Genomic DNA, 109,244 nt, shown 5'->3' on the forward strand with positions numbered 1-109,244 from the left:
GCGCGCCATCCACGGGCGACCCGGCGAGCGCCTGCTGGAAATCGGTCCGGGCCAGGGCGCCCTGACCGAGGGCCTGCTCGGCAGCGGTGCCCGGCTCGACGTCATCGAGCTGGATCAGGACCTGATTCCCCTGCTCCGACTCAAGTTCGGCCTCAATCCGCTGTTCACCCTGCACCAGGGTGACGCCATGAAATACGACCTCTCCAGCATCGCCGCCGGCGATCGACTGCGGGTGGTGGGCAATCTGCCCTACAACATCTCCACGCCGCTGATCTTCCACCTGCTCAGCTTCGCCGACATCATCGCCGACATGCACTTCATGCTGCAGAAGGAAGTGGTGGAACGCCTGGCCGCGGTGCCGGGCAATGGCGACTGGGGTCGGTTGTCGATCATGGTGCAATACCACTGCCGCGTGGAGCACCTGTTCAATGTCGGCCCGGGCGCCTTCAATCCGCCGCCCAAGGTGGATTCGGCCATCGTGCGCCTGGTGCCCCATACCGAGCGGCCCCATGTGGCCCGCGATCCGGTCATGCTGGAGCGCGTCGTCCGCGAGGCCTTCGGCCAGCGCCGCAAGACCCTCAGGAACACCCTCAAGGGTACCCTGGACAGCGCCGCCATCGAGGCCGCCGACGTCGATCCGGGGCTGCGCCCCGAGCAGCTGGACCTGGCCGCCTATGTGCGCCTGGCCAACCAGCTGGCGTCCAGCTGAAGCCTTTCCACCCGCCTCCGCAGAGAATTCTCCCGTGACCGAGCCCGATCCGCGCTATCTCATCACCGTGCAGGTCACCACCCGCTACCTGCCCGAGCAATCCAGTGCCAGCCAGGAGCGCTACGCCTTCGCCTACGACGTGAGCATCCGCAACGACGGCCAGTTGCCGGCGCAGCTGCTCAGCCGTCATTGGATCATCACCGATGGCAACGGCGAGGCGCAGGAAGTGCGCGGGCCGGGCGTGGTGGGCGAGCAGCCGCTGATCGCCCCAGGCGCAACCCACAGCTACTCCAGCGGCACCCTGATGCCGACCCAGGTCGGCAGCATGAGGGGCAGCTACCAGATGGTCGCCAGCGATGGCCATCTCTTCGAAGCCGCCATCCCCACCTTCCGCCTGGCCGTACCCGGCTCGCTGCACTAGGAGTCCCGATGACGCTGTACGCCGTTGGCGATCTGCAAGGTTGCCTCGACCCGCTCAAATGCCTCCTCGACGAGGTCCGCTTCGATCCCGCGCAGGACCGCCTCTGGCTGGTAGGGGATCTGGTCAACCGCGGACCTCAGTCCCTGGAAACCCTGAGATACCTGTACGCGATGCGCGATTCGCTGGTCAGCGTCCTGGGCAACCACGACCTGCACCTGCTGGCGGTGGCCCTGGGCGGCGCCCGGCTGAAGAAACAGGACACCCTGAGCGACATCCTCGCCGCCCCCGATCGCGACGAATTGCTGCTTTGGCTGCGCCATCTGCCGCTGATCCAGCACGATGCGGAGCGCAATTATGTGCTGGTCCACGCTGGGCTGCCACCGCAGTGGACGCTGGGTCAGGCGCTGAGTCTGGCCGGCGAAGTCGAAGCCGTGCTGCGCGATGACCAGGCCCATGTGCCCTTTCTCGAGCAGATGTATGGCAACGAGCCGGCGCTCTGGCAAGATGATCTCCAAGGCCAGGAACGCCTGCGCCTGATCACCAACTACCTGACGCGCATGAGATTCTGCAGCGCCGAAGGTCGTCTGGAATTCAAGAGCAAGGAAGGCCTGGACAGCGCACCGGCCGGCTTCGCCCCCTGGTTCAGCCATGAGCACCGGCTGACCCGCAACGTGCGCATCCTGTTCGGCCACTGGGCCGCGCTCAAGGGTCGCTGCGCGGCGCCCAATGTCGAGGCCCTCGACAGCGGCTGCGTCTGGGGCGGCGACATGACCCTGCTCGACGTCGACGGCAACCGCCGTCATCTCTGTAGTTGCAAGGAGAAGAAATGAGCGAATTCACCTGTATCTCCCCCGAGCGGGCCCTGGAGCTGCGCAGCCAGGGCGCCCAGATCGTCGACATCCGCGATCCGCACAGCTACGCCTCCCTGCACGTCGCCGGGGCGCAGCGGCTCGACAACCAGAACATCCACGACTTCATCGCCGCCGCCGATCTGGACGCGCCGCTGCTGGTGTTCTGCTACCACGGTCACTCCAGCCAGAGTGCGGCCGCCTTCCTGGCCGGCCAGGGCTTCAGCCAGGTCTACAGCGTCGACGGCGGCTTCGAAAACTGGCGCACCCGCTATCCCGACGAGACCGCCAGCGGCCAGGCCTGAGCGGGCCTCTAGCACAGCCGATTGACGCTGTCGTTACAAGAATAAACCGAATTGGCTCTTCCACATCTCGCAGATAGGACTATTCTGGAATCAGGCCCTCCGGAAACGGCGGGCTCGATAACCGGCTTTGGACCATCGGTGTAACCACTGGAGATTCGGGGGAATTCCAGGGGGACCGTTTCCATCGGTCTCCTTCGTGCGTCTCTCGAAACCCAACCCTATTCTGCAGGCGTGTAAGGATCGATTAGGCAAGACGACCGCGAAGGTATTAGAGACGTTATCTTTCGTCGCCCGGCATGACCGCTCCCCACCGGCAGCAAGGCAAGGCTCCAGGCATCGATTCCAAGCTGGTCCAGGGTATCCAGCGAGGAGACGTCATGAGCATTTTCAGTCACTTCCAGGGGCGTTTTGAAGCGACTCGCCAGGAAGAGTATTCCCTTCAGGAATACCTTGAGATCTGCAAGAAGGATCGTACCGCCTTTGCCAGTGCCGCCGAGCGCATGCTCATGGCCATCGGCGAACCCGAACTGGTGGACACCACCAGTGATTCACGCCTGTCGCGCATCTTTTCCAACAAGGTCATCCGCCGCTATCCGGCCTTTGCCGACTTCCATGGCATGGAAGACTGCATCGAGCAGATCGTGTCCTACTTCCGCCATGCGGCGCAGGGATTGGAAGAGAAGAAGCAGATCCTCTATCTGCTCGGCCCGGTGGGCGGCGGCAAGTCGTCCCTCGCGGAGAAACTCAAGCACCTGATCGAGAAGATACCCTTCTACGCCATCAAGGGCTCGCCGGTATTCGAATCGCCCCTCGGGCTGTTCAATCCCGACGAAGACGGCCAGATCCTCGAAGAGGACTACGGCATCCCCCGTCATTACCTGCGCAGCATCATGTCGCCCTGGGCGGCCAAGCGCCTGCAGGAATTCGGCGGCGACATCAGCAAGTTCCGGGTGGTCAAGCTCTACCCCTCCATCCTCAACCAGATCGCCATCGCCAAGACCGAACCGGGCGACGAGAACAACCAGGACATCTCCGCGCTGGTAGGCAAGGTGGACATCCGCAAGCTGGAGGAATACCCGCAGAACGATGCGGACGCCTACAGCTATTCCGGCGCCCTGTGCCGGGCTAACCAGGGCCTGATGGAATTCGTGGAGATGTTCAAGGCCCCGATCAAGGTCCTGCACCCTTTGCTGACCGCGACCCAGGAAGGCAACTACAACAGCACCGAAGGCCTCGGCGCCCTGCCCTACAGCGGCATCATCCTGGCCCACTCCAACGAATCCGAGTGGCACACCTTCCGCAACAACAAGAACAACGAGGCCTTCATCGACCGGATCTACATCGTCAAGGTGCCCTACTGCCTGCGCGTCTCCGACGAGATCCACATCTACGACAAGCTCTTGGTCAACAGCTCCCTGGCCAGCGCCCATTGCGCGCCGGATACCCTGAAGATGCTGGCCCAGTTCTCGGTGCTCTCGCGCCTCAAGGAACCGGAAAACTCCAACATCTATTCGAAGATGCGCGTCTATGACGGCGAGAATCTCAAGGACACCGATCCCAAGGCCAAGTCGATCCAGGAATACCGCGACAGCGCCGGCGTCGACGAGGGCATGAACGGCCTCTCGACCCGCTTCGCCTTCAAGATCCTCTCGCGGGTGTTCAACTTCGACGCCAACGAGATCGCGGCCAACCCGGTGCACCTGCTCTATGTGCTGGAGCAGCAGATCGAAGCCGAGCAATTCCCGGCCGAGACCCGCGAGCGCTACATGAGATTCATCAAGGAATACCTGGCGCCGCGCTACGTGGAATTCATCGGCAAGGAGATCCAGACCGCCTACCTCGAGTCCTACAGCGAATACGGCCAGAACATCTTCGACCGCTATGTGCTCTATGCCGACTTCTGGATCCAGGACCAGGAATACCGCGATCCGGAAACCGGCGAGATCCTCAATCGCGCCTCCCTCAACGAGGAACTGGAAAAGATCGAGAAACCGGCCGGCATCAGCAATCCGAAGGATTTCCGCAACGAGATCGTCAACTTCGTGTTGCGCGCCCGTGCCAACAATAACGGCAAGAATCCGAGCTGGCTGTCCTACGAGAAGCTGCGTGCGGTGATCGAGAAGAAGATGTTCTCCAACACCGAGGAGTTGCTGCCGGTCATCAGCTTCAATGCCAAGGCCAGCAAGGAAGACCAGCAGAAGCACAGCGACTTCGTGACCCGCATGGTCCAGCGCGGGTACACCGAGAAGCAGGTGCGACTGCTGTCCGAGTGGTATTCACGGGTGCGCAAGTCGCAGTAAGGCAGCCTGAGGCTGAACCCGCGACGACGCGCCTGCCGCGTCGTCGTGGCGTCCTGCAATAGCCCGGAGGGCCTGTATGAGTTATGTCATCGACCGGCGTCTAAACGGCAAGAACAAGAGCACGGTGAACCGCACGCGTTTCCTGCGGCGTTATCGTGAGCACATCAAGAAGGCGGTCGAGGAAGCCGTGAGTCGGCGCTCCATCACCGACATGGAGCACGGCGAGCAGATCAGCATTCCTGCCCGCGACATCGACGAACCCGCGCTGTACCAGGGCAAGGGCGGACGCCAGACCATCGTCCACCCGGGCAACAAGGAATTCATCAGCGGCGAACGCATCCCGCGCCCCCAGGGCGGCGGCGGTGGTCAGGGCCAGGGCAAGGCCAGCAACAGCGGCGAAGGCATGGACGAATTCGCCTTCCAGATCACCCAGGACGAATTCCTCGACTTCATGTTCGAGGATCTGGAGCTGCCCAACCTGGTCAAGAAGCAGCTGACCGGCACCGACACCTTCAAGACGGTCCGCGCCGGCATCAGCAACGAGGGCAACCCCGCCCGCATCAACATCATCCGCACCCTGCGTGCCTCCCATGCCCGGCGCATCGCCCTCTCCGGCGGCAGCCGCAACAAGCTGCGCGAAGCCAAGGCCGAACTGGCGCGGCTGCGGGTGGAAGAGCCCGACAACCTCGGTGACATCCAGGCGCTGGAGGCCGAGATCGAGCGGTTGCGCGCACGTATCGACAAGGTGCCCTTCCTCGACACCTTCGACCTCAAGTACAACCTGCTCTCCAAGCAGCCCAGCCCCAGCTCCAAGGCGGTGATGTTCTGCCTGATGGACGTCTCCGGCTCCATGACCCAGGCGACCAAGGACATCGCCAAGCGCTTCTACATCCTGCTCTACCTCTTTCTCAAGAGAAACTACGAGCGCATCGAGGTGGTGTTCATCCGCCACCACACCAGCGCCAAGGAAGTGGACGAGGAAGAGTTCTTCTACTCCCGCGAAACCGGCGGCACCATCGTCTCCAGCGCCCTCAAGCTGATGCAGGAAGTCATGGCCGCGCGCTATCCGGTCAACGAATGGAATCTCTATGCCGCCCAGGCTTCCGACGGCGACAACTGGAACGACGACTCGCCCATCTGCCGGGAGATCCTGACCAAGCAGATCCTGCCGTTCATGCAGTACTACACCTATGTGGAAATCACCCCGCGCGAGCACCAGGCGCTGTGGTACGAATACGAGAACGTCCGGGGCAGCTTCCCGGATTCCTTCTCGCAGCAGCAGATCGTCTCGGCGGGGGATATCTATCCCGTGTTCCGCGAACTGTTCCAGCGGAGACTCGTGTCATGAAACGTGAGCCCATCTCCACCGGCTCGGAATGGACCTTCGAGCTGATCCAGACCTATGACCGGGAGATCGCCCGGATCGCCAAGCGCTATGCGCTGGACACCTATCCCAACCAGATCGAGGTGATCACCGCCGAGCAGATGATGGACGCCTACGCTTCCGTCGGCATGCCCATCGGCTACAACCACTGGTCCTATGGCAAGCACTTCCTCCATACCGAGAAGCACTACAGCCGCGGCCAGATGGGGCTGGCCTACGAGATCGTGATCAACTCCGATCCCTGCATCGCCTACCTCATGGAAGAGAACACCATGACCATGCAGGCGCTGGTGATCGCCCATGCATGCTATGGCCACAACAGTTTCTTCAAGGGCAACTACCTGTTCCGCACCTGGACCGATGCCAGCTCCATCATCGACTACCTGGTGTTCGCCAAGCAGTACATCACCCAGTGCGAGGAACGCCATGGCATCGATGCCGTGGAAGAACTGCTGGATTCCTGCCATGCGCTGATGAACTACGGGGTGGACCGCTACAAGCGGCCCTATCCCATTTCCGCCGCCGAGGAACGCCAGCGGCAGAAGGAGCGCGAAGAGCAGCTGCAGCGCCAGGTCAACGACCTCTGGCGGACCATTCCCAAGATGGCCGGCAAGGAAGCCCACGACGAAGGGGCGCGCTTCCCCAGTGAACCTCAGGAAAACATCCTCTATTTCGTGGAAAAGCACGCGCCGCTGCTGGAGCCCTGGCAGCGCGAAGTGATCCGCATCGTGCGCAAGATCGCCCAGTACTTCTATCCCCAGCGCCAGACCCAGGTGATGAACGAGGGCTGGGCCACCTTCTGGCACTACACCCTGCTCAACGATCTCTACGACGAGGGCCTGGTCACCGAAGGCTTCATGTTCGAATTCCTGCAATCCCACGCCGGGGTGATCTACCAGCCGGGCTTCGACAGCCCCTATTACAGCGGTATCAACCCCTACACCCTGGGCTTCGCCATGTTCCGCGACATCCGCCGCATCTGCGAGGACCCCACGGACGAAGACCGCCGCTGGTTCCCTGAGATCGCCGGCAGCGACTGGCTGGCCACCGTCACCTTCGCCATGAAGAGCTTCAAGGACGAGAGCTTCATCCTGCAGTATCTCTCGCCCAAGGTGATCCGCGACCTCAAGCTGTTCAGCATCCTCGATGACGACCAGCGCGACGAACTGGAGGTGGCGGCCATCCACGACGACGGCGGTTATCGGCTGATCCGCGAGCAACTCGCCGCTCAGTACAACCTGGGCAATCGCGAGCCCAATGTGCAGATCTGGAACGTGGACCGGCGTGGCGATCGTTCGCTCACCCTTCGCCACTTCCAGCATGACCGCAAGCCGCTGGGCAACTCCACCGACGAGGTGCTCAAGCACCTGCACCGACTCTGGGGTTTCGATATCCGCCTGGAAAGCATGAGGGGCGACGACGTGGCCCAGAGCTTCCAGGTTCCACCCCGCCACGAGAGCCGCGATCACGACCGGCGTCTGGATCTGGCTTCGCCGATCTGAGTCGAGCCGATCTTTCGGGCTATCCTAGACCTCCGCAAGGAGGTCTTTTTCTATGCAAATCTACAAGGTGGGCGGTGCCGTACGGGATCGCCTGCTCGGTCGCCCGGTAACGGAGGTCGACTGGGTCGTGGTGGGTGCCACCGCCGAAGCCCTCGCTGCCCAGGGCTATCGCCCGGTGGGCGCCGACTTCCCGGTGTTCCTGCATCCCCAGACCGGCGAGGAATACGCCCTGGCCCGCACCGAACGCAAGAGCGGGCGTGGCTACGGCGGCTTCACCTTTCACGCCGCGCCCGATGTCACCCTGGAGCAGGATCTGATCCGCCGCGATCTGACCGTTAACGCCATGGCCGAAGACGACCACGGCCAGGTCATAGATCCCTATGGCGGGCGCGCGGATCTCCAGGCGCGCCTGTTGCGCCACGTCTCTCCCGCCTTCGCCGAGGATCCGCTGCGCGTGCTACGGGTCGCCCGCTTCGCCGCCCGCTATTGCAGCCTGGGTTTTCAGGTGGCGCCCGAGACGCTGCTGCTGATGCAGGACATGGTCGCCAGTGGCGAGCTGGATGCCCTGACCGCCGAGCGACTGTGGAAGGAAATCTCCCGCGCCCTGCTCGAAGAGCGACCCGATGTCTTCATTCGGGTGCTGCACGACTGCGGCGCCCTGGCCGCGCTGCTGCCGGAGGTGGCTGCCGGCTTCGCCGGCGAGCAGCCCGAGCCGGGTGCCCGGATCTATGCCATCCTGCGCCAGAGCGCCGAGGTCCAGGCCTCGCTGAACGTGCGCTGGGCCTGCCTGCTGCTGGACGTACCGGCAGAGCAGCACGCCGCCCTCAACGCCCGCCTCAAGGTGCCACGTGATCCCGCCGAGCTGGCCTTGCTGCTGGCGCGCCACTGGCCCACGGCGCTGCAGGCCCGACAGCTGACCCCGGAGGCCTGGTTCGAGCTGCTGCAGGGCTTCGACGTGCTGCGCCGCCCGGCGCGCTTCGAGGAGTTCCTCCAGGCCTGCGCCTGTGCCGCAGCGGTCAGGCCCGCCGAGGGCGAGCCACCGCTGGCGCTGCTGCGTCAGGCGGCCGAGGTAGTGCGCGGGGTCGCGGTCCAGCCGCTGGTCGCCCAGGGCTTCAAGGGTGCCGCCCTGGGCGAGGCCCTCAAGCAAGCCCGCATCGAGGCCCTGGCGCAGCTTTCGTAGGTTGGCGCTGAGCACAGCGCAGCTCTTCCCCAGCGACCCTCACCCCAACCCTCTCCCTGAGGGAGAGGGGGTTGTCCGAGCGAAGCGAAGCCTGTGCTAGAGCCGTAGCGTGGAAAACGGCGCAGCCTTTTCCACTGGGGAGCCTTCGCGAGGCGTGCCCTCACCCCAGCCCTCTCCCAAAGGGAGAGGGGGAAGAGCTCCCGTAGGTTGGGTTGAGCACAGCGAAGCCCAACGACCGCCGCGTTACACCCGATCGGCGCCCAGCAACGCGTCTGGCGTCAGTTCCATACCCTTCCAGCTGAAAGCTACCGGTCGCAGCACCTGGGTGGTCTGGCCACGCATCTCCTGCCACAGCTCGTCAAAGCGCCGACCGTTGTCCGGATGCCGTCGTTCGCCGGCCAGCAGGGCCAGTGGCCAGAGCACGAAGGCGTTGCGCAGGATCTCGGCGCGCGGCAGGGTCAGGCCGGCGAACTCGCCGGTCAGGTCGCCGTGCAGCAGGATGTCGATGTCCAGTGGCAGACCCTGGCGATCCGGTGCATAGCGCCCGCTGCGGGTTTCGATGGCCTTGAGTCTCTGACTCAAGGTGGCGGGATCGAGGTCGGTGTCGCCGGCTACGACGAGATTGAAGAAGGGCGCACTGCGGATGCCTACTGCCTCGCTTTCGAACACTGGCGAGCAGTGCAGATCGGTCAGCAGCTCGGCGAGTTCGTCCAGGGCCATGCCCAGGTGCTGCTCGCGCTGGATGTTGCTGCCCAGCCCCAGATAGACCCGGGTCACGCCTGCCCCCGCTCGATCTCCACGCCCACGCCACGGGCGGTCGGTACCGCGCCAGGCTTGGTGATGCGCAGGCGCAGCCAGGGCAGCTTGAATTCCGCCTGCAGCAGGGCGGCCAGGCGCTCGGCGAAGGTCTCGACCAATTCGAAGGCGGTCTCGTGGGCAAAGGCGGTGATGCGCTCGGCCACTGCCGCGTAGTTCAGGGTATGTTCGAGTTCGTCGTTCGCCGCCGCCGCGCGGATGTCCCAGCCCATGGTGAGATCGATGCGCAGGCACTGGCGGATGTCACGCTCCCAGTCGTACACCCCTATCACGGTGTCGACCTCGAGTCCCTCGATGAAAACCTTGTCCACTGCCTTTGCCTCGCACCTTTGTCGTGCTCTGTGTGATCGTCACCGCCGGCCTATCGTCGGGCGGCGGGCTGTCGGTAGAATCGAGCCTTCTCCTGGCGCGGAACCCTACCATGTTCTGGCTGCTGCTCCTGCTGGCCTATCTGCTGGGCTCGCTGTCCTTCGCCGTGCTGCTCAGTCGCCTGTTCGGCACCCGCGACCCGCGTCACGACGGCTCCGGCAATCCCGGCGCCAGCAACATGCTGCGCCTGGCCGGACGCAAGCTGGCCCTGCTGACCCTCGCCGGCGACCTGAGCAAGAGCCTGATCCCCGTACTGATCGCCCAGCAACTGGGGCTCGCACCCCTGCAGCAGGCCTGGATCGGGCTGGCCGCCGTGGTCGGCCATCTCTATCCGCTGTACTTCCATTTCCGCGGTGGCAAGGGCGTCGCCACGGCGGCCGGGCTGCTGCTCGGCCTTTATCCGCCAGCGGCGCTGCTAGGGCTGGTGCTCTGGGCCGCGGTATTCGCCAGCCTGAGGATCGCTTCCCTGGCGTCCCTGGTCGCGGTGCTCGGCATCCTGCCGCTGTTCGCCTGGCAACGTCCGGACCTGCTGGCGCCGATGCTGCTGCTCGCCCTGCTCATCCTGATTCGCCACCGCCACAACCTGCGCGCCCTGCGCCAGGGGACCGAGCGTCATTTTTGACCCTGGCGCCGTCCGGGGATTGCCCGCTGGCGCCCTCCGCCCGTCTCAGAGCGCCGCCAGCTGCTCCATGGGCCAGCGCGCCTTGACGGCGATGGCCGGGCCTTCCTGCTGGCCGGCCAGCAGCCGCTGGCAACCGGCATAGGCGATCATGGCGCCGTTGTCGGTGCAGAAGCGCGGCCGCGCATAGAAGACGTGACCACCCAGTTCGCCGAGCATCTGCTCCAGGTTCTCGCGCAGCGCGCGGTTGGCGCTGACGCCACCGGCGATCACCAGCGACTTGAGCCCGGTCTGCTTCAGCGCGCGCTTGCACTTGATCGCCAGGGTCTCGACCACCGCCGTCTGGAAGGCCAGGGCGATGTCGCAGCGGGTCTGCTCGCTGTCGTCACCGGCCGCCCGGCAGCGCTGCCAGGTGGTGAGGGTAAAGGTCTTGAGGCCGCTGAAGCTGAATTCCAGGCCGGGCCGATCGGTCATGGGGCGCGGAAAGACGAAGCGCCCCGCCACGCCGCGCTCGGCCAGGCGGGCGATCTCCGGTCCACCGGGATAGCTCAGGCCTAGTAGCTTGGCGGTCTTGTCGAAGGCTTCGCCGGCGGCATCGTCCAGGGACTCGCCCAGCACGCTGTAGCGGCCGATGCCATCGACCTGCACCAGCTGGGTATGGCCACCGGAGACCAGCAGGGCGACGAAGGGAAATTGCGGCGGCTGCTCTTCGAGCATGGGCGCCAGCAGGTGACCTTCCATGTGGTGGACGCCCAGGGCGGGCACGCCCCAGGCCAGCGCCAGCGCCTGGGCACAGGCCGCGCCCACCAGCAGGGCGCCGACCAGGCCGGGGCCGGCGGTGTAGGCGATGGCGTCCACGTCCGCGGGACGGCTGCCCGCCGCGTCCAGCACTTCGCGGATCAGCGGCAGCATGCGCTTGACGTGATCGCGCGAGGCGAGCTCCGGTACCACGCCACCGTAGACGCGGTGCAGATCGATCTGGCTGAACAGCGCATCGGCCAGCAGGCCGCGCTCGCTGTCGTAGAGGGCGACGCCGGTTTCATCGCAGGACGTTTCCAGTCCCAGAACACGCATGGAGATAAGCCTTCGAGGGTATAGAATGTCAGGCTGCGCATGATAAGCGCCGCTTCCAGCACCGGCCAGCGCTTTTCGTCCGCCGGGGCTTGGCAGCGGGGCAGTTGAAGCGTTACTATCCGCAACCCTTAAAAACCGACGCTTCCCGTGCCCTTTTGCCGCTAGCGTTGGATTAAACCTCGGTAAATTTGAAGGTACGACCTGGATGCCCAACGTCAAAGTCAAAGAAAACGAACCCTTCGACGTAGCGCTGCGTCGTTTCAAGCGTTCCTGCGAGAAGGCCGGTGTACTGGCCGAAGTTCGTAGCCGCGAGTTCTACGAAAAGCCCACCGCCGAGCGCAAGCGTAAAGCTGCCGCCGCGGTCAAGCGCCACGCCAAGAAAGTACAGCGCGAGCAGCGCCGTCGCGAGCGTCTGTACTGAGTTACAGCGCTCCTCTGGCGTCATCAAACAACCCGACCTCTGGTCGGGTTGTCTGTTTCTGGCCTTCCCGCTTCGCCCTGGCGCACTCTGGCGCTAGACTGCCCTCCTCGCTCCATCCTCCGCTCCTCGCCTTTCTATCCAGACGCTGACCATGGCCGGACTTATCCCGCAAGGCTTCATCGACGACCTGCTCAATCGCACCGACATCGTCGAGGTGGTGGGCGCGCGGGTGAAGCTCAAGAAGGCCGGCAAGAACTGGATGGCCTGCTGCCCCTTCCATAACGAGAAGACGCCCTCCTTCAGCGTCAGCCCCGACAAGCAGTTCTACTACTGCTTCGGCTGCGGCGCCGGCGGCAACGCCCTGGGCTTCATCATGGACCACGACAACCTCGAATTCCCCGAGGCGGTCGAGGAGCTGGCCAAGAAGGCCGGCGTGGACGTGCCGCGCGAAGAGAGCGGTGGTCGACGCAAGCCGCGGCAACCCACGGATTCCCCGCTCTACCCGCTATTGGCCGCCGCCGCCGAATACTATCGCCTGGCGCTGCGCAACCACCCCAAGCGCCAGGCGGCGGTCGACTACCTGAAGAAGCGCGGCCTCACCGGCGAGATCGCCCGCGATTTCGGCCTGGGCTTCGCCCCGCCGGGCTGGGACAACCTGGGCAAGCACCTGGGCGGCGACGACCTGCAGCAGAAGGCCATGCTGGACGCCGGCCTGCTGGTGGAGAACGCCGAAAGCGGCAAGCGTTACGATCGTTTTCGCGACCGGGTGATCTTTCCGATCCGCGACAGCCGGGGCCGGGTCATCGCCTTTGGCGGCCGAGTGTTGGGCGACGACAAGCCCAAGTACCTCAACTCGCCGGAGACCCCGGTGTTCCACAAGGGCCAGGAACTCTACGGCCTGTTCGAGGCGCGCAAGCACAACCGCGACCTGGACGAGATCCTCGTCGTGGAAGGCTACATGGACGTCATCGCCCTGGCCCAGCAAGGCATCCGCAATGCCGTGGCCACCCTGGGCACCGCCACCAGCGAAGAGCACATCAAGCGGCTGTTCCGCATCGTGCCGAGCATCCTGTTCTGCTTCGACGGCGACCAGGCCGGTCGCAGCGCCGCCTGGCGCGCCCTGGAATCGGCCCTGCCGGTGCTAAAGGACGGCTTCCGGGTGCGCTTCCTGTTCCTGCCCGAGGGCGAGGATCCGGATACCCTGGTGCGCGCCGAGGGGGCGGACGCCTTCCAGGCGCGCTTCGTCCAGCAGGCCCAGCCGCTGGCCGAGTATTTCTTCCAGCAACTGATGATCGAAGCGGACCCGGCGACCCTGGAAGGCAAGGCGCACCTGGCCACCCTGGCGGCACCGCTGATCGAGAAGATCCCCGGCAACAACCTGCGCCTGCTGATGCGCCAGCGCCTGAGCGAACTCACCGGCCTCGGCAACGATGCCCTGAGCCAGCTGACGCCGTCCGCCCCGCCGCAGGACGCCCCGCCCCCGGACTATGGCGACTACGCCTATGCCCAGGCCGAGGAAGCCCCGGCGCAGCAGCAGTGGACGCCCCGCCGCGAAGGCAAGGGGGGGCGTGACGGCAAGGGCTGGAAAAAGGATTTCAACGGCAAGGGTGGCGGCGAGCGCCTTCCCCGTCAGCCACCGGTCAAGGTGGAGACCCCGGTGCTGGCCGCCCTGCGCAGCCTGCTGCACCACCCGACCCTGGCCCAGGCGGTGCAGGACGCCCGCAACCTGGCCGAGGAAAGCGATCAGTACGCCCAGTTGCTGGTTGCCCTGGTCGAGGCGCTGCAGAAGAAGCCCGGGCAGAGCACCCTGGCGCTCATCGCCCGCTGGCACGGCACCGAACAGGGTCGACTGCTGCGCGCTCTGGCGGAAAAAGAATGGCTGATTGCTGGGGACAACCTTGAACAACAGTTTTTCGACACCATAACGAGGTTAGCCGCCAGCCAGCGTGATCGCCTGCTGGAGCAACTCCTACGCAAGGCGCGACAGAGCGAACTGAGCTCCGAAGACAAGGACCGCCTACGCGAACTCCTCAGCCGTCCGGCGGGGTCCGTGACCTAACTGGCACGACAACCGTCTAACCGGCTATAATGTTCAGCTATTTTTGCCCGCCTAAGCCTTCAGTGGAAGGGTACCTATGTCCGGAAAAGCGCAACAGCAATCCCGTCTGAAAGAATTGATCGCCCGCGGTCGTGAGCAGGGTTACCTGACTTACGCGGAGGTCAATGACCACCTACCGGAGGATATTTCAGATCCGGAACAGGTGGAAGACATCATCCGCATGATCAATGACATGGGGATCAACGTATTCGAGACCGCGCCGGACGCCGATGCCCTGCTGCTGGCCGAGACGGATACCGACGAAGCCGCCGCCGAAGAAGCCGCTGCCGCCCTGGCCGCCGTGGAGAGCGATGTCGGCCGCACCACCGACCCGGTGCGCATGTACATGCGTGAAATGGGTACCGTGGAACTGCTGACCCGCGAAGGCGAGATCGAGATCGCCAAGCGCATCGAGGAAGGCATCCGCGAAGTCATGGGCGCCATCGCCCAGTTCCCGGGCACCGTCGACTACATCCTCAGCGAATACACCCGCGTCACCACCGAAGGCGGTCGCCTGTCCGACGTCCTCGCCGGCTACATCGATCCCGACGACGGCAGCCTGCCGAACGAGAGCGATGAGCTGCCCGTCCCGAACAAGGCCGCCGATGCCAAGGCCGTGGACGACGAGAAGGACGACGAAGAAGAGAGCGACGACGACGCCGAGGAAGAAGGCGACGGCGGTCCGGATCCGGAAGAGGCTCGCCTGCGTTTCGGCGCGGTCGCCGAGCAGCTGGAAAAGACCCAGAAGGTGCTGAAGAAGCACGGCCGCGACGACGATCGCGCCGTGGAAGAATTCGTCGCCCTGGCGCTGCTGTTCTCGCCGATCAAGCTGGTGCCCAAGCAGTACGAAGCCCTGGTGACCCGCGTGCGCGAGTCCCTGGAGCGCGTGCGTGGCCTCGAGCGCGCCATCATGCAGCTGGCCGTGCGCGATGCGCGCATGCCGCGTGCCGACTTCCTGCGCCACTTCCCCGGCAACGAGACCAACACCGAGTGGACCGCCGGCCTGCTCAAGGGCAAGCCCAAGTACGCCGAGGGTCTCGAGCGCTTCCAGGCCGACATCCAGGCCAAGCAGGCCCAGTTGGCCGAGCTGGAGCGTGACTACGAGCTGAAGGTCTCGCAGATCAAGGACATCAACCGCGCCATGTCCATCGGCGAGGCCAAGGCCCGCCGCGCCAAGAAGGAAATGGTCGAGGCGAACCTGCGTCTGGTGATCTCCATCGCCAAGAAGTACACCAACCGCGGTCTGCAATTCCTCGACCTGATCCAGGAAGGCAACATCGGTCTGATGAAGGCGGTGGACAAGTTCGAATACCGCCGTGGCTACAAGTTCTCCACCTATGCCACCTGGTGGATTCGCCAGGCCATCACCCGCTCCATCGCCGACCAGGCGCGCACCATCCGGATTCCGGTGCACATGATCGAGACGATCAACAAGCTGAACCGGATCTCCCGCCAGATGCTGCAGGAGATGGGCCGCGAGCCGACTCCGGAAGAGCTGGGCGAGCGCATGGAGATGCCCGAGGACAAGATCCGCAAGGTGCTCAAGATCGCCAAGGAACCGATCTCCATGGAGACGCCCATCGGCGACGACGAGGATTCGCACCTGGGCGACTTCATCGAGGACAGCACCATGCAGTCCCCGATCGAAGTGGCCACCAGCGAAAGCCTCAAGGAAGCCACCCGCGACGTGCTCTCCGGCCTCACCGCCCGTGAAGCCAAGGTCCTGCGCATGCGTTTCGGCATCGACATGAACACCGACCACACCCTCGAGGAAGTGGGCAAGCAGTTCGACGTCACCCGCGAGCGTATCCGCCAGATCGAAGCCAAGGCCCTGCGCAAGCTGCGCCACCCGTCCCGCAGCGAACACCTGCGCTCCTTCCTCGACGAGTAAGGCGCCAGCGCAGCACAGAAAACCGGAGCCCAGGCTCCGGTTTTTTTATGTCCGACAAGGGTTTGGCGATCCCTGCCACCCCCGGTATACTCCACCGCGCTATAGGGCCTATAGCTCAGTTGGTTAGAGCAGAGGACTCATAATCCTTTGGTCCACGGTTCGAGTCCGTGTGGGCCCACCAGCTTTCAGGAGCCGCGCGTTGCGCGGCTTTTTTGTGCCTGGATTTGGGCTTTTGCCCTGCCTTTTCCGAGTCCTCGTGCTTTAGCCGAACGTCTGCACGAAGGGCGCAGCGCTGTGCCGGATGGCAGCGACGATCTGTGGCGCCTGCTCGCAAAGGTCAGTTGCACGCATTAGGACCCGCTCCAGCGCCTCCAACTGGGAGCGAATCATCTCGGTTGGTCGCTCCACATCGCAGACTTCCGCAAAATCCAGCAAACCCTGGCGCGAGGCAAACAGCGACTTGTTGCCCATCAACTCCAGCGCCAGAACATCCTCGGGAAGGTAAGCGGTGGTGTTGACGATGTCGTAGGCGGGCGCCAGCCGTGCATCGCGCTGGGTAGGGTCGGCATAGAGCAATCCGAAGTTCTTCAGATGCGCATCGCCATTGCCGAGGATGCAGCTCAGGCTCACCGTGGCGAAGAGTTGCGCCAGCGAAGAGCGGACATGTTCGGGCGCACAGAACAGGCGGATGGCCTTGGCGATCGCCGAATAGCTCTTGCTGTACTTCTGCTCTGCTGCCAGCCCCATCAGGGCAGCCATATCTTCGAAGCCGAGAGGTTCAAGATGTTCGTCGCGGTCGAACCGGCGCATGACGAATAGCTTGGCGTTGCTGGAAAGGTGAAATTCCGGCACCGGAATGCCTGACTCGTGGGCCACGGACATGCAGAGGTATTCGTTGATCGCCAGGCCCGGAAATTCGTCTCGACCACTCTTGATGATCAACTCGGCGGTTCTCGAGGTGAAGCGGGCATCCTCCCGCTCGGGCACCAGGACCTTGGGCTGTACGCCGGAGATACCGGCGCGCAGGATGTAGCGATCCACCAACTCGACGAACAGGTCTTCCGTGCCATCCCAGGCGAGAATCTCGCTGAGCCGTTCGCCTGGAAAGCGCTGGCGCTCCAGCAGTGTATCGATCTCAGGCGATGTCACCGTCACGCGACCGATGGGCGAACTACTGCCTGTCAGGGCCAGCAGAGCCATGGGATCCAGAGGTACCAGCTTGGCCAACCTGTTGCGTAGCTGCTCCAGTACATAGCCTTCCGGCAAATTCATCTGGAAGATCGGATGCAGTTCGCGGCGGCGATAGTCATCCAGGCGCACCGGCATCAGCAGACTGATGGCAGCCCTTGCCGAAGCATCGTCCTGGTAGCGGAACAGGTAGTCGCCATCCTGAGCCATGAGCGCTCCGCTCCCGCCTGCAGGGGTTGCGACGCGCAGCCGAGTCTTCATCAGTCGAATACCCCCTGAATCTCGTCCAAGGTCGGCAAGGCGGCAGGGATTATTGCCAGCTCGCAATCCAAGGCTGCGAGCGCTCGTGCGTAGGCTGCCATACCGACACGGGAGTCTCCTCGCTCCACGGCGATGATCTTTTGCCGGGTAAGGCCTGCCAGCTCGGCGAGGCTTGCTTGCGTAAGGCCTCGATTAAGGCGCCGCTGGCGGAGTTGGCTGCCGAGACGTTGGCTGATCAGCTCGCTATCCATGTTCTGCATACGTAACAAATTTGATGGTTTGTAACGTATACGGAACCTGAAGCTTCCAGTAAAGCCAATTCTATCGTTGTGGCAAGACGTGCCTTTTGCGTGCCTGGTGGTCGCTCTCTGGCATCACCTGAATGGCTAGACGTGCAGCAACGCCAACACCCCAACCGCCACTCCTCCCCCCGCCACCCCATACACCGCCGCCTGCAGCCAGCGCCGCCGGGTCAGCAGGGTGATGGCGGCCAGGGAGATGGCGACCTGCATTAGCATTGTGGCCTGCGCCCAGCGGTGGTGGCGGTGGAGCTGGGTTTCGCTCAGGGCTTCGTTGGCGTCGACCTTGGCTTCCAAGGCTTCGGCCTTGGTGCGGATCTCGGCCTTTTGCTGGGCGTAGCGCTGGCTGTCCTGGATGAAGCGCTGGGCGGTGTCGGGGTTGGTCACAAGCGCGGCGCCGAGGTCGGCAAGGTTCTGTTTTTCGCCCTTGGCCTGGTAGTAGCCCCACTGGTTGGCGGCTTCGGTCTTGGCGATGGCTTCTTCGTTCTTGTAGTAGAGCGCCAGGCTCTCGGCGTTGCCACCCTGGTAGGCGCAGAGGGCGCCTAGCGTCGCCAGGATGGCGGTGGTGACGGCGATGCGGCCGGTGAGGCTGTCGCGACGATGGGCGCCATGGGCGGCGTGTTCCACCTCATGGTCGTGGGGGCCGTGGACTTCGTATTCGCTGGACAAGGCTCAGCTCCGCTGCGGATTCCTGCGGCGAGGCTAGCCGGGTCTACTTAACGCCTCCTTAAGACTGGGGCAAGCGCGCCTGCAACCAACGTCGCAGCGGACCGGCTACCCAGCGCTGCATGGCCAGGCCGAGCAGGACGATGAGCACCAGGTGCAGCGGCAGCATCCAGCCGGGAATGGGGATGGGCAGCGCCAGCGCCTCGCCGACGTCTTCGGCCAGGTCTTCGAGGCTGTCGCCGGCCAGGTGCATCCAGCCCAGCAGGGTGCGGGTCCAGGGTTCGAGCACGCCGATCAGCGGGGTGTGGACGGCGAAGATGCACAGCGAGGCCTCGCCAAGACGCTGGGCCAGGCGGCGCACACCGGCGCGACCGGGTTCGCCGAAGGTGGCGCAGGCCAGCAGCACCGCGGCCTGGAAGGGTGTCAGCAGGCCGTTGTGGACCAGGTAGAACCAGCGGCGGCCATCGCCTTCCAGCAGCAGGGCGCCCAGCCACAGGCCGGTCAGGCCGAACAGCAGCAGCGGCAGGCGCAGGCGCTGGGTCGTCTCGGCCACCCAGGGCTCCTGAACGGCGCGATAGAGCAGGATGCCGAGCAGGAATTCCGGCAGGCGGATCAGCGGATTGCGGTGGATGACGCCCACCGTCACGGTATCGAAGGCCTGGGCCCAGGTGGCCACCAGCGGACCGAGCAGATAGAGCCCCCAGAGCGCGGCGGCGGCCAGGGCCCAGCGGCGCAGGCGCATCAGCCGCGGACCGAGCAGCGGAAACAGCAGGTAGAAGAACAGCAGCGCCGAGATCGACCAGGCGGCGCCGTTGAGCCAGAGGAAGCGTGGCTCCCAGGATTGCAACAGCAGCAGTTGCAGGAGCACGTGGGTGGTGGCGGCCAGCCAGGACAGCGGCAGCATCTCGTCCAGCTCGCTGCCCTCTTCCAGCTGCAGATAGGGGTGCTGGTTGTAGTAGACCGGCACCCCGTGTTCCAGCCAGGAATCCTGGGACAGCCAGTAGGACAGCCCCAGCGCGACCAGCAGGGTCAGCAGGTGGATGGGATAGAGATTGCACAGCCGCCGCAGGACGAAGCCGCGGGAGCTGCCCTTGAGCGCGCCCTGGCGATCCAGGCTGACATGGGCCAGCAGGAAGCCCGACAGCAGGAAGAAGGTGCTGGTGGCGAAGAAGCCCATGCCGGCCAGCCGGCGGAAGGCGTCCGGCAGATCGCTGTAGAGCCCGCCCAGGTGGTAGACGACCATGTACAGCGCCATGAGGAATCTCAGCCATTCCAGGCCGTAGTAACGGGCGGTGGGGCGGCTTTCGGTTGAAGAGGTCATGGCGGCGAATTACGGCGGATAGAATCTGATTATAAGCCGCCCGGGCAGGACCCCTGCCGATCTTCATGACAAAAGCATGACAACTGGTTTCCCAAGGTCGCCATGCACCGCTCAGGACTCCGCAGCCTGGAAGCCCTGCGGTCCCTGAACCGGGATTGATTCACCCGGCGAACGCAGGCTCCGGCAACCCCTGAACCCCGGGATCCAGGGCGAAGAGTCCACCCGCCAGCGGCTGATCGCTGAGATCGCCCCCCGGACGGATGGAGGTCACGAACAGGGTATCCAGATTGCGCCCGCCAAAGGCGCACATGGCCGGCTTCTTGACCGGTACGCTCAGGGAGCGATCCAGGCGGCCGTCGGGGGTGAAGCGGTGGATCAGGCCGGCGTCGTTGCCGCAGATCCAGTAACAGCCGTCGACATCCACCGCGGCGCCATCGGGTCGGCCGGGACGGGCGTTCATGTCGACGAACAGCCGCCGGTTGCTGGGTGTGCCGGTATCCGGATCGTAGTCGAAGGCCCAGATCAGCTGGCGGCTGGGATGGGAGTCGGACAGATAGAGGGTGCGGCCATCGGGGCTCAGGGCCAGGCCATTGGGCACGATAAGGTCGTCCAGCAGCAGCCGGGCGCCCTCGCCCGCGGTATGGCTGTAGAGGCGTCCAGCCGGCGCGCCCTGGGCCATGTCCTGCACCATGGTGCCCACCAGGAAGCGGCCCTGGCGATCGCAGCGACCGTCGTTGCATCGCATGGCCGGCTGGGCATGGTGGAGGGCGACCAGGCGTTCGCCGCTCAGCTGGCCGGAAGCCTCGGCCTGCAGGGCGAAGAGCCCGCTTTCCAGACCGGCGAGCCAGCCGCCACCCTCGCGGGCGGCGATGCAAGCGAGCATTTCCGGTGCGCTCCAGCTGTCCAGGGCACCGGCCGGGGTCCAGCGGTGCAGCCGTTTGGCCGGAATATCGACCCAGTAGAGCGCCTGTTCGGCGACCTGCCAGACCGGGCACTCACCGGTGGCGTTGCGGGCATCGACGAGTAATTCGGCAGTCATGGCGGCCCTCCTCAATCGTCGAAGGGACCGGTGGCGACGAAGGCACCACCCTGGTAGACCATCGACGGATCGTCCGCTGCCGGCATGGGCTGGGCTTCGACCTTGGCGCGGAATGGCTCGGAGCTGTCCTTGGGCTGGAAGCCCAGGTGCGCGGCCAGGTGGTTGTCCCACCAGCTGTCACGGTTGGCGGAGGCGCCATAGACGATGGTGTGGCCGACGTCCGGCGTGGTCAGGCTGCGCAGGATGAGGTCGGTCAGGTCTTCATAGCTCAGCCAGGTGGCGAGCATGCGGCGATTCTGCGCCTCGGGGAAGGAGGAGCCGATGCGGATGCTTACCGTCTCGATGCCATAGCGATCGAAATAGAAGGACGCCAGGTCCTCGCCAAAGGCCTTGGACAGGCCGTAGTAGCTGTCCGGACGCTGAGGCACGCTGGCGTCGATGCGCTGATCCTGGCGATAGAAGCCGATGACATGGTTGGAGCTGGCGAAGACGATGCGCTTCACCCCGTGGCGCCGCGCGGCCTCATAGAGGTTGAAGGTGCCACGGATGTTGGCTTCGAGGATGGGCTCGAAGGCGTGCTCGGTGGAAATCCCGCCGAAGTGCAGGATGGCGTCGACGCCTTCCACCAGCGCATGAACGCCGGCCTTGTCCGCCAGGTCGCAGGTCACCACCTCTTCCGCCGGGCCTTCGGCCGCAGCCATCGGCGCGATGTCGGACAGCCGCAGGATCTCGGCATGGGGCTTGAGCCGCTGGCGCAACTCCTTGCCCAGGCCACCGGCAGCACCAGTGAGCAGGAGTCGATGGAAGGGTGACGAGGAGACTTCGGACATGAGCGGGCGCCTTCTTATGGAGTTATCTGGCAAGAGGTACGACATCTCACCTCTTTTCGCGATTCTCGCGGGCGCCCGGGGTCCTGTCAATGCTACCTAGGCCGGCAGACAGGGCAGCCGCAGGCGGAAGGTCGCACCCTGCCCGGCGATGCTTTCCACGTGCAGGCTGCCGTGGTGCGCCTTGACGATCTGGTCGGCGATATAGAGGCCCAGGCCCAGACCGGCGATGTTCTCGGTGCCACTGGCGCGCTCGAACTGGCGGAAGATCAGCGCCTGGTGCTCCACGGGGATGCCGATGCCATGGTCCTTGACGCTCAGCTCCACGTCGGCGCCGTCGCTGCGCAGGGATATCTCCACCGGACGTCCGGCGCCGTATCTCATGGCATTGGTCAGCAGGTTGGTGATCACCTGCTCGATGCGGAATTCGTCCCAGTAACCGGGCGCCGGGCCTTCGGCGTGCAACTCCACCGGACAGCCGGCCGCGGCGAATTGCGAGGCGAAGCTGTCGACCACGGTGTTGACCAGGGCGGCGAGATCGCACTGCGAGGGCCGAATCGACAGCTTGCCGGTGCGGATGCGCGAGATGTCGAGCATGTCGTCGATCAGGTGCACCAGGCGCTGGATCTGCCGCTCGTCGCGCTCGGCCATGCCGGCCAGCTTGTCGGGGGTGAAGGCTTCCAGCTTGCCCTTGTCCAGGTACATGCGGCGCAGCTGGGCTTCGAGCATCAGGGTGTTGAGCGGCGTCTTGAGTTCGTGGGAGACCATGGACATGAAGTCGTCACGGGTACGCACCGCCTGCTGCAGCTCGACTTGGGTCTGGCGCAACTCGGCCAGCAGGATCTCCTGCTCCTGGCGACTCTGCTCCAGGGCCACCAGCTGCTCGGCCAGGCGCTTGCGGTGCCAGTAGAGGTCGACGAACACCCGGGTCTTGCTCTTCACCGCATGGACATCGAGGGGCTTGTGCAGGAAATCCACCGCACCGCTTTCGTAGCCCTTGAAGGCATAGTTGAGGTCACGGCCGGCGGCGCTGACGAAGACGATGGGGATGTGCCGGGTCTTTTCCAGACCGCGCATCATCTCCGCCAGTTCGAAGCCGTTCATGCCCGGCATCTGCACATCGAGGATCGCCAGGGCGAATTCGTGCATCAGCAGCAGCTCCAGCGCGGCCTCGGCGGAGCTGGCCTGGAAGATCTCCAGCGCCTCGCTGCGCAGCAGGGCTTCCAGCGCCAGGAGATTTTCCGGCAGGTCGTCTACGAGCAGGAGCTTCGCCTGTTCGACGGGTACTTCAGCCATGGTCGCGTTCCAGCTCGATGAGCAATAGATGGATGCCCGGCACATCCAGCACGAAATCCGGGTGGAATCTCTTCAAGGCCGCCTCGGGCATGGTCGGCACCTCGGCCGATTGCAGCGACTGGACGACGGTGACCCCACCGTTCTGCGCCAGGGCGTGCAGGCCACTGGCACCGTCATGGTTGGCACCGGTCAGCAGGATGCCGCAGACCTGCTCGCCCAGGGCGTCGGTCGCGCTTTCGAACAGGACATCGATGGACGGCCGGGAAAACTGCACCGGCTCGTCGCGGGACAGCGACAGGGTGAAGTCATCCTCTACCAGCAGGTGATAACCCGGCGGCGCGAAATACAGGGTGCCCGGCAGTATAGCGTCCTTATCCTCGGCCTCGCGCACCCGCAGGGCCAAGCGCGCCTGGAACAGCTCGGCCAGGCGCGAGGTGCGATCGTCCGGCAGGTGCAGCACCACGGCCAGCGGCAGGCGGTAGCTGGCCGGCAGGGTCGAGAGCAGGCGCAGCAGGACCTGCAGCCCGCCGGCAGAGGCTCCGATGACGATGAGGCGCAACGGCTTGCGGGGCGGGAACATGCTAGAGCCTGCGGAACAGCCGTTCCTGCTTCACCACCGGCTCGAAGTGGTTGGCATAGGCGGAGAAGTCCAGCGACTCCTTGCTGCCCAGGCCGAGAAAGCCGCGGTGGCTCAGGGACTCGTGGAACAGCCCGAGCGCCCGATTCTGCAGATTCTTGTTGAAGTAGATGAGCACGTTGCGGCAGGACACCAGCTGGGTCTCGGAAAAGACGCTGTCGGTGGCCAGGCTGTGATCGGCGAAGGTCACGTTGGCGATCAGCGACTTGTCGAACAGCGCGCCGTCGTAGGCCGCGGTGTAGTAGTCGGAAAACGCCCGGGTGCCGCCGGCCTTCTGGTAACTGGCGGTGTAGGCGCGCATCCGCTCCAGCGGAAAGATGCCCTGGCGGGCCTTTTCCATGGAGCGCGGATTGATATCGGTGGCATAGAACAGAGTGCGGTCAAGCAGCCCTTCCTCCTGGAACAGGATGGCCATCGAGAAGACTTCCTCGCCGGTGCTGCAGCCGGCGATCCACACCTTGAGCGAGGGATAGGTGCGCAGGACCGGTACCACCTGCTGGCGCAGGGCAAGGAAGTAGCCCGGATCGCGAAACATCTCGCTGACCGGGATGGTGATGAATTGCAGCAACTCGGCGAACAGCGCCGGATCGCGCAATACCCGCTCCTGCAGCGCCGAGATGCTCGGACAGTCGAAGCGCGTCAGCGCCTGCAGCACCCGGCGCTTGAGCGAGGCCTTGGAGTAGTTGCGGAAGTCGTGGCTGTACCTCAGGAAGATGCCTTCCAGCAGCAACCTCAGCTCGATGTCCTGCAGCCGTTCGCTCATGACCTACAGCCGCTCCAGCGACGGCATCCAGACGCGGATCAGCGAGAACAGCCGGTCCAGGTCGATGGGCTTGGCCAGGTAGTCGCTGGCGCCGGCGGCGAGGCAGCGCTCCTGGTCGTCCTTCATGGCCTTGGCGGTGATGGCGATGATCGGCAGCTTCTTCATGTGCGGTCGCTTGCGGATCTCGCGCATGGCTTCGTAGCCATCCATCATCGGCATCATGATGTCCATCAGCACCAGGTCGATGGTGTCGCTGTTGTCGAGCTTTTCCAGCGCCTCCAGGCCGTTGCGGGCGATCTCCACCTTGGCGCCCTTCTGCTCCAGGGCGCTGGTGAGGGCGAAGATGTTGCGCACGTCGTCGTCCACCAGCAACAGGGTGCGGCCGTCGAAGGCCTTCTCGCGGCTGCGGGCGCTTTCCAGCATGCGCTGGCGATCGAGCGGCATGTCGGCCTCGATCTTGTGCAGGAACAGGGTCACCTCGTCGAGCAGCCGTTCGGGCGAGCGCGCGCCCTTGATGATGATGGAGCGCGAATACTTGAGCAGCGCCGCCTCTTCGTCGCGGGTCAGGCTGCGCCCGGTGTAGACGATCACCGGCGGGAAGGAGCAGATGTCTTCGCTGGCCATGCGCTGGAGCAGCTCGCCGCCTTCCATGTCGGGCAGCTTGAGGTCGATGACCATGCAGTCGTAGACCTCGTCGCGCAGCAGCTCCAGGGCCTGGCTGCCCATCTCCACCGCGGTGATCTCCACGTCCACGTCGCCGATCAGCTTGGCGATGCTGTCGCGCTGCAGGGCGTCGTCTTCCACCAGCAGCACCCGCTTGATGCCGGCGGCGAACTTGGCTTCCAGGCGATTGAAGGCCTCGCGGAGTTCGTCGCGGGTGGTGGGCTTGATGGCGTAGCCGACCGCGCCCATGTGCATGGCCGTCTCGATGCGATCCGAGGCCGAGACCACGTGCACCGGGATGTGGCGGGTCAGCGGGTTTTCCTTGAGCCGTTCCAGCACCGTGAGACCGGAATGATCGGGCAGGCCCATGTCCAGCAGGATGGCGTCCGGACGGTATTCCAGGGCCGCGGCGAAGCCTTCCTCGGCACGATGGGCCACCAGGCAGCTGTATTTCAGCTCGTGGGCCAGATCGAAGAGGATCTGCGCGAAGGGCACCTCGTCTTCGATCACCAGGACCCGGCGATCCGGATAGGGCCAGTCGTCCCGGTCGTCGGCGAAGGCCGCTCCCACGGGAGCCGCCGCCTCGGTGATCGGCGGTGCAGCCGGCGGACGCGGGGTGGCGGCCAGGGCCGGCAGGGGCGCGGATGCCGCGGCCGGCGCGGTGTTCGCGGCAGGGGCGGTAACCGGGGTGATGGGTAGAGCAGGCGCAGCGGCTTCCTGATACTCCAGCGGCAGGCGCAGGGTGAAGGTGCTGCCCTCCCCCGGCTGGCTGGTGACGCTCAGGGTGCCGCCCAGCAGCAGTGCCAGGTCACGGGAGATCGACAGCCCCAGGCCGGTGCCGCCATAGCGACGGGTGATGGCGCCATCCGCCTGGCGGAAGGCCTCGAAGATCAGCTCCTGCTGCTCGGCGGCGATGCCGATGCCGGTATCGCTCACCGCGAAGCTGGGCTGGCCGTCTTCCAGCGAAAGGCGCAGGGTCACCTGGCCGTGCTCGGTGAACTTGAAGGCGTTGGACAGCAGATTCTTGAGGATCTGCTCGACCCGCTGGCGATCGCTGAAGAAGGCCGGCGGCATCCGCGCGTCCAGCTCCACCACGAAGGCGACACCCTTGTTCTGGGCCACCGGCTCGAAGGCGGTCTTCAGGGCTTCCACCAGGCGGCGCACGGACATCTGCTCCGGGCGGATCTCCAGCATGCCGGCCTCGACCTTGGAGATGTCGAGGATGTCGTTGATCAGGGTCAGCAGGTCATTGCCCGCCGAATAGATGGATTCGGCGTAGCGCACCTGCTCGCCGCTGAGGTTACCGGCCGGGTTGTCGGCCAGCAGCTTGGAGAGGATCAGCGAGCTGTTCAGCGGCGTGCGCAGTTCGTGGGACATGTTCGCCAGGAATTCGGACTTGTACTGACTGGCCCGCTCCAGCTCGCGCGCCCGGTCTTCCAGCATCTGCTGGGCTTCGTTGAGGCGATTGTTGCGGTCGTCCAGCACGTCGCGCTGCTGCAGCAGTTCCTGGGCCTGTTCGGAGAGCTGCTCGTTAGTCTGCTCCAGCTCCGCCTGCTGCTGCTCCAGATGGACCTGGGATTCCTTGAGCGCCTGGGACTGCTCTTCCAGTTCTTCGTTGGCGGTGCGCAGTTCTTCCTGCTGCACCTGGAGTTCTTCGTTGAGTTGCTGGGTTTCCGCCAGGACCTGCTGCAGGCGCTGGCGATAGCGCGCGGCTTCCACCGAGGAGCCGATGGAATCGGCGATCAGGGTCAGCAGTTCCTCGTCCTGCGGGCGCAGGGCACGCAGGAAGCCCAGCTCGACCACGCCATTGACCCGGCCGTCGTTCTCGATGGGCACGATGAGCGCTGCGCTGGCCTGGCGTTCACCCAGGGCTGAATTGACCTTGAGGTAGTCGGCGGGCAACTGCTCCAGCGCCATGACGCGACCGTCCAGCACCGCCTGACCGGCCAGCCCCTCGCCCGGCGCCAGGCGCTGGCGCCGACGACGGCCCTCGTCGTCCAGGGCGTAGTCGGCGACGCGCTCCAGACTGCCGTCGTCGAGCCGCACATAGAGGGCGCCGGCCGCAGCGCCGAGATAGCGCGCCAGGAATTGCAGGATGCTCTGCCCCAAGGGCGCCAGTGACGCCTGGCCGATGACGGCTTCCGACAGCTGATTCTGGCCCGAACGGAACCAGCTCTGCCGTTCCAGATTGTCGGTGTGCTCGGCCTGCTGATCGAGCAGCCGGGTATAGGTCGCGGAGAGTCGCATGAGCTCACGGCGCCCGAAGAAGGCCATGATGCCCGACAGCAGCAGGCTGACGATGAGGAAGGCGGCGACGAAGATCACCGTCATGCGACTGGCCGTCTCGGTGCGCTCGGCGCGCATCTGCTCTTCGTAGGCGATGAAATCGGTGTAGTCGCGGCGGATGCTGTCGATGCGATTCTTGCCCTGGCCATCGTTCAGCGGCGTCTGGAAATCGCCACCCAACCGCCGCGCATCGATCACCCGGCTCGCATAGTCGCGCCACTCGCGATGCACCGCTTCGATCCGTTCCAGGCGCCGGATCTGCACGGCACTGTCGCTGACCAGATTCTTCAACTCATCGAGCTGCGGCTCGACATTGGGCAGCGCGCGTTCATAGGGCTGCAGGAAGGCAGTATTGCCGCTCAGCAGATAGCCGCGCATCCCGGTTTCCAGGTCGACCACCAGGCGGAAGTTGGCATTGGCCTCGCTGATGACGCGGTCGGTGTGCTCGACCCACTGGGTGACCTTCAGCAGGTAATAGATGATGGCGATAAAGAAGATCGCGCTGAAGACACCGATGCTCAGAGGCAGGGAGAGGTTGCGCTTGAGGATCTGGCTGAAGTGCTTCTGATCGAGGGGCGACTCGCGATTCATGGGGTCTGAAAGCCTTGTACGGGACAAAACGGTCGGCGACGGCAAAGCCTCGGCCTGCGGAGGGGTGTCGTCACTGACCGTGGCACCACCGGCGGTCGATCAAGGATACCGGTGTGGTGGGCCGGCAGGCCTCGAACAGGGCTGCAGGAAGCGCCCTCGCCTAGCGCGGACCTCTTGCCCTCAAGCCCCTGCCGCTTCGGTTGGCGCTGACCCCTGGGTCAGCCAGTCGATTGCGGCACCGGGGCCGCGATCCGGCCGTGGGTTCAGCGACGAGCAATCACCCAGACGGCATGGATGATACCCGGAATGTAACCCAGCAGCGTCAGCAGGATGTTCAGCCAGAAGGCGCCGCCGAAGCCGACCTGGAGAAAGACGCCCACGGGCGGCAGGATGATGGCGAAGATGAGGCGGATGAGGTCCATTTCAGGCTCCAGTAGCAGGCAGGCAAGAAGATGCCTCTAAGACTGACAGGGCCTGAATCAGGTTCCGGCAGGCAATAAAAAACCCCGCCGAAGCGGGGTTTCGCAGACTTGACCCAACATCCTTGTCGGGCCGCCAATCCTTGGCCATCTATCCCTGTAAGTCTCTGCCCGACATCCTTGCCGGGGGGCCATCCTGGCCACATTTCCTTGAAGTCATCTGGAGCGCTGGGTACATCCTGTACCGCGATCCGATGGGTGTAGATTACGCAGCTACCCGGGTGTAGGCGATGGCTTATCGCGGCGACGTCATGTAAGCCAAAGCTTACACGACATGGCTTTTCACCTTTTCTGTCAACGGCTTAGAAGGCCTCCTCGGCCAGGGCGTAGAGCGGCTGGGCGCCGCTGCGCACGGCGGCCGCCAGGCTCAGGGTGCGCGGCAGCAGGCGGGCGAAATAGAAGCGTGCGGTGGCCAGCTTGGCTTCGGCGAAGGCCGCGTCCTGCTCCGCCGCGGCAGCCGCGGCCCGTGCCCAGAGATAGGCATAGGCGACATAGCCGAACAGGTGCAGGTAGTCCACCGAGGCGGCGCCGAGTTCATGGGGGTCGCTGGCGCCGGCCTGCAGCAGCCACTCGGTGGCGCCGTCCAGCTGATCCAGGGCCTGGCGCAGGGGCGCGGCGAATTCGTTGTCCGCCGGCAGGCTGGCGAGATAGCCATGGACCTCTTCGCTGAAGGGCCGATAGAGGGCGCCGCGACTGCCGGCCAGCTTGCGGCCGACCAGGTCGAGGGCCTGGATGCCGTTGGTGCCTTCGTAGATCTGAGTGATGCGCACGTCGCGCACCAGCTGCTCCTGGCCCCATTCGCGGATATAGCCGTGGCCGCCAAACACCTGCTGGCCGGCGACGCAGAGTTCCAGGCCGAGATCGGTGAGGAATCCCTTGGCCACCGGGGTGAGCAGCGCCACCAGGGCTTCGGCGCGTTCGCGCTCGGCCGGCTCGGGGCTGTACTTGGCGGTGTCGAGTTGCAGGGCCACATAGCTGGAGAACAGCCGGCCACCTTCGTTCAGGGCCTTCATGGTCAGCAGCATGCGCCGTACATCGGGGTGGACGATGATGGGATCGGCGTTCTTGGCGGCCTGCTGGATGCCGGCCGGAGAACGGCTCTGCAGGCGTTCGCGGGCATAGGCCAGGGCGTTCTGGTAGGAGCGCTCGCTCGAGCCCAGGCCCTGGATGCCGACGCCCAGGCGCTCGTAGTTCATCATGGTGAACATGGCGGCCAGGCCCTTGTTGACCTCGCCCACCAGATAGCCGACCGCGCCATCGAAATTCATCACGCAGGTGGCGGCGCCCTTGATGCCCATCTTGTGTTCCAGGGAGCCACAGGCCACGGCGTTGCGCGCGCCCAGGGCGCCCGCCTCGTCCACCAGGATCTTGGGCACCAGGAACAGCGAGATGCCCCGGGAACCGGCCGGCGCATCGGGCAGCTTGGCCAGCACCAGGTGAATGATGTTCTCGGTGAGGTCGTGCTCGCCGGCGGTGATGAAGATCTTGGTACCGGTGACCCGGTAGCTGCCGTCGGCCTGGGGCTCGGCGCGGGTGCGGATCAGGCCCAGGTCGGTACCGGCATGGGGCTCGGTCAGGCACATGGAGCCGGCCCACTGGCCACTGTAGAGATTGGGCAGGTAGGCCTGCTTCAGGGCTTCGCTGCCATGGGCGTGCAGGGCCAGGCAGGCGCCGGCGCTAAGCATCGGATAGAGACCGAAGGCCAGGCAGCTGGCGTGCATCATTTCCTCGACCTGGGCGGTGAGCACCTTGGGCATGCCCATGCCGCCGTATTCGGGATCCCCACCAACCCCCACCCAGCCGCCTTCGGCAAAGGCCTGGTAGGCCTGGCGGAAGCCCTGGGGCGTGGTCACTTCACCGGCTTGCCAGTGGCAGCCTTCTTCATCGGAATTGCGATTGAGCGGCGCCAGTTCCTGGGCGCACAGCTTGCCGGCTTCTTCGAGGATGGCATCGGCGGTCTCGCCGTCCACCACCTCGGCCAGGGCGGGCCACTGACTCCAGCGGTCCTTGACCTTGAGGACGGCATCCAGCACGAAACGGATATCGCGAAGCGGCGGGGTGTAGTCGGCCATGTCGAGTCTCCTCGGAAGGTGTTCTTGTCGGTATGACCCGAGTGTAAGACCGAACCGGAAGGGAGACATAGGTTCATGATCTGACCCGATGGTCAGCCGATCGGAGGTCTGCTACTGGTGGTTTTTTCGCGGCCGCGAAAAGACGAAAACCCCGCCGGAGCGGGGTTTTCAGTGGAGCGACGACGCCTTAGTAGCCGAGGGCGAAGTCTTCCTCGGCCAGGGCCATCAGGCTGCCGGCGCCGGCCAGCAGCGCCTCGGCATGGGCGCGGGTACGGGGCAGCAGGCGCTCATAGTAGAAGCGCGCGGTGGCCAGCTTGGCCTGGTAGAAGGCGGCCTCCTCGGTACCGGCGGCCAGCTTCTCGGCGGCGACCCGGGCCATGTCGGCCCAGAAGTACGCCAGGCAGCAGTAGCCGGAGTACATCAGGTAGTCGACGGCGGCGGCGCCCACCTCTTCGCGATCCTTCATGGCGGCCATGCCGACCTTGAGGGTGATCTCGCCCCACTCCTTATTCAGCTTGGCCAGCGGCTCGACGAAGGCCTTGAGCTGGGCATTCTCGGCGTTGGCCTGGCAGAACTTGTGCACCACCTTGGTGAAGGCCTTGAGGGATTCACCCTGGGTCATCAGCACCTTGCGACCCAGCAGGTCGATGGCCTGGATGCCGGTGGTGCCCTCGTAGAGCATGGCGATGCGGGCATCGCGCAGATTCTGCTCCATGCCCCACTCGGCGATGTAGCCGTGGCCGCCGTAGATCTGCACGCCGTGGCTCGCCGCCTCGAAACCCACCTCGGTCATGAAGGCCTTGGCGATGGGGGTGAGGAAGGCCAGCTGGGTCTCGACCTGCTGCTTCTGCTCTTCGTCCTGGCTGTACTTGAGGATGTCCACCAGCTTGGCGGTGTAGTAGATCATCGCCCGACTGCCTTCGGCGAAGGCCTTCATGGTCAGCAGCATGCGGCGCACGTCGGGGTGCACGATGATGGGATCGGCGGGCTTCTCGGGCGCCTTGGGACCGGTCAGGGAACGCATCTGCAGACGCTCGCGGGCGTACTTCAGACCGCCCTGGAAGGCCACCTCGGCATGGGCCAGGCCCTGCAGGGCGGTGCCGATGCGGGCGAAGTTCATGAAGGTGAACATGCAGTTCAGACCGCGATTCGGCGGGCCGATCAGGAAGCCGGTGGCGCCGTCGAAGTTCATCACGCAGGTGGCGTTGCCGTGGATGCCCATCTTGTGTTCCAGGGAACCACAGTGCACGGCGTTGCGCTCGCCGGCCGCGCCGCTGGCGTCGGGCAGGCGCTTGGGCACGATGAACAGCGAGATGCCCTTGGTGCCGGCGGGGGCGTCGGGCAGGCGGGCCAGCACGATGTGGACGATGTTCTCGGCCATGTCGTGTTCACCGGCGGAGATGAAGATCTTGGTGCCGGTGATGGCGTAGCTGCCGTCAGCACGCGGCTCAGCCTTGGTGCGCAGCATGCCCAGGTCGGAACCGCAGTGGGGTTCGGTCAGGCACATGGTGCCGGTCCATTCGCCGGTCACCAGCTTTTCCAGGTAGGTGTGCTTCTGCTCGTCGGTGCCGTGCTGCTCCAGGGTGTTCATGGCGCCGTGGGACAGGCCGGGGTACATGCCCCAGGACCAGTTGGCCTGGCCGACCATTTCCGAGAGAGAGATGCCAAGGGACTCGGGCAGGCCCTGGCCACCGTGGGCCGGGTTGTGCGCCAGGCTCGGCCAGCCGCCTTCGACGAACTGGGCATAGGCTTCCTTGAAGCCATCGGGGGTCTTCACCCCGTCTTCGCTCCAGGTGCAGCCCTGCTGGTCGCCGATGCGATTGAGCGGCGCCAGGACCTGCTCGCAGAACTTGGCGCCTTCTTCGAGGATGGCGGAGACCATGTCGGGAGTGGCGTCGCCGCACCCGGGCAGGCTCTGGTAGTGCGCGTCATAGCCCAGGAGTTCGTCGCGGACGAAGCGGATGTCCCGCAGGGGGGCTTTGTAATCGGGCATGACTGTTACCTCTTTGCGAATGCTTGTTGTCGAGGGTGGCGGCGGCGTCGCTGCGGACCTACCGCCAGGGCGTTTAAACAGTCGTTTGAAACTAATGTTCCAGGCCTGGCCTTGTCAAGCGTGGCGAGGACGAGCGGAACGACCGGTCAGTCCGCCATGGCCAGGGCTTCGTCCAGGGCCGCCGCCGTCGCCGGACGTACCAGCCGCGCCAGTTCCTGGCCGTCCTTGAAGACGATCAGCGTGGGCCAGAGCTTGACGCGAAAGGAGCGTCCCAGGCGGCGGCCGGGACCGTCTTCGATCTTGAGATGGCGCACGCCGGGGTAGTCCGCGAGCGCCGTGGCCAGCAGCGGCTGGGCGGCGCGGCAGTGGCCGCACCAGGGTGCGCCGAACTCCAGCAGGGTGACACCCGGCAGGGCGTCGACATCAGCGCGGGCGGGCTCCTTTTCCGCATAGGTGGTCGTCATGGTCATGGCGGGGCTCCTGAAGTCGGTTCCAACGGTGGACAAGTCGCTGGCGGGACTGCTCGGTCACGGGAAAAGGACTAGGGTCGATCCTGCGGTACGCCCCGATGTCATGACAATAAAACAAGGCGCTCCATTTCTGCCTCCGTCTCCGCCCTTTCCCGAGGCCCGCCATGAGCCAGACAGCGACTTCCGTTTCACCCGCCACCCTGCGCAAGGTCATCTCCGCCGCATCCATCGGCAACTTCGTCGAATGGTTCGATTTCGCCCTCTATGGCTTTCTCGCCACCCTGCTCGCGGCGCACTTCTTTCCCAGTGGCGACGCCACCGCCGGCCTGCTCAAGACCTTTGCCGTCTTTGCCGTGGCCTTTGCCTTCCGGCCACTGGGCGGCATCGTCTTCGGCCTGTTGGGCGACCGCATCGGCCGCAAGCGCACCCTGGCCCTGACCATCCTGATCATGGCCGGCGCCACCGCCCTGATCGGCATCCTGCCCAGCTACGCCACCATCGGCATCTGGGCGCCGATCCTGCTGACGCTGATCCGCTGCGCCCAGGGCTTTTCCGCCGGCGGCGAATACGCCGGGGCCTGCGCCTACGTGATGGAGCATTCACCGCGCGATCGCCGCGGGCGCTATGGCAGCTTCGTACCGGTCTCGACCTTTCTCGCCTTTGCCAGCGCGGCCCTGACCGCCTGGGGCCTGGAGCGACTGCTGGGCGCGGCAGCCATGGCCGACTGGGGCTGGCGCATCCCCTTCCTGGCCGCCGCGCCGCTAGGTCTGATCGGTCTCTATCTGCGGCTGAAGCTGGACGAGACCCCGGCCTTCCAGGCGCTGGAAGCAGACCATGAGGTCAGCCATTCGCCGCTGGGCGAGACACTCAGACTGCAGGGTCGCTCGATCCTGCGCCTGGGCGCCTTCATCTCGCTGACGGCGCTGTCCTTCTATATGTTCACCACCTACTTCTCCACCTACCTGCAACTGGCCGGCGGCTTCGACCGGGCCGCGGCCCTGGCCATCAGCCTGATCACCCTGTTCGCGGCAGCGGCGGCCTGTCCGGTGCTGGGACGCGTCACCGACCGCATCGGTCGACGCATGACCACGGTGCTGGCCAGCCTGGTGCTGGCGGTAGGCGTATATCCGGCGCTGCTGCTGGCCAGCAGCGGCCAGTTCGGCAGCGCCCTGCTGGGCTCGCTGCTGCTGGGCGCCGGGGCGGTGCTGTGCAACGTGGTGACCGCGCCGCTGCTCAGCGAGGTCTTCCCCACCCGCACGCGCTACACCGCCGGGGCCATCACCTACAACCTGGCCTACACCATCTTCGGCGGCACCGCGCCGCTGATGGCGACCTGGCTGATCGGCGCCACCGGCAGCAATCTCTCGCCGGCGCTCTACCTGATCATGATCGCCCTGCTCGGTCTGATCGGCGGCCTGAGTCTGCCCGAGACTTCGCGCATCGATCTGGACGAGGTCAGCGAAGGCGGTGAAACGGCCTATCGCGCGGTGCGCGGCTAGACCGCTCGTCCCTTGACCGGCACTTCCTCCGGGTCCATCTGCCGATAGGCAAAAGGCCCGGAGTTTCGCCATGCCCGCCGCTCACGATCTGCAACGCTTCCTCGACGCCCAGGCCGACACCTATGCCACCGCCCTGGCGGAGATCCGCGCCGGGCGCAAGCGCAGCCACTGGATGTGGTTCATCTTTCCGCAGATCCAGGGGCTGGGCCGCAGCGAGACGGCGCAGCGCTACGCCATCGCCTCCCGCGACGAGGCCAGTGCCTACCTGGCGCATCCGCTGCTGGGACCGCGCCTGCGGGAGATCACCGCCGCCGCGCTGGAGCATCCGCAGCTGTCGGCCACGGCGCTGTTCGGCCAGCCGGACGATCTCAAATTCCATTCCTGCCTGACCCTCTTCGCCGCCGTGGCCGAAGACCCCGAACCCTTTCGCCAGGCGCTGAAGACCTTTTTCGCCGGCCAGCCGGACGAAGCCACCCTGACGCGACTCTGCTAGCGCCAGAGCTCGGGTAGCGCCCCTTCCCGTCCGGTCACCGGATCAGTCAGTGGCACAGGCACCTGGGCGATCAGTTCGACTGAACGGGCATGGGCGGCCGGATCGGCGCGCTGGGTGATGAAGTCCTGCCGATCGGGCGGATAGGCGCCCACCACCAGGAAGTCCGCGCTGGATTCCAGGTTGCGGTGCCCGGTCCCCGCCGGCAGCACCACCACGTCGCCCGCGGTCACCTCCACATCCTGCCCCTGCTCGCCACCCAGCCGCAGCCGCGCCTGGCCGCGCGCCACGCCAAGGACTTCATGGGCATTGGGGTGATAGTGATGATAATCGTAGACGCCATAGCGCCATTGCGGCGGCCAGGCGTTGTCGGCGAACAGCCGCTCCAGGGCGGCGGCGCGGTCGGAGCCGGCCAGGGGAACCTGGCGATAGAGCAATACGGGCAGGCGACTGTTGGGGATGACGCCATCGTCGGCGAAATGCAGTTGTTCGGGCTGACCGGCACCCACCGGCGCGGCCAGGGCCAGGGCGGCGGGCGCCAGGCCCAGCACCAGGGAAAGGACGGACAGAGACGGACGATGCGGCATGCGGGACTCCCTCGGGGCTTTGCCAATGGAGGCCCGCCTGGTGCCCGGGTTCAGCGCCCGCGACGAGGGGTCAGGCCAGCCATTCCCGCAGCAGCGCCGAGGTGCGCTCCGGCAGTTCCAGCGGCGGCAGGTGACCGCAGTCGTCCAGCACCACCAGACGCGAGTCCTGGATGCCGGCGTGCATCAGCTCGGCTTCGGCCGGCGGGGTCAGCTGGTCCTGGGCGCCCACCACGATCAGGGTCGGGATGCGGATCCCTGCCAGGGTCGGGCGTGAGTCGGGGCGGTCGATGATCGACTGCTGTTGGCGCAGGAAGGCCTCCTTGCCCACCGCCTTGCCCATGGCCAGCACGGTATCGGCCACCGGCGTGCCCAGGCGCGAGGCGTGGATCAGCCGCGGCAAGAGTTGCGGACTGATACCGAGGAAACGCCCGCGCTCGGCCAGTTCGAGCATGGCGCGGCGCTGCGCGGCGCGCTCCGGGGCATCCGGGCTGGCCATGGTGTCGAACAGCGCCAGCCGCGCTACCCGTTCCGGCGCCTGGCGCAGGATCTCGAAGGCCACGTAGCCACCCATGGACAGGGCGCCCAGGGCGAAGCGCGGCGGCGCCTCGGCCAGCACCCGGCGCGCCAGGGCAGGGATGCCCAGGTCGCGGGTGAGGTCGGGAATGAGCACCGGACAGACGTCGGCCAGGTCGGCGGCCTGAGCGGCCCAGAGACGGCTGTCGCAGAGCAGGCCGGGAAGCAGGATCAGCGGAAGGGTATCGGTAGCGGTCATCACTAAGGACTTGAGAGACACTGCGGAAAACGCGCAGTGTAGCGCGGATCACCAGCGAACCCCGTGGGCTTCGCGGGTTCCAAGGGACATTGCCAAGGATCCGGAAACATCCATGCGTACTGAAGGCTTCTTCGACTGGCTCGGCGCCGCGCTCGGCCAGGTCATCCGTTTCATCATCGATCTGTTCGGCTCGGTGCTCGGCGGCCTCGCCGACGCCGTGCACGACTTTCTCCATGGCATGGCCCGCTCCATCGGCATGGACGACTCCTATATCAGCTTCGTGGTCCTGGCCATCGGCCTGCTGCTGCTCTACGCCGCGGTACGCGCCTTCATGGCGCGCTCGGTGGTGGGCGGCGTCATCTGGCTGATTCTCGGCCTGATGGTGATGAGCTGGCTGATCCGCGGCTGACTGGTCGCCAGGCGGATCGCCTGGCACAGTAGGGCTCTCGCTCGGCACGGACGCCGTCATGACCCCACCCCTTTCCCAGGCCTTGAAGCGCCACTGGCAACGCCTGCGGCCCGGGACCAGCTGCGTTCTCTGCGCCGCCTGGCTGCCGGCCGGACTGCCCCTGTGCGAAGGCTGCGACAGCGAATTGCCCTGGCTCGGCCCCCATTGCCAGGGCTGCGCCCTGCCGCTGCCGGTGGACGGCCTGTTCTGCGGCGGCTGCCTGGCCAAGCCGCCGGCCTTCGACCAGGTGCTGGCGCCCTGGCGCTATGCCTTTCCGGTCGACACCCTGATCAACAGATTCAAGCACCGCGATCACGGCAGTCTCGGCCGTCTGGCCGGGGCGCTGCTGGCGCGGCATCTGCAGCACCTGTTCGACGAAGGCCAGCCGCGCCCGGAGTGCCTGCTGCCCGTTCCTCTCTCGCCCCTGCGCCTGCGCCAGCGCGGCTTCAACCAGGCCGCGCTGCTGGCCGGCTGGCTCGGCAAGTCCTTGAAGGTGCCGGTGGATGGCGGACTGTTGCAGCGGGTGCAGGAGCAGCACAGCCAGCAGGGCCTGAGCGCCAGCGAGCGGCGGCGCAATCTCCGGCAGGCCTTCGCCCTGGTGCAGGACGCCGGGTTGGAGGGTCGCCATCTGGCCTTGGTGGACGACGTCCTCACTACCGGCGCCACCGCCGACAGCCTGGCGCGCCTGCTCAAGCGCGCGGGCGCCCGGCGGGTGGATGTCTATTGCCTGGCGCGGACGCCGCCACCCGGCGAGTAGCGCTGTCACCAAACCGTCATTTAGTCTGACTAGCCTCGCCTGCACACCGTGAGGGAGCCATCAGCATGCACAACGACCAGACCGATCTCGAACGCCTCGTCCAACTGAGCCGCCGGCGCTTCATCGGTGCCGGCGCCCTGGCCGGTGCCGCCCTGTTCCTGGGCGGCGGCCTGCTCGGTCGCAGCGCCCTGGCCGACGCCGTCGGCGAAGCCTCGGGCAATCCACTGATCGGCTTCGCCAACATCCCCGCCTCCACCGCCGACACCCTGGTGGTGCCGCCCGGCTATCGCGCCAGCGTGCTCATCAGCTGGGGTCAGCCGCTGCACGCCGACGGTCCGGCCTTCCGCCCCGATGGCAGCCCGAGCGCCGCCGACCAGGCCGTGCAATTCGGCGACAACAATGACGGCATGGCCTTCTACCCCTTTACGGACGATCCGGATCGGGCGCTGATGGCGATCAACAACGAATACACCAACTACCGCTATCTGCTCAGCCACGGCACGCCGCCCAAGTCCCTGGAAGACACCCGCAAGGCCCAGGCCGCCGAGGGCGTCTCGGTGATCGAGGTGAAGCGCGTGGACGGCCAGTGGCATTTCGTCCAGGGCTCGCCCTACAACCGCCGCGTGCATGGCAACACGCCCATCGCCGTCAGCGGTCCGGCTGCCGGCCATGACCTGCTCAAGACCGCCGCCGACCCGGCCGGACGCGAGGTGCTGGGCACCTTCCAGAATTGCTCCAGCGGCGCCACCCCCTGGCACACCTATCTGACCTGCGAAGAGAACTTCACCGACGTCTTCGGCAGTCGCGATGCCAACCTGAAGTTCGACGCCGCCCAGAAGCGCTACAGCGTCAAGCACGCCAGCGTGGAGAACGACTGGCACCTGCACGACGATCGCTTCGACCTGGCGCAGAATCCCAACGAACTCAATCGTCACGGCTGGATCACCGAAATCGATCCCTTCGATCCCCAGGCCAAGCCGGTCAAGCGCACCGCCCTGGGGCGCTTCAAGCACGAGAACGCCGCCCTCGCCCGCACCCGCGATGGCCGCGTGGTGGTCTACATGGGCGACGACGAACGTGGCGAATTCATCTACAAGTTCGTCAGCCGCGAGCCCCTGCAGGACGATCCCAAGGCCAATCGCGATCTGCTCGACCACGGTACCCTCTATGTCGCCCGGTTCGACGAGGGCGATCGTGATCCCAACCGCCCCAAGGGTCGCGGCCAGTGGCTGCCGCTGGTGCATGGCGAGAACGGCCTGACCGCCGCCAACGGCTTCGCCAGCCAGGCCGAGGTGCTCATCCACGCCCGCCAGGCCGGCACCCAGGTCGGCGCCACGCGCATGGACAGACCCGAGTGGATCGCCGTCAGCCCCAAGGACGGCCAGGTCTATTGCACCCTGACCAACAACACCAAGCGCGGCGAGGACGGCATGTCGGTGGGCGGCCCCAATCCCCGCGCCAACAACCTCTACGGCCAGATCGTGCGTTGGCGCGAGAGCGGCGACGATGCCGCGGCCCTGAGCTTCGACTGGGATCTGTTCGTCATCGCCGGCAATCCCAAGGTGCACCCGGGCAAGCCGGAAGCGGGCTCCCAGCAGATCAACGCCGAGAACATGTTCAACAGCCCCGATGGCCTGGGCTTCGACGCCGCCGGCCGGCTGTGGGTGCTCACCGACGGCAAGTACAGCAACAAGGGTGACTACGAGGGCATGGGCAACAACCAGATGCTCTGCGCCGATCCGCGCAGCGGCGAGATGCGCCGCTTCCTGGTCGGTCCGGTCGGCTGCGAGGTCACCGGCCTGGCCTTTTCGCCGGACTACAAGACGATGTTCGTCGGCATCCAGCACCCGGGCGAGGAAGGGGGCTCGACCTTTCCCGAGGCCCAGCCGAACGGCCAGCCACGCTCTTCGGTAATGGTCATCAGCCGCGAAGACGGTGGTGTGATCGGCGCCTGACCGGCGAGCGGATAGCGCTCGAGCCTTCGCCATGGGGCTCGGGCATGCGCTAGCATCTCCCGGATGCAGGGTGGCAATCGCCATCGTCCCCCGTGACCGAGGAGCGCGCCATGTCTCATCCGTTCGAAAATCTGAGTCCCGACCTCGTCATCGACGCCATCGAAAGCCTGGGCTATCTCAGCGATGCCCGGGTACTGGCCCTCAACAGCTACGAGAACCGCGTTTATCAGATCGGCATCGAAGGCGAGACCCCGCTGATCGCCAAGTTCTATCGCCCGGATCGCTGGACCGACGCGGCCATTCTGGAAGAGCACGCCTTTTCTGCCGAACTGGAAGAGCGCGAGGTGCCGGTGGTCGCGCCCCTGCAGCGCGACGGCCAGACGCTGTTCAATCATGCCGGCTTTCGCTTCGCGCTCTTTCCCCGCCGCGGCGGCCGGGCGCCGGAGCCGGGTGATCTCAATCAGCTGCATCGACTCGGCCAGCTGCTGGGTCGCCTGCACGCGGTGGGCGCCAGCCGCCCCTTCCAGCACCGCGAGACGCTGGACGTCCAGGGCTATGGCCATGCCTCGCTGGACACGCTGCTGACCGGCAACTTCATTCCCCAGAGCCTGCTGCCAGCCTATGAATCAGTGGCGCGCGACCTGCTGCAGCGTCTCGACGAACTCTTCGAAAGCGTCAGCTACGACGTCATCCGCCTGCACGGCGACTGCCATCCGGGCAACCTGCTCTGCCGCGATGACGCCTACCATATCGTCGACCTCGACGACTGCCGCCACGGTCCGGCCATGCAGGATCTCTGGATGCTGCTGGCCGGCGATCGCCAGGAGCGGCTGACGCAGCTGTCCGAGCTGATGGACGGCTACGAGGAATTCCACGACTTCCAGCCGCGCGAACTGGCCCTGATCGAGGGGCTGCGCACCCTGCGGCTGATGCACTACAGCGCCTGGCTGGCACGTCGCTGGGACGATCCGGCCTTTCCCAAGAGCTTTCCCTGGTTCGGCAGCGAACGCTACTGGGGCGACCAGATCCTCACCCTGCGCGAACAACGCGCCGCCCTGGACGAGGCGCCATTGCGGCTGTTCTAGGCTTGCTGCGACGCAGTGGAAAAGGCTGCGCCGTTTTCCACGCTACAGGCCCGGATACCCCTCTCCCTCTGGGAGAGGGCTGGGGTGAGGGTAAGCCGTGCGATGAACTCTTCAGTGGAAAAGGCTGCGTCGTTTTCCACGCTACGGGCCCGGATACCCCCTCTTCCTCCGGGAGAGGGCTGGGGTGAGGGTAAGCCGTGCGATGAACTCTTCAGTGGAAAAGGCTGCGCCGTTTTCCACGCTACAGGCCCGGATACCCCCTCTCCCTCCGGGAGAGGACTGGGGTGAGGGTAAGCCGTGCGATGAACTCTTCAGTGGAAAAGGCTGCGTCGTTTTCCACGCTACAGGCGCGGATACCCCCTCTCCCTCCGGGAGAGGGTTGGGGTGAGGGTAGGACCCGCGATGAACTCTTCAGTGGAAAAGGCTGCGTCGTTTTCCACGCTACGGGCTCGGATACCCCCTCTCCCTCTGGGAGAGGGCGGGGGTGAGGGTAGGCCCGAGATGAACTTTTCAGTGGAAAAGGCTGCGCCGTTTTCCACGCTATGGCCTCGGATACCACCTCTTCCTCCGGGAGAGGGCTGGGGTGAGGGTAAGCCGTGCGATGAACTCTTCAGTGGAAAAGGCTACGCCGTTTTCCACGCTACGGGCTCGGATACCCCCTCTCCCTCTGGGAGAGGGCGGGGGTGAGGGTAGGACCCGCGATGAGCTCTTCAGTGGAAAAGACCGTGCCGTTTTCCACGCTACAGCACTGATCGCGGCCATGGGCCGCTCCTACGGTTACATCAAACCTGTTGGAGCGGCCGCATCGGCGGGCCGCCATGGCCGCGATAGCGCAGTGGCGCAGCAGGCAAACGCTTGCTGTCGTCACTCCCACATCACACCGCCCCTTAGGCTATCCTGCCCGGACAAGAACGTTGCCTGCCTAAGGACCTCTCATGTCTGCCTTGCGCCAGGGTTATGCCCTGGGCCTCACCGCCTATGGGCTATGGGGCTTGTTTCCGCTGTTCTTCAAGCTGCTGGCGGCCCTGCCGGCGACCGAAATCCTGTTCCAGCGCATCCTCTGGTCCGCCCTGTTCAGCGCCTTGCTGCTGCTGGTCTGGCGCCATCGCGGCTGGTGGGCGGAGTTGCGCGCCCACCCGCGACGGCTGCTCTGGCTGGCGCTGTCCGGCGCCCTGGTGGCCTGCAACTGGCTGGTCTACATCTGGGCGGTCAACAACGCCCATGTGGTCGAGGCCAGCCTGGGCTACTACATCAATCCGCTGGTCAACATCCTGCTCGCCCTGGTGATCCTCGGTGAACGCCTGCGGCCGCTGCAGTGGATCGCCGTGGGCCTGGCGGTGCTCGGCGTCGCCCAGCAACTGTGGACCCTGGGGCAACTGCCTTGGGTCTCCCTGGCGCTGGCGCTGACTTTCGCCTTCTATGGCCTGGTGCGGCGGCAGACGCCGGTAGCCGCGCTGCCGGGCATGGTGGTGGAGAGCTGGATGCTGGTGCCGATCGCCCTGGTCGCGCTGCCGCTGCTGACCCCGGGGGTGAGTCTGCAGGCGGAGACCTGGCAATCCTCGCTAGGCCTGCTGATCGTGCTGGCCGGGCCGGTCACCCTGATCCCGTTGCTGTGCTTCAATGCCGCGGCGCGCAAGCTGCCCTATTCGACCCTGGGCTTCCTGCAGTACCTGGCGCCGACCCTGGTGCTGATCCAGGCGGTCTGGCTCTACGACGAACCCTTCCCCCGCGAGCGGCTGTTCGCCTTCATCTGCATCTGGACGGGCCTTGCCGTGTTCAGCTTCGATCTCTGGCGCGCCAGTCGCAAGCTGAAGGCCGGATAGCAGAACGCCCCTCTCAAGGGGCGTTCGTCACCGCTGCGGCGCCGATCAGGCTTCGCCGGCGGTCTGCATGCGCGCCAGTTCCTGGGCGTAGAGGGCGTCGAAGTTCACCGGCTGCAGCATCAGCGCGGGGAAGGAGCCACGCACCACCATGTTGTCCAGCGCTTCACGGGCGTAGGGGAACAGGATGTTGGGGCAGAAGGCGCCCAGGGCATGGGCCATGGAGGCGGCGTCCAGGCCCTTGATCAGGAAGATGCCACCCTGCTGCACTTCAGCGATGAAGGCGGTCTCTTCGTTGTTCTTGACGGTCACGGTCAGGGTCAGCACCACTTCGTGGAAGTCGTCGCCCAGGGTCTTCTGGCGGGTGGCCAGGTCCAGGTTGACGTTGGGCTGCCAGTCCTGACGGAAGATCTCGGGGCTCTTGGGCGCTTCGAAGGACAGGTCGCGGATGTAGATGCGTTGCAGTGAGAACTGAGCGCCGTCTTCCTGGGCGCCATTGGCTTGGTCGGTCATGGTAGGGCCTTGAGTGATGAGTGTTGGTCAGGCGGACAGCAGCGGATCGAGACGTCCGCTTCGGTCTAGGGCATAGAGATCGTCGCAACCGCCGACGTGGGTGCTGCCGACCCAGATCTGCGGCACGCTGGTGCGACCGGCCTTGCGGGCCATCTCGCTGCGCAGCGCCGGCTGGCCGTCGACGGAGACTTCCCGGTAGGCCACGTTCTTGCGATCGAGCAGGTGCTTGGCACGATGGCAATAGGGACACCAGGCACTGGTATAGATGACGACGTCAGACATGCGCGGTCTCCAGTGGCCGATGAGGCGGCCACGCTAGGGGTTCACTTCACCAGGGGCAGATTCTCTGCACGCCAGGTGGCGATGCCGCCGTTCAGCCGAGCGGCGGTGAAGCCGGCCTTCTGCAGATCGCCGCACACGGCGCCGGCCTGCTGGCCGGCGCTGTCCACCACGATCAGGGTCTTGGCCTTGTGCTTCTCCAGTAGAGACAGGCTGCTGGCGACTTTCTCCTGGGCGATGTTCAACGCGCCGACGATATGCCCGGCGGCGAAGTCCTTGCTCGGGCGGATGTCGAGCACCACGCCCTCTTCGCGATTGACCAGATTGGTGAGTTCGCCAGTGGACAGGCTGCGCCCGCCCCGACGGGTCTCGTTGAACAGCATCAGGGCGACGATGGCGAGGAAGGCGGCGACGAGCAGCGGATGATGGGTGGCGAATTCGACCACCCGACCGAGAAATTCCATAATGAAAGAACTATCCAAGGAGGGCTAAAAATGCTGGCCAGTATACACAGCCCCCCGATGGCGCCATACCCTCGCCGCCCCCGGGTTATCCGCAGGTAACCAGCTCATCCCGAACTGCCTCCTTGGCGGCTTCCGTCGCTCTGCCTAGGCTTGGCTTCCCTTCATTTCCGAGGAATCCAGCCATGACCTCCATCGCCCTGCTCGGCGCCACCGGTAACGTCGGCAGTCGCTTGCTCGATGAAGCCCTCTCCCGTGGCCACCGGGTCACCGCCCTGGTGCGGGAACCCGCGCGCCTGGCGTCCCGTGCCGACCTGAACGTGGTTGCCGGAGACGTCAAGGATCCGCAGGCGGCCAAGGCGCTGTCCGGCCATGACGTGCTGGTCAGCAGCCTGAGATTCGCCGACATCGCACCGGATACGCTGATCGACTTCGCCAGAGCCACTGGCATCCCGCGCCTGCTGATCGTTGGCGGCGCCGCCAGCCTGAAGCTGCCGGACGGCTCGCGACTGTTCGATGCGCCGGCCTTTCCCGCGGAATACCGCAGCGAAGCCGGGGCCGGTATCGCTACCCTGGACGCCCTGCGCGGGGTCAGCGACCTCGACTGGGTCTTCGTCAGTCCGCAGATGGTCTTCGCCCCGGGCACCCGCACGGGCCGCTTCCGCCTGGGCGACGATACCCTGCTGTTCGATGCGGCCGGGGACAGCCACATCTCCTACGAAGACTTCGCCGTGGCCCTGCTCGACGAGGTCGAACGTCCCGTTCATCACCGTACCCGCTTCACCGTCGGCTACTGAAACGGAAATGCCCCCTCGTTCGCAGCCTGGCCGCCTGGTCGGGCCGTGAACGCTGAACGGCGTGCCTTGCCGTTTTTTTTGCCGGATGTGACGGGCATACTAGGCGCTTCGCCCTAGAAACGTACGACCTCGCATGCGCCGTGTTCTCGCCCTTCTCCTGCTTGCCAGCGTTCTCGCTCCCGCCCTGGCCGACGATCGCGCCGATACCCAGCGGCAGATCGAGCAGACCCGCCGGGAAATCCAGGAGATGCAGAAGGTCCTCAAGCAGGTGCAGGCCGAGAAGTCCGGCGTGCAGAAGCAGCTGCAGGGCACCGAGACCCAGATGGGCGAGCTGGAAAAGCAGGTGGACTCGCTGCAGAAGCAGCTGGAGAACGGCGAAAAAAAGCTGCAAGAGCTGGACGGGCGCAAGAAGAAGCTCGACCAGTCTCGCGCTGAGCAACAACAGCTGATCGCCGTGCAGGTGCGGGCCGCCTACCAGAGCGGACGCCAGGAATACCTCAAGCTGCTGCTCAACCAGGAGCATCCGGAAAAGGTCAGCCGCACCCTCACCTACTACAACTACCTGAATCGCACCCGGCTGGATCAGCTCGCCACCTTCAACGACACCCTGCGCGAGATCCGCGAGGTGGAACAGGGCATCCAGCAGGAGCAGAGCGACCTGGTCGCCCGTCGCGAAGACCTGGAAAAGCGTCAGGCGGAGCTGGCCGAGGTACGCAAGGAGCGCCAGGCGGCGCTGGCCAAGATCAACGCGGACTACCGCGACAAGAGTCGCGAGATCGAGAACCGCGAGCAGGATCAGGCCGCGCTGAACAAGGTGCTCAAGACCATCGAGGAAACCCTCGCGCGCCAGGCCCGCGAAGCGGAGGAAGCCCGTCAGCGGCAACTGGCCGAAGCCCGCGCCGCCGAAGCACGGGAAGCGGCACTGCGCCAGGCGCAAAGCGAGCCGAAAGCCCCGCGCCCCTCGAACGCCCCGGAACTGGCGGTGTCTAGTGCAGCACCTGCCTATGGCGGCGCCTTCGCCAATGCCCGCGGCAAGCTGCCCTGGCCGGTCGATGGCCGTCTGGTGGCGCGTTTCGGCAGTGCCCGCGGCGACGACCCCCGCGCGAAATGGGACGGTGTCCTGATCGCAGCCGGAGCCGGTACCCGGGTCAAGGCGGTGCACGATGGCCGGGTGGTCTTCGCCGACTGGCTAAGAGGCGCCGGCCAACTGGTTATCATCGATCATGGGAATGGCTATCTCAGCCTGTACGGACATAATCAGAGCCTGCTCAAGTCTGCGGGTGACGTGGTCAAGGCCGGGGATGCCATCGCGACCGTCGGCGCCAGCGGCGGTCAGGAAGCCTCCGCCTTGTACTTCGCCATCCGCCAACAGGGCCGCCCGACGGACCCGGTCATCTGGTGCCGTGCTCAGGGATAGTGCGACACACCTCGGTTTAGGAGCTGCACATGCCGCATCGCTTTCGTCCCACCGTCCTGGTCCTCGCCCTGCTGTTCAGCGGCGTCGGAGTCGTCCAGGCGCAATCGTCGCAGAGCACGCCGGCTGCGGTGACGCCGGTCGCACCGGGCGCCGCGCCCGCGGCCCCGGCCAGTGCTCCGCTGCCGCTGGACGAGCTGCGCACCTTCGCCGAGGTGTTCGACCGCATCAAGGCCGCCTATGTGGAGCCGGTGTCGGACAAGGTCCTGCTGGAGAACGCCATCAAGGGCATGCTCAGCAACCTGGATCCGCATTCCGCCTATCTGGAACCCAAGGACTTCGCCGAACTGCAGGAAACCACCAGCGGTGAATTCGGCGGCCTGGGCCTGGAAGTCGGCCAGGAGAACGGCTTCATCAAGGTGGTCTCGCCCATCGACGACACCCCGGCGGCCAAGGCGCGCCTGCAACCGGGCGACCTGATCGTCAAGATCGACGGCCAGCCCACCAAGGGCCAGGCCATCAACGAAGCCGTCGACAAGATGCGCGGCAAGCCGGGCAGCCCCATCGTACTGACCATCGTCCGCGGTGGCGGCCAGCCGTTCGACGTCAAGCTGGCGCGGGCGGTGATCAAGGTCAACAGCGTCAAGAGCCAGCTGCTCGAATCCGGCTACGGCCTGCTGCGCATCTCGCAGTTCCAGGTCAATACCGGCGAAGAGACGGTCAAGGCGCTCGGCAAGCTGCGTCAGGAGAACAAGGGCAAGCTCAAGGGCCTGATCCTCGACCTGAGAAACAACCCGGGCGGGGTCCTGCAGTCGGCGGTCGAGGTGGCCGATGCCTTCATGACCCACGGTCTGATCGTCTACACCAAGGGCCGCCTGCCCAACTCCGAGCTGCGCTTCTCGGCCGATGCCGCCGATCCCAGCGAGAAGGTGCCACTGGTGGTGCTGATCAATGGCGGCAGCGCCTCGGCCGCGGAAATCGTCGCCGGTGCCCTGCAGGATTCCAAGCGCGGCATCCTCATGGGCACCGACAGCTTCGGCAAGGGTTCGGTGCAGACGGTGCTGCCGCTCAACAACGACCGCGCGCTCAAGCTCACCACGGCGCTCTACTACACGCCGAGCGGGCGCTCCATCCAGGCCCAGGGCATCACCCCGGACATCGCCGTGGCGCCGGCCAAGGTCACCCCGCAGAGCGGCGGCGACGAATACTTCCGCGAAGCCGATCTGGCCGGTCACCTGGGCAATGGCAATGGCGGCGCCGATCGGCCCACCGGCAGCAAGGCGCCCAACCAGAGTCCGCGGCCGCAGGATGACGACTTCCAGCTCTCCCAGGCGCTGTCGCTGCTCAAGGGACTCAACGTCACCCATACCCCGTGAGGGCGGGACGCTGGCTACTGGCCGGGGCGCTCGCCCTGGTCGGTACCCTCGCCCAGGCCGCCACCGCGCAGCTGACCATCGTCATCGACGACCTCGGGCAGAATCCGGCGCGGGACCGGCAGGTCCTGGCCCTGCCCGCGCCGGTGGTCCTGGCGATCATCCCCGAGACCCGCTACGCCGCCGAACTGGCCACCGCGGCCCACCGCGCCGGACGCACCGTGCTGCTGCACCTGCCCATGGACCCGGCCGGCGGTCCCTATGCCTGGCATCCGGAGATGTCCTCGGCCGAGCGCCTGCAACGCCTGGACCGGGCGCTGGAACGGGTACCCGAGGCGGATGGGGTGAACAATCATGAAGGTAGTCGCATGACCGCGGACCGCCCCGCCATGGCCGAGTTGATGCAGGTCCTGCAGGAGCGTCACCTGCTGTTTCTCGACAGCCGCACCAGCGCGGCCACCGTGGCCGCGGCGGAAGCCCAGAAGATCGGCCTGGCCAGCGTCTCGCGCGATGTCTTTCTCGACAACGACGCCACCCCGGCGGCGGTGGCGGCCCAGCTGGCCGAAGGCGTGCGCCTGGCCCAGCGCCAGGGCAGCGCGGTGCTGATCGGCCATCCGCACCCGGCGACCCTGGCGGTGCTGGCCCAGCAGTTGCCGCTGCTCAAGGCTCAGGGCGTGGAGGTCATCGACCTGCCGCAGATGATCGCCCTGCGGGCCAACCAGGCCATGCCCGGGCACGGCCGCGCCGGTCGCTATCGCTAGCGAGCGGCCTCCAGGCGTCAGAGGTAGTTGTTGGTGATGCTGTCGATCACTCCTTCCTTGCGCATCTGCTCCAGCGCCGCCCTGAGGCGTATCACCACCTCGTCAGGGGTGTCCTTGTTCAACGCCAGATACTGATCCACCTCGTTGAAGCGCAGCAGCGTCTGCAAGCCGGTCACCCCCTGCTGCTTGGCGAGATAGCGGCCGACAGGATCGGCGGTAGCCCAGATGTCGATCTGGCCTTTCACCAGTTTGTCGACGTTCTCCTGATCGCGCAGGGCGTCGATGACCGGAATGCCCTGGGCGGTCAGCGTCTTGCTGATCACATCGTTGCGATAGGTACCGATGCGATAGCGGGCGGCGTCCTTGAGCGTCTTGACGTCCAGCTTGCTGCCAGGCAGCGCCTGCAGGGTCCAGCTCGAGCGGCCGAAAGGGCCCACCCATTTGAACTGATCCTTGCGCGCCTCGGTGTAGGCCACGGAGAAGAGGCCGTAGTTGGGCGTCTCCTGGGTCAGCCGATAGATGCGGTCCCAGGGGAAGCGCAGCGAAAGGCTGTACTTGATGCCGGCCCGCTTGAACATCTCGCGGACGATATCGGTGGCGATACCGTCAATGGCGTCATCGCGGGCGAAGTTCTTGTCATCGACCGACATGTTGAAGGGAGGATAATTCTCGGTCAGGAGCACGACCTGGTAGTAATCCGGCAACTCGGCCCGGGCCTGGGTCAGACCCAGGGTGCAACCCAACACCACACCTGCAAGACGCAACCACAGCTTTTGCATTGCAACTCCCTGGCGACGCACGGCCGCATTTCCGAGGTTTCGTCGAATATCCCTTTACAACATTCAGTGCTCACTGCCGCTGGCTGCGCCGCGGTCGTCAGTCTTGCGTCGATCCCGGTCTAGCCGCCTGGCCGATCTGGAATTCCTTGCGTCCACGCCCACCGCCAGGCGGCGCACTAGAGATAGTTGTTGGTGATGCTATCGACCAGACCTTCCTGGCGCATGGCATCCAGCGCCTGCTGCAGGCGGGTCACCACCTCGTCGGGGGTGTCCTTGTTCAAGGCCAGGTAGAGGTCGGATTCCTGGAAGCTGAGCAGGGTCTGCAGATTGCTGACGCCCTGCTGCTTGGCCAGGTAGCGGGCGACCACGTCGGTGGTGGCCCAGACGTCGATCTCGCCCTTCTGCAACTTGGCGATGTTCTCCTGATCACGCAGGGCATCGATGGGAACGATGCCCTTCTCCTGGATCATCAGGCTCACCGCGGAATTCTTGTAGGCACCGACGCGCAGCCGGGCCGCCGTGGCCAGGTCCGGCACCTTGAGGGTGCTGCCGGACAGCGCCATGAACACCTTGCGGGTCTTGCCCAGCGGCCCGACCCACTTGAACAGCGGCAGCCTCGACTCGGTGCGCGACACGGAGAACAGCGCGTAGTTGGGGCTCTCCAGGGTCAGGTTGTAGATGCGATCCCAGGGAAAGCGCAGCGAGAGGTTGTAGTCGATCCCGGCGCGCTTGAACATTTCGCGCACCAGATCGGCGCTGATGCCGTCGATGGCATCGTCACGCGCGAAGTTCTTGTCGTCCACCGCCATGTTGAAGGGCGGGAAGTTCTCGGTCAGCAGCACCACGCGATAGCCCGCTGGCAATTCCGCCCGGGCCGTCCCCAGGCCCAGGGTGCAACTCAACAGTACGGCGGCGATGGCCAACCAGGACTTGCGCATAGCTCTCTCCTCAGGCGACCGTCCGCGCCGATCGCTCGGCCCGCCGGGATCACAGATAACGATTGAAGATGGTCTGAACCGCGCCGCTCTGGCGCATCTCGTCGAGGGCCTTTTGCAGCTTCTGTACCACCTCGTCGGGGGTCTGCTTGTTCAGCGCCAGGAACAGCTCGCCGCTGTTGAAGCGCAGCAGCATCTTGAGTCCGGTCACGTCTTCCTGGCGGGCCAGGTAGCGGCCGGCGGGATCGCCGGTGGCCCAGACATCGATCTGTCCCTTGACCAGGCGCTGCACGTTTTCCTGATCGCGCAGCGCGAGATCAGGCTGGAAGCCCTGCTGGGCGAGACTCTCGGCGATGGCGTCGCCCTTGTAGGCGCCGATCTTGAGCTGCTGCTTGCGGACGTCGTCCAGGCTGCGCAGCTGCAGGTGGCTGTCGGCGCGCCCGAGCAGCACCCAGTCGTCCGGGCCGATGGGACCGACCCACTTGAACAGCCCCTCGCGCTCGGGCAGCCGCGCGGTGACGAAGACCCCGTGGTCGGGCTGATCCAGGGCCATGCCGTAGATCCGCTCCCAGGGAAATCTCAGGGTGAGGTTGTAAGAGATGCCGGCGCGCTGGCACATCTCGCGGACCATGTCGACGGCGATGCCCTTGAGCTCGCCCTCGCGGGCGAAGTTCTTGCCATCCACGGAGAAGTTGTAGGGCGGGAAGTTTTCCGTCAGCAGCGTCAGCTGATAACCCGCCGGTAGCTCCGCCCTGACCGCAGTCGTCGATACCAGCAGCAAACCGGCCAAGCAGGCCCAGATTCCCTTGCGCACGCCCCTCTCCCTGCCGGCACCGCCGGTGCTTAAGATTTTGTGGAGCGTATCACAATCCCTTTTTCGGCCAGGTACCGTTTAGCCTCGGGAATGGTGCATTCGCCGAAATGGAAGATGCTCGCCGCCAGCACCGCAGAGGCCTTGCCTTCGAGGATGCCGTCGGCCAGGTGCTGCAGATTGCCGACGCCGCCGGAGGCGATCACTGGGATGCCCACCGCCTCGCTGACGGCGCGGGTCACGCCCAGGTCGAAGCCGTTCTTCATGCCGTCCTGGTCCATGCTGGTGAGCAGGATCTCGCCGGCGCCCAGGCCTTCCATCTTCTGCGCCCAGGCCACGGCGTCGAGGCCGGTGGGCTTGCGTCCGCCATGGGTGAAGATCTCCCAGCGCGGCGTCTCGCCCGGGCCGCTGACGCGCTTGGCATCGATGGCGACCACGATGCACTGGGAGCCGAAGCGCGCCGCGGCTTCACCGACGAATTCCGGGGTGAAGACCGCCGCGGTGTTGATGGAGACCTTGTCGGCCCCGGCATTGAGCAGGTTGCGGATGTCCTGCACGGTGCGCACGCCGCCGCCCACGGTCAGCGGGATGAACACCTGACTGGCCATGCGCTCCACGGTGTGCAGGGTGGTATCACGACCCTGGTGGCTGGCGGTGATGTCGAGAAAGGTGATCTCGTCGGCGCCCTGCTCGTTGTAGCGGCGGGCGATCTCCACCGGATCACCGGCATCGCGGATGTTCTCGAACTTGACGCCCTTGACCACGCGGCCATTGTCCACGTCCAGGCAGGGGATGATGCGTTTCGCCAGCGCCATGTTGCTCTCCAGAAAACGAAGTCAGGTACGTTGCAAGGTGGCGTGCTCCGCCAGCTCAGCCTCGATGAATGCGGCGATCATTGCCCGATAGACCTGCTCGACCACCACAGGCGATGCGCCTGCCTCGGCAGCCAGCGCCTTGACCTTGGCGATGACCTGCTCGACGCGTTGTGGCGCACGCACGGCGTCATCGTCCTTCTTGAAGCGCGCGGCCTGGCTGACATAGGCGCCACGGGCCGCCAGCAGCTGAACGATCTGCTGATCGAGATCGTCGATCGCCGTGCGGACCTCATCGAGCGAAGAGCATTCGATCACCGCCGCGCCCTCAGACCTTGAAGTTGTCGCACAGCGCCTGGGCCTCGGCGACGTCGAGGGTGCCCTCGTAGATCGCACGGCCGGTGATGGCGCCGATGATGCCCGGGCTGCGGGCGTCGAGCAGGTTCTGGATGTCACCCAGGTTGTGGATGCCGCCGGAGGCGATCACCGGGATGCTGGTGGCTTCGGCCAGGGCGCGGGTGGCCGGCACGTTGCAGCCCTGCATCATGCCGTCGCGGGCGATATCGGTGTAGACGATGGCGCTGACGCCGTCGGCTTCGAAGCGGCGGGCCAGGTCGGTGACCTGCAATTCGCTGACCTCGGCCCAGCCGTCGGTGGCGACGAAGCCGTCCTTGGCGTCCAGGCCGACGATGACCTTGCCGGGGAAGGCGCGGCAGGCTTCAGCGACGAATTCCGGCTGCTTGACCGCCTTGGTGCCGATGATCACGTAGCTGACGCCGGCGCGGACATAGTGCTCGATGGTCTCCAGCGAGCGGATGCCGCCGCCGATCTGGATCGGCAGGCCGGGATAGCGCCTGGCGATGGCGGTCACCACCTCGCCATTGACCGGCTGGCCTTCGAAGGCGCCGTTGAGATCCACCAGGTGCAGCCGGCGGCAGCCACCGTCGACCCACTGGGCGGCCATGGCCACGGGATCGTCGGAGAACACGGTGGAATCTTCCATGCGCCCCTGGCGCAGGCGGACGCAGGCACCGTCCTTGAGGTCGATGGCGGGGATGATCAGCATGGCAATACCTTGGCTCGGGGTGAGGGCGATCTAGGGCTTTTCCAGCGCCCAGATGTCGCTTTCCAGGCTGTCGACACGCTCCCTGAGCAGGGTCTGCACGTCGGCAACCGCCTTGTTGTAGTACAGCGGCCCGCACTCGCGGGCGAAGAAATCCAGCAGTTCCTCGACTTCGAACCGCCCCAGGCGGACCTCGAAGCGGTCGTCCAGCAGGGTCTGCAAGGCCGTGACCAGGCGCTGGCTCTGCTCGGGATCGAGCGTCACCAGCGGCGCGGGCGGCTTGCGCGCCATTACCAGCGGCCGTCCCAGGCGAGGAAGTTGGCATAGAGCTGCAGGCCGCAGTCGGCGCTCTTCTCGGGGTGGAACTGGGTGGCGAAGCGCGAGCCGTCGGCCAGCGCCGCGGCGAAATCCAGGCCATAGTGGCCGCGACCGACCACCTGGCGCGGATTACCGGCCTCGACATAGAAGCTGTGCACGAAATAGAAGCGGGCGCGATCGGGGATGCCGTGCCAGAGCGGATGGTCGAGCACATGGCTGACCTCGTTCCAGCCCATGTGCGGCACCTTGAGGGTCTCGCCCTCTTCCTGCATGCCGCCCGGGAAACGCCGTACGGCGCCGGGGAACAGGCCGATGCAATCCACGCCGCCGTTCTCTTCGCTGCGCTGCATCAGCGCCTGCATGCCGACGCAGACGCCGAGGAAGGGACGGTCCTGGCTGACTTCGCGGACCAGCTCATCGATGCCCTGGCGGCGGATCTCGGCCATGCAGTCGCGGATGGCGCCGACGCCGGGCAGGACGATGCGGTCCGCCTCGCGGATCACCGCGGGATCGCCGGTCACCAGTACCTGGTGGCTACCGGCATGCTCCAGGGCCTTGGCCACGGAGTGCAGGTTGCCCATGCCATAGTCGATGACGGCTACCGTCTGCATCACAGGCACCCCTTGGTGGAGGGCATGACGCCGGCCATGCGCGGGTCTTCGGCAAGGGCCATGCGCAGGGCGCGGCCAAAGGCCTTGAACACCGTCTCGATCTGGTGGTGGCTGTTGACGCCGCGCAGGTTGTCGACATGCAGGGTCACCTGGGCGTGATTGGTGAAGCCCTGGAAGAATTCGAGGAACAGGTCGACGTCCATGCGACCCACGGTGGCGCGGGTGAAGGGCACGTTCCAGTGCAGCCCGGGCCGGCCGGAAAAGTCGATGACCACCCGCGACAGGGCTTCGTCCAGGGGCACATAGGCATGGCCATAGCGCTGGATGCCCTTCTTGTCGCCGACCGCCTTGGCGAAGGCCTGGCCGAGGGTGATGCCGATGTCTTCCACCGTGTGGTGGTCGTCGATGTGCAGGTCGCCGCGGCAGTGGATATCGAGGTCGATCAGCCCGTGGCGGGCGATCTGGTCGAGCATGTGCTCGAGGAAGGGGACCCCGGTGTCGAAGCGCGCTGCGCCCGTGCCGTCCAGATCCAGGGATACCTTGACCTGGGTCTCCAGGGTGTTGCGCTCGACGGTTGCCTTGCGTTCGGCCATAGCCTGCTCCGCGAAAATCGGTGGGCGAAAGGGCCGATATTATAGGGGCGCGGGGGCTGGATCGAAAGCGCGGCGGGACGAGGCGTCCCACCGCGAGGGGCGCCCGCCTGGGGACGCCCCGTTACCGTCCGGTTCGGCTGTGACTCAGCTGAACAGGGCGGCGGTCTTTTGCAGGGTGATCCAGATGCCCCAGGCCAGCGGGATGCCCACGGCCAGCCAGGCGGCGATGGCCAGCGGCTTGGTCTTGGGATCGGCGCTCCACTCCAGCACCTGGGCGCTGCCGGCGTTGCTGTCGTGGCCATTGGCGCGCTCGACGGCGAGTTCGGCTTCGGTCATGAAGTGCTTGTCGGCCACCGGACGCACCATCAGGTTGCAGATGAAGCCCAGCACCAGCAGACCGGCCAGGATGTACAGGGTGATGTCGTACACCTGGGCGCGGGGGATGCCCATGCTCAGCTGATACTCGCGCAGGTAGTTGACCAGCACCGGACCGAAGACGCCGGCGGCGGCCCAGGCGGTGAGCAGGCGACCGTGGATGGCGCCGACCATCTGGGTACCGAACAGGTCGGCGAGGTAGGCCGGCACGGTGGCGAAACCACCGCCGTACATGGACAGGATCAGGCAGAAGGCGAAGACGAACAGCGCCACGCTGCCGAGGTGACCGGTCCAGGGCACGATGGCATAGAGCACGAAGCCCAGGGTGAAGAAGACGAAGTAGGTCATCTTGCGGCCGATGTAATCGGAGAAGGATGCCCAGAAGAAGCGACCGCCGATGTTGAACAGGCTCAGCAGACCGGTGAAGCCGGCGGCGATGGCGGCGATCTGCTTGAGCTGATCGGCGCTGAGTTCACCGTAGGCCAGGCCGTTGCCCAGCAGACGACCACCGAAGACTTCCTGCAGCAGCGGCGACGCCATGCCGAGGATGCCGATGCCGGCGGTCACGTTCAGGCAGAGCACGGCCCAGACCAGCCAGAACTGCGGGATGCCCCAGATCTTGCTCACGTGGACGTGGCGATTGGTGATCATGGCGTTCTGCGCCTTCTTGGTCGAAGGCGTCCAGCCGGCGGGTTTCCAGCCGGTCGGCGGTACGCGATAGCCCAGGGCACCGCTCATCATGAACACGAAGTAGACCACCGCCATGACCAGGAAGGCCTGCCAGACGCCGACCTCGGTCGCCGAGGCGAAGTGGCGCATCAGCAGGTCGGCCAGGGGGGCACCCACCATGGCGCCGCCACCGAAGCCCATGATGGCCATGCCGGTGGCCATGCCGCGCTTGTCCGGGAACCACTTGATCAGGGTCGACACCGGCGAGATGTAGCCCAGACCGAGTCCGATACCGCCGATCACGCCCGAACCCAGCCACAGCATCCAGATCTGGTGGGTATAGATGCCCAGGGCGGAGATCAGCAGACCACCGCACCAGCACAGGGCCGAGACGACCCCGGCCTTGCGGGGACCGGCGTGTTCCAGCCAGCCACCGAAGAGGGCGGCCGAGCAGCCGAGAAAGATGAAGAACAGGGTGTAGATCCAGCCGAGCTGGGAGATCTTCCAGTCACAGGTGGCACTGAAGATCTGCTCGAAGAAGCCCATCTCGACCGGGCAGGCCACGGCGGCGGTGATGCCGATCGCCTTGGACAGCGGCAGCCAGAAGACCGAGAAGCCGTAGGCCATGCCGATGCACAGGTGGATGGCTAGGGCGGCCGGCGGGACCAGCCAGCGGTTGAAACCGGGCCGGGCGACGATGCGCTCCTTGGAAAGGAAAGCCGGACGTGCCGAAGCGACACCGCCAGCAGTGAGAGTAGTGCTCATGGGTTCAGCCCTTTTCTAGTGTATAGCGTCCAGGCCGGTGGACATTCCCTGCGCGCTTCCCCTTAAACGAGTCAAAGAAACGGCGCCAACCGACCAGAGGTGCGCGACATTAAAGCGCACCCTGGCCAACTGCCAGCCCTGCTGATTTACCAGGGTACGGGCGGCATCAGTCATCCGACGAAACGGGCGAGTACCACCGCTGTCACAGCGCCGACACCTCGATGTCATCGGGGCCGGCCGAGCCCCTATACTGGCCAGTCGCGCCATCGCCCGCCGGAACAGGAATTTCCTCGTCATGAAAGCTTTCGCCAAAGTGCTGGGTATCGTCCTCGTCGGCCTGCTGCTCCTGCTGGTCGCCGTAGGCTTCGCCCTCACCCACCTGGTCGATCCCAACGACTACAAGGACGAGATCCGCCAACTGGCGCGCGACAAGGCCAACGTCGACCTGCAACTCAAGGGCGACATCGGCTGGAGTCTGTTTCCCTGGCTGGGCGTCGAACTGCACGACGCCACCCTGGCCAGCGCCGCCACCCCGGATCGTCAGCTGGCCCAGGTGCAGCGGCTGATCCTCTCGGTCCGCCTGCTGCCGCTGCTGCTGCGGCGCGACCTGGAGATGAGCGACATCAAGATCGACGGCCTGGACCTCACCGCCAGTCGCGATGAGCAGGGCCGCACCAACTGGGCCGAGATCGGCCGCCCGGCACCCAAGGCGGACACGGGCGCCGCGCCTACCGATACCTCCGCGCCAGGCGAGCCGAGCGCGGGTCGCCAGCCGCTCAAGCTCAACGTCGAGAGCCTGACCGTGCGCAATTCGCGGGTCGAATACAGCGACGCCCGCAGCGGCGCGCGCTATGCCTTCGACGGCATCGACCTGGAGACCGGTGCCATCTACGCCGGCACGTCCATTCCCATCAAGCTGGCCGGCACCGCCAGCACCACCCAGCCGCCGGTCAACGCCACCGTGCTGCTCAACGGCAAATTCCGCTTCGATCCCGCCAGCCAGCAGTACGCCCTGGACGACCTCCAGCTGACCGGCGACGCCAGCGGCGAGCCCTTCAACGGCAAGCTGGTCAACTATTCCGCCAGCGGCCAACTGGCCGTCGACCGCCGCGCCCAGACCGCCGAGTGGACCAGCCTCAAGCTCACCGCCAACGACCTCAAGGCCCTGGGCGATCTCAAGCTCACCGGCCTGGAAAGCGATCCGCAGCTGGCCGGGCGCGTCTCCATCGCTCGCCTCGACCTGCGCGCCTTCCTCGACAGTATCGGCGTCGAATTGCCAGCCATGGCCGATGCCAAGACCCTGCAGCGCTTCGAGATGAATGCCCAGGTGCAGGCCAGCCGCAACGCCCTGGCGCTGGACGATTTCAATTTCCAGCTGGACGACAGCACCCTCAAGGGCCGGGTCGCGGTAGCCGACATCGCCCGCCGCGCCCTGCGCGTCCAGCTCAGCGGCGACCGCCTGGACCTGGATCGCTACCTGCCGGCCAAGGCCGCCGCGGCGCGCCAGGCCAATGGCGCACGCCAGGAAGAGGTCGCCCAGGTCGATGCCATCGCCACCCAGGGCAATTCGCCGCTGCCGGAGGCCCCGACCCAGCATGCCTGGAGCCAGGAGACCCTACTGCCGGTGGAGCGCCTGCGCAGCCTGGACGCCGAGGTCGATCTCGGCCTGCAGCACCTGACCCTCAATCGCCTGCCCTTCGAAGGCGCCAGACTCAAGGCCAGGGCCGCCGATGGCCAGTTGCAGCTCAGCGCCCTGGAAGGCGAGTTGTTCGGCGGGCGCTTCGCAGCCGAGGGCGCCCTCGACGTGCGGGGCGTCCAGCCGCAACTGACCGCCCGCGAGCGCATCAAGGGCGTACCGGTGGAGCGCATCCTCCAGGCCCAGGGCCAGAAGCCGCCGGTGGAAGGGCTGCTCGACCTGGACGCCGATCTGCGCAGTTCGGGCGCCAGCCAGCGCAGCCTGATCGACAACCTGGGCGGTACCGCGCGCTTCGCCCTGCGCAACGGCCAGCTGATCGACGCCAATGTCGAAAGCCAGCTGTGCCAGGGCATCGCCCTGCTCAATCGCAAGCCGCTGGAGCTGCCCCATGGCGGCCAGAACACCCCCTTCCGCCAGCTGAGCGGCAGCCTCAGCATCGTCAACGGCGTGGCCCGCAACCAGGACCTCAGCGTCAGCGTGCCCGGCCTTGCGGTAAAGGGCGCGGGCGACATCGACCTGCGCACCCTCGGTCTCGACTACCGCCTGGGCATCACCGTGCAGGGCGACACCAATGCCGCCGCCGATCCCGGTTGCCAGGTCGGCGAGCGCTATGCCGACATCGAGTGGCCCTTGCAGTGCCGCGGCCCCCTGGAACTGGGCGCCAAGGCCTGTCGCCTGGATCGCGAAGCCATGGGCCAGATCGTCGCCCGCGCCGCCGGCAATCGTCTGAACGAAAAAATCGAAGAGAAGCTCGGTGATAAGATCAGTCCCGACATCCAGAACGCCATCCGAGGGCTGTTGCAACGTCGATGACTGATGACGACTTTGGTACCGCCGTGCTGGCCTGGTACGACCTGCACGGTCGCAAGGATCTGCCCTGGCAACAGGCCGTGACGCCCTATCGGGTCTGGGTCTCGGAGATCATGCTCCAGCAGACCCAGGTCGCCACCGTGCTGGGCTATTTCGATCGCTTCATGCAGGCGCTGCCCACCGTCGAGGCGCTGGCCGCCGCCCCGGAAGACGAGGTCCTGCACCTCTGGACCGGTCTTGGCTACTACAGCCGCGCGCGCAACCTGCACAAGGCCGCCAAGACCGTGGTCGAGGGCCATGGCGGCGAATTTCCCCGTAGCGTCGAGGCCCTGGCCGAGCTGCCCGGCATCGGTCGCTCCACCGCCGGCGCCATCGCCAGCCTGAGCATGGGCATCCGCGCGCCGATTCTCGACGGCAACGTCAAGCGCGTCCTGGCCCGCTACACCGCCACCGCCGGCTATCCCGGCGAACCCGCCGTGGCCCGCCGCCTCTGGGACGTGGCCGACCGGCTGATGCCCCGCGGGCGGGTCGGCCCCTACACCCAGGCGATGATGGACCTGGGCGCCACCCTCTGCACCCGCAGCAAGCCCAGTTGCCTGCTGTGTCCGGTCAAGCCGGGCTGCCGCGCCCACCTGCTGGGCCAGGAAACCGAGTTTCCCACGCCCAAGCCGCGCAAGACGCTGCCCCAGCGGCAGACGCTGATGCCGCTGTTCGTCAACGACGCCAATGCCGTGCTGCTGCAGCGCCGCCCCTCGACCGGTCTCTGGGGCGGTCTCTGGGGCCCGCCGGAGGTGGCCGACGTGGCCGAGCTCGAAGCCCTCGCCGAACGCCAGGGCCTGGTCATCGACGAACGCCAGGCGCTGCCCGGCCTGGTGCACACCTTCAGTCACTTCCAGCTGGCCATCGAACCCTGGCTGGTCCAGGTGGACCACCGCCAGCACCGCGTGGCCGAGGGCGACTGGCTTTGGTATAACCTCGCCTCCCCGCCGCGCCTGGGCCTTGCCGCCCCGGTGCAGAAACTGCTCAAGCGCGCCGAGCAGGCGCTCAAAGGAGAACCCGCATGACCCGCACCGTGATGTGCCGCAAGCACAAGCAGGAGCTGCCTGGCCTCGATCGTCCGCCCTATCCTGGCGCCAAGGGCGAAGACATCTATCAGCACGTCTCCAAGCAGGCCTGGGAAGAGTGGCAGAAGCACCAGACCATGCTCATCAACGAGCGTCGGCTGAACATGATGAACACCGAGGATCGCAAGTTCCTGCAGGCCGAGATGGACAAGTTCCTGTCCGGTGAAGACTACGCCCAGGCCGAGGGCTACGTACCCCCCAGCGCCTGAGTCGACGGCTAAGCGCCCGAAAAATCTAAATTTTTTTGGGCTCACTGTTGACACAAGGTCGAGAAACGCTTTTAATGCGCCCCGTTGCCCAGGTAGCTCAGTTGGTAGAGCAGGGGATTGAAAATCCCCGTGTCGGCGGTTCGATTCCGTCCCTGGGCACCAAGACAAGCTTCCGAATCCTGCGGGATGTGGAAATCAGAGAAACCGGCCTAGCGCCGGTTTTTTTGTGCCTGCGATTCCTACCCGCTCGCGTCCAAACCCCGGGCGCGTCCCTTCCCTGCCGCTCAGGACGTCTTTGCAACGACTCGCGCTGCGGGCGCCTGGTCTGAAGAGTTCGGTGCCGCCCTGCTCACGCGGGTGCTGAAGCCTCGTCCACCGCACCGAGATGGATCGCCAACCACACCGTGGCGACCGCGGGATCGGTGTAGGTCACCCAGTGCTCGACATCAGCCGGGATGAACAGCGTATCGCCCGGTTCGAGTGCCACCTCCCGCCCCTCCAGGGCGATCCGCGCGGCGCCCTTCAGCAGCAGCACCCATTCCTCATGGGCCTGCCGCCAGGGCGCCGCTGCCGGCGTCGTCTGGCCCTGGGAGACGATCCGCTCTATACGACAGCCGGGCCGCTCCAGCAGGGCCGTGAACACCTCCGCCACAGAGGCATCGGGCAGGTCGCGAAACAGATTGCTCATGACGTTTTCCCTCCGGGGCTGGCGCCAGGGCGCCGAGGTCATCCAGCCTGCACCGGTCCGCACGGGCGCTCAAGCCGCGCAGGGCTCCTCCGCACTCGGAGCCCGCGGCCAGGCCACCGGGTCCGCGGCTATTTGCGGTCAGGAGTGCGATCCGCCCGACGGTTTCAGGAGGTCGTTTCCCGGCTGCAGGGGATTTCGGCGATGATCGATCGCAGCAGTGGCAGCCCGTCCAGGGTGCCGCTCGACCTTGGCTGACCGCTGTGGTCAGTCGGACTTCGCACCAGGCGCACGGAGGCGCTCGCTGCATGCCCATTCCCTCGCTTCCCCTCGTCGCTCCCGCTCTGCCCGGCGCTCTCCCCCAGGACGCCGCCGCTCAACCCGACCCGCGCGCCGTCGAGCCCGCCGCACCCTTCTGGCTCAGACTCCTGAGTGGCGTCAGCCTCTGGTTGAACCGGTTGTTTCTCAGCCTGGTCATGGCGCTGATCGGCTTTACCCTATGGCACTGGTGGCAGGGATGAAGCGGCGCCTGGATCAACTGGAGTTGACCATCCTGATGTGCGGCATCGGCCTGCTGGCCATGGCGCTCATCGTCGCCGTGGGCATGCAGGGCCTGGACTGGGCCTGAGCCCACGGGCGGCCTTACCAGACCTTTACTTGGCCTGACGTCCGCTGACCGCCAAAGGTGTTTCATGGTGACGCGGCCCATCGAGCGCCGCGAGGAGAGCACCATGGCATCGCGAGCGTCGTTGATTCTGCTGTTGACCGCCACCCTGACCGCCAGCGGCCTGGCCGCCGCCTACGAGGGCCCCGAGCGTGGGCAACCTTGGGCAGGCGGCCCCGCAGCCGTCGCCGAGGGCGGCGAATTCCTGCCGGCGGGCGAATTTCGACGGCATCACCGGCACCACCCCTATTACCGCAGGGATCGCTATCCCTACAGCTATTACCAGCCCTATCCGCAGCCCGGCTATGCCGCGCCCCATTGGCGGCCGGCGCCACCGGGCTACTACCCCTACCAGCCGGCCTATGAACCCCGTCCCTATTACGGGCCCCCGCGCCATTGGTGAACTGCTTGGCATCACGACGGCGAGATGATGGCCTTTTGCGATGAGCCACACAGGGAGATGTTTGCCAGAGGAGCAGAATGCCATCACCCATTAGGCTTTAGGGCGCTGCCAACATGTATGAGAGAGATGATGTAATCTGCATGGCTTGCCTTGCGACCATGGCTGCAGCCTTCACCGGCTTCATCATGGTGATGGCGCTGTTGTGATCGCCAGATAGACGAAACCCCGCCGAGGCGGGGTTTCGAAGGCGGTATGGCACGGTCCTAGATGGGACGACTGCCATATTTGCTGTCGGGCTTCTTCGGCGGATCGGCGACCACATTGGCGTCGATTTCCTGCACCTTGCCACCGCGGGCCAGAAAGTCCTGCATGGCCTTTTCCAACGCATCCCGCTCGCGCTGCTTGGCTTCCACCGAAGGCAATTCCTCGGGCTCGGCTTCACGCTTCTTCTTGGCCTTGCTCCCGGACGCGGGCGCTTCGCTGTCCCCGCTTTCCTCTTGCTCGGCGTCGTCGGTTGCGGCAGCGAAGTCTTCGTTATCGCCCTCTTCTTCCGCGCCTGTCTCCAGGTCGTCCTGCTCCAGATCTTCGTCGCTCATAAACCGCCTCCACACACTTTGGCAAAATCGGACCGCGCGTTTTGACGCGGCCTCCTAAAAAAAATTCCTGGCTATTCGCCCTGCAGCGTCGCGATCAGTCGCCGTGCGCCACCCTGGTCGCGATGCTCGCCCAGGTAGATGCCCTGCCAGGTTCCCAGGGCCAGGCGACCCGCCTGGACCGGCAGACTCAGGCTGCAGCCGAGCAGACTGCTCTTGAAATGCGCAGGCAGGTCGTCCGGCCCTTCATAGTCGTGTTCGTAACCGGCCTGTCCCTGGGGCACCAGCTGGTTGAAGAACCGCTCGAAGTCGCGGCGTACCGCCCCATCGGCATTCTCGTTGATGGTCAGCGAGGCCGAGGTGTGCTGCAGCCAGAGGTGCAGCAGGCCGATCCGGCACTCGCCAAGCTCGGGCAGCTGCTCCAGCACCTCAGCGGTGACGAGATGGAAACCACGCGCCCGCGCGCGCAGGGAAAAGCTCCGCTGCAGCCACATGAACAACCCCCGCCGACTGACTGGGCGCGCATTCTAGCGCGACGATCGGAAAAGCAAAGCGGTGATTGCACACCGCTTGCGTGCAGTCTAGACACAGCAGGATGGCGGTTGTTCCAGCCGTATGGCGGACATGAAAAAGGCGCCTCGCGGCGCCTTTTTCCAGAGTGGTGGCTTACAGGTTGTAGCCACGCTCGTTGTGCAGGGTGAGGTCCAGACCCACGGTTTCCTCTTCTTCGTTGACTCTCAGACCCATGACCACGTCCAGCACCTTGAGGATCACGAAGGTGACGATGCCGGTGTAGACGATGGTGAAGGCCACGCCCTTGAACTGGATGAACAGCTGGGCGCCGATGTCGGTAACGGTGCCGAAGCCACCCAGGGACGGAGCGGCGAAGACACCGGTCAGCAGGGCGCCGACGATGCCACCGATGCCGTGCACGCCAAAGGCGTCCAGGGAGTCGTCGTAGCCGAGCTTGCGCTTGAGGCTGGTGGCGGTGAAGAAGCAGATCACGCCAGCGGCCAGGCCGATGATCAGGGCGCCCATGGGGCCGGCGGTACCGGCGGCCGGGGTGATGGCGACCAGACCGGCGACCACGCCGGAAGCGATGCCCAGGGCGCTCGGCTTACCGTGGGTGATCCACTCGGCGAACATCCAGCCCAGGGCGGCAGCTGCGGTGGCGATCTGGGTGGTCAGCATGGCCATGCCGGCGGTGCCGTTGGCGGCGGCGGCGGAACCGGCGTTGAAGCCGAACCAGCCGACCCACAGCATCGCGGCACCGACCAGGGTGTAGCCCAGGTTGTGCGGCGCCATGGGAGTGGTGGGATAGCCCTTGCGCTTGCCCAGGACCAGGGCCGCGACCAGACCGGCCACACCAGCGTTGATGTGCACTACGGTGCCGCCAGCGAAGTCCAGCACGCCCCAGTCCCACATCAGGCCGCCGTCGCCGCTCCAGACCATGTGGGCGATGGGGGCGTAGACGAAGGTGAACCACAGGCCGGTGAAGACCAGCATGGCGGAGAACTTCATGCGCTCGGCGAAGGCACCGACGATCAGCGCCGGGGTGATGATGGCGAAGGTCATCTGGAAGGTGACGAAGACGCTTTCCGGGAACAGGGCGGTGGCCGAGGTCACGGCATCATGCTGCAGGCTGGACAGGAAGGCCTTGCCCAGACCGCCGATGAAGGAATTGAAGTTGGTGACGCCCTTCTCCATGCCGGTGGTGTCGAAGGCCAGGCTGTAGCCGTAGACCATCCACAGGATGCTGACGAGACCGGTGATGGCGAAGCACTGCATCATCACCGAGAGGACGTTCTTGGCACGCACCATGCCGCCGTAGAACAGCGCGAGACCCGGGATGGTCATGAACAGCACCAGGGCCGTCGAGACCAGCATCCAGGCCGTATCCCCGCTGTTGATGGCTGGTGCCGCAGCCGCTTCCTGGGCCATGGCCAGGCCCGGCAGCGCTACGAAAGACATGAGGGCTCCTAGCCCTGCGTAGGTGCGCAGAGTCATCGTTGTTTCTCCTGGGGCTCGTGTGGGGTTGGGCGGTCGGTTAAGGCGTCAGATGGCGTCTGTGTCGGTTTCGCCGGTGCGGATGCGGATGGCCTGTTCGAGATTCACCACGAAGATCTTGCCGTCACCGATCTTGCCGGTGTTGGCGGCCTTGGTGATGGCCTCGATGACGCGGTCGAGCTGATCGTCGGCGATGGCGACGTCGATCTTGACCTTGGGCAGGAAGTCGACGACATATTCGGCGCCGCGATAGAGCTCGGTATGGCCCTTCTGACGGCCGAAGCCCTTGACCTCGGTAACGGTGATGCCTTGCACACCGATCTCGGACAGCGACTCACGCACGTCGTCGAGCTTGAACGGCTTGATGATGGCGGTGACTAGTTTCATGAACTTCTCCCGATTGAGTTGACTGGCCCCAGGAAAACAAACCCCGGTCCAAGTCTAGCGCAGTGACCGTCTGTTTAACCGTTGGCGTGGTAATCGCCGCGGTCACGGCAGAAGCGGCTAGAGCGCGCCTCCACCCCAGGCGCCCTCTGACGCCCGTCTCTGCATCGGCAGTAGCAGAAAGCTTGCCAGGTTTGTGAAGGCGTACGGATTTCGAGCGCCAGCCCGGCTGGCGCGCCTCCTGAAGGGGCAGGACCTGGCCCTGCGGGCAGGCTTTTGCACCAACAGCGAACAGCTCTGGGCCGGGTCAGGCACCAAAGCAGTGCAAGGCCGCTGCCGGAGGGCCGGAAGCCCGCTGTGCTACACTCGAGCTTTGATCCATTGCAGGGGATAACCATGTCCACGACCCGTTCGCTGTTCGATTCCCTGACTCAGCAGGCCAGCCGGCTGTTCGGTCAGGACTCGCCGCTGCCCAAGGCCGAGATCGAAAGCCAGTTCAAGGCACTGCTGCAAGGCGCCCTGAGCAAACTCGATGTGGTCAGCCGCGACGAATTCGATGCCCAGATGGCCGTGCTGGCCCGCACCCGTGCGCGCCTGGAAGCCCTCGAAGCGCGCCTCACCGAGCTGGAAAAGCCGCAAACCGCCGAGGTCAAGCCGCCGGTTACCCCGGCCACGGACGTCGCGCCCGCCGACTGATCCCCAAGGGCGCGCCAGGATGGTGCAGCCCTGAGTCTGGCGAATCACGATCAAGGAGAGATCATGTCGCTTGCCCTCGTTCATACCCGCGCCCAGGTGGGCGTGGAAGCGCCGCCGGTGGTCGTCGAGGCGCACCTGGCCAACGGCCTGCCCGCCCTCACCCTGGTCGGGCTGCCGGAAACCGCCGTTCGCGAAGCCAAGGATCGGGTGCGCAGCGCCATCCTTAATGCCGGCTTCGAATTCCCCAGTCGCCGCATCACCCTCAATCTCGCGCCCGCCGACCTGCCCAAGGACGGCGGGCGTTTCGATCTGGCCCTGGCCATCGGCATCCTCGCCGCCAGCGGGCAGTTGCCGGCACAGGGCCTCGACGGCTACGAGTGCCTGGGTGAACTGGCCCTGTCGGGCGCGGTGCGGGCGGTGCGCGGCGTGCTACCCGCAGCGCTGGCGGCCCGGGCCGCCGGGCGGATCCTGGTGGTGCCCTGCGCCAATGCCGAGGAAGCCTGCCTGGCCAGTGGCCTCAGGGTGCTGGCGGTCGATCACCTGCTGGAATTCGCCGGTCACCTGAGTGGCCAGGCCGTACTGGCCCCCTATCAGCCCAGCGGCCTGCTGCGCACCCCGCTGCCCTATCCCGATCTCGCCGAGGTCCAGGGCCAGCAGGCGGCCAAGCGCGCCCTGGTGGTGGCCGCGGCCGGTGCCCACAACCTGCTGCTGGCCGGCCCACCGGGAACCGGCAAGACGCTGCTCGCCAGTCGCCTGCCGGGACTGCTGCCGCCCCTGGACGAAGAAGAGGCGCTGCAGGTGGCCGCCATCCATTCGGTGGCCGGCCCCGAGCCGCTTGAACACTGGCCGCAGCGACCCTTTCGCCAGCCGCATCATTCGGCGTCCGGTCCGGCGCTGGTGGGCGGTGGCAGCCGTCCCGGTCCCGGCGAGATCACCCTGGCCCACCGCGGGGTGCTGTTTCTCGACGAGTTGCCGGAATTCGATCGCAAGGTGCTGGAGGTGCTGCGCGAGCCCCTGGAGAGTGGCGAGATCGTCATCGCCCGGGCGCGGGAGCGGGTGCGCTTTCCGGCGCGCTTCCAGCTGGTGGCGGCGATGAATCCCTGCCCCTGCGGCTATCTGGGCGATCCCAGCGGCCGCTGTCGCTGCAGCCCGGAGCAGATCCAGCGCTATCGCGGCAAGCTCTCCGGTCCGTTGCTGGACCGTATCGACCTGCACCTGACCGTGGCCCGCGAGCACCTGCGCCTGGGCGCTTCAGTGGTCAGCGAACTCACCACGGCGGAGGTCGCACGCCAGGTGGCCGACGCCCGCGCCCTCCAGCTGGCGCGCCAGGGTCGCCCCAACGCCCTGCTCGGTCTCGATCAGCTGCACCAGGTCTGTGCCCTTGGCGAGGCCGATCAGCGCTGGCTGGAAGGTGCGGGGGAACGCCTGAACCTGTCCCTGCGCGCCCTGCACCGGGTGGTCAAGGTGGCCCGTACCCTGGCCGATCTCGCCGGCGAGGACGAGATCCAGCGACCGCAGCTGGCGGAAGCCCTGCAGTATCGGGCGAGTCACTAGGCGCCGGCAGGCGGGCCGTAGTGGCGTGGCGGCTCCTGCAGGCGATCGCGCAACGCCTGGTTTTCCTGCGCCAGCTCGAAGCACATGGCCCGCCACTGGTGGGCCAGCTCGCGATAGTCGTCCCGCTCCGCCCGCAGCGTGGTCAGCATGCGTTCGACAGCCTGCACCGCCTCGTTGGATACGCCCATGACACCCCTCCTCTTATACTGTATTTGCATACAGTAGTCAGAGTATTGCGGCCAGGCAAGGGCCAAGGTGCGCAGGAATGAAAAAGGGAGGCCTGAGCCTCCCTTTCGCTGCTGCCGGAAAGGTCCGGTCAGCTGAAGCGCCCTACTTCGGCGCTCAGGTCTTCCGCCAGATGACGCAGCTCGCCCGCGGTACCGGCCAGCACCTCGGCGGCATCGCGCTGAGCGGCGTTGTCCACGGCGATCGCCTGGATGTTGCGGCTCAGGGCGGTGGCGGTGGTGCTCTGCTCGGCGGTGGCCTGGGCGATGCCGGAGAATTGCTCCACCGCCTCGGCGACCTGCTGGTCGATGCTGCGCAGCGCCTGGGCCACGTCGGCGTTGCGCGCCAGGCCCTGCTCCATGAGGCGATTGCCTTCATCGATGGCGCCCATGGCGCGCTGGGTCTCGCCCTGCACCGCGCCGATCATCTGCGAGATCTCGCGGGTGGCTTCGCTGGTGCGACCGGCCAGCTGCCGGACTTCGTCGGCGACCACGGCAAAGCCGCGGCCCTGCTCACCGGCCCGCGCGGCTTCGATGGCGGCGTTGAGCGCCAGCAGGTTGGTCTGCTCGGCGATCCCGCTGATAACGCCGATGATGCCGCCAATCTGCTGGGAGCGGCCGTCCAGGCCCTTGATGAGTTCGGCGGTGCTGGCCAGGGAATCGGCGATCTGCTCCAGGGCGCCCGAGGCGCCCTGCATGGCCTGGGTACCGGTGCGGGTCTGCTGGGCGTTTTCCTGCACCAGACGCTCGGTGCGCTGCATGCCGTCGGCGATGTTCTGGGCGGTGGCGCTGAATTCCTCCACGGCGCTGGCCATGCTGTCGATCTGGCTGGACTGCTCGGCGGAGCGTCTCAGGGTCTGGTCGGACAGCTGGCTCAGTTGCTGGGAGCGCTCGGTGACCGCGCGCGAAGAGCCACGGACCTGCTCGACGGTGGAGGCCAGGGCATCGGCCATCTGGTTGAAGCTCCGGGCGAGTTCGCCGATCTCGTCGTGGCTGCGCGCCTCGACCCGCACGCTGAGTTGACCGCGACCCAGTGCCTGGGCCCGCTCCACCAGCTGGCCCAGCGGCTTCAGCTTGTGGCGCAACAGGACGACCGAGGCGAGTACCGCCAGCACCAGGGCGATCAGGCTGCCGATGGCCAGGCGCAGGCCCACGGCGTGCACCGGCGCGTCCAGCTCGGCCTTGGGCAGGGTGGCGACCACGGTCCAGCCTTCGCCGGCGACCGGCGCGCTGACGCTGAGGAAGTCCTCGTTGCCGTCCTGCCAGGTGTGTTCGTGCTGCTTGGGATCGTTCTTGAGGGCGGCGAGGAGCTCGTTGGCCTGCTTGGCATTGGCCGGCGGCACCAGCCAGTTGCCCTGCTCGTCGAGCAGGGCCAGGGAGCCGGTCTCGCCGATGCGCAGCTGGGTCAGCTGGGCCATTTGCTGGGCCTGGGCGTCGGTGTAGTCGAAGCCGACGAAGAGCACGGCGATGACCTTGCCGGCGCCGTCGCGGACCGGGGTGTACTGGGTCATGTAGGAGCGCCCGAACAACTGGGCGCGCCCGACGTAGTTCTGGCCCTGCAGCAGACCGGCATAGGCCGGGTGCTTGCGATCGAGCTGGGTACCGATGGCGCGGCTGCCGTCCTGCTTCTTCAGCGAGGTGGTGATACGGGTGAAGTCGTCGCCATCGCGCACGAAGATGGTGGCGACGCCACCGGTCAGCCGGGTGAAGTCGTCGACCTGGCTGAAGTCGCTGTTCAGCGCCTGACCGGCGAACAGCAGCGCGGGGGCCGTGGCGCTGCCCAGGGGCAGTCGCTCGCCGGCCAGGCTCAGGCCGCCATCGAAGCGGCGCTCGAACAGGTTGGCCAGGCGCTGGGTGCTGATCTTCAGGGTGCTGAGAAAGGTCTGCTGCTGATCGGAGAGCAGTCGGGCCTCGCTGCCCAGGTGCTTGCGCTGGGTGCCTTCGATGGACACGCTCAGGGCATGGAGGGCGAACAGACAACTGCCGGCGATCACGACAATCAGTACCAGACTGAGGGCCAAGGCAAGTTGTCGGGCGATACTACGACGCGGGGAAATGACCATAGGGGGCTCCAAAGCGCCTACATCCCTGTAGGGCAGTACGAATTTGAGGGCAAGGGCTATATCAGGCGACCGACCGCTCTAGGGCGGTCTTCTTAGGGGTTAACTGTTATCTTATCGGCAGAGGTACGATGAACTAAAGCCAATGACAGCAGTCTGGCGCCTTATTTATGGCGAATGACCTCCGGAAGGCTCTGGGACGCCACTTCGCGCTGCAAGAAGTCAGCCAGCTGGCGAAAGCGCGCCTGCCCCCGGCGATTGCGCGGCCAGACCAGGTAATAGGCATCGCCGCTGGCCACCGCCTCGGGCCAGGGCAAGGCGATGAGTCCGGCCGCCACGTCTTCGGCCAGCATCACCAGATCGCCGATGGACACCCCGTAGCCCCGCGCGGCAGCGGCCATGCCCAGCTCCAGGGTGTCGAACACCTGGCCACCCGTCAGGGGCACCGCCTGGGTCAGGCCCATGGCCTGCAGCCAGCGGCGCCAGTCGCGGCGGTCGAAGGTGGGATGCAGCAGCTCTTCGCGCTGCAGGCGCGCCGGGTCCCAGACGCCTTCACGCGCGGCGGCCGGCGAGCAGACCGGCACCAGCCACTCCTCGAACAGCGGCACCACCTCCCAGTCCGCCGGGAAGCGGCCATCACCGAGCAGCACCGCGCAATCGAAGGGCTCGTGGACGAAGTCGACCCGGTCGCTGGCCATCCAGACGCTGGTGAGCTGGATGTCCAGTTGCGGACTGAGCTGGCGAAAGCGCGCCAGCCGCGCCAGCAGCCAGCGCAGCGACAGGGTGGTAGGCGCCTTGAGTCTCAGGGTGCCCTCGGCCACGGCGAGATTGCCGCAGGCCCGCGCCAGCGCCTCGAAGCCCTCGCTCAGGCCCGGCAGGAGCAGCTTGCCGGGCTCGGTCAGCGCCAGCTGACGGCCGGCGCGCTCGAACAGGCGGCAGCCAAAGGTCTCTTCCAGCGTCCGCACATGGCGACTGACCGCACTCTGGGTCAGCGACAACTCCTGAGCCGCGCGGGTAAAGGAGCCATGGCGAGCGGCGGCCTCGAAGGCGCGCAGGGCATACAGCGGCGGCAGCCGCGAGGGGACGTCGGGCATGACTCTGACTCATGGATGGCATGGCTATTTTCCGATTGTGGAAGGCGCGACCGCATCCAACAATGAGTTCTTGTCAAAGTCGGCCCTGCTCAGCGAGATCCACCCATGTCTCTGCCGCGTCACGAGTTGCTCGCGCTGTTGCGCCTCGCCCTGCCCCTGATCGGTGCGCAGCTGGCCTATGTGGCCATGGTCTTCACCGACACCCTGATGATGGGCCGCCTGGGCCCGGCCGCCCTGGCCGGTGGCGGCCTGGGGGCGGCGGTCTATTCCTTCGTCTCGGTGATCTGCGTGGGGGTGATCACCGCAGTGGCCAACCTGGCGGCCTTGCGCCGGGGCGCGGGCGATACCGAGGGCGTGGCGGCGGTGACGGCGGCCGGGATCTGGATCGCCGCGGTGCTGGCACTGCTGGCCGGCACCCTGCTGTGGCATATCGAGCCATTGCTGGCCCTGGCCGGCCAGCCGGAAGAGAGTCGCCAGGCGGCCGGCGTCTTCCTGCGCTGCCTGGCCTTCGCCCTGCCCGGCCATCTGCTGTTCATGACCCTGCGGGGTTTCACCAGCGCCCTGGAGCGCCCCGGACCGGTACTGACCATCGTGCTCGGCGCGGCGGTGCTCAATGCCCTGTTCAACCTGGCGCTGCTGCACGGCTGGGGCGGCCTGCCGCAACCCGGGCTGCCGGGCATCGGCGCGGTGACCGCGGTGGTGATGAATGGCGCGGCCCTGGGCCTGGCGCTGTATATCGCCCGCCATCCGGCCTATGCCGCCTATCCCCTGCGCCGCTATCTGCGCCGCCCGGATCGTCGTGCCCTCGCCGACACCCTCGGCCAGGGCCTGGCGATCAGCGGTACCTATGCGGTGGAAGCCTGCCTGTTCCTCTCCGCGGCGCTGTGCATGGGCGCCCTCGGCGCCACCGCCCTGGCGGCCCATCAGATCGCCAATCAGCTGGTGTATCTGGTGTTCATGTTGCCAGCCGGCCTCTCCTACGCCACCAGCATCCGTATCGGCCAGCACCAGGGCGCCGGGCGGCCGCGCGAAGCCCTGCTGGTGGGGCGGCTGGCCATCGGCGGCGGCGCGGTGGTGATGCTGGGCATCGCCCTGCTGTTCTGGAGCTTTCCCACCTGGCTGGTGGGGTTGTTTCTGCCGGATGGCCACAGCCCGGTCAGTGAGCTGGCACGGCAGCTGGTGCTGATCGCGGCGGTGTTCGTCATCTTCGATGGCACCCAGAGCATCGCCCAAGGGGCACTGCGCGGCATCCGCCAGGCGCGCCTGGGTTTCTACGGCGGCTTGCTCTGCTACTGCCTGATCGGCGCCAGTGGCGCCTGGCTGCTGGGCGTCCGCTTGGGTATCGGCCCCCATGGCGTCTGGTGGGGCCTGGCATTCGGCCTGGCCTGTGCGGCGCTGCTGCTGACCGGCGCCTTCGAGTGGCTGATGCGGCGGCAGTTGGGCGCAGGTGCCGTGCAGGACCTGCCGGAGCCGCTGGCCGCGCCGCGTGGCCTGGCGCAAGACGGCTGAGCGCTGCGGCGGCCCAAGCGTTTTACCAAGTGGTCCGCCCTTGGGGCCTGCGCTAGACTAGACGCTTTGGGCCACCCCGGCGTAGCGCCCGGTGTCCAGGGCCCCCAGGATAGCCAGAGATGCAACGTTTCATCGTCGCCGACGACCATCCGCTGTTTCGTGAAGGCCTGGTGCGCATCCTGCGCCAGCTGCAGCCGCAGGCGCAGGTGGAGCAGGCCGATAGTCTGCAACAGGTCCTGGAACTGGCACGCCAGGGCGAGCCGCCCAGTGGGCTGCTGCTGGACCTGCTCTATCCTGGCCAGGACCTGAGCTTTTCGCTGCGCGCCCTGCGCCAGGAATTCAAGCGCAGCACCCTGATCGTGGTCTCGATGCTGGAAGACGCCACGGTGATCGAGCATATCCTGGCGGCGGGCGTGGATGGCTTCATCGGCAAGGCGCTGCCGCCAGCGGCCATGGCCGAGGCGATCGCCGACTGCCTCGCCGGACAACCGGTGGTGCGCTATGCCATGCCGAATCTGGCTCCGGCCAGTCTGGCGCCCGACCACCGGCTGCAGGCGCTGACGCCGCGGCAGCTGGAGGTGCTCGGCCTGATCACCCAGGGCCTGAGCAACAAGGAGATCGCCCGGATCCTGGCCATCTCGCCCTTTACCGTGCGCATCCATGTTTCCGCGCTGCTGCGCACCCTGGGCGTCGGCACCCGCGCGGCGGCGGCCGCCTTTGGCGCCAAGGCCGGCCTCGGCGCCCAGCGCTCGCTCAGCTAGCCGCGACGCGAAAGGCCAGCAGCAGGGCGCGCAATTCCGCCGGTCGCACCGGCTTGGCCAGCACCGGGATCTCGGCGTCGCCCAGCGCCTGCTGGACCTGGGGAATGTCGTGCCCGGTCACCACGATGGCCGGGATGCGCCGCCCCTGCAGCCGATTGAGATAGGCGATGCAGTCGGCGCCCGAGGCACTGCGATCCAGATCGAAATCGGTGATCACCAGGTCGCAACTCACGGCGCCGGCGGGGATGCTGGTGGCGGTGGTGACCTCGCAACCCCAGCTGCGCAGCAGGGTCGCGGTGGCCAGCAGCACGTTGGCATCGTCCTCGATGAGCAGCACCCGCCAACCGGCGAGCAGGTGCTGGGGGCCGTTCACCGGCCGTGGCCGCGCTTCCAGCGGCAAGGTGGCCAGCGGCAGGCCCTGGAGCCTGACCGCGGTACCGCGGCCGGGGCGCGAACGGATGGTCAGCTGCAGATCGAGCAGGGTGGCGATGCGCTGCACGATGGACAGCCCCAGGCCGACGCCCTCGATGTCGCGATCGCGCGTCTCCCGCACCCGGTAGAACTCCTCGCACAGGTGCGGCAGGTGCTCGGCGGCGATGCCCGGTCCCTGGTCGTAGACAACCAGGGCGAGCTGGCCCTGGCGCCGGCGCACCGCCAGCAGCAGAGGTTTGCCCGGGGCGTACTTGAGGGCGTTGGACAGCAGATTCTGCAGCGAGGTGAGCAGCAGCGCCGGGTCGCTGTAGACCTGCAGCCCACAGGCGCGCCAGCGGATCTCCACCCCGGCCCAGCGCGCCGCCTCGGCATTCTGCCGCACCAGGTCGCCGAACAGGGTATCCAGGTCCACCACCGTGCGCCGCGGACTGACCTGCTGCTGATCGAGGGTGTAGATGTCCAGCAGCGAGCGGAACAGCTGCTCGACGCCGAGCAGGGAGCGGTCGATGTTGTCGACCAGCCGGCCCTGATCGGCGCTCAGCTGGCCGTCGCGCAGGCAGGCGGTGAACAGGCCGATGGAATGGATCGGCTGGCGCAGGTCATGGCTGGCCTGCGCCAGGAAGCGCGCCTTGGCCAGGTTGGCCGCCTGGGTCTCGCACAGCGAATCCTGGATGCGGGTCAGCAGGAAATGCACGTAGCCGGGCACCAGCAGCGCGGTCACCAGCATCATCAGGGCCACCGTCGGATAGCGCTGCAGGAAGGGCATCCCGGCAATGATGGCGGCGAGAGCGGTCAGCGACAGTCCGGTGGCCAGCAGCAGGTAGCCACGTCCATAGCGCAGGCCATTGCCCACCGTGACCCAGAGCAGCACGCCGAACAGCGGCAGCAGGGCCTCGCCGCTGGTGATGGAGGAAAAGGTGATGGCGCTGAAGTCCAGACTCATGGCCAGCAGCCGTCGCCAGGGCTTGACCCCCGGCCGCCGCCGGACCTCGACGAACAGGCCGATGGCCGCCACGGCGAACAGGGCGTAGCAGAGCAGGTTGGCCAGCAGGATGGCGGTGTCGAACAGCCCCCAGGCCCAGGCGCCAATGATGTAGGTCGAGGCCGGCAGGATGAAGGCCAGCCGAACCTTGGCCTGGCCCAGTTCGGGATCGCGGGCGCTGACCCCCAGGGTCTGGGTCGCGGCGCTCATGACGCCAGATAACCCAGTTGCCAGGCCCGCGGGATCAGGCGAAAGATCACCGCCAGGGTCGCGGCCAGGGCCGCGCTGGCGTACCAGGCCGCCAGGCCCAGTCCCGCTTCCAGCGCAGCGCCGAGCACCCCGCCGAGCAGCATGCCCAGCCAGGGCACCAGCTGGATGCGCCAGCCGCGTCGCCGCTCGCCCAGCAGCCAGTGACCCAGACCGCGCCCGAAGCGCGACAGGGCGCCGGTGACGTAGGTGAGGCCGATGGGCAGGCCATAGACCTGCTCCACCACCGCATTGACCATGCCCATGGCGAACACTCCGATCAGCAGCGCTAGCGGGCTCAGGGGCAGACTGGCCGCCAGCGCCAGCAGCAGGGCCAGCAGGCCGAGCAGCAGGCAGGCGCGCTGGCGGGTCAGCCGTTGCAGCAGTACGCCGCCGGCATTGCCCAGCACGAAGGTGCCGATGGCCAGCGCCAGGTGCCCCGCCGCAGCCCAGCGGCCTGCCGCCACCTCGGCTGCTAGACGGGTGGTATTACCGCTCATGAAGGAGACGAAATCGCCGGTGGCGAGAAAGCCGATGGCATCGGTCATGCCGGCCAGCAGCGACAGGCCGGCGACCAGCGCCAGGCCGACCGCGCCGTGGCGCGGCGCGACCGGCAGAGCGGCGGGTGGAAGGGGGGAAGAGGTGTGCATGGCAGCCATCCTGGCTGAGCGAAAAAAGACGGCCATCAGTGTGCGACGTGACGCGCCCCGACGCCATGGGCGACGCTCCGGAAGGCGCCCTGGGCTAGACTGATGGACCCGCCTGGCCGGAGGCCTCGTGACCACGCCCCTGTTCGCCCTGGTACTGCTCGCCGCCCTGCTGCACGCCGGCTGGAACGCCCTGCTCAAGATCGGCCTCGATCGCTTTCTCACCGCCAGCCTGATCCAGATCGGCGCCGGCGTCGCCGCCCTGCTGGCCCTGCCCTTCGTGGCCCTGCCCGCGGCCGCGGCCTGGCCCTGGATCGCCCTCTCCGCCCTGCTGCACATCGGCTACAACGCCTTTCTCGCCCGCGCCTATCGCTATGGCGACCTGGGCCAGGTCTATCCGCTCTCCCGCGGCAGCGCCCCGCTGCTGGTCAGCGGGGTGGCCTTTCTCGCCCTCGGCGAAGTGCTGTCGCCGCCCGCCCTGCTCGGCCTCGGCCTGCTGGTGACCGGTCTCGCCCTGATGGCGCTGCTCGGGGCCCGGCGCGGCACGCCGCCCAGCCTGGCGTTGCTGGTCTGCGCCTTCACCACCGGCAGCTTCATCGCCGCCTACACCCTGGCCGATGCCCTGGGCGCGCGCGCCAGCGATGATGCGGTGGCCTATGCCCTCTGGCTGTTCGCGGTGAACGGCGTGGTGGCCGCGCTGGTGCTGCGCCTGAGTCGTGGCGGCTCGGCCTTTGCCGGCCTCGGTCCGCACTGGCGCGCCGGGCTGGCTGGCGGGGTCATGTCGATGCTGGCCTACAGCCTGGTGATCGTTGCCACCACCCAGGCGCCCATCGGCCTGGTCTCGGCGCTGCGCGAGACCAGCGTGCTGTTCGCCCTGCTGATCGGGGTCTTCTGGCTGCACGAGAGTCTGCCGCTGGGGCGCGTCTGCGCCGGCCTGGCCATCGTCGCCGGGGTGGTGGCGATCAAGCTGGCCTGAGCGGGGCGCCCGGGGAGCGGCTAAGCTGTGCCTTCTTTCGACCTGGAGGGACCCATGGGCAAATCGCTGCGACTCTCGGAAAAGTGGTTCAATCGCGGCCTCTGGCTGCTGGCGCTGGTGTTCGCCGGCTTTCTCATCGGCCTGGGCGGCACCCTGGTCGGCGATCTGCCCCAGGTGGAGCGCCAGCAGGGTCTGGAAGACTTCATGGATCCGGCGGCCACCGCCGCGGCGCGGGCGGACCAGCGCCAGGCGAACCAGGCCCGGCGCGCGGCCCAGGACGCCCTCGACCAGGCCCAGCTGCAGCAGGCCGCGGCGGCGCGCAGCTACACGGCCAATCGCGAGACCTTCGACAACTGGCTGGCGACCCGCCAGACCACCCAGCGCCCCGAGCAGGACGCCGAGCTGATCGCCCGCAGCCGCGCCCTGGACGCGCTCAAGGCCGGCGAGCGCGCCGCCGAGCAGGAGGTCGAACGTCAGGAACAGGCGTTGCTGGATGCCGAGCAGCACGCGGCCGCCGCCGCGCGCAGCCTGGCCGAGCTGAGCGACGCAGCCCAGCAGGCCTGGCTCGACGCCCGCCAGCAGGCCGAACTGCGGGTCTTCCTCTATCGCCTGGCGCTGACGCTCCCCCTGCTGGCGGTCGCCGCCTGGCTATTTGTCCGCCAGCGCAAGAGCACCTGGTGGCCTTTCGTCTGGGGCTTCATCTTCTTCGCGCTGTTCGCCTTCTTCGTCGAGCTGGTGCCCTATCTGCCCAGCTATGGCGGCTATGTGCGCTATCTGGTGGGCATCCTGCTGACGGTCCTGGGCGGGCGCTACGCCATCCGCGCCCTGCAGGACTATCGCGCCCGCCTGGCGCTCAAGGAAGCCCAGCCGGACACCGTCCGACGCGAAGAGCTGCATTACGATACCGCCCTGGCGCGCCTGGCCAAGGGCGTCTGCCCGGGCTGCGAGCGACCGGTGGACCTCAAGGACCCGGGGATCGACTTCTGCCCCCATTGCGGCATCGGCCTGCACGACCACTGCGGCGCCTGCCAGACGCGCAAGAGCGCCTTCGCGCATTTCTGCCACGCCTGTGGCACGGCGGCGCGTGGGTCCGAGCGAAGTCTGGCGGGCGCGCCTTGATGGCAGGCCTCAGGGCTTGTTCGAACTGGTGTTGACGCCCTTTTCGGTGTGCTCGCCGTCGTGCTTGTGCAACTGGCCGGTGGGGTCCTGCAGCTGGATGACCTGGCCCTGCTGCCAGGCATTGGCGCCGGGGGCGACCGCGGGGGTCGGCAGATCGGCACGGGCGGCCCTGGTCTCGCTGGACGAGATACCCAGGCGGCGATCACGCTCGGCGAGCAGCTTGGGATCGAGCTGGCCGTCGGCGGTGAAGCCCATCATCAGCTGGGGCACGCCCAGGGGCAGCTCCAGGTCCTGATCGGTATGCCAGGTATGCCAGGTCTTGCCGTAGGTGTGCACCAGCTTGTCCATCAGCCGGTGCTCGGCGACCTGAGGTACGCCGGGCGCGACCAGCTGGCCCGACTTCACCTCGTGCACATGGCTGTGCCAGAGCGCCTTCTCGGCCTCGGGCAGGGTCTTGAACAGCCGTTCGCTGATGATGTACTCAACGCCCATCAGCTTGGCATCGGCGACATTGCCGTCGTAGATCACGCACTGGAACATCTCTTCGCCCAGGACGCTGCAATAGTGATGGGCCTCCATCTGGCTGTGGGGATGGCCGTTGTAGAAGTGGAAGCCGTCCAGGTAGGTGTTGAGGGCGGCGATGGGCGGCTTGCGCTGCAGGACATCGGCCCCGGCTTCGAGCATCCGGGTATCGGTCTGGGCTGGGGCACCCGGCACCGGGACCGGCGATTGGGTGTCGTTGGCGGCCTGGGCCAGTGGAGCGCAGGCGAGCAGCAGCAAGGCGGGGAGTCGACGGAGGGTCATGGCGCATTCTCGACGGGAGCTTGCCGAGTTCGAAGCCCGGGCGGACGCCTAGGTTCCACCGCTGCGCTAGGCTCGTCATACGAATGTCATGCAACGGCCATAAATTCGTCATCGTCCGCGCCTGGCCTTTCGGTATAAGCGAAACGCCACAGCCACACCTTTGCACCCAGGCTCCTCTCACTGTCGGGACGACTCAATGAACGCACACAGCTCTCCCTCCGGTCATGCCCTGCGCCGCGTGGTCTTCAACAAGAAGGGCGGTGTCGGCAAGTCCAGCATCGCCTGCAACCTGGCGGCCATCAGCGCCCACGAGGGCTATCGCACCCTGCTGGTGGACCTCGATCCCCAGGCCAACTCCAGCCAGTACCTCACCGGCGAGGTGGGCGACGACCTGCCCCATGGCATCGCCGATTTCTTCAAGCAGACCCTGAGCGGCGGCAAGAAGGCCCAGGCCAACATCCACGCCACCGCCTGGCCGAATCTGGATCTGATCGCCGCCTCGGGCGAGCTGACCGAGCTGCAGTTCAAGCTCGAATCCAAGTACAAGATCCAGAAGCTCGCCAAGTACCTCGACAAGCTCGGCGAAGACTATGACCGCATCTACCTGGACACCCCGCCGGCGCTGAACTTCTACAGCATCTCGGCGCTGATCGCCGCCGATCGCTGCCTGATCCCTTTCGACTGCGATGTCTTCGCCCAGCAGGCGCTCTACGACCTGATCGAGGAGCTGGAGGAGATCCGCGAGGACTACAACGAAAAGCTCGCCGTCGAGGGCATCGTCATCAACCAGTACCACGCCCAGGCCAGCACCCCGCGGCAGCTGATCGAGGAACTCCAGGCGCGCGACCTGCCGGTGCTGGCGGCGCCGCTGATGTCTTCGGTGAAGATGCGCGAATCCCACCAGCAGCATCGCCCGCTGATCCACCTGGACCCGGGCCACAAGCTGACCCGGCAGTACCTGGAACTGTTCGCCCTGCTGGAAGGCTGAAGGCGCCCCAGCGCAAGAACGTTCAAGACGGCGGCGACGCGGCGCGGCACCCTGGGCATCCCCTGCCCTCCGGAGCCCTGCCGATGACCGCTTCCCGCCGCCGCGCCTTCCTCCAGGGCGCCTGGCAGATCATGCCGCTGTCGCTGGCCTGCGCGCCCTGGGGCATCCTGGTCGGCGCCCTGGCCATCGAGACCGGACTCAGCGTGCTGGAAGGCCAGGCCTTTTCCCTGCTGGTGTTCGCCGGGGCGGCGCAACTGGTGGCCCTGGGCATGCTCAAGGCCGGCGCGGGCCTCGCCGCCATCCTGCTGACCACCCTGCTGCTGACCTCCCAGCACCTGCTCTATGGCCTGCACCTGAGACGCGTCCTGGCGCCCCAGCCACTGCCCTGGCGGCTGGGCTTCGGTTTCCTGCTCACCGACGAATTCTTCGCCCTGAACCATGCCGAGCAACCAGCCAGCTTCGACCGCTGGCGCGCCCTGGGCATGGGCCTGAGTTTCTATCTGCTGTGGAATCTCTTCACCCTGACCGGGCTGCTGCTGGGGCGGGTGCTGCCCAACCTGGGTGCCCTGGGCCTGGACTTCTCCATCGCCGCCACCTTCATCGCCCTGGTGGTGCCCCTGGTGCGCGACCTGGCCACCGTGGCCTGCGTGCTCACCGCGCTGCTGGTGTCGGTGTGGCTGCATCACCTGCACTGGCAGGGCGCCCTGGTGCTGGGCGGCCTGGCGGGGATGAGCGTGGGCTTTCTGGTCCGCCGCCTGCGGGAGCGCCTGCCATGATCCTCGCCACCGTGCTCGGCATGGCCGCCCTGGTCTTCTGCAATCGCTATCTCTTTCTCGAACCGCGCCTGCCGCTGCGCCTGGGCCGCAACCTGCGCACCTTCCTGGAATTCGCCGTGCCCGGGATGCTCACCGCCATCTGCGGCCCCATCCTGTTCTCCGGCGAAACGTCGCTTGCCGCGACCCTGGTCGATCCCTACCCGCTGGCGGCCCTGACCGCGGTGGGGCTGATGCTCTGGACGCGACGGGTGCTGACCACGGTGATCCTCAGCATGGGCGTGTTCTACCTGCTACGCTGGCTCCTCTAGCCCGAAGGTGGAACCCGTCGGGGCCACGAGAGAGCCATGAACGGACAACAAGAAAACGCCCGCCTCTGGCCGGCCCGCGGCCTGGGCGGCGTCGAGCTGCTGCATGCCCGCTATCGCCGCCAGCGCTTTGCGCCCCATGTGCACGAAGGCTATGTGTTCACCGTGATCGAGCGCGGCGCCCAGCGCTTTCGCCACCGCGGCGCCGAGCACCTGGCCGCGGCCGGCAGCATGGTGCTGATCAATCCGGACGAGTTGCACACCGGGGCCACGGCGGTCGAGGAAGGCTGGCAGTACCGCGGCTTCTATCCGACGCTGGTGCAGCTGGGCCCCGTGTTCGCCGAGCTGGGACGCCCGCTGGACGCCACCCCGGCCTTCGCCACCAGCGTGCTGCACGACCCTCAGGTGAGCGCGACCTTCAGCCAGCTGCATCGGCTGGCCGATGGCGGCGCCGAGGCCCTGGAGCAGCAGACCGCCTGGCGCGAGGCGCTGCTCCTGCTGTTCGGCCGCCATGCCCGCCTGGGCGCCCTGGCGGAACCGGGCCGCGAACCCCTGGCGGTGCAGCGCGCCCGTGAATTGCTCGGCCAGCAGTTGCAGCAACCGCCCAGCCTCGAAGAACTGGCCCAGGCGGTAGGGCTGTCGCCCTTTCATTTCCTGCGGGTGTTCCGCCGCGCGACGGGCCTGCCGCCCCACGCCTGGCTCAAGCAGCAGCGCCTGACCCGCGCCCAGGGCCTGCTGCGCGCCGGCTGGGCGCCCCTGGAGGTAGCCCTGCAGCTGGGCTTTGCCGACCAGAGCCATCTCACTCGCCAGTTCAAGCAGGCCTACGGCGTGGCGCCAGGCGCCTATCGCCGCGCCTGGCAGGGCTAGCCAGGGCCCGACGAACGGTCCTGGCCGCAAAAGCGGCCTGCCAGAGCCCGGCAAGCGGCAACGGCGCCTGACTCACCGCAAGCCTCGGAGAAACTTTTTCCGGTCGCCTCGGGCCTAGTCAGGAAGAGCGCCGGCGCTGCCGGCCGCTCTCCCCTGCCCCTTTGGAGTTACCGGTATGACCCTCGAAGAACGCATCCGCCAGCGCGCCTATGAAATCTGGGAACGCGAAGGGCGTCCCCATGGCCAGGATTTCGAGCACTGGTTCCAGGCCAATCGCGAACTGGAAGACCAACCCGACGACAACCTGACCCAGGTCGGCGGCATCCAGAGCAGCGTCGCCCCGCCGGCACCCAAGCCGCGCAGCCGCTCGCGCAAGAAGACCCCTGAAGACAGCACCAAGGCCTAGCGCCAGTCGTCCAGCAGCCAGACCTCGGGGTGATCGTAATGGGCTTCGCCCCGGTGCAGGGTGATGCCCAGGATCTCGCTGCGAAAGCCTTGAGCCAGCAGCCATTGGTAGGCGCCCCGGCGAGCGGTATTGACGCCGGCCAGCAGTCGCTGCTGACCGTGGTCCCGGGCCAGGCCGTCGCAGGCGGCGATCAGCCGGGCGAAGCGCGCCTCCGCGCCCGCGCCGGGCAGCACCGCCGCGCACTTCACATAGCAGACCCCGGTACCCGCCTCGCTGTGGGGCCCGAAGTGGCAGACGGCGAAGCCCTCCGCCCGGCCCTGCGCATCCTGCAGCAGCAGACTCTCGCCGAGCCCCTGCGCGCGCACCGCGGCCATCTCGGCGGAGACATCCAGCCCCGGCGCATTGGCCCGCCCCACGTCGGCACAGGCCGCCAGCAGCCGGTCGGGTTCGGTCGCTAGGGAAAAGCGCAGCGCCGGCGGCGCGGCCTGCGCCTGCACCGGCCGCGCCATCACCGCGGTCAGGGTCTGCGGCCAGAAGCCGAAGCCCTGGTAGAGCCCCAGGTGACGCGGACTGTCGGGAAAGGTGAAGAGTCCGGCATGGACCAGCTGCCAGGCATCGAGCTGCGCGACCGCGGCGCCCATCAGCGCCTTGGCCACCTTGGCGTCCCAGTAGTCCGGATGCACCGCCAGCGGGCCGAGGATGCCGTGGCGCCCCCAGCGGGTGACGCAGATGGCGCCGACCAGCCGCGCGCCGTCGAGGGCCTTGAACCAGGCGGTGTGGGGCGCGGCGAAGCGACTGCGCACATAGTCGCGGTCGTTCCAGAATTCGCCCGGTTCGGCGGCGCCCATCCAGGTGGCGAAGGCCAGGCGCACCACCTCGGTGGTGGCCGGCAGGTCGGCGGCGGTCAGGGGTTCGACACTGAAGGCGGGGGTGGACATGGGGCGACTCCTTGGCTGTAGGCCTTGGACCCGCCCGGCCGGGGCTTTGCGCCCGGGCGGCAATCGCCGGTTACAGCAGCAGCACCGCGGCCCAGCCGAACAGCAGCATCGGCAGGCTGAAGTGCAGGAAGGACGGCACCACGGTGTCCCAGATATGGCTGTGCTGGCCGTCCACGTTGAGGCCGGAAGTGGGGCCCAGGGTGGAATCCGAAGCCGGCGAACCCGAGTCGCCGAGGGCGCCGGCGGTGCCGATCAGGCAGACGATGGCCAGCGGCGAAAAGCCCAGGTGCAGGCACAGCGGCCCCAGGATGGCGGCGAGGATGGGCACGCTGGAAAAGGATGAGCCGATGCCCAGGGTCACCAGCATGCCCAGCAGCAGGAGCAGCAGCGCGCCCAGGGCGCGGTTGTCGCCGATCAGGCCGGCGGCGGTGGCGGCCAGGTCCTTGATCTGGCCGGTGGCGGTCAGTACCTCGGCGAAGCCGCCGGCGGTGAGCATGATGAAGCCGATCACCGCCATCATCTTCGCCCCCTCGCTGAACAGGTCGTCCGCCTCGCGCCAGCGCACCACGCCGGTGGCGGTAAAGACCACGAAGCCGACCAGGGCACCGAGGATCATGGAGTCCAGCCAGAGCTGCACGCCAAAGGCGGCGATCACCGCGATCAGCGCCACCAGCAGGGTGCGGCCATTGTAGGGACGGTCGGCCCGCTCGGTGCGCGCCACCAGGTTGAGATCGTACTGTCGCGGCCGGCGATAGCTGACGAAGACCGCGAGCAGCAGGCCGACCACCATGCCCAGGGCCGGCAGCAGCATGGCGCGACTGGGGTCCACGCCGCTGACGTCCACCCCGGCACGGGACACGCTGGCCAGGAGGATGTCGTGCAGATAGAGACTGCCGAAGCCCACCGGCAGGAACATGTAGGGGGCGATCAGCCCGAAGGTCATGACGCAGGACAGCCGCCGGCGATCCAGCTCCAGGCGCGTCAGCACATAGAGCAGCGGCGGCACCAGCAGCGGGATGAAGGCGATGTGGATGGGCAGGATGTTCTGCGAGGCGATGGACACCGCCAGCAGCAGGCCGAGCAGCGCCCAGCGCAGCGAGCGTCCGCCCTGGGCCGCCTGGCGTTCCATCAGCGCCAGGGCGCGATCGGCCAGCATGTGCGCCAGCCCCGACTGGCTGATGGCCACGGCGAAGGCGCCCAGCAGCGCATAGGAGAGCGCCACCTTGGCGCCATTGCCCAGGCCGGCGTTGAAGGCCAGCAGGGTGCCTTCCAGCCCGAGGCCGCCGATCAGACCACCGGCCACGGCGCCGGCGATCATCGCCACCACCACGTGCACCCGCGCCAGACTCAGGACCAGCATCAGTCCTACCGCCACCACCACCGCATTCATCGCCGACTCCGCACCACCAAAGGGGCGCGCACTCTGCCGCAGCCCGGCGCGGGCGTCAAAGGCCGGGGATGGATGGCGGGGCGTACGGCTTATCCACCATGGCCGCTGCCGCGGGCGGGTGGAAAAGCCCTGGCGGCGCCTGGCGCGAGTCGCTTGCAGCTGGGCGAGCCGACGTGCCGTACGCCTTGGCATGACCCCACCTTAATGCAGGCGCTCTGGAATGAACCTTTCATGGACGGAAGGCGTCTGACGCGGACGCTTTCACGGTCACGCCAAGGACGAACTGCCCATGCAAGACGCCATCGACATGCTGATCACCGCCTTCAGTCCGCACTCCTGCCTGGCGGTCCCCCGTCGCGCCGATCGCACCCTGCTGTTCACCGTCACCGACACCGCCTGCGCGGTCACGGTCACCAAGGCCATTCCCCTATGCAGCCTGGAATGCACCGCCACCCTGGCCACCGTGATCAAGGACCTGCAGCGCGACCTCGATCGGGCGATCGGCACCCTGAGCCCGGAAAGCCTCGCCGACCTGCGCCAGCGCGGTCCGCGGGTGCAGCGGTTCGAGAGTTGAGCGGGGTGAGGTGGGGGCTTTGTCGTAGGGTGGATGACGGCGCGGCCTCATCCACCTCGGATCCCGAGTCAGCCAGTGGAAAACGCTTTGCGGTTTTCCACGCTACGTACGGAGCTCGCCGGTGAGGGTGGGTGTTGGCTGCGCCCTCACCCCGGCCCTCTCCTTGAGGGAGAGGGGGCGATACGGAGTGAGAGGGAGCTTTGCCGTAGATACCGTCTTCGCCCTTCAGTGTGCAATGGCTAAAGCAGGGTCGAAAGGCTTGCCCGATTTGAGCACGCCATAGGCGATGGTCAGCAGCTTACGCATGGCGGCGCAGACGGTTTGTTTACCTTTCTTGCCCCTGGCTTTCAGGCGCTCGGCTTGCGCCTTGATAGCCGGGTTATAGGTCAGCGCCACGACAGCAGGTAGGTATAGCGCACTTCGTAAGCGGACTGATCCCATGCGCGAGATGCAGGTATGGCCGCGCGCGAGGCCGGACTCCTGCAGGCGCGGGTTCAAGCCGGCAAAGGCGGTAACGGCGCGGGCATCGGCGAAGCGGTCGATATCGCCGAGCTCCGCCAGGATCAGGGCGGCGGTCTTGTCAGCGATGCCATCGATACTCACCAGCAGGTCGCGCTTACCACGTAAGTCCGGATCGTCGTCGATATGGCGTTTGATCTGTTCGAGCGTCCAGGCGATCTGCTCATCGAGCCGTTGCAAGACTGCCCGGATCGAGTCCTGGACTTTTTCCGGACTGATCTCGAGCCGATTGAGCTCCATCTGCCGTAGCGATTGGAGATCCTCCAGGCGCCGGGTCAGCGCGCGAAGCGTGCGGATGGAAACAGGTTCCGGGTGCCAGGCTCGCAAACTATCTTCATGCCGCTGGCCATAGGTGGCAATCAGCTTGGCGTCGAGTTTGTCCGTTTTGCTGCGCTGCAACTGGCTTTGCGCATAACGGGCGATCTGTGCTGGATTGAGCACCGCGATTCGGTAGCCCAACGCATGGAAGTGCCCGGCGAGCGATTCGTGATAGATGCCCGTGGCTTCCATCACGATCCAAGCGCCTGGCTCGGCATGCTGTTGCAGCCAGTCAGCAAAGACCGCGAAGCCTGCCTGATCGTTGCTCAGCTTGCCCTTTGTCCGGTACTTGCCGTTGGACTGCAGGACGGCCAGGTCGAAGCTGCGCTTGGCGATATCAACGCCTACTACTACGGCCATGATGTCTCCTCCTTCAGATGCGTCACGATCACGTCATCCCGTCCAACCTTGCGTAATACGAGCTCTTGAGGCTCCAGATACCGTTCGGACTTGGGGATGAGTGTGGAGGAGGCAGCCTATCTACGCTGCAAGCTCAAAGGCTTAAGGGTGGACGCGGCTTGCCATCCTCCCCCGATGATCAGTCGGGGACTATGACCTCCTGAGGAGGCTGTAGTCGAGATACAAGGGTGGATGACGGCGCAGCCTCATCCACCTCGGATCCCGAGTCAGCCAGTGGAAAACGCTTTGCGGTTTTCCACGCTACCTGGGGAGCTTGCCAGAAAGAGTGGGCGTTGGTTGCGCCCTCACCCCAGCCCTCTCCCTGAGGGAGAGGGGGCGATACGGAGTGAGAGGGAGTGAGAGGGAGCTTTGCCGTAGGGTGGATGACGGCGCGGCCTCATCCACCTCGGATCCCGAGTTCAGCCAGTGGAAAACGCTTTGCGGTTTTCCACGCTACGTACGGGGCTTGCCGGAGAGGGTGGGTGTTGGTTGCGCCCTCACCCCGGCCCTCTCCCTGAGGGAGAGGGGGGCGTTTGGAGTGAGATGGGGGCTTTGCCGTAGGGTGGATGACGGCGCAGCCTCATCCACGCCTGGTCATCCCGCTCAGCGCCGGCTGGTGCGGGTGCTGACGTCGACCCAGACGGCCAGGACCAGGATGCCGCCCTTGACGATCATCTGCCAGTAGCTGTCCACGTCGAGCATGGACATGCCGTTGTCCAGGCTGGCGATCACCAGGGCGCCGAGCAGGGCGCCGTAGACGGTGCCCGAGCCGCCGCGCATCGAGGTACCGCCGATGAAGCAGGCGGCGATGGCGTCCAGTTCGCCCATGGTGCCAGCCGACGGCGAGCCGGCGGCCAGGCGGGCGGTGTTGACCAGACCGGCCAGGGCGCACATCACGCCCATGAGGCCGAAGATGCCGAGCTTGATCGCCTGGACGTTGATGCCCGACAGCCGCGTGGCTTCCAGGTTGCTGCCCACCGCATAGATGCGCCGGCCGAATACCGTCTGGCTGGTGATGTAGCTGAACACCCCGAGCAGCACCAGCAGGATCAGCACCGGCACCGGGATGCCGTCATAGCGGTTGAGGGTCTGGATGAAGGCCGCCAGCACCACGCCGATCACCACCACCCGCAGCACGTCGCGCCACAGCGGCGCGAGGGTCAGGCCGAGGGTCTTGCGCTTGCTGCGCTGGCGCCAGGTGAGCACCACGGCCACGGCGAACAGCAGCACGCCCAGGGCGCTGCCCACAGCCGGCGGCAGATAGCCCTGGCCGAGGTAGACCAGTTCCGGCGACACCGGGGCGACGGTGACGCCGCCGGTAAGACCGAGCAGCACGCCGCGAAAGGCCAGCATGCCGCCAAGACCGACGATAAAGGACGGTATCCCGCGATAGGCACTCAGGTAGCCGTTGATCAGGCCGATCAGCAGGCCACCGGCGGCCACCGCCAGCAGGGTGATCGGCAGGGGCACGTGGTAGGTGACGTCGAGTATCGCCGCCACCCCGCCGAGCAGGCCGAGTTGCGAACCCACCGAGAGGTCGATCTCGCCGGCGATGATCACCAGCACCATGCCGCAGGCGAGGATGCCGGTGATGGACATCTGCCGCAGCAGGTTGGAGAGGTTGCGCGGGGTGACGAAGCCGCCTTCGGTCTGCCAGCTGAAGAACAGCCAGATCAGGGCCACGGCGATCAGCAGGGCGAGCATCTTGTAACGGGTGAACAGCTGTTTCACGGCGTGCATCAGAAGTGCTCCCGGGCTTGGGCGACCGCCCGTTCGGTGGTGCCCAGGGCCGCGGCCAGTACCCGCTCCTGGGTCAGATTCTCATTGGGGAAATCGCCGCGCAGCCGGCCTTCGCCGAGCACCAGCACCCGGTCGGAGACGCCGAGGACCTCGGCCAGCTCCGAGGAAACCATGACGATGGCCACGCCCTCCGCGGCGAGCAGGCCGATCAGTCGGTAGATCTCGAACTTGGCGCCAACGTCGACGCCGCGGGTGGGCTCGTCGAGGATCAACACCTTGGGCCGCGCCAGCAGCATCTTGGAGAGCACCGCCTTCTGCTGGTTGCCGCCGGAGAGGCCGGTGATGGGCAGGAAGGGACTGCTGGTCTTGAGTTGCAGCCGGGCGATCTCGGTGTCGATGCAGGACAGTTCCGCCTCGCTGTCGATGCGACTCAGGTGGGCGAATCGGTCCAGCACCGTGAGGGTGATGTTCGAGCCCACGCCCAGGTCGGGAATGATGCCCTGGCGCTTGCGATCCTCCGGTACCAGGCAGAGGCCGGCGCGAATGGATTTCAGCGGGGTGCGGGTGTCGATGCGCTGGCCATTGAGCCAGACCTCGCCTTCGTAGCGGCCGTCGTAGGCGCCGAAGATGGCCGAGACCAGCTCGGTGCGTCCGGCGCCCACCAGCCCGGCGATGCCGAGGATCTCGCCGGCGCGCACGGCGAAGGAGACGTCGTCGACGCGCTTGCGCTGGGGATTGTCGACGTCCAGGCAGGTGAAGTGACGCGCCTCGAAGATCACCTCGCCGATCTCATGGGGGATCTGCGGGTAGAGGTTGGTCATGGCGCGGCCGACCATCTGGGTGATGATGCGGTCGATGTCCATCTCGGCCATGGGCGTGGTGGCGATGTGCTTGCCGTCGCGGATCACCGTGATGGTGTCGCAGATGGCCGCCACCTCGTCGAGCTTGTGCGAGATGTAGACGCAGGCGACGCCCTGCGCCTTGAGGTCGCGGATGATGTCCAGCAGCACGGCGATCTCGGAGGTGGTGAGCGCCGAGGTCGGTTCGTCGAGGATCAGCAGCCGGGCGTTCTTGTTCAGCGCCTTGGCGATTTCCACCAGTTGCTGCAGGCCGCCGCCGTACTGGGACACCGGCAGGGCCACGTTCATGTCCGGCACCTTGAGCCGGCGCATCAGCTCGGCCGAGCGCTGCAGCATGGTCGGATAGTCCAGCCGCCCGCCGAAGCGGCGCGGTTCGTGGCCCATGAAGATGTTCTCGGCCACGGAAAGATCGGGCACCAGGGTCAGTTCCTGGTGGATGATGACGATGCCGGCCGCCTCGGATTCGGCGATGGACTGGGCTTCCAGGGGTCGCCCGTCCCAGCGGATCTCGCCTTCCCAGGTGCCGTGGGGATAGACCGCCGAGAGGACCTTCATCAGGGTGGACTTGCCGGCGCCGTTCTCGCCGCACAGCCCTACGCATTCGCCCGGACGCACCTTGAGATCGATGCCATCCAGCGCCCGCACCCCGCCAAAGCTCTTGGCGATGCCGTGCATTTCCAGCAGATAGTCGGCCATGGCCGCTCCTTGCCCAGGGGCCGCCCGACGCCAGGCGTCAGACGGCCAGCCGGTGGCCAGTGGTTATTTGCCGTCGATCTGGGCCTGGGTGTAGAAGCCGTCCTTGACCAGCAGGTCGACGTTGGCCTTGGTCAGCTCGGTGGGGGTGAGCAGCAGGGTGTCGACCTTCTTGGTGCCGTTGTCGTAGCTGGAGTTGAAGCCCGGCTTCTCGTTGCGCACCAGTTGCACCGACAGCTTGGCCGCCTCGGAGGCGATCAGCTTGAGCGGCTTGTAGACGGTCATGGTCTGGGTGCCGGCGATCACCCGCTTGATGGCGGCGAGGTCGGCGTCCTGACCGGACACGGCGACCTTGCCGGCCAGCTTCTGCGCGGCCAGGGCCTGGATGGCGCCGCCGGCGGTGGCGTCGTTGGAGGCGACGATGCCGTCGATCTTGTTGTCGTTGGCGGTCAGGGCGTTCTCGACGATGGCCAGGGCCTCCGTCGGGTTCCACTCCTTCACCCACTGCTGGCCGACGATCTTGACGTCGCCCTTGTCGATGGCCGGCTGCAGGACCTTCATCTGGCCCTGGCGGAGGATCTTGGCGTTGTTGTCGGTGGGTGCGCCGCCGAGCAGGAAGAAGTTGCCCTTGGGCTGGGCCTTGAGCACGCCGCCGGCCTGCATCTCGCCGACCTTCTCGTTATCGAAGGAGATGTAGGCGTCGATGTCGGCGTTGAGGATCAGGCGGTCATAGGAGATCACCTTGACCCCGGCCTTCTTGGCCTCGGCCACCACGTTGTTCAGCACCGTGGCGTTGAAGGGCACGATGACGATGGCGTCCACGCCGCGGGAGATCAGGTTCTCGATCTGCGACAGCTGGCGCTGCTCGTTGGCGTCGGCGGATTGCACATAGACCTTGGCGCCGAGTTGCTCGGCGGCGGCGACGAAGTAGTCGCGGTCACGGGCCCAGCGCTCCAGGCGCAGGTCGTCGATGGAGAAACCGATCTTGGGATGCTGGGCGTCGGCCTGGGCGAAACCGGTGGTGCACAGGGCGAGCAGACCGGCGAGCAGGGTCGTCTTGAAAGTCATGGTGGCGTCCTTGGTTATTGTTGTTGTGGAGCGAGAGAACGGATTTGAGTGTAACGATTCAGCGCGCTTGCACAAGCGGGTCAGCCAGGCTTTTCTGCCGACCCGCTCGCGGTCGCTAGCGATACAGGTAACGGTTGACCACGCCTTCGAGCAGCTCCTGGCGACCACTCACCGGCTGGGGCGCCAGGCCCTGGCTGAAGGTGTGCTCGGCCAATTGCTCCAGACTCAGCTGGCCCCCGAGGATGCGCTGACCGAGGGACTGATCCCAGCCGGCATAGCGCTCGGCCTTGAACTTGCCCAGGGGGTCGTCCTGCAACAGCGCCGCGGCGCGTTCCAGCGACAGCGCCAGGGTGTCCATGGCCGCCACGTGGCCGTGGAACAGGTCGACGTCGTCCAGGCTCTGGCGGCGCACCTTGGCGTCGAAGTTGAAGCCGCCGCGGGTGAAGCCGCCGCCCTTGAGGATCTCGTAGATCGCCAGGGTCATTTCCTCGACGCTGTTGGGGAACTGGTCGGTGTCCCAGCCGTTTTGCGGATCGCCGCGGTTGGCGTCGATGCTGCCGAATACGCCGAGGGCCACGGCGCTGGCGATCTCGTGCTGGAAGCTGTGCCCGGCCAGGGTCGCGTGGTTGGCCTCGATGTTGACCTTGATCTCCTTCTCCAGCCCGAATTGCTGCAGGAAGCCGAAGACGGTGGCCACGTCATAGTCGTACTGGTGCTTGGTCGGTTCCTGGGGCTTGGGCTCGATCAGCAGATCGCCCTGGAAGCCGATGCGGTGCTTGTGCTCCACCACCATCTGCATGAAGCGGCCGAGTTGCTCGCGCTCGCGCGCAAGGTCGGTGTTGAGCAGGGTCTCGTAGCCTTCGCGGCCGCCCCACAGCACATAGTTCTCGCCGCCCAGGCGGTGAGTGGCGTTCATCGCCGTGCAGACCTGGGTGGCGGCGCAGGCGAAGACTTCCGGATCGGGATTGCTGGCGGCGCCGGCGGCATAGCGCGGGTGGCTGAAGCAGTTGGCGGTGCCCCACAGGAGCTTGAGGCCGGTGTCGCTCTGGTGGCGCTCCAGCTCGTCCACCAGACGGGCGAAGTTCTCGCGGTACTCGGCGAAGCTGGCGCCTTCCGGGGCGACGTCGGTGTCGTGGAAGCAGTAGTAGTCCACGCCCAGCTTGCTGAAGAATTCGAAGGCGGCGGCGGCCTTGGCGCGGGCCTGCTCCAGGGGCGAACCGGCTGCCTGCCAGGGCCGCTGGAAGGTGCCCTGACCAAAGACATCGCTACCCGGCCAGACGAAGGTATGCCAGTAGCAGACGGCCATGCGCAGGTGCTCGCGCATGGGCTTGCCCATGACCAGGCGGTCGGCTTCGTAGTGGCGGAAGGCAAGCGGGGAATCGCTGTCGGGGCCGGCGTAGCGGACCTTTTCGACATTGGGGAAATAAGCCATGGCGTTGTCCTTGTTCTTATCTGTCGCACCCGATACGGCGTACCGGTTTGCGTCGATGGTAGCGCCGCTGCCCGGGCTGCCTATTGTGAAAATCACCAGAGCCAGGTGCGATTTTGCCGCTTGAGGCGCGCACGCGCCGGTCGTAGTCTGGAGCCCCGCCCGCGCCTCCTGCCGGAAACGCCGCCATGCCCAGCCAGCCGCCCGTCCACCGCGTCGCCCTGCTGTTCAACGGCAGCAAGATCTACGACAGAGGCATCCTCGCCGGCATCGGCAACTATCTGAGCGGTACCCGGGCGCGCTGGGATCTGTTCCTCGAAGAAGACTTCCTCTGCCGGCTCAAGGGCATCGAGCGCTGGCAGGGCGACGGCATCATCGCCGACTTCGACGACCCGGCGGTGAGCGCCGCCCTGGCTCACAGCGCGCTGCCGGTAGTGGCCGTCGGCGGCTCCTACGCGGCCCCTGACGACTACCCGCCCGGCATCCCCTACGTGGCCACCGACAACGCCGCCCTGGTACGCCTGGCCTACGACCACCTGATCGAATCCGGGCTGACCCGCTTCGCCTGCTTCAGCCTGCCCGCCGCCGACACCAATCGCTGGGCCGGCGAGCGCGAGGCGGCCTTTGCCGCCCTGCTCCGCCGCGACGGCCTGCCGGTGGAGATCTATCGCGGCCTGGAGACCAGCGCACCGCTGTGGGACACGGCGGTGGAACAGCTGATCGCCTGGCTGGAGGCCCTGCCCAAGCCGGTGGGCATCCTCGCCGTCACCGACGCCCGGGCGCGGCAACTCCTGCAGGCCTGCCTCACCGCCGGCATCCCGGTGCCGGAACAGGTGGCGCTGGTGGGCATCGACAACGATCCCCTGGCGCGCACCCTGACCCGGGTGCCCCTGACCTCGGTGATCCAGGGTACCGAGGCCATCGGCCGCGAGGCGGCGCGCCTGCTGCACCAGCGGCTGCACGGCGTCGAACTGGGGGCGCCACGGGTGCTGATTCCGCCGGAGGGGATCAACGTCCAGGCTTCCAGTCGTCACCAGCCGGTGCGCCATCCCCAGGTGATGCGCGCCCTGCACTTCATCCGCCAGTACGCCTGCCAGGGCATCAAGACCGAGCAGGTGGCCAGCTATGTCGGCATCTCCCGTTCGGCGCTGGAGACGTCCTTTCGCCGCGAGCTGGGGCGCAGCGTCCACGACGAGATCCTCGGCTTCAAGCTGGCCGCCGCGGCCGTGGCACTGCAGGAAGAGGCGCCGAGCCTGGCCGAGGTCGCCCGGCGCTGCGGCTTCACCTCGGCGCAGTATCTGCACGCGGTGTTTCGCCGGGAGTTCGGCTGCACCCCGCGGCAGTACCAGTCGAATCCCAGACCCCTGGCGAACGCCCATGAAAAAGCCCGTCCGGAGACGGGCTTTCAGGTCGCTACCGCGGCTTATTTGCCGACGGTCTGACCCAGGAACCAGGCACGCTCTTCGGCCTGGTCGATCCACTCTTCCAACAGGCTGGTGGTGGAGACGTCGTTGGCGTCGTCGGTCAGGGTGTGGGTGGTGCGCATGTAGGCCGCCAGCGACTGGTTGTCGTCATGCAGCTCGGTCAGCATCTGATCCGCCGACAGATCGGTGGCATCGCTGCTGGCCAGGCGCTTGAGTTGCACCATCTGCTCCAGGGAGCGCACGGTCGGCTGGCCGATCTTGCGCGCACGCTCGGCGATCAGGTCGGTGATGCCATACAGCTGGGTGGCTTGCTCTTCCAGCAGCAAGTGGTAGTCGCGGAAGTGCGAGCCCTTCATGTGCCAGTGGTAGTTCTTGGTCTTGATGTACAGCGCGAAGACATCGGAGAGCAGCACGGCCAGGGCTTCGCCGACGGCCTGCTGGTTCTGCAGGGTGGCGTCTTCGCCCTGATGGGCCTTCTGCTTGACGCTGGAAACGGTCTTGAGTTCTTGCTTGGCATTGGCAACGGCCATGAGAGATCTCCTGTCAGGACGTGAAGAGGAAAAGGGGTTCGCTTGCATTGGCGCGAACATCAACGTCTGCAGAAATCGACCGCACCGGACGAAAAATCGTTCATCGAATTTGCATATCGCCACCATGGGCATGACGAATGGTTGCCTATGTTGCGACTGCGTTTCATTGCCCGTCCCAGAGGCCCTCTTTCGCCACGGCCGCTGCGCTTGTAGCTAGATGTGTAGGTAAAACCGTTTGTCAGCTTTGCCAGCAAACCGACGCCGCGTAAGAACCCCTGCTCGTTCCGCCCGGTCACCTAAAAGGCAAGGCACACGAACGGTCGCCGAGAGCTCTCTGCCGGCCACGACAAGGTTCTGCACACAGGTAACAGCGTATGACGACGCCCCTCAATCCCGCCCAGGGACAACCCTCGCAGACCAAGGACGGTTCTACGGCAGAGGCCCATCTGCATGACCTGAAAGAGGTCGCCAAGGACACGGTGCAAGACGCCAAGCAGGAAGGTGCCGCGCACTTCGAGCACTACCGCGACACCGCGGCCGACCAGCTGGGTGCCATTGCCCAGAGCGCCCAGGCGGCGGCCGACGAACTGGAAGACAAGGACACCCTGGGCCTGGCGCACTATGTCAGCGACATGGCCCGGAGCCTGACCGGTCTGGCCGAGGATTTGCGCGGCAAGAACGCCGAGCAGCTGCTGCACCAGGCCGGCACCCTGGCCCGCGACAACCCGGCGCTGTTCCTGACCGGCAGCATCGCCATCGGCTTTGGCCTGTCGCGCTTTCTCAAGGCCTCCAGCCAGCCGGATACCGGCAGCAGCGCGCGCGTCGGCGGCGCGGATGCGGTGCCCTCGCTGACCACCCCCTCGGTCGCGGCGGAAAACGAATTGGTGGAGCCGGCGGCGGGTGCCGACGTCATCCACACCAACAACATTCCCAAAGGTCCCGACCTCCATACCCCGACCACCACCCGTGGTGGCGATCCCATCGGTGGCGCGGCGATCAACCCGGCCCGCAGCGACAGCAACCTGAACACCGGCACCTCATCCAGCCAGCTGGATCGACCCACCCTGAGCGGAGGCAAGCAACCATGATCAACGACAACCCCACTCCGCGCCCCACCGAGGGCGACACCTCGGTCGTCGGCCTGGTCAAGCAGCTGGTCCAGGAAGTGCCGGCGCTGTTCACCAAGGAACTGGCTCTGGCCAAGGCCGAACTGGGCGAATCCCTGCGCACCACCAAGGCCGGCGTGGCCGGCGTCGCCGCAGGCGCCATCGTACTGCTGGCCGGCTTCATCGTGCTGCTCATGGGCGTCGTCTATTTCCTCTCCCAGTACCTCACGCCCTGGGCCGCCGCCCTGCTGGTGGGTGCCGTGGTCATGGTGATCGGTTTCATCATGGTGCAGTCGGGCAAGAAGCAGTTCGAGCCGTCCCACTTCACCCCTGATCGCACCGTCAACAGCCTGCAGAAGGACAAGGACGCCGTACGGAGGGCCGCACAATGAGCATCACCGATCAGATCGATCAGGAATCCCGCAAGAATCCCGACGAGCTCGAGCGCGAGATCGACCAGAAGCGCGAGCGTATCGAAGACCTGGTGGGCGCCCTGGAAAGCCGCCTGTCGCCCGGCCAGCTGTTCGATCAGGCACTGTCCTACACCAAGGGCCACAGCGGCGAATTCGCCCACAACCTGGGCAATACCCTCAAGGCCAATCCGGTGCCGGCGGTGCTGACTTCGGTGGGCCTGCTGTGGCTGGCGCTGGGACAGAATCGCACGCCGGCTCCGGCCACCACGGGCACTCCGCTCAAGGACAAGCTGTCCGGTGCGCTGGACTCGGTCGCCAACAGCGCCGACCATACCCGCGACTCCCTGAACCGTGGCAGTCACGATGTGCGCGACAAGGTGACCGGCCTGGGCGAGAGCGTTTCGGCCAAGGCCTCCCAGACCGGGGAGCGGCTGAGCGATACTGCGGTGCAGGCCAAGGACACCCTGACGGACCAGGCGCAACAGCTCAAGGGCACCTTCGATACCCTGCTGCGTGAACAGCCGCTGGTGGTGGGTGCGCTGGGCATCGCCCTCGGCGCCCTGCTGGGCGCTGCCCTGCCACGCACCGAGACCGAGGACCGCGCCCTGGGCAGGCACAGTGACAAGCTGACTGCCAAGGCCAAGCAGGCCGCCAGCAGTGGCTACGAGCAGGTCAAGGCGGCAGGCCAGGACATGGCGAAAGAGGCGCGCCAGGCCAGCCAGGACCACCGCAGCCAGCCGGCGGACGCGGGCACTCCTGCGCCGAAAAATCTGGGCAACGATCCCGACGCCGGGGTCGAGTCCATGGCGGGCTCGCCGAGGGCAGGTACCGGCAGCACCCTCGGCGCCACCCAGGCGACCGCGGGCATGAATGTCGGCCGTACCGCGGCCAACGGCAATACCCCGGGCGCGGTCGGCGACGAGAGCGGCATGGCCACCCCGCCACGCAGCTTCTGACCGGCAGGATGGCCGGGGTCAGCCGCTGACCTCGGCCTGAAAAACGAAGGCGCCCGGGTCTGCACCCGGGCGCCTTCGTTTTCCGTGCCCCTATCAGTAACCCGGATCCGGATTCTCCTTGGGCTGCTCGGGTCGCTTGCTGTCCTGCGGGCGCTGTTCTTCACCGCCCTGGTTGAGTTCCTTGTGGGTCTCGCCGACCTTGCCGGCGTTTTCCGGCTTGTGATCGAGATCGTCGCGCTTGGCCATGATCCTCACCTCTTGTGGCTGAGTAGCTTAGGCAACGCGGCGGGGCCAGGGTGCCCCGGCCGCGCCGATCAACGCAAGGGCGGCGCCATGAACTCCGGCCCCACCGGATCCTTGACGTGTTCGGCGAGGATGGCGTCGATGGCCGCCAGGTCCTCGGCGGACAGCCGCCAGCCGAAGGCCTCGTCCAGGCCCTGCAACTGCTCGGGCTTGCGCGCGCCCCAGAGGGCGATGGTCGGCCCCTGGTCGAGGATCCAGCGCACCGCCAGGGCCAGCACCGACTTGCCATGGCGCTCGCGGGCAAAGGCGGTCAGGGCCTCCACCGCGGCCAGGTACTGGGCGAAGCGCGGCGCCTGGAACTTGGGATCGCCCTGGCGCAGGTCATCGCCGTCGAATTGCGTCTGCGCATGCATACGTCCGGACAGCAGGCCGCGGCAGAGCGCGCCATAGGCGAGCACCACCAGACCGTGACGCTGGGCATAGGGCAGCACATCGGCCTCGATGGCGCGCTCGAAGAGGTTGTAGGGCGGCTGCACGGTGGACAGATTGGCGAACTGGCGGAAGGCCTCCAGTTGCTCGGGCGAATAGTTGCTCACGCCGATGGCGAGGATCTTGCCCTCCTGCCGCAGGCGCTCCAACTCACCCGCGGTTTCTTCGTGGGCCACCTGGGGATCGGGCCAGTGCACCTGATAGAGATCGATGCGATCGGTGCGCAGGCGCCGCAGGGAATCCTCCACCTCCTGGCGAATGCGGGCCGCGCTGGCGTTGCGGCGCACCTCTTCGTTGGGCCACTCCAGGGCTACCTTGGTGGCGATCACCGCCTGGTCGCGGATGCCTTCCAGGGCCTTGCCGACGATCTCCTCGGACCGACCGAAGCCGTACACCGGCGCGGTATCGATCAGGTTGATGCCGCCATGCACGGCGCCGCGGATGGTCTCGATGGAACGGGCTTCGTCGGTACCGCCCCACATCCAGCCACCGATGGCCCAGGTACCGAGGCCGATGCGGGAAACGGGGGTATCGATACCCGGGATACGCAGGGTTTCACTCATAGGATCTCCAGGCGAAGACGCCAGTCGGAAGGGTTAGCCTTGTGAGGCTAATTCAAAAGGCGTTGAATAGGGCTCAACGAACGCTTGACCTTTAGAGCCTGTTCAAAGGCTCGCGAGCTAGAGACAAACAAGGCGAAAATGCCTGAGGAAGCGGAGTTTACGAATGGTAAATGAGCATTCCGACGGGGCTGGCCTTCCAGGGCATTTTCAACGCCGTTTGGCCGACGCGCAGCAGACTTTGGACAGGCTCTTATCGCGCGAGGACTGTACATGCCGACCCTCAACCGCGGCGAACTGGCCGATCTCAACGTCTTCGTCGCCCTGGTCCGGCGGCGCAGCTTTCGCCAGGCCGCCATCGAACTGGGCGTCACCACCTCGGCGCTGAGCCACGCCCTGCGCCAGCTGGAGACGCGCCTGGGGGTCAAGCTGCTCAATCGCACCAGTCGCTCGGTGGTACCGACCCTGGCCGGCGCGGCGCTGGCGGAAAAACTCGAACAGGGCTTTGCCTTGATTGGCGAGGCGCTGGGCGAACTGGACCAGCACCGCGACGCCCCGGTCGGCCGCCTGCGCCTGAGCGTGCCGCGGGATGCGGCGCGGCTGCTGGTGACCCCGACCCTGCCCCGGCTGCTGGCGGCCTATCCGCAGTTGCAACTGGACATCAGCGTCGAGGATCGCCCGGTGGACATCGTCGCCGACGGCCTCGATGCCGGCATCCGCTATGGCGATACCGTGCCCCAGGATATGGTCGCCCTGCCGCTGACCGACGAATTGCGCTGGATCGTGGTGGGCGCCCCCGCCTACCTGGCGCGCCACGGCCGGCCGCAGCAGCCGGAGGAGCTTGCCGACCACCGGTGCGTACGCCTGCGGCTGGGCAGCGGCGCCCTCTATCGCTGGGAGCTGGGCAGTGGCGCCAGCACCCGGACGATCGACGTGCCAGGTCCGCTCACGGTCAACGAGACCGAGACCTCGATCCAGGCCGCCCTCGACGGCCTGGCCCTGGCCTATTGCCTGGAATGGCGGGTGGCCGACGAACTGCGCGACGGTCGCCTGGAGCAGGTGTTGCCGGACTGGGCCTCGCCCGGCGCGCCGCTGTGCATCTACTACCCGAGTCGGCGCCAGCCGCCACCCGGCCTGCGCCAGTTGATCGAGGCCCTGCGCCAGACCTGGACCGGACGCCACCCCTGAGGGCGCGAACCAACCGCCGCGCCCGGGGGTCCCCTGACCACGCCATGATCGCCTGACCGAGGAGGCCCTCTTGCCCGCAGCCAACGCCGCCGCATCCGACCTGCCGCTGCCCGTGGAGCGCGAACTCAGCCCCCGGGCGCTGCTCACCGGGGCGCTGCTGGGCATCCTGCTGACCCCGGCCAATGTCTATGCCGGCCTCAAGATCGGCTGGTCGTTCAACATGTCGATCATCGCCCTGCTGGTGAGCTACGGTCTCTGGCACCGCCTGGGGCGCCGCCTGCAGCAACCGGGCTGGACGCTGCACGAGAGCAACATCAATCAGACCGTGGCCTCGGCGGCGGCCAGCATCGTCTCCGGCGGCCTGGTCGCGCCCATCCCGGCCTACACGCTGCTGACCGGCCAGGAATTGCCGACTCTGCCGCTGATGGGCTGGGTGTTCGCGGTGAGCTTTCTCGGCATCTGGGTGGCCTGGTACCTCCGGCCCCTGCTGCTGGCCGATGCCAGCCTGAAATTCCCCGAGGGCCTGGCCACCCTGGAAGCCCTGCGCCAGGTCTATGCCAGTGGCGCCGAAGCCCTGGCCCGCCTGCGGGTGCTGCTGGGCGCCCTGACGCTGTCGGCGGCGGTCAAGCTGGTGGACACCTTCGCCTGGACGCTGCCGCGAGTCGCGCCCTAGCCAGCCCTGGAACGCCTGACCTTCAGCTTCGATCCCTCGCTGCTGCTGCTCGGCTTTGGCGGCATCATCGGCCTGAGGGTCGGGTTGTCACTGCTGCTCGGCACCCTGCTGGCCTGGGGCGGTGTCGCGCCCTGGCTGCTGGCCAGTGGTGTCGCCGCGCTGCCGGCGGAGGCCAGCGGTCCGCAATACGCCTTCCTGGTGCAATGGCTGCTCTGGTCCGGGGTGAGTCTGATGGTCAGCGCCACCCTGGCTGCGCTGGCCGTACGGCTGATCACCCTGCCCCGCGCCGAACGCCGTCGCCAGGGCTGGCAGCGGCCGCGCGCCTGGCCGCTGGCGCTGCTGCTGGCGGCGGCTCTGCTGGTGGTGGTGCTGCAGGTGCGGCTGTTCGGCATAGATCCCTGGCTGGCCCTGCTGGCCCTGCCCCTGGCGCTGTTTCTCGCCGCCATGGCCGCGCGGGTGGTCGGCGCCACCGGCATTCCCCCCATCGGCGCCATCGGCCAGCTGTCGCAGCTGACCTTTGGGCTGGCCGCCCCCGGGCAGGTCAACATCAACCTCATGGGCGCCAATACCGCGGGCGGGGCGGCGGGCCAGAGCACCGACCTGATGAACGACTTCAAGGTCGGCCAGGCCATTGGCGCCACCCCCGCCAAGCAGGTGGTCGCCCAGTGCCTGGGCATCGCCCTCGGTGCGGTAACCGGGGTGCTTACCTATCGGCTACTGATTCCCGATCCCCAGGCACTGCTGCTCAGCGCCGCCTGGCCGGCGCCGGCGGTGGCCCAGTGGAAGGCGGTGGCGGAAACCCTGACCCAGGGCCTGGGCGCCCTCGATGGCGCCATGCGCCTGGGCATCGTCCTGGGCGCCCTGGCCGGCTTGCTGCTGGGCCTGGCCGAAGCCTTGCTGCCGACCCGCCGCGCGCACTGGCTGCCCAGCTCGGCGGCCCTGGGCCTGGCCTTCATCCTGCCGGCCTCAGTGTCGCTGATGATGACCCTGGGCGCACTGCTCACCGCCCTGGTGCGCTGGCGGGCACCGAGGCTGGCCGAACGCTTCGCCCTGGCCGCCGCGGCCGGCCTCATCGCCGGGGAAAGTCTGGCCGGGGTGGGGGCGGCTTTCTGGCAAATGCTCTCGACGTGAGCTGCGACATCTTGTCAACTGGACAATAATTTCCAGACGTAATGTCGCGAAGCTTTCAATAACCTTTCAAACCCATGAAATTCGGGGGTTCTGGTCCGATTCAGCTTGCCAGCGCGCTTTTGCAACACATAAGGTTACAAATAGCGCGACCCACCCGCGAGAGGTCTGGGCGCCCTGCGCGAGCTGTCTCCATAACAAACCCAATCCGAGCTAGCAGTCATGGCCACCACCTCGAAAGCCAAATCCATCTTCCGCGTAGTCAGCGGAAACTTCCTCGAAATGTACGACTTCATGGTCTATGGCTTCTATGCCACGGCCATCGCCAAGACGTTCTTTCCCGGCGATAACGAACTCGCCTCCCTGATGCTGTCGCTGGCCACCTTCGGCGCCGGCTTCCTGATGCGCCCCCTGGGGGCGATCTTCCTCGGCGCCTACATCGACAAGCACGGCCGTCGCCACGGCCTGATCGTCACCCTGGCGCTGATGGCCCTGGGTACCCTGCTGATCGCCGTGGTGCCGGGCTATGCCACCCTGGGTGTCGCCGCACCGCTGCTGGTGCTGCTCGGCCGCCTGCTGCAGGGCTTCTCCGCCGGTGTCGAACTGGGCGGCGTGTCCGTCTACCTGTCGGAGATCGCCACCCCCGGCCGCAAGGGCTTCTTCGTTTCCTGGCAGTCCGCCAGCCAGCAGGTCGCGGTGGTCTTCGCCGGCGTGCTGGGCGCGCTGCTCAACCACTGGCTGTCGCCCGCCGAAATGGGTGAATGGGGCTGGCGCATACCCTTCCTGATCGGCTGCCTGATCGTGCCCTTCCTGTTCATCATCCGTCGTTCCCTGGAAGAGAGCCCGGAATTCGAGGCGCGCAAGCATCGCCCGACCTTCGGCGAAACCATGACCTCCATCCGCCAGAACTTCGGCGTGGTGCTGGCAGGCGTAGCCATGGTCTCCATGACCACCGCCTCCTTCTACCTGATCACCGCCTACACCCCGACCTTCGGCAAGCACGAGCTGAACCTGACCGCGCTGGACAGCCTGATCGTCACCGCCTGCGTGGGTGTTTCCAACTTCATCTGGCTGCCGGTAATGGGCGCCCTGAGCGATCGCATCGGCCGCCGTCCGTTGCTGATCTTCGCCACCGTACTGGCCATCCTCACCGCCTACCCGGCGATGATCTGGCTGACCCACGCCCCGGGCTTCTCGCGCCTGCTGATGGTCGAGCTGTGGCTGTCCTTCCTCTATGGCACCTATAACGGTGGCATGGTGGTAGCCCTGACCGAGGTGATGCCGGCCCATGTGCGCACCACCGGCTTCTCCCTGGCCTACAGCCTGGCCACCGCGACCTTTGGCGGCTTCACCCCGATGGTCTGCACCTGGCTGATCCAGGAGACCGGCAACAAGGCCGCCCCGGGCATGTGGCTGACCGTAGCGGCCGTCCTCGGCCTGGTCGCGACCCTGACCCTGTTCAAGGGCAACACCGAGCCGCGCTTCAAGACCGTCACGGCCTGACAGCCCTGTCGCAGAGCGGCAGGTCCTGCCGCTCTCGCGTCCACCCAGGTCGCTCCGCGCATCGAACTGTCATGACCTTTTGTTATGGTCTAGACCAGATGACCGCATACCGCGGTCGCCGTGCCGGAGTCCGCCGATGTCCACCCTTCCCCGCCTTCTCGCCGGCCTGGCCGGCGGTCTGCTCAGCCTCACCGCTGCCGCCACCGAGCTGACCCACTGGCCGGCCGATGCCGCCCGCCAGCTCGACGCCCTGATCGCCGCCAATGCCAACCAGGGCAACTACGCGGTGTTCGACATGGACAACACCAGCTATCGCTACGACCTGGAAGAGGCCCTGCTGCCCTTCCTGGAGATGAAGGGCGTGCTGACCCGCGACACTCTCGACCCTTCGCTCAAGCTGATTCCCTTCAAGGATGTCGGTGGCCACAAGGAAAGTCTCAACAGCTACTACTACCGGCTGTGCGAGGTCGACGACCTGGTCTGCTACCCCTGGGTCGCCCAGGTGTTTTCCGGCTTCACCCTGCAGCAACTCAAGGGCTACGTCGACGAGCTGATGGCCTACGGCAAGCCGATCCCCGCCACCTACTACGGCAAGGACGACAAGGTGGAGACGGTGGAGATCAATCCGCCCAAGCCCTTCACCGGCCAGCAGGAGCTCTATCACAAGCTGATGGAGAACGACATCGAGGTCTATGTGATCAGTGCCGCCCATGAGGAGCTGGTGCGCATGGTGGCGTCCGATCCGCGCTACGGCTACGGCGTGAAACCGGAAAACGTCATTGGCGTCACCACCCTGCTCAAGGACCCGGCCACCGGCGCCCTGACCACCGCCCGCAAGCAGATCGCCGAAGGCAAGTACGATCCCCAGGCCAACCTGAAGCTGCAGGTCACGCCCTACCTCTGGACCCCGGCCACCTGGTTCGCCGGCAAGTACGCGGCCATCCTCACCTACATAGATCCTTGGAAGAAACCCATCCTGGTCGGCGGCGACACCCCGGTCAGCGACGGCCCCATGCTGTTCCAGGGCGTGGACGCCGCCAAGAACGGCATCCACCTGTGGATCGACCGCAAGTCCAAGTACCGCACCCAGATCGAGGCGATGATGAAGAGCAACGCCGAGGGCCAGGCCAAGGCCGGGGTGGCGGTGAATGCGGACAAGCACTGGGTGATCGTCAAGCCCGAAGACATCCAGTAGGCCCGCGGCGATCGGGCGGGCTAGACTGGGGACTCCCTCAGCCCGCCCTGGAGCCCGCCATGGAACACCTGGTCCTGACCGTCATCGCCCCCGATCGCCCCGGTCTGGTGGAAGCCCTGGCCGACTGCGTGGCCGCCCAGGGCGGCAACTGGCTGGAAAGCCGCATGGCCCACCTGGCCGGCCAGTTCGCCGGCATCCTTTCGGTGGAAGTGGAACCGGAATTGCGCAATGGCCTGGTGGAGACGCTGCAGCAGCTGGCCATTCCCGGCCTGCGCATCCTGGTCGGCGAAACCGGCCAGCCGGCGCCGGTGGGTGCGCCTCTGGTGCAGCTGGATCTCCTGGGCAATGACCGGGTCGGCATCGTCCGCGACATCACCCGGGCGCTGCACCAGGTCGGGGTCAACGTCGAACGCCTGTCCACCGAGACCCGCCCGGCACCCATGAGCAGCGAGGTGCTGTTCCACGCCACCGCCCTGCTGGCGCTCCCAGCGGACCTCGAACTCGAGGCGCTGCAGGCCCACCTGGAAACCCTCACCGACGACCTGATGGTGGAGCTCAAGCTCTATCGCCACGGGCACGACTAGGCCCTAGCTCCGCCCCTTCTCCAGCCGTCGCCGGATGCCCTCGGGGACATCGTCCGGCAGCGGCATCCGCCCGTCCGCCGGCAGGGCTTCCAGGCCGGCTTCGTCCAGCAGCACCAGCACCTCCTCCTTGAGGCGACTCAGGGCGAAGGCCTGCCAGGCCTCGCGCACCGAGGGGAAGAGCTCCAGTTCGTAGTCGAAGGTGCGAATCGGTCGCCGACTCTCCAGGGCCGCGCGCAGCAAGGGCTGGGCGTGGGGATGGCGCAGCTGGTGCAGAAAGGCCTCGCGCAGCTCCAGGCGATCGTCCTGGGTCAGGCGCGGCAGCGGCAGGTAGCGTTCGGGATCTTCCAGTTCCTCGCGTTCTTCCAGACTGAGATCGTCCGGATCGAGCAGGCGCAGGGCGCCGCTGGCAAGGTCGAGGAAGTGGGTACCTCGCTCCCGGCTGTCCAGAGCGGCAGCCAGCAGATCGAGGTCGAGGGTGAGGGGGCGCATGGCAGGACTCCGGCACAGGCGAACAGGAGCGGAGTTCTATCTCCGCTCCTGTTGCGACCTGGCACCGGAAGCTGCGTTCAGCCTTTCCGCTGATAGGGGAAGAAGCGCCGCTCGCGCAGGTCGTGCTCGATCTGCTCCAGGCTCTTGCCCTTGGTCTCCGGCACCAGGCGCCAGATGAACAGCAGCGCCACCAGGGAAATCCCGGCATAGAGCCAGAAGGTATGGGCGGCGCCCAGCTTGGTCACCAGGCTCAGGGTGGTGAGGGTCACCAGCAGGTCGAAGCCCCAGTGGCTGAAGGCGCCGACGCTGGCGCCCTTGCCGCGCACGAACAGCGGATAGACCTCGGCATTGATCAGCCAGATGCAGACGCCGAAGCCGCCGCAGTTGAGCATCAGGTAGGCGGCCAGGCAGGCCACCACCGTCCAGCGCTCCACGTCCGTCTGGGGACCGGCGCCCTGGAACAGGTAGCCCATGATCGCCAGCGCGATGATGGAGCCGGGAATCAGCGTCAGCAGGTAGCGGCGACGACCGATGCGATCCACCAGGAAGCTGCCGACCACGGTCATGATCACCACCAGGATGGTGCTGCAGCCGGTGGCCAGCACCGCGGTCTGGTCGGAGAAACCGGCCTGGGTGAGGATGGTGGGTGCGTAGTAGATCAGGGCATTGTTGCCGGTGATCTGCGAGAACATGGCGATGCCGGCGCCCACCAGCAGGGCCGGACGGACCCAGGGCGAGAAGAGGTCACTCCAGTTGCCTTCCGGGGCGTTGCTCACGGTCTTGATCTCGGCCAGTTCGGCCTGGGCGGCAGCGGCGCCGCCACGAACCCGTTCCAGTACCGCCAGGGCGTCGCCCTCGCGACCCTTGACCAGCAGCCAGCGCGGACTCTCCGGCAGTACCGCCATGCCCGCCAGCAGGATCAGCGCCGGCACCAGGCCGAGGCCGAACATCCAGCGCCAGTGTTCGTCCAGGGCGAAGCCGGTGAAATAGGCCACGGTGATGCCGAACACCACCATGAACTGGAACAGCACCACCAGCTTGCCGCGGTGCTCCGGCGGCGCCACCTCGGCGATGTACACCGGGATGATCTGGGTGGAGCTGCCGGCCGACAGGCCGAGCAGGAAGCGCGACAGGATCAGGAGGGTGACGTTGGGCGACAGCGCCGAGAGCACCGAGCCCAGGGCGAACACCAGGGCCACGCCGATGATGGTCTTGCGGCGGCCGAGGCGGTCGGAGATCGGGCCGGTGCCGAGGCAACCGAACAGGGCGCCAAAGATGATGGCGCCGGTCACCAGTTGCTTGACGGTGTCGTCCATGGCGAATTCGCGGCCGAGGCCGAGCAGGGCGACGCCGATGATGCCGGTGTCGTAGCCGAACAGCAGACCGCCCAGGGCGGCGATCACGGCGATGAGCACGACCAGCCCCTTGCGCGGGGTGGCCGCCACGGGTGCGGCGAGCGAGGGTGATGAAGCGAGCATGGGGAAATCCTTTCTTGTTTTGCCAGGGCAAGGATCGCGGCGGCGACCTGATCCACCCGCGCGGGCGGGCCGTGGGGGAGCATGGCCCAGGGAAAAGCGCGATGCGGCAGGCAGAGAAACGTTAGGTGAATCGTTTCACCTAATGATGCCAGTTGTAACAGGACTTGTGAAAAGCATCACGAATAGTGATCGGCTGCGGCTAGCTGCCGATGGTCAGTTCCTGGAAGCGCTGCTCGGGCAGTGCCGCTGCGCCCTGCCCTGGGCGCAGCGCCTGATCGCCCAGGCGCTCGACCAGGAAGTCGATGAACACCTTGAGCTTGGGCGGCAGGTGGCGCGTCGCCGGATAGAGCAGCCAGGCGCCGCCGTGGTAGTGCGGCAGAAAGGACCACTCCGGCAGCACCTGGATGATCTCGCCACGGGCCAGGGCCGCCTGGGCGGTGAACAGGGGCAGACTGCCGATGCCGATGTGGTTGAGCACCGCGTCCAGGCGCACCCCGGTGTGATTGGCGGCATAGCGACCGCGCACATTGACGTGGACCACCTTGGCGCCCTGGCGAAACTTCCAGCGTGAATCGGCCGGTTCCTCCGCCAGGTAGATGCAGCTGTGCCCGGCCAGATCGCGGGGATGGGCGGGCTGACCGTGCTCGGCCAGGTACTGCGGCGTGGCGCAGAGCAGGTGCTCGATGGTCAGCAGCTGACGACCCACCAGCCCGGGCGGCGGCCGATCGGTGATGCGGATGGCCAGGTCGACGTTCTCGTCGATCAGATCGACATAGCGGTCTTCCAGCAGCAACTGCACGTCCACCGCCGGATAGCGGCGCAGGAAGTCGGCCATGTGCGGATGGATCACCGTGCTCCCCACCGCCTTGGGCACCGACAGCCGGACGATGCCGGCCGGCGCCTGGTTGAACTGGCCACTGACCTCCAGCACCGCCCGCGCGGCGCCGACCATGTCGCTGCAGCGCCGATAGACCTCCTCCCCCGCCTCCGACAGGCGCAGCTTGCGCGTGCTGCGATTGAGCAGCCGGGTGCCCAAAGCCTTCTCCAGGCGCGCCACGCTGCGACTGGTGGAGGATGGGGTTAGACCCAGCTGACGGGCCGCCGCAGAGAAGCTGCCGCTCTCCACCACCCGCACGAAGATGGCCATCTCGCTGAGCAGCGGCAGGGGAAGATTTATGCTCACAGCGCAAAATTCCTTTGGAGAGAGGGTGGATTATCACCCTTGCGTGCGCTCTTTAGAATGAGGATGTTTCTCGTTTTCTAGGTAGTAGACGTATGACCGAGCGCCTGTATTTCCTGAGCGACAGCCTGATCGCCGAGGTCGAGGTCCACGCCTGTAGCGCCGCCGAGGACGGTTATGTCGTCGAATTGCTGGCCACGCCCTTCCATCCCCAGGGCGGCGGCCAGCCCAGCGACACCGGCTGGATCGGTACCGCCGAGGTGACCCGGGTGGTCCAGGACGGCGACCGTATCCTGCACCACACCACCCGCCCGCTGACGCCCGGCCGTGTGCTGGCCCGGGTCGACGAAGGCCGGCGCCAGCTGCATTCGCGGCTGCATTCGGCCGGGCACCTGCTCGGTCACATCGGCGAGACCCATGGCTGGAAGCCGGTCAAGGCCCATCACTGGCCGGGCGAAGGCCGCATCGAATTCATTCCGGGCGAGGCGTCGCAGCCCCTGGACAGCGAAGCCCTGCAGGCGCACTTCGACGCCCTGGTGGAAGAAGACCTGCCGCTGCAGATCGAGGTGCAGGCCGATGGCCAGCGCCAGGTGCGCTTTGGCGAGGACGTGGCGCGCTATGCCTGCGGCGGAACCCACGTGCGCTCCCTGCGCGCGGTCGGCGCCCTGAGCGCCCTGGGCGTCAAGGAAAAGAAGGGACGCCTGCTGGTGAGCTACGACATGGCTGGCGCCTGATCAACCGCTCACCTCACCCGCAGAAAGGAAGCGCCATGCTGCTCGAACTCGACGCTCTCGACACCGAGAGTTTGCTCCGTCTCACCGATGAACGCCTGCTGGCCGTGCGCGTGCGCCACTTCGTGCCGCGTCCGCTGGCCGACGACCTCGGCCAGCAGATCCTCGGCAACGGCTTCGCCACCTACACCAACGCCCCCAGCATCGGCCGCATCGGCATGGCCTTCTACGAGGCGGAGCACCAGCGCGCGCAGATGGACGACTACTTCGCCAGCGTCACCAGCAACCTGGAAGAATTGCGCCGCCGCTGCCGCCCCTACCTCAATCCCATCGACCTGGTGCGCTGCACCCTCGACGAGGTCTGGCCGGCCGGGGCCCGCCTGCAGACCCTCTGGGGCCGCAAGATGTACGTCGGCCTGTCGCGGGTGGTGAAGCCGGGGGTGCGCTTTCTCGCCCACCACGACATCTTCGCCAAGGACGCGCCGGGCAGCGAGGAAGCCGAAAGTCTGGTCGCCCAGCTGGCCTGCAACGTCTACCTGACCATGCCCAGTGTCGGCGGCGAACTGCAGCTCTGGTCGCGCGAGCTGTCGCCGGAGGCCTTCGACGCCATGCGCGGCGACAGCTACGGCATCGAACCCGACCGCCTCGGCCCGCCCTGCCTGACCATCCGCCCCGAACCGGGCGATCTGATCCTCTTCAATTCCCGCCGCATGCACGCCGTGACCCCCGGCAACGACCAGCCGCGCCTGTCGCTGTCGTGCTTCGTCGGCTATCGCGGGGCGGCCGAACCCCTCACGTACTGGAGCTGACATGTCCCCCTACCTGAGCGAATTCCTCGCCCTGGCGACCATCCACTTCCTCGCCGTGCTGGCGCCCGGTCCGGATTTCGCCGTGACCGTGCGCCAGAGCGTGAGATTCGGCCGCCTGATCGGTCTCTGTACCGCCCTGGGCATCGGCGCCGGCATCTCGGTGCACGTGCTCTACACCCTGCTCGGCATCGGCGCCCTGATGCACGCCACGCCCTGGCTGCTGGGCGTCGCCAAGGTGGTCGGCGGTGCCTACATCCTCTGGCTGGGCTTCAACCTGATCCGCAGCAAGCCCACCGCCGCGCCGCTGGACGACAGCCAGTGGCAGCAGGCGGATCTGCAGCGGCAGTCGCCCGGCAAGGCCTTCCTCACCGGCTTCCTGACCAACGCCACCAATCCCAAGGCCACCCTGTTCTTCCTGGCCATCTTCACCACCGTGGTCAGCGGCAGTACGCCACTGACCGTCCAGGGCCTCTATGGCCTGTGGATGTGCGCGGTCAACGCCGGCTGGTTCGCCCTGGTCAGCCTGCTGTTCTCCAGTCCGCGCGTTCGCCAGACCTTCCTGCGCCTGGGCCACTGGTTCGAACGAACCATGGGCCTGGTGCTGGTTTTCTTCGCCGGTCGACTGCTGTTGTCGGCGCTTTGACGTCAGTCCATTCGTCTTGGAGGTCCTCCATGCCCTACGTCCACCGCGCTCCCGCTGGTATTCCCACGGAAAAGTTCGTCGTCCGCCTGCCCGATGGAATGCGTGAACGCATCGCCGCCGTGGCCCGCTCCCATCGCCACAGCATGAACACCGAGATCGTCGCCTGGCTGGAACGCAGCCTGGTGCAGGACGGGGTCCTGGAACAGCAGCAGGTCGACGCGGACGACGAGTTGCTCAATGCCAGCGAGCAACTGCTGCTGCAGCGCTTTCGCCAGCTCAACGAGCGTCAGCAGAATGCGCTGATCTCGGTGCTGGAGCTGGAGTTGCCCGTGCCGGTGAACACGCGCGAAACCGCCTGAATCCGGCCGATTCGGACCCCGCAGCGAACCGGCCGTCGGTTCCGGAGCCGCCAACCAGGCGGCTCTGACGTGCGGCTTTCAAGTATCGATCGGGACAGCCGATGAAGGGGGTCTTCGTACTCTCTTCCGGAATCCCCATGTCTGTATCCAAAGCCTCCTGGCTGAGCAATCTCGGCATTTCCAAGAAGCTGGCCCTGGGCTTCGGCGCCCTGCTGGTCATGGTGACGGTGGTGGCCCTGTTCGGCTATTTCACCGCCAATACCCTGCTCGAGCGCATCAACAAGACGCGCTACAGCGGTCAGCTCAAGGCGGATGTCCTCAGCGTCAGGATCGACGAAAAGGCCTATCTGCTCGATCCCAGCGCCGCCAATGCCACCCGGCAACAGGCCACCCTGGCTGGCGTGACGGAAGACATCGGCAAGGGCCTCAGCCTGCTGACCAACCCGGCCAACGTCGCCATCCTGCAGGATATCCAGCGGGAGATGAAAACCTATCAGGAGCGCTTCGCCGCCCTGCAGCAGGCCAACCAGACCAGCGCCGGGGCGCAGAAGGAACTGACCCAGGTTTCCGACACCGTTACCGAGACCCTCGATCAGCTGTTCGAGCTGGTCTTTGCCCCGGGTGGCAGCTACAGCACCGCCGACCTCAAGGCCTTGGCCGAGATGAAGGCGCAGATGGTCGGTGTGCGTCTGGCCATCCGTCGCTTCCTCGGTACCCCGGATGACAGCAAGTCCCAGGCGACCCTCAAGGTCATCGACGAGCTGCTCAAGACGCTGGCCACTGCTCAGAAGCAGATCGACGGCGACACCGCCGCCCGCCTCTACAGCGCCACCCAGGACGTGACCCGCTATCGCGCCTTTTTCGAATCCATCGTCGCCCAGAACCGTCAGGCCCAGGCCGCCGTCGCCAGTCTGCAGGAGCAGGGCAACAAGCTGGTGCAGTTGCTGGATCAGCTGGGCGAGGGTCAGCTCAAGTCCGCCGCCGCCGAGCGCCAGGCCGCCCTGCTCAAGCTGCTGCTGAGCAGCCTGATCGCCCTGCTGATCGGCATCGCCGCCGCCTGGCTGATCACCCGCCAGATCACCCA

108 protein-coding genes, 2 tRNA genes and 2 pseudogenes (2 of these 112 running past the window's edge) are annotated in these 109,244 nt (G+C 66.5%); 56 read left to right on the forward strand and 56 right to left on the reverse strand.

Going from position 1 to position 109,244, the window contains the following annotated elements:
* The 8 genes from rsmA to ACZ5R1_RS21055 form a co-directional block, all read left to right on the forward strand.
* Positions 1 to 709, forward strand: partial view of a 16S rRNA (adenine(1518)-N(6)/adenine(1519)-N(6))-dimethyltransferase RsmA gene (gene rsmA / locus ACZ5R1_RS21020; RefSeq protein WP_042138321.1) — the 3' portion only. It extends 83 nt beyond the left edge of the window; only the last 709 of its 792 coding nucleotides appear in the window; its start codon lies beyond the left edge, outside the window; the stop codon is at positions 707 to 709.
* Between the two features lie 34 nt (positions 710 to 743).
* A complete protein-coding gene (apaG, locus tag ACZ5R1_RS21025; protein WP_042138324.1) occupies positions 744 to 1,130 on the forward strand; it encodes a Co2+/Mg2+ efflux protein ApaG in 387 nt (128 codons plus the stop codon).
* A gap of 8 nt (positions 1,131 to 1,138) precedes the next feature.
* The gene (locus ACZ5R1_RS21030; RefSeq protein WP_042138326.1) at positions 1,139 to 1,960 is read left to right on the forward strand and encodes a symmetrical bis(5'-nucleosyl)-tetraphosphatase; all 822 of its coding nucleotides are present in this window, start codon (positions 1,139 to 1,141) and stop codon (positions 1,958 to 1,960) included.
* Positions 1,957 to 2,283: a thiosulfate sulfurtransferase GlpE gene (gene glpE / locus ACZ5R1_RS21035; protein ID WP_027597514.1), complete on the forward strand. Its 327-nt coding sequence runs from the start codon at positions 1,957 to 1,959 to the stop codon at positions 2,281 to 2,283. The genes ACZ5R1_RS21030 and glpE overlap by 4 nt, the downstream gene beginning before the upstream one ends.
* Before the next feature lie 377 nt (positions 2,284 to 2,660).
* The gene (locus ACZ5R1_RS21040; RefSeq protein ID WP_007159742.1) at positions 2,661 to 4,583 is read left to right on the forward strand and encodes a PrkA family serine protein kinase; all 1,923 of its coding nucleotides are present in this window, start codon (positions 2,661 to 2,663) and stop codon (positions 4,581 to 4,583) included.
* A 76-nt stretch (positions 4,584 to 4,659) separates the two neighbouring features.
* A complete protein-coding gene (locus ACZ5R1_RS21045; protein WP_042138328.1) occupies positions 4,660 to 5,931 on the forward strand; it encodes a YeaH/YhbH family protein in 1,272 nt (423 codons plus the stop codon).
* Complete coding sequence (locus tag ACZ5R1_RS21050; protein ID WP_027597513.1) at positions 5,928 to 7,469, forward strand: SpoVR family protein; 1,542 nt, start codon at positions 5,928 to 5,930, stop codon at positions 7,467 to 7,469. The genes ACZ5R1_RS21045 and ACZ5R1_RS21050 overlap by 4 nt, the downstream gene beginning before the upstream one ends.
* Positions 7,470 to 7,521: 52 nt before the next feature.
* Positions 7,522 to 8,649, forward strand: a complete 1,128-nt coding sequence (locus tag ACZ5R1_RS21055) for a multifunctional CCA addition/repair protein (RefSeq protein WP_464712663.1) — start codon at positions 7,522 to 7,524, stop codon at positions 8,647 to 8,649.
* A 243-nt stretch (positions 8,650 to 8,892) separates the two neighbouring features.
* Here the strand turns inward: ACZ5R1_RS21055 and folK are convergent, their stop codons facing one another.
* Together folK and folB are read right to left on the reverse strand one after the other, a co-directional pair.
* On the reverse strand, positions 8,893 to 9,426 hold the full coding sequence (gene folK, locus ACZ5R1_RS21060) for a 2-amino-4-hydroxy-6-hydroxymethyldihydropteridine diphosphokinase (protein ID WP_077171039.1): 534 nt from the start codon (positions 9,424 to 9,426) through the stop codon (positions 8,893 to 8,895).
* The gene (folB, locus tag ACZ5R1_RS21065; RefSeq protein WP_007159747.1) at positions 9,423 to 9,776 is read right to left on the reverse strand and encodes a dihydroneopterin aldolase; all 354 of its coding nucleotides are present in this window, start codon (positions 9,774 to 9,776) and stop codon (positions 9,423 to 9,425) included. Before folB ends, folK begins: the two co-directional genes overlap by 4 nt.
* Before the next feature lie 110 nt (positions 9,777 to 9,886).
* Between folB and plsY the strand changes: the two genes are divergently transcribed.
* Positions 9,887 to 10,456 (forward strand): glycerol-3-phosphate 1-O-acyltransferase PlsY, encoded by a 570-nt coding sequence (plsY, locus tag ACZ5R1_RS21070; protein ID WP_007159748.1) that lies wholly within the window; start codon positions 9,887 to 9,889, stop codon positions 10,454 to 10,456.
* Positions 10,457 to 10,501: 45 nt separating this feature from the next.
* On the opposite strand, the gene tsaD is transcribed toward plsY, so the two are convergent.
* On the reverse strand, positions 10,502 to 11,527 hold the full coding sequence (gene tsaD / locus ACZ5R1_RS21075; RefSeq protein ID WP_027597510.1) for a tRNA (adenosine(37)-N6)-threonylcarbamoyltransferase complex transferase subunit TsaD: 1,026 nt from the start codon (positions 11,525 to 11,527) through the stop codon (positions 10,502 to 10,504).
* A 205-nt stretch (positions 11,528 to 11,732) separates the two neighbouring features.
* On the opposite strand from tsaD, the gene rpsU reads away from it, so the two are divergent.
* The 4 genes from rpsU to ACZ5R1_RS21095 all read left to right on the forward strand — a co-directional run bounded on the left by rpsU (position 11,733) and on the right by ACZ5R1_RS21095 (position 16,118).
* Positions 11,733 to 11,948, forward strand: a complete 216-nt coding sequence (rpsU, locus tag ACZ5R1_RS21080) for a 30S ribosomal protein S21 (protein ID WP_007159750.1) — start codon at positions 11,733 to 11,735, stop codon at positions 11,946 to 11,948.
* 151 nt (positions 11,949 to 12,099) lie between these two features.
* Positions 12,100 to 14,007 (forward strand): DNA primase, encoded by a 1,908-nt coding sequence (dnaG, locus tag ACZ5R1_RS21085; protein WP_288462568.1) that lies wholly within the window; start codon positions 12,100 to 12,102, stop codon positions 14,005 to 14,007.
* A 76-nt stretch (positions 14,008 to 14,083) separates the two neighbouring features.
* Entirely contained in the window at positions 14,084 to 15,937 is a 1,854-nt protein-coding gene (gene rpoD, locus ACZ5R1_RS21090; RefSeq protein ID WP_027597508.1) for an RNA polymerase sigma factor RpoD, read from the forward strand.
* Between the two features lie 104 nt (positions 15,938 to 16,041).
* Positions 16,042 to 16,118, forward strand: a tRNA-Ile gene (locus tag ACZ5R1_RS21095).
* Between the two features lie 80 nt (positions 16,119 to 16,198).
* Here the strand turns inward: ACZ5R1_RS21095 and ACZ5R1_RS21100 are convergent.
* From ACZ5R1_RS21100 to ACZ5R1_RS21165, 14 genes are all read right to left on the reverse strand, one after another.
* Complete coding sequence (locus tag ACZ5R1_RS21100; RefSeq protein WP_464712665.1) at positions 16,199 to 17,386, reverse strand: type II toxin-antitoxin system HipA family toxin; 1,188 nt, start codon at positions 17,384 to 17,386, stop codon at positions 16,199 to 16,201.
* The gene (locus ACZ5R1_RS21105) at positions 17,386 to 17,637 is read right to left on the reverse strand and encodes a helix-turn-helix transcriptional regulator (RefSeq protein WP_026083668.1); all 252 of its coding nucleotides are present in this window, start codon (positions 17,635 to 17,637) and stop codon (positions 17,386 to 17,388) included. Before ACZ5R1_RS21105 ends, ACZ5R1_RS21100 begins: the two co-directional genes overlap by 1 nt.
* A 135-nt stretch (positions 17,638 to 17,772) precedes the next feature.
* Positions 17,773 to 18,354, reverse strand: a complete 582-nt coding sequence (locus ACZ5R1_RS21110; protein WP_464712666.1) for a DUF4337 domain-containing protein — start codon at positions 18,352 to 18,354, stop codon at positions 17,773 to 17,775.
* Positions 18,355 to 18,412: 58 nt separating this feature from the next.
* Positions 18,413 to 19,672 carry an acyltransferase family protein gene (locus ACZ5R1_RS21115; RefSeq protein ID WP_288472650.1) on the reverse strand — a complete coding sequence of 420 codons (1,260 nt, stop codon included), beginning with the start codon at positions 19,670 to 19,672 and terminating at the stop codon, positions 18,413 to 18,415.
* Between the two features lie 160 nt (positions 19,673 to 19,832).
* Entirely contained in the window at positions 19,833 to 20,711 is an 879-nt protein-coding gene (locus tag ACZ5R1_RS21120; protein ID WP_464712667.1) for an SMP-30/gluconolactonase/LRE family protein, read from the reverse strand.
* An 11-nt stretch (positions 20,712 to 20,722) separates the two neighbouring features.
* A complete protein-coding gene (locus ACZ5R1_RS21125) occupies positions 20,723 to 21,541 on the reverse strand; it encodes an NAD-dependent epimerase/dehydratase family protein (RefSeq protein WP_044342244.1) in 819 nt (272 codons plus the stop codon).
* A 96-nt stretch (positions 21,542 to 21,637) separates the two neighbouring features.
* Positions 21,638 to 22,834: a hybrid sensor histidine kinase/response regulator gene (locus ACZ5R1_RS21130; RefSeq protein ID WP_027600709.1), complete on the reverse strand. Its 1,197-nt coding sequence runs from the start codon at positions 22,832 to 22,834 to the stop codon at positions 21,638 to 21,640.
* Positions 22,827 to 23,414 (reverse strand): chemotaxis protein CheB, encoded by a 588-nt coding sequence (locus ACZ5R1_RS21135; RefSeq protein WP_464712668.1) that lies wholly within the window; start codon positions 23,412 to 23,414, stop codon positions 22,827 to 22,829. The genes ACZ5R1_RS21130 and ACZ5R1_RS21135 overlap by 8 nt, the downstream gene beginning before the upstream one ends.
* 1 nt (position 23,415) lies before the next feature.
* Positions 23,416 to 24,234: a CheR family methyltransferase gene (locus ACZ5R1_RS21140; RefSeq protein WP_027597501.1), complete on the reverse strand. Its 819-nt coding sequence runs from the start codon at positions 24,232 to 24,234 to the stop codon at positions 23,416 to 23,418.
* Between the two features lie 3 nt (positions 24,235 to 24,237).
* On the reverse strand, positions 24,238 to 27,774 hold the full coding sequence (locus tag ACZ5R1_RS21145) for a response regulator (protein ID WP_077171067.1): 3,537 nt from the start codon (positions 27,772 to 27,774) through the stop codon (positions 24,238 to 24,240).
* 263 nt (positions 27,775 to 28,037) lie between these two features.
* Positions 28,038 to 28,196 (reverse strand): YqaE/Pmp3 family membrane protein, encoded by a 159-nt coding sequence (locus ACZ5R1_RS21150; protein WP_007159763.1) that lies wholly within the window; start codon positions 28,194 to 28,196, stop codon positions 28,038 to 28,040.
* A gap of 359 nt (positions 28,197 to 28,555) precedes the next feature.
* Positions 28,556 to 30,325, reverse strand: a complete 1,770-nt coding sequence (locus ACZ5R1_RS21155; RefSeq protein WP_267397808.1) for an acyl-CoA dehydrogenase C-terminal domain-containing protein — start codon at positions 30,323 to 30,325, stop codon at positions 28,556 to 28,558.
* Between the two features lie 187 nt (positions 30,326 to 30,512).
* On the reverse strand, positions 30,513 to 32,318 hold the full coding sequence (locus tag ACZ5R1_RS21160) for a phenylacyl-CoA dehydrogenase (protein WP_027600706.1): 1,806 nt from the start codon (positions 32,316 to 32,318) through the stop codon (positions 30,513 to 30,515).
* 146 nt (positions 32,319 to 32,464) lie between these two features.
* Positions 32,465 to 32,788 carry a thioredoxin family protein gene (locus tag ACZ5R1_RS21165; RefSeq protein WP_108581602.1) on the reverse strand — a complete coding sequence of 108 codons (324 nt, stop codon included), beginning with the start codon at positions 32,786 to 32,788 and terminating at the stop codon, positions 32,465 to 32,467.
* Between the two features lie 164 nt (positions 32,789 to 32,952).
* On the opposite strand from ACZ5R1_RS21165, the gene ACZ5R1_RS21170 reads away from it, so the two are divergent.
* The gene (locus tag ACZ5R1_RS21170; RefSeq protein ID WP_464712669.1) at positions 32,953 to 34,287 is read left to right on the forward strand and encodes an MFS transporter; all 1,335 of its coding nucleotides are present in this window, start codon (positions 32,953 to 32,955) and stop codon (positions 34,285 to 34,287) included.
* A gap of 70 nt (positions 34,288 to 34,357) precedes the next feature.
* Entirely contained in the window at positions 34,358 to 34,780 is a 423-nt protein-coding gene (locus tag ACZ5R1_RS21175; RefSeq protein ID WP_027600703.1) for a DUF1810 domain-containing protein, read from the forward strand.
* Here ACZ5R1_RS21175 and ACZ5R1_RS21180 read toward each other — a convergent pair.
* Complete coding sequence (locus tag ACZ5R1_RS21180) at positions 34,777 to 35,364, reverse strand: cupin domain-containing protein (protein ID WP_081347950.1); 588 nt, start codon at positions 35,362 to 35,364, stop codon at positions 34,777 to 34,779. The two genes, ACZ5R1_RS21175 and ACZ5R1_RS21180, sit on opposite strands and share 4 nt — an antisense overlap.
* A gap of 70 nt (positions 35,365 to 35,434) precedes the next feature.
* Positions 35,435 to 36,136 carry an alpha/beta fold hydrolase gene (locus tag ACZ5R1_RS21185; RefSeq protein WP_027600701.1) on the reverse strand — a complete coding sequence of 234 codons (702 nt, stop codon included), beginning with the start codon at positions 36,134 to 36,136 and terminating at the stop codon, positions 35,435 to 35,437.
* 112 nt (positions 36,137 to 36,248) lie between these two features.
* On the opposite strand from ACZ5R1_RS21185, the gene ACZ5R1_RS21190 reads away from it, so the two are divergent.
* The 5 genes from ACZ5R1_RS21190 to rarD all read left to right on the forward strand — a co-directional run bounded on the left by ACZ5R1_RS21190 (position 36,249) and on the right by rarD (position 42,204).
* Positions 36,249 to 36,545 carry a hypothetical protein gene (locus ACZ5R1_RS21190; protein ID WP_007159771.1) on the forward strand — a complete coding sequence of 99 codons (297 nt, stop codon included), beginning with the start codon at positions 36,249 to 36,251 and terminating at the stop codon, positions 36,543 to 36,545.
* A 58-nt stretch (positions 36,546 to 36,603) separates the two neighbouring features.
* A complete protein-coding gene (locus ACZ5R1_RS21195; protein ID WP_186304696.1) occupies positions 36,604 to 37,341 on the forward strand; it encodes a ComF family protein in 738 nt (245 codons plus the stop codon).
* A 65-nt stretch (positions 37,342 to 37,406) separates the two neighbouring features.
* A complete protein-coding gene (locus tag ACZ5R1_RS21200) occupies positions 37,407 to 39,296 on the forward strand; it encodes a PhoX family protein (protein ID WP_464712670.1) in 1,890 nt (629 codons plus the stop codon).
* Positions 39,297 to 39,406: 110 nt separating this feature from the next.
* Positions 39,407 to 40,381 (forward strand): serine/threonine protein kinase, encoded by a 975-nt coding sequence (locus tag ACZ5R1_RS21205; protein ID WP_007159773.1) that lies wholly within the window; start codon positions 39,407 to 39,409, stop codon positions 40,379 to 40,381.
* Between the two features lie 935 nt (positions 40,382 to 41,316).
* A complete protein-coding gene (gene rarD / locus ACZ5R1_RS21210) occupies positions 41,317 to 42,204 on the forward strand; it encodes an EamA family transporter RarD (protein ID WP_042134534.1) in 888 nt (295 codons plus the stop codon).
* Positions 42,205 to 42,249: 45 nt separating this feature from the next.
* Here rarD and secB read toward each other — a convergent pair whose 3' ends face one another.
* Genes secB through ACZ5R1_RS21225 form a run of 3 tightly spaced genes read right to left on the reverse strand, consistent with a single transcriptional unit; the run spans position 42,250 to position 43,457 of the window.
* The gene (gene secB, locus ACZ5R1_RS21215) at positions 42,250 to 42,714 is read right to left on the reverse strand and encodes a protein-export chaperone SecB (RefSeq protein ID WP_007159775.1); all 465 of its coding nucleotides are present in this window, start codon (positions 42,712 to 42,714) and stop codon (positions 42,250 to 42,252) included.
* Positions 42,715 to 42,741: 27 nt separating this feature from the next.
* Complete coding sequence (gene grxC / locus ACZ5R1_RS21220; RefSeq protein WP_007159776.1) at positions 42,742 to 42,996, reverse strand: glutaredoxin 3; 255 nt, start codon at positions 42,994 to 42,996, stop codon at positions 42,742 to 42,744.
* Positions 42,997 to 43,037: 41 nt separating this feature from the next.
* Positions 43,038 to 43,457, reverse strand: coding sequence for a rhodanese-like domain-containing protein (locus ACZ5R1_RS21225; RefSeq protein ID WP_007159777.1), 420 nt, complete (start codon positions 43,455 to 43,457; stop codon positions 43,038 to 43,040).
* A gap of 182 nt (positions 43,458 to 43,639) precedes the next feature.
* Between ACZ5R1_RS21225 and ACZ5R1_RS21230 the strand changes: the two genes are divergently transcribed.
* The 4 genes from ACZ5R1_RS21230 (at position 43,640) to ACZ5R1_RS21245 (ending at position 47,799) form a co-directional block, all read left to right on the forward strand.
* The gene (locus tag ACZ5R1_RS21230; protein ID WP_027597488.1) at positions 43,640 to 44,251 is read left to right on the forward strand and encodes an NAD(P)-dependent oxidoreductase; all 612 of its coding nucleotides are present in this window, start codon (positions 43,640 to 43,642) and stop codon (positions 44,249 to 44,251) included.
* A gap of 133 nt (positions 44,252 to 44,384) precedes the next feature.
* Positions 44,385 to 45,668, forward strand: a complete 1,284-nt coding sequence (locus ACZ5R1_RS21235) for a murein hydrolase activator EnvC family protein (RefSeq protein WP_464712671.1) — start codon at positions 44,385 to 44,387, stop codon at positions 45,666 to 45,668.
* 29 nt (positions 45,669 to 45,697) lie between these two features.
* On the forward strand, positions 45,698 to 47,041 hold the full coding sequence (locus tag ACZ5R1_RS21240; RefSeq protein ID WP_027600695.1) for a S41 family peptidase: 1,344 nt from the start codon (positions 45,698 to 45,700) through the stop codon (positions 47,039 to 47,041).
* On the forward strand, positions 47,038 to 47,799 hold the full coding sequence (locus ACZ5R1_RS21245) for a divergent polysaccharide deacetylase family protein (protein WP_074584156.1): 762 nt from the start codon (positions 47,038 to 47,040) through the stop codon (positions 47,797 to 47,799). Before ACZ5R1_RS21240 ends, ACZ5R1_RS21245 begins: the two co-directional genes overlap by 4 nt.
* A 17-nt stretch (positions 47,800 to 47,816) precedes the next feature.
* Here the strand turns inward: ACZ5R1_RS21245 and ACZ5R1_RS21250 are convergent, their stop codons facing one another.
* The 10 genes from ACZ5R1_RS21250 to ACZ5R1_RS21295 all read right to left on the reverse strand — a co-directional run bounded on the left by ACZ5R1_RS21250 (position 47,817) and on the right by ACZ5R1_RS21295 (position 55,530).
* The gene (locus ACZ5R1_RS21250; protein ID WP_027597484.1) at positions 47,817 to 48,578 is read right to left on the reverse strand and encodes a substrate-binding periplasmic protein; all 762 of its coding nucleotides are present in this window, start codon (positions 48,576 to 48,578) and stop codon (positions 47,817 to 47,819) included.
* A gap of 176 nt (positions 48,579 to 48,754) precedes the next feature.
* Positions 48,755 to 49,516 carry a substrate-binding periplasmic protein gene (locus ACZ5R1_RS21255; protein ID WP_027597483.1) on the reverse strand — a complete coding sequence of 254 codons (762 nt, stop codon included), beginning with the start codon at positions 49,514 to 49,516 and terminating at the stop codon, positions 48,755 to 48,757.
* A 49-nt stretch (positions 49,517 to 49,565) separates the two neighbouring features.
* A complete protein-coding gene (locus tag ACZ5R1_RS21260) occupies positions 49,566 to 50,327 on the reverse strand; it encodes a substrate-binding periplasmic protein (RefSeq protein ID WP_027600694.1) in 762 nt (253 codons plus the stop codon).
* A 29-nt stretch (positions 50,328 to 50,356) separates the two neighbouring features.
* Positions 50,357 to 51,139: an imidazole glycerol phosphate synthase subunit HisF gene (gene hisF, locus ACZ5R1_RS21265; protein ID WP_007159785.1), complete on the reverse strand. Its 783-nt coding sequence runs from the start codon at positions 51,137 to 51,139 to the stop codon at positions 50,357 to 50,359.
* A 21-nt stretch (positions 51,140 to 51,160) separates the two neighbouring features.
* A complete protein-coding gene (locus ACZ5R1_RS21270) occupies positions 51,161 to 51,454 on the reverse strand; it encodes a chorismate mutase (RefSeq protein ID WP_074584157.1) in 294 nt (97 codons plus the stop codon).
* A gap of 10 nt (positions 51,455 to 51,464) precedes the next feature.
* Positions 51,465 to 52,202: a 1-(5-phosphoribosyl)-5-[(5-phosphoribosylamino)methylideneamino]imidazole-4-carboxamide isomerase gene (hisA, locus tag ACZ5R1_RS21275; protein ID WP_007159787.1), complete on the reverse strand. Its 738-nt coding sequence runs from the start codon at positions 52,200 to 52,202 to the stop codon at positions 51,465 to 51,467.
* Between the two features lie 30 nt (positions 52,203 to 52,232).
* On the reverse strand, positions 52,233 to 52,490 hold the full coding sequence (locus ACZ5R1_RS21280; RefSeq protein WP_027600693.1) for a DUF2164 domain-containing protein: 258 nt from the start codon (positions 52,488 to 52,490) through the stop codon (positions 52,233 to 52,235).
* Complete coding sequence (hisH, locus tag ACZ5R1_RS21285; protein WP_007159789.1) at positions 52,490 to 53,128, reverse strand: imidazole glycerol phosphate synthase subunit HisH; 639 nt, start codon at positions 53,126 to 53,128, stop codon at positions 52,490 to 52,492. Before hisH ends, ACZ5R1_RS21280 begins: the two co-directional genes overlap by 1 nt.
* Positions 53,128 to 53,721 (reverse strand): imidazoleglycerol-phosphate dehydratase HisB, encoded by a 594-nt coding sequence (gene hisB / locus ACZ5R1_RS21290; RefSeq protein ID WP_007159790.1) that lies wholly within the window; start codon positions 53,719 to 53,721, stop codon positions 53,128 to 53,130. The genes hisH and hisB overlap by 1 nt, the downstream gene beginning before the upstream one ends.
* Before the next feature lie 144 nt (positions 53,722 to 53,865).
* Positions 53,866 to 55,530, reverse strand: a complete 1,665-nt coding sequence (locus ACZ5R1_RS21295) for an OFA family MFS transporter (protein ID WP_027600691.1) — start codon at positions 55,528 to 55,530, stop codon at positions 53,866 to 53,868.
* A 295-nt stretch (positions 55,531 to 55,825) separates the two neighbouring features.
* Between ACZ5R1_RS21295 and ACZ5R1_RS21300 the strand changes: the two genes are divergently transcribed.
* The 4 genes from ACZ5R1_RS21300 (at position 55,826) to ACZ5R1_RS21315 (ending at position 59,531) form a co-directional block, all read left to right on the forward strand.
* A complete protein-coding gene (locus ACZ5R1_RS21300) occupies positions 55,826 to 58,039 on the forward strand; it encodes an AsmA family protein (protein ID WP_288405337.1) in 2,214 nt (737 codons plus the stop codon).
* Positions 58,036 to 59,100 carry an A/G-specific adenine glycosylase gene (gene mutY, locus ACZ5R1_RS21305; protein ID WP_145248750.1) on the forward strand — a complete coding sequence of 355 codons (1,065 nt, stop codon included), beginning with the start codon at positions 58,036 to 58,038 and terminating at the stop codon, positions 59,098 to 59,100. Before ACZ5R1_RS21300 ends, mutY begins: the two co-directional genes overlap by 4 nt.
* A complete protein-coding gene (locus ACZ5R1_RS21310) occupies positions 59,097 to 59,369 on the forward strand; it encodes an oxidative damage protection protein (RefSeq protein WP_027597475.1) in 273 nt (90 codons plus the stop codon). The genes mutY and ACZ5R1_RS21310 overlap by 4 nt, the downstream gene beginning before the upstream one ends.
* A gap of 86 nt (positions 59,370 to 59,455) precedes the next feature.
* A tRNA-Phe gene (locus ACZ5R1_RS21315) sits at positions 59,456 to 59,531 on the forward strand.
* Positions 59,532 to 59,718: 187 nt separating this feature from the next.
* Here ACZ5R1_RS21315 and ACZ5R1_RS21320 read toward each other — a convergent pair.
* Positions 59,719 to 60,057 (reverse strand): cupin domain-containing protein, encoded by a 339-nt coding sequence (locus ACZ5R1_RS21320; RefSeq protein ID WP_144960814.1) that lies wholly within the window; start codon positions 60,055 to 60,057, stop codon positions 59,719 to 59,721.
* A 305-nt stretch (positions 60,058 to 60,362) separates the two neighbouring features.
* Here ACZ5R1_RS21320 and ACZ5R1_RS21325 point away from each other — a divergent pair, with 305 nt between their 5' ends.
* On the forward strand, positions 60,363 to 60,575 hold the full coding sequence (locus tag ACZ5R1_RS21325; protein WP_027597473.1) for a hypothetical protein: 213 nt from the start codon (positions 60,363 to 60,365) through the stop codon (positions 60,573 to 60,575).
* Between the two features lie 210 nt (positions 60,576 to 60,785).
* A complete protein-coding gene (locus ACZ5R1_RS21330; protein WP_007159803.1) occupies positions 60,786 to 61,121 on the forward strand; it encodes a hypothetical protein in 336 nt (111 codons plus the stop codon).
* 263 nt (positions 61,122 to 61,384) lie between these two features.
* Here the strand turns inward: ACZ5R1_RS21330 and sutA are convergent, their stop codons facing one another.
* The 4 genes from sutA to glnK all read right to left on the reverse strand — a co-directional run bounded on the left by sutA (position 61,385) and on the right by glnK (position 64,108).
* Positions 61,385 to 61,717, reverse strand: coding sequence for a transcriptional regulator SutA (sutA, locus tag ACZ5R1_RS21335; protein WP_007159805.1), 333 nt, complete (start codon positions 61,715 to 61,717; stop codon positions 61,385 to 61,387).
* A gap of 71 nt (positions 61,718 to 61,788) precedes the next feature.
* The gene (locus tag ACZ5R1_RS21340; protein ID WP_007159806.1) at positions 61,789 to 62,208 is read right to left on the reverse strand and encodes a secondary thiamine-phosphate synthase enzyme YjbQ; all 420 of its coding nucleotides are present in this window, start codon (positions 62,206 to 62,208) and stop codon (positions 61,789 to 61,791) included.
* 172 nt (positions 62,209 to 62,380) lie between these two features.
* Entirely contained in the window at positions 62,381 to 63,721 is a 1,341-nt protein-coding gene (locus ACZ5R1_RS21345; protein WP_027597471.1) for an ammonium transporter, read from the reverse strand.
* A 48-nt stretch (positions 63,722 to 63,769) separates the two neighbouring features.
* A complete protein-coding gene (gene glnK / locus ACZ5R1_RS21350) occupies positions 63,770 to 64,108 on the reverse strand; it encodes a P-II family nitrogen regulator (protein ID WP_003096476.1) in 339 nt (112 codons plus the stop codon).
* A 393-nt stretch (positions 64,109 to 64,501) separates the two neighbouring features.
* Between glnK and ACZ5R1_RS21355 the strand changes: the two genes are divergently transcribed.
* Both ACZ5R1_RS21355 and ACZ5R1_RS21360 read left to right on the forward strand, forming a co-directional pair.
* A complete protein-coding gene (locus tag ACZ5R1_RS21355; protein ID WP_027597470.1) occupies positions 64,502 to 64,801 on the forward strand; it encodes an accessory factor UbiK family protein in 300 nt (99 codons plus the stop codon).
* Positions 64,802 to 64,864: 63 nt separating this feature from the next.
* The gene (locus tag ACZ5R1_RS21360; protein WP_464712672.1) at positions 64,865 to 66,355 is read left to right on the forward strand and encodes a YifB family Mg chelatase-like AAA ATPase; all 1,491 of its coding nucleotides are present in this window, start codon (positions 64,865 to 64,867) and stop codon (positions 66,353 to 66,355) included.
* Here the strand turns inward: ACZ5R1_RS21360 and ACZ5R1_RS21365 are convergent.
* From ACZ5R1_RS21365 to ACZ5R1_RS21375, 3 genes are all read right to left on the reverse strand, one after another.
* Positions 66,352 to 66,543, reverse strand: coding sequence for a hypothetical protein (locus ACZ5R1_RS21365; RefSeq protein ID WP_027597468.1), 192 nt, complete (start codon positions 66,541 to 66,543; stop codon positions 66,352 to 66,354). The two genes, ACZ5R1_RS21360 and ACZ5R1_RS21365, sit on opposite strands and share 4 nt — an antisense overlap.
* 128 nt (positions 66,544 to 66,671) lie before the next feature.
* Positions 66,672 to 68,642, reverse strand: a complete 1,971-nt coding sequence (locus ACZ5R1_RS21370) for a methyl-accepting chemotaxis protein (protein WP_037006627.1) — start codon at positions 68,640 to 68,642, stop codon at positions 66,672 to 66,674.
* A 161-nt stretch (positions 68,643 to 68,803) separates the two neighbouring features.
* Positions 68,804 to 69,733, reverse strand: coding sequence for a LysR substrate-binding domain-containing protein (locus ACZ5R1_RS21375; protein ID WP_077171080.1), 930 nt, complete (start codon positions 69,731 to 69,733; stop codon positions 68,804 to 68,806).
* Between the two features lie 105 nt (positions 69,734 to 69,838).
* Here ACZ5R1_RS21375 and ACZ5R1_RS21380 point away from each other — a divergent pair, with 105 nt between their 5' ends.
* Entirely contained in the window at positions 69,839 to 71,242 is a 1,404-nt protein-coding gene (locus ACZ5R1_RS21380; protein WP_288405316.1) for a NorM family multidrug efflux MATE transporter, read from the forward strand.
* A gap of 119 nt (positions 71,243 to 71,361) precedes the next feature.
* Positions 71,362 to 72,003, forward strand: a complete 642-nt coding sequence (locus ACZ5R1_RS21385) for a LuxR C-terminal-related transcriptional regulator (RefSeq protein ID WP_027600685.1) — start codon at positions 71,362 to 71,364, stop codon at positions 72,001 to 72,003.
* Here the strand turns inward: ACZ5R1_RS21385 and ACZ5R1_RS21390 are convergent.
* On the reverse strand, positions 71,996 to 73,627 hold the full coding sequence (locus ACZ5R1_RS21390; protein ID WP_288405312.1) for an ATP-binding response regulator: 1,632 nt from the start codon (positions 73,625 to 73,627) through the stop codon (positions 71,996 to 71,998). The two genes, ACZ5R1_RS21385 and ACZ5R1_RS21390, sit on opposite strands and share 8 nt — an antisense overlap.
* Positions 73,624 to 74,313, reverse strand: coding sequence for a YoaK family protein (locus ACZ5R1_RS21395; RefSeq protein WP_464712673.1), 690 nt, complete (start codon positions 74,311 to 74,313; stop codon positions 73,624 to 73,626). The genes ACZ5R1_RS21390 and ACZ5R1_RS21395 overlap by 4 nt, the downstream gene beginning before the upstream one ends.
* 127 nt (positions 74,314 to 74,440) lie before the next feature.
* Between ACZ5R1_RS21395 and ACZ5R1_RS21400 the strand changes: the two genes are divergently transcribed.
* Positions 74,441 to 75,286 carry an EamA family transporter gene (locus ACZ5R1_RS21400; RefSeq protein WP_464712674.1) on the forward strand — a complete coding sequence of 282 codons (846 nt, stop codon included), beginning with the start codon at positions 74,441 to 74,443 and terminating at the stop codon, positions 75,284 to 75,286.
* Positions 75,287 to 75,340: 54 nt separating this feature from the next.
* Positions 75,341 to 76,405 (forward strand): zinc ribbon domain-containing protein, encoded by a 1,065-nt coding sequence (locus ACZ5R1_RS21405; protein WP_150340495.1) that lies wholly within the window; start codon positions 75,341 to 75,343, stop codon positions 76,403 to 76,405.
* A 9-nt stretch (positions 76,406 to 76,414) separates the two neighbouring features.
* On the opposite strand, the gene ACZ5R1_RS21410 is transcribed toward ACZ5R1_RS21405, so the two are convergent.
* Positions 76,415 to 77,209: an OBAP family protein gene (locus ACZ5R1_RS21410; protein WP_464712675.1), complete on the reverse strand. Its 795-nt coding sequence runs from the start codon at positions 77,207 to 77,209 to the stop codon at positions 76,415 to 76,417.
* Between the two features lie 229 nt (positions 77,210 to 77,438).
* On the opposite strand from ACZ5R1_RS21410, the gene ACZ5R1_RS21415 reads away from it, so the two are divergent.
* The 5 genes from ACZ5R1_RS21415 (at position 77,439) to ACZ5R1_RS21435 (ending at position 80,551) form a co-directional block, all read left to right on the forward strand.
* Positions 77,439 to 78,197 (forward strand): ParA family protein, encoded by a 759-nt coding sequence (locus ACZ5R1_RS21415; protein ID WP_027597461.1) that lies wholly within the window; start codon positions 77,439 to 77,441, stop codon positions 78,195 to 78,197.
* Between the two features lie 83 nt (positions 78,198 to 78,280).
* Complete coding sequence (locus ACZ5R1_RS21420; RefSeq protein WP_464712676.1) at positions 78,281 to 78,973, forward strand: AzlC family ABC transporter permease; 693 nt, start codon at positions 78,281 to 78,283, stop codon at positions 78,971 to 78,973.
* Positions 78,970 to 79,281: an AzlD domain-containing protein gene (locus tag ACZ5R1_RS21425; protein ID WP_027597460.1), complete on the forward strand. Its 312-nt coding sequence runs from the start codon at positions 78,970 to 78,972 to the stop codon at positions 79,279 to 79,281. The genes ACZ5R1_RS21420 and ACZ5R1_RS21425 overlap by 4 nt, the downstream gene beginning before the upstream one ends.
* 36 nt (positions 79,282 to 79,317) lie before the next feature.
* Positions 79,318 to 80,145: an AraC family transcriptional regulator gene (locus tag ACZ5R1_RS21430; protein WP_042134566.1), complete on the forward strand. Its 828-nt coding sequence runs from the start codon at positions 79,318 to 79,320 to the stop codon at positions 80,143 to 80,145.
* A 175-nt stretch (positions 80,146 to 80,320) separates the two neighbouring features.
* Positions 80,321 to 80,551, forward strand: coding sequence for a DUF2934 domain-containing protein (locus ACZ5R1_RS21435; protein WP_027597458.1), 231 nt, complete (start codon positions 80,321 to 80,323; stop codon positions 80,549 to 80,551).
* Here ACZ5R1_RS21435 and ACZ5R1_RS21440 read toward each other — a convergent pair.
* Positions 80,548 to 81,489 carry a GNAT family N-acetyltransferase gene (locus tag ACZ5R1_RS21440; protein ID WP_169854911.1) on the reverse strand — a complete coding sequence of 314 codons (942 nt, stop codon included), beginning with the start codon at positions 81,487 to 81,489 and terminating at the stop codon, positions 80,548 to 80,550. The two genes, ACZ5R1_RS21435 and ACZ5R1_RS21440, sit on opposite strands and share 4 nt — an antisense overlap.
* 70 nt (positions 81,490 to 81,559) lie before the next feature.
* Positions 81,560 to 82,879: a Na+/H+ antiporter family protein gene (locus tag ACZ5R1_RS21445; RefSeq protein WP_288470920.1), complete on the reverse strand. Its 1,320-nt coding sequence runs from the start codon at positions 82,877 to 82,879 to the stop codon at positions 81,560 to 81,562.
* 289 nt (positions 82,880 to 83,168) lie between these two features.
* Between ACZ5R1_RS21445 and ACZ5R1_RS21450 the strand changes: the two genes are divergently transcribed.
* Positions 83,169 to 83,453 carry a hypothetical protein gene (locus tag ACZ5R1_RS21450; protein ID WP_464712677.1) on the forward strand — a complete coding sequence of 95 codons (285 nt, stop codon included), beginning with the start codon at positions 83,169 to 83,171 and terminating at the stop codon, positions 83,451 to 83,453.
* A gap of 225 nt (positions 83,454 to 83,678) precedes the next feature.
* Here ACZ5R1_RS21450 and ACZ5R1_RS21455 read toward each other — a convergent pair whose 3' ends face one another.
* From ACZ5R1_RS21455 to xylA, 5 genes are all read right to left on the reverse strand, one after another.
* Positions 83,679 to 84,650, reverse strand: coding sequence for an IS110 family RNA-guided transposase (locus tag ACZ5R1_RS21455; RefSeq protein ID WP_042138602.1), 972 nt, complete (start codon positions 84,648 to 84,650; stop codon positions 83,679 to 83,681).
* A 642-nt stretch (positions 84,651 to 85,292) separates the two neighbouring features.
* On the reverse strand, positions 85,293 to 86,429 hold the full coding sequence (locus ACZ5R1_RS21460) for a sugar ABC transporter permease (RefSeq protein ID WP_007159830.1): 1,137 nt from the start codon (positions 86,427 to 86,429) through the stop codon (positions 85,293 to 85,295).
* Positions 86,429 to 87,985 carry a D-xylose ABC transporter ATP-binding protein gene (gene xylG / locus ACZ5R1_RS21465; RefSeq protein WP_027597454.1) on the reverse strand — a complete coding sequence of 519 codons (1,557 nt, stop codon included), beginning with the start codon at positions 87,983 to 87,985 and terminating at the stop codon, positions 86,429 to 86,431. The genes ACZ5R1_RS21460 and xylG overlap by 1 nt, the downstream gene beginning before the upstream one ends.
* A gap of 63 nt (positions 87,986 to 88,048) precedes the next feature.
* Positions 88,049 to 89,050: a D-xylose ABC transporter substrate-binding protein gene (gene xylF / locus ACZ5R1_RS21470; protein WP_007159832.1), complete on the reverse strand. Its 1,002-nt coding sequence runs from the start codon at positions 89,048 to 89,050 to the stop codon at positions 88,049 to 88,051.
* A gap of 115 nt (positions 89,051 to 89,165) precedes the next feature.
* Positions 89,166 to 90,482 carry a xylose isomerase gene (gene xylA, locus ACZ5R1_RS21475; protein WP_027597452.1) on the reverse strand — a complete coding sequence of 439 codons (1,317 nt, stop codon included), beginning with the start codon at positions 90,480 to 90,482 and terminating at the stop codon, positions 89,166 to 89,168.
* Between the two features lie 185 nt (positions 90,483 to 90,667).
* Between xylA and ACZ5R1_RS21480 the strand changes: the two genes are divergently transcribed.
* Positions 90,668 to 91,921, forward strand: a complete 1,254-nt coding sequence (locus ACZ5R1_RS21480; protein ID WP_042134573.1) for a XylR family transcriptional regulator — start codon at positions 90,668 to 90,670, stop codon at positions 91,919 to 91,921.
* Here the strand turns inward: ACZ5R1_RS21480 and ACZ5R1_RS21485 are convergent.
* Entirely contained in the window at positions 91,903 to 92,433 is a 531-nt protein-coding gene (locus ACZ5R1_RS21485; RefSeq protein WP_017639603.1) for a Dps family protein, read from the reverse strand. The two genes, ACZ5R1_RS21480 and ACZ5R1_RS21485, sit on opposite strands and share 19 nt — an antisense overlap.
* Before the next feature lie 374 nt (positions 92,434 to 92,807).
* On the opposite strand from ACZ5R1_RS21485, the gene ACZ5R1_RS21490 reads away from it, so the two are divergent.
* The 3 genes from ACZ5R1_RS21490 to ACZ5R1_RS21500 are packed head-to-tail and all read left to right on the forward strand — an operon-like array spanning position 92,808 to position 94,908.
* Positions 92,808 to 93,521 (forward strand): hypothetical protein, encoded by a 714-nt coding sequence (locus tag ACZ5R1_RS21490; RefSeq protein WP_186354068.1) that lies wholly within the window; start codon positions 92,808 to 92,810, stop codon positions 93,519 to 93,521.
* Positions 93,518 to 93,931, forward strand: a complete 414-nt coding sequence (locus ACZ5R1_RS21495) for a phage holin family protein (RefSeq protein WP_027597449.1) — start codon at positions 93,518 to 93,520, stop codon at positions 93,929 to 93,931. The genes ACZ5R1_RS21490 and ACZ5R1_RS21495 overlap by 4 nt, the downstream gene beginning before the upstream one ends.
* Entirely contained in the window at positions 93,928 to 94,908 is a 981-nt protein-coding gene (locus tag ACZ5R1_RS21500) for a DUF3618 domain-containing protein (RefSeq protein WP_042134577.1), read from the forward strand. Before ACZ5R1_RS21495 ends, ACZ5R1_RS21500 begins: the two co-directional genes overlap by 4 nt.
* A gap of 93 nt (positions 94,909 to 95,001) precedes the next feature.
* Here ACZ5R1_RS21500 and ACZ5R1_RS21505 read toward each other — a convergent pair whose 3' ends face one another.
* Both ACZ5R1_RS21505 and ACZ5R1_RS21510 read right to left on the reverse strand, forming a co-directional pair.
* The gene (locus tag ACZ5R1_RS21505; protein ID WP_169742412.1) at positions 95,002 to 95,154 is read right to left on the reverse strand and encodes a hypothetical protein; all 153 of its coding nucleotides are present in this window, start codon (positions 95,152 to 95,154) and stop codon (positions 95,002 to 95,004) included.
* 68 nt (positions 95,155 to 95,222) lie between these two features.
* On the reverse strand, positions 95,223 to 96,203 hold the full coding sequence (locus tag ACZ5R1_RS21510; protein ID WP_027600672.1) for an aldo/keto reductase: 981 nt from the start codon (positions 96,201 to 96,203) through the stop codon (positions 95,223 to 95,225).
* 270 nt (positions 96,204 to 96,473) lie between these two features.
* On the opposite strand from ACZ5R1_RS21510, the gene ACZ5R1_RS21515 reads away from it, so the two are divergent.
* From ACZ5R1_RS21515 to ACZ5R1_RS21535, 5 genes and pseudogenes are all read left to right on the forward strand, one after another.
* Positions 96,474 to 97,388, forward strand: coding sequence for a LysR family transcriptional regulator (locus tag ACZ5R1_RS21515; RefSeq protein ID WP_044342273.1), 915 nt, complete (start codon positions 96,474 to 96,476; stop codon positions 97,386 to 97,388).
* Positions 97,389 to 97,488: 100 nt separating this feature from the next.
* Positions 97,489 to 99,192, forward strand: a pseudogene (locus ACZ5R1_RS21520) (OPT/YSL family transporter); the annotation flags it as partial.
* Positions 99,193 to 99,411: 219 nt separating this feature from the next.
* Positions 99,412 to 100,692 carry an MFS transporter gene (gene tcuC / locus ACZ5R1_RS21525; RefSeq protein ID WP_027597444.1) on the forward strand — a complete coding sequence of 427 codons (1,281 nt, stop codon included), beginning with the start codon at positions 99,412 to 99,414 and terminating at the stop codon, positions 100,690 to 100,692.
* 136 nt (positions 100,693 to 100,828) lie between these two features.
* Positions 100,829 to 101,887 carry a haloacid dehalogenase-like hydrolase gene (locus ACZ5R1_RS21530; RefSeq protein WP_464712678.1) on the forward strand — a complete coding sequence of 353 codons (1,059 nt, stop codon included), beginning with the start codon at positions 100,829 to 100,831 and terminating at the stop codon, positions 101,885 to 101,887.
* A 59-nt stretch (positions 101,888 to 101,946) separates the two neighbouring features.
* Positions 101,947 to 102,471, forward strand: coding sequence for a glycine cleavage system transcriptional repressor (locus ACZ5R1_RS21535; protein ID WP_464712679.1), 525 nt, complete (start codon positions 101,947 to 101,949; stop codon positions 102,469 to 102,471).
* Positions 102,472 to 102,474: 3 nt separating this feature from the next.
* Here the strand turns inward: ACZ5R1_RS21535 and ACZ5R1_RS21540 are convergent, their stop codons facing one another.
* The 3 genes from ACZ5R1_RS21540 to ACZ5R1_RS21550 all read right to left on the reverse strand — a co-directional run bounded on the left by ACZ5R1_RS21540 (position 102,475) and on the right by ACZ5R1_RS21550 (position 105,621).
* Positions 102,475 to 102,960 (reverse strand): UPF0158 family protein, encoded by a 486-nt coding sequence (locus ACZ5R1_RS21540; protein WP_027597441.1) that lies wholly within the window; start codon positions 102,958 to 102,960, stop codon positions 102,475 to 102,477.
* A gap of 77 nt (positions 102,961 to 103,037) precedes the next feature.
* The gene (locus tag ACZ5R1_RS21545; RefSeq protein WP_037006622.1) at positions 103,038 to 104,438 is read right to left on the reverse strand and encodes a sugar porter family MFS transporter; all 1,401 of its coding nucleotides are present in this window, start codon (positions 104,436 to 104,438) and stop codon (positions 103,038 to 103,040) included.
* Positions 104,439 to 104,637: 199 nt separating this feature from the next.
* The gene (locus ACZ5R1_RS21550; protein WP_007159848.1) at positions 104,638 to 105,621 is read right to left on the reverse strand and encodes a LysR family transcriptional regulator; all 984 of its coding nucleotides are present in this window, start codon (positions 105,619 to 105,621) and stop codon (positions 104,638 to 104,640) included.
* A gap of 92 nt (positions 105,622 to 105,713) precedes the next feature.
* Between ACZ5R1_RS21550 and ACZ5R1_RS21555 the strand changes: the two genes are divergently transcribed.
* The 5 genes and pseudogenes from ACZ5R1_RS21555 to ACZ5R1_RS21575 form a co-directional block, all read left to right on the forward strand.
* Positions 105,714 to 106,352 (forward strand): alanyl-tRNA editing protein, encoded by a 639-nt coding sequence (locus ACZ5R1_RS21555; RefSeq protein WP_042134589.1) that lies wholly within the window; start codon positions 105,714 to 105,716, stop codon positions 106,350 to 106,352.
* A gap of 35 nt (positions 106,353 to 106,387) precedes the next feature.
* Positions 106,388 to 107,158, forward strand: a complete 771-nt coding sequence (locus tag ACZ5R1_RS21560) for a 2OG-Fe(II) oxygenase (RefSeq protein ID WP_007159850.1) — start codon at positions 106,388 to 106,390, stop codon at positions 107,156 to 107,158.
* A 1-nt stretch (position 107,159) separates the two neighbouring features.
* Positions 107,160 to 107,801: a LysE family translocator gene (locus ACZ5R1_RS21565; protein ID WP_027597438.1), complete on the forward strand. Its 642-nt coding sequence runs from the start codon at positions 107,160 to 107,162 to the stop codon at positions 107,799 to 107,801.
* Between the two features lie 29 nt (positions 107,802 to 107,830).
* The gene (locus ACZ5R1_RS21570) at positions 107,831 to 108,160 is read left to right on the forward strand and encodes an Arc family DNA-binding protein (protein ID WP_042134592.1); all 330 of its coding nucleotides are present in this window, start codon (positions 107,831 to 107,833) and stop codon (positions 108,158 to 108,160) included.
* Positions 108,161 to 108,378: 218 nt separating this feature from the next.
* A pseudogene (locus tag ACZ5R1_RS21575) lies at positions 108,379 to 109,244 on the forward strand (methyl-accepting chemotaxis protein) (its annotated part continues 232 nt past the right edge of the window); the annotation flags it as partial.

Source organism: Pseudomonas sp. Pso3, from assembly GCF_055393275.1.

Excerpts from the sequence above, each read along its gene's own strand:
- ACZ5R1_RS21030 (WP_042138326.1), top strand. The coding sequence starts at position 1,139 with ATGACGCTGTACGCCGTTGGCGATCTGCAAGGTTGCCTCGACCCGCTC.
- glpE (WP_027597514.1), top strand. The coding sequence starts at position 1,957 with ATGAGCGAATTCACCTGTATCTCCCCCGAGCGGGCCCTGGAGCTGCGC.
- ACZ5R1_RS21040 (WP_007159742.1), top strand. The coding sequence starts at position 2,661 with ATGAGCATTTTCAGTCACTTCCAGGGGCGTTTTGAAGCGACTCGCCAG.
- ACZ5R1_RS21045 (WP_042138328.1), top strand. The coding sequence starts at position 4,660 with ATGAGTTATGTCATCGACCGGCGTCTAAACGGCAAGAACAAGAGCACG.
- ACZ5R1_RS21050 (WP_027597513.1), top strand. The coding sequence starts at position 5,928 with ATGAAACGTGAGCCCATCTCCACCGGCTCGGAATGGACCTTCGAGCTG.
- ACZ5R1_RS21055 (WP_464712663.1), top strand. The coding sequence starts at position 7,522 with ATGCAAATCTACAAGGTGGGCGGTGCCGTACGGGATCGCCTGCTCGGT.
- plsY (WP_007159748.1), top strand. The coding sequence starts at position 9,887 with ATGTTCTGGCTGCTGCTCCTGCTGGCCTATCTGCTGGGCTCGCTGTCC.
- tsaD (WP_027597510.1), bottom strand. The coding sequence starts at position 11,527 with ATGCGTGTTCTGGGACTGGAAACGTCCTGCGATGAAACCGGCGTCGCC.
- rpsU (WP_007159750.1), top strand. The coding sequence starts at position 11,733 with ATGCCCAACGTCAAAGTCAAAGAAAACGAACCCTTCGACGTAGCGCTG.
- dnaG (WP_288462568.1), top strand. The coding sequence starts at position 12,100 with ATGGCCGGACTTATCCCGCAAGGCTTCATCGACGACCTGCTCAATCGC.
- rpoD (WP_027597508.1), top strand. The coding sequence starts at position 14,084 with ATGTCCGGAAAAGCGCAACAGCAATCCCGTCTGAAAGAATTGATCGCC.
- ACZ5R1_RS21100 (WP_464712665.1), bottom strand. The coding sequence starts at position 17,386 with ATGAAGACTCGGCTGCGCGTCGCAACCCCTGCAGGCGGGAGCGGAGCG.
- ACZ5R1_RS21105 (WP_026083668.1), bottom strand. The coding sequence starts at position 17,637 with ATGGATAGCGAGCTGATCAGCCAACGTCTCGGCAGCCAACTCCGCCAG.
- ACZ5R1_RS21115 (WP_288472650.1), bottom strand. The coding sequence starts at position 19,672 with ATGACCTCTTCAACCGAAAGCCGCCCCACCGCCCGTTACTACGGCCTG.
- ACZ5R1_RS21120 (WP_464712667.1), bottom strand. The coding sequence starts at position 20,711 with ATGACTGCCGAATTACTCGTCGATGCCCGCAACGCCACCGGTGAGTGC.
- ACZ5R1_RS21125 (WP_044342244.1), bottom strand. The coding sequence starts at position 21,541 with ATGTCCGAAGTCTCCTCGTCACCCTTCCATCGACTCCTGCTCACTGGT.
- ACZ5R1_RS21130 (WP_027600709.1), bottom strand. The coding sequence starts at position 22,834 with ATGGCTGAAGTACCCGTCGAACAGGCGAAGCTCCTGCTCGTAGACGAC.
- ACZ5R1_RS21135 (WP_464712668.1), bottom strand. The coding sequence starts at position 23,414 with ATGTTCCCGCCCCGCAAGCCGTTGCGCCTCATCGTCATCGGAGCCTCT.
- ACZ5R1_RS21140 (WP_027597501.1), bottom strand. The coding sequence starts at position 24,234 with ATGAGCGAACGGCTGCAGGACATCGAGCTGAGGTTGCTGCTGGAAGGC.
- ACZ5R1_RS21145 (WP_077171067.1), bottom strand. The coding sequence starts at position 27,774 with ATGAATCGCGAGTCGCCCCTCGATCAGAAGCACTTCAGCCAGATCCTC.
- ACZ5R1_RS21150 (WP_007159763.1), bottom strand. The coding sequence starts at position 28,196 with ATGGACCTCATCCGCCTCATCTTCGCCATCATCCTGCCGCCCGTGGGC.
- ACZ5R1_RS21155 (WP_267397808.1), bottom strand. The coding sequence starts at position 30,325 with ATGGCCGACTACACCCCGCCGCTTCGCGATATCCGTTTCGTGCTGGAT.
- ACZ5R1_RS21160 (WP_027600706.1), bottom strand. The coding sequence starts at position 32,318 with ATGCCCGATTACAAAGCCCCCCTGCGGGACATCCGCTTCGTCCGCGAC.
- ACZ5R1_RS21165 (WP_108581602.1), bottom strand. The coding sequence starts at position 32,788 with ATGACCATGACGACCACCTATGCGGAAAAGGAGCCCGCCCGCGCTGAT.
- ACZ5R1_RS21170 (WP_464712669.1), top strand. The coding sequence starts at position 32,953 with ATGAGCCAGACAGCGACTTCCGTTTCACCCGCCACCCTGCGCAAGGTC.
- ACZ5R1_RS21175 (WP_027600703.1), top strand. The coding sequence starts at position 34,358 with ATGCCCGCCGCTCACGATCTGCAACGCTTCCTCGACGCCCAGGCCGAC.
- ACZ5R1_RS21180 (WP_081347950.1), bottom strand. The coding sequence starts at position 35,364 with ATGCCGCATCGTCCGTCTCTGTCCGTCCTTTCCCTGGTGCTGGGCCTG.
- ACZ5R1_RS21185 (WP_027600701.1), bottom strand. The coding sequence starts at position 36,136 with ATGACCGCTACCGATACCCTTCCGCTGATCCTGCTTCCCGGCCTGCTC.
- ACZ5R1_RS21190 (WP_007159771.1), top strand. The coding sequence starts at position 36,249 with ATGCGTACTGAAGGCTTCTTCGACTGGCTCGGCGCCGCGCTCGGCCAG.
- ACZ5R1_RS21195 (WP_186304696.1), top strand. The coding sequence starts at position 36,604 with ATGACCCCACCCCTTTCCCAGGCCTTGAAGCGCCACTGGCAACGCCTG.
- ACZ5R1_RS21200 (WP_464712670.1), top strand. The coding sequence starts at position 37,407 with ATGCACAACGACCAGACCGATCTCGAACGCCTCGTCCAACTGAGCCGC.
- ACZ5R1_RS21205 (WP_007159773.1), top strand. The coding sequence starts at position 39,407 with ATGTCTCATCCGTTCGAAAATCTGAGTCCCGACCTCGTCATCGACGCC.
- rarD (WP_042134534.1), top strand. The coding sequence starts at position 41,317 with ATGTCTGCCTTGCGCCAGGGTTATGCCCTGGGCCTCACCGCCTATGGG.
- secB (WP_007159775.1), bottom strand. The coding sequence starts at position 42,714 with ATGACCGACCAAGCCAATGGCGCCCAGGAAGACGGCGCTCAGTTCTCA.
- grxC (WP_007159776.1), bottom strand. The coding sequence starts at position 42,996 with ATGTCTGACGTCGTCATCTATACCAGTGCCTGGTGTCCCTATTGCCAT.
- ACZ5R1_RS21225 (WP_007159777.1), bottom strand. The coding sequence starts at position 43,457 with ATGGAATTTCTCGGTCGGGTGGTCGAATTCGCCACCCATCATCCGCTG.
- ACZ5R1_RS21230 (WP_027597488.1), top strand. The coding sequence starts at position 43,640 with ATGACCTCCATCGCCCTGCTCGGCGCCACCGGTAACGTCGGCAGTCGC.
- ACZ5R1_RS21235 (WP_464712671.1), top strand. The coding sequence starts at position 44,385 with ATGCGCCGTGTTCTCGCCCTTCTCCTGCTTGCCAGCGTTCTCGCTCCC.
- ACZ5R1_RS21240 (WP_027600695.1), top strand. The coding sequence starts at position 45,698 with ATGCCGCATCGCTTTCGTCCCACCGTCCTGGTCCTCGCCCTGCTGTTC.
- ACZ5R1_RS21250 (WP_027597484.1), bottom strand. The coding sequence starts at position 48,578 with ATGCAAAAGCTGTGGTTGCGTCTTGCAGGTGTGGTGTTGGGTTGCACC.
- ACZ5R1_RS21255 (WP_027597483.1), bottom strand. The coding sequence starts at position 49,516 with ATGCGCAAGTCCTGGTTGGCCATCGCCGCCGTACTGTTGAGTTGCACC.
- hisF (WP_007159785.1), bottom strand. The coding sequence starts at position 51,139 with ATGGCGCTGGCGAAACGCATCATCCCCTGCCTGGACGTGGACAATGGC.
- hisA (WP_007159787.1), bottom strand. The coding sequence starts at position 52,202 with ATGCTGATCATCCCCGCCATCGACCTCAAGGACGGTGCCTGCGTCCGC.
- ACZ5R1_RS21280 (WP_027600693.1), bottom strand. The coding sequence starts at position 52,490 with ATGGCGCGCAAGCCGCCCGCGCCGCTGGTGACGCTCGATCCCGAGCAG.
- hisH (WP_007159789.1), bottom strand. The coding sequence starts at position 53,128 with ATGCAGACGGTAGCCGTCATCGACTATGGCATGGGCAACCTGCACTCC.
- hisB (WP_007159790.1), bottom strand. The coding sequence starts at position 53,721 with ATGGCCGAACGCAAGGCAACCGTCGAGCGCAACACCCTGGAGACCCAG.
- ACZ5R1_RS21295 (WP_027600691.1), bottom strand. The coding sequence starts at position 55,530 with ATGAGCACTACTCTCACTGCTGGCGGTGTCGCTTCGGCACGTCCGGCT.
- ACZ5R1_RS21300 (WP_288405337.1), top strand. The coding sequence starts at position 55,826 with ATGAAAGCTTTCGCCAAAGTGCTGGGTATCGTCCTCGTCGGCCTGCTG.
- mutY (WP_145248750.1), top strand. The coding sequence starts at position 58,036 with ATGACTGATGACGACTTTGGTACCGCCGTGCTGGCCTGGTACGACCTG.
- ACZ5R1_RS21310 (WP_027597475.1), top strand. The coding sequence starts at position 59,097 with ATGACCCGCACCGTGATGTGCCGCAAGCACAAGCAGGAGCTGCCTGGC.
- ACZ5R1_RS21320 (WP_144960814.1), bottom strand. The coding sequence starts at position 60,057 with ATGAGCAATCTGTTTCGCGACCTGCCCGATGCCTCTGTGGCGGAGGTG.
- ACZ5R1_RS21325 (WP_027597473.1), top strand. The coding sequence starts at position 60,363 with ATGCCCATTCCCTCGCTTCCCCTCGTCGCTCCCGCTCTGCCCGGCGCT.
- ACZ5R1_RS21330 (WP_007159803.1), top strand. The coding sequence starts at position 60,786 with ATGGCATCGCGAGCGTCGTTGATTCTGCTGTTGACCGCCACCCTGACC.
- sutA (WP_007159805.1), bottom strand. The coding sequence starts at position 61,717 with ATGAGCGACGAAGATCTGGAGCAGGACGACCTGGAGACAGGCGCGGAA.
- ACZ5R1_RS21340 (WP_007159806.1), bottom strand. The coding sequence starts at position 62,208 with ATGTGGCTGCAGCGGAGCTTTTCCCTGCGCGCGCGGGCGCGTGGTTTC.
- ACZ5R1_RS21345 (WP_027597471.1), bottom strand. The coding sequence starts at position 63,721 with ATGACTCTGCGCACCTACGCAGGGCTAGGAGCCCTCATGTCTTTCGTA.
- glnK (WP_003096476.1), bottom strand. The coding sequence starts at position 64,108 with ATGAAACTAGTCACCGCCATCATCAAGCCGTTCAAGCTCGACGACGTG.
- ACZ5R1_RS21355 (WP_027597470.1), top strand. The coding sequence starts at position 64,502 with ATGTCCACGACCCGTTCGCTGTTCGATTCCCTGACTCAGCAGGCCAGC.
- ACZ5R1_RS21360 (WP_464712672.1), top strand. The coding sequence starts at position 64,865 with ATGTCGCTTGCCCTCGTTCATACCCGCGCCCAGGTGGGCGTGGAAGCG.
- ACZ5R1_RS21365 (WP_027597468.1), bottom strand. The coding sequence starts at position 66,543 with ATGGGCGTATCCAACGAGGCGGTGCAGGCTGTCGAACGCATGCTGACC.
- ACZ5R1_RS21370 (WP_037006627.1), bottom strand. The coding sequence starts at position 68,642 with ATGGTCATTTCCCCGCGTCGTAGTATCGCCCGACAACTTGCCTTGGCC.
- ACZ5R1_RS21375 (WP_077171080.1), bottom strand. The coding sequence starts at position 69,733 with ATGCCCGACGTCCCCTCGCGGCTGCCGCCGCTGTATGCCCTGCGCGCC.
- ACZ5R1_RS21380 (WP_288405316.1), top strand. The coding sequence starts at position 69,839 with ATGTCTCTGCCGCGTCACGAGTTGCTCGCGCTGTTGCGCCTCGCCCTG.
- ACZ5R1_RS21385 (WP_027600685.1), top strand. The coding sequence starts at position 71,362 with ATGCAACGTTTCATCGTCGCCGACGACCATCCGCTGTTTCGTGAAGGC.
- ACZ5R1_RS21390 (WP_288405312.1), bottom strand. The coding sequence starts at position 73,627 with ATGAGCGCCGCGACCCAGACCCTGGGGGTCAGCGCCCGCGATCCCGAA.
- ACZ5R1_RS21395 (WP_464712673.1), bottom strand. The coding sequence starts at position 74,313 with ATGCACACCTCTTCCCCCCTTCCACCCGCCGCTCTGCCGGTCGCGCCG.
- ACZ5R1_RS21405 (WP_150340495.1), top strand. The coding sequence starts at position 75,341 with ATGGGCAAATCGCTGCGACTCTCGGAAAAGTGGTTCAATCGCGGCCTC.
- ACZ5R1_RS21410 (WP_464712675.1), bottom strand. The coding sequence starts at position 77,209 with ATGACCCTCCGTCGACTCCCCGCCTTGCTGCTGCTCGCCTGCGCTCCA.
- ACZ5R1_RS21420 (WP_464712676.1), top strand. The coding sequence starts at position 78,281 with ATGACCGCTTCCCGCCGCCGCGCCTTCCTCCAGGGCGCCTGGCAGATC.
- ACZ5R1_RS21425 (WP_027597460.1), top strand. The coding sequence starts at position 78,970 with ATGATCCTCGCCACCGTGCTCGGCATGGCCGCCCTGGTCTTCTGCAAT.
- ACZ5R1_RS21430 (WP_042134566.1), top strand. The coding sequence starts at position 79,318 with ATGAACGGACAACAAGAAAACGCCCGCCTCTGGCCGGCCCGCGGCCTG.
- ACZ5R1_RS21435 (WP_027597458.1), top strand. The coding sequence starts at position 80,321 with ATGACCCTCGAAGAACGCATCCGCCAGCGCGCCTATGAAATCTGGGAA.
- ACZ5R1_RS21440 (WP_169854911.1), bottom strand. The coding sequence starts at position 81,489 with ATGTCCACCCCCGCCTTCAGTGTCGAACCCCTGACCGCCGCCGACCTG.
- ACZ5R1_RS21445 (WP_288470920.1), bottom strand. The coding sequence starts at position 82,879 with ATGAATGCGGTGGTGGTGGCGGTAGGACTGATGCTGGTCCTGAGTCTG.
- ACZ5R1_RS21450 (WP_464712677.1), top strand. The coding sequence starts at position 83,169 with ATGCAAGACGCCATCGACATGCTGATCACCGCCTTCAGTCCGCACTCC.
- ACZ5R1_RS21455 (WP_042138602.1), bottom strand. The coding sequence starts at position 84,650 with ATGGCCGTAGTAGTAGGCGTTGATATCGCCAAGCGCAGCTTCGACCTG.
- ACZ5R1_RS21460 (WP_007159830.1), bottom strand. The coding sequence starts at position 86,429 with ATGCACGCCGTGAAACAGCTGTTCACCCGTTACAAGATGCTCGCCCTG.
- xylG (WP_027597454.1), bottom strand. The coding sequence starts at position 87,985 with ATGGCCGACTATCTGCTGGAAATGCACGGCATCGCCAAGAGCTTTGGC.
- xylF (WP_007159832.1), bottom strand. The coding sequence starts at position 89,050 with ATGACTTTCAAGACGACCCTGCTCGCCGGTCTGCTCGCCCTGTGCACC.
- xylA (WP_027597452.1), bottom strand. The coding sequence starts at position 90,482 with ATGGCTTATTTCCCCAATGTCGAAAAGGTCCGCTACGCCGGCCCCGAC.
- ACZ5R1_RS21480 (WP_042134573.1), top strand. The coding sequence starts at position 90,668 with ATGCCCAGCCAGCCGCCCGTCCACCGCGTCGCCCTGCTGTTCAACGGC.
- ACZ5R1_RS21485 (WP_017639603.1), bottom strand. The coding sequence starts at position 92,433 with ATGGCCGTTGCCAATGCCAAGCAAGAACTCAAGACCGTTTCCAGCGTC.
- ACZ5R1_RS21490 (WP_186354068.1), top strand. The coding sequence starts at position 92,808 with ATGACGACGCCCCTCAATCCCGCCCAGGGACAACCCTCGCAGACCAAG.
- ACZ5R1_RS21495 (WP_027597449.1), top strand. The coding sequence starts at position 93,518 with ATGATCAACGACAACCCCACTCCGCGCCCCACCGAGGGCGACACCTCG.
- ACZ5R1_RS21500 (WP_042134577.1), top strand. The coding sequence starts at position 93,928 with ATGAGCATCACCGATCAGATCGATCAGGAATCCCGCAAGAATCCCGAC.
- ACZ5R1_RS21505 (WP_169742412.1), bottom strand. The coding sequence starts at position 95,154 with ATGGCCAAGCGCGACGATCTCGATCACAAGCCGGAAAACGCCGGCAAG.
- ACZ5R1_RS21510 (WP_027600672.1), bottom strand. The coding sequence starts at position 96,203 with ATGAGTGAAACCCTGCGTATCCCGGGTATCGATACCCCCGTTTCCCGC.
- ACZ5R1_RS21515 (WP_044342273.1), top strand. The coding sequence starts at position 96,474 with ATGCCGACCCTCAACCGCGGCGAACTGGCCGATCTCAACGTCTTCGTC.
- tcuC (WP_027597444.1), top strand. The coding sequence starts at position 99,412 with ATGGCCACCACCTCGAAAGCCAAATCCATCTTCCGCGTAGTCAGCGGA.
- ACZ5R1_RS21530 (WP_464712678.1), top strand. The coding sequence starts at position 100,829 with ATGTCCACCCTTCCCCGCCTTCTCGCCGGCCTGGCCGGCGGTCTGCTC.
- ACZ5R1_RS21535 (WP_464712679.1), top strand. The coding sequence starts at position 101,947 with ATGGAACACCTGGTCCTGACCGTCATCGCCCCCGATCGCCCCGGTCTG.
- ACZ5R1_RS21540 (WP_027597441.1), bottom strand. The coding sequence starts at position 102,960 with ATGCGCCCCCTCACCCTCGACCTCGATCTGCTGGCTGCCGCTCTGGAC.
- ACZ5R1_RS21545 (WP_037006622.1), bottom strand. The coding sequence starts at position 104,438 with ATGCTCGCTTCATCACCCTCGCTCGCCGCACCCGTGGCGGCCACCCCG.
- ACZ5R1_RS21555 (WP_042134589.1), top strand. The coding sequence starts at position 105,714 with ATGACCGAGCGCCTGTATTTCCTGAGCGACAGCCTGATCGCCGAGGTC.
- ACZ5R1_RS21560 (WP_007159850.1), top strand. The coding sequence starts at position 106,388 with ATGCTGCTCGAACTCGACGCTCTCGACACCGAGAGTTTGCTCCGTCTC.
- ACZ5R1_RS21565 (WP_027597438.1), top strand. The coding sequence starts at position 107,160 with ATGTCCCCCTACCTGAGCGAATTCCTCGCCCTGGCGACCATCCACTTC.
- ACZ5R1_RS21570 (WP_042134592.1), top strand. The coding sequence starts at position 107,831 with ATGCCCTACGTCCACCGCGCTCCCGCTGGTATTCCCACGGAAAAGTTC.